At 66.5% G+C, this 102,545-nt stretch carries 99 protein-coding genes and 1 tRNA gene (1 of these 100 running past the window's edge); 20 read left to right on the forward strand and 80 right to left on the reverse strand.

What is annotated here, in order from left to right:
• The 3 genes from ACSION_RS15070 to ACSION_RS15080 all read right to left on the reverse strand — a co-directional run.
• Nucleotides 1-110: the 5' portion of a sensor histidine kinase gene (locus ACSION_RS15070; RefSeq protein ID WP_435306567.1), read on the reverse strand. It extends 1,108 nt beyond the left edge of the window; 110 of the gene's 1,218 nt are visible here — the first part of the coding sequence; its start codon is at nucleotides 108-110; its stop codon lies off the left edge, out of view.
• Nucleotides 111-112: 2 nt separating this feature from the next.
• Entirely contained in the window at nucleotides 113-1,756 is a 1,644-nt protein-coding gene (locus ACSION_RS15075; RefSeq protein WP_435306568.1) for a serine hydrolase, read from the reverse strand.
• A 126-nt stretch (nucleotides 1,757-1,882) separates the two neighbouring features.
• Nucleotides 1,883-3,139 (reverse strand): formimidoylglutamate deiminase, encoded by a 1,257-nt coding sequence (locus ACSION_RS15080; protein WP_435306569.1) that lies wholly within the window; start codon nucleotides 3,137-3,139, stop codon nucleotides 1,883-1,885.
• Nucleotides 3,140-3,211: 72 nt separating this feature from the next.
• On the opposite strand from ACSION_RS15080, the gene ACSION_RS15085 reads away from it, so the two are divergent.
• On the forward strand, nucleotides 3,212-3,412 hold the full coding sequence (locus ACSION_RS15085) for a hypothetical protein (RefSeq protein WP_435306570.1): 201 nt from the start codon (nucleotides 3,212-3,214) through the stop codon (nucleotides 3,410-3,412).
• 4 nt (nucleotides 3,413-3,416) lie between these two features.
• A complete protein-coding gene (hutI, locus tag ACSION_RS15090) occupies nucleotides 3,417-4,643 on the forward strand; it encodes an imidazolonepropionase (protein WP_435306571.1) in 1,227 nt (408 codons plus the stop codon).
• A 64-nt stretch (nucleotides 4,644-4,707) separates the two neighbouring features.
• Here the strand turns inward: hutI and ACSION_RS15095 are convergent, their stop codons facing one another.
• On the reverse strand, nucleotides 4,708-4,881 hold the full coding sequence (locus ACSION_RS15095; protein ID WP_093487254.1) for a 30S ribosomal protein THX: 174 nt from the start codon (nucleotides 4,879-4,881) through the stop codon (nucleotides 4,708-4,710).
• A gap of 143 nt (nucleotides 4,882-5,024) precedes the next feature.
• Nucleotides 5,025-5,432 (reverse strand): MerC domain-containing protein, encoded by a 408-nt coding sequence (locus ACSION_RS15100; RefSeq protein WP_435306572.1) that lies wholly within the window; start codon nucleotides 5,430-5,432, stop codon nucleotides 5,025-5,027.
• Nucleotides 5,433-5,522: 90 nt separating this feature from the next.
• Between ACSION_RS15100 and ACSION_RS15105 the strand changes: the two genes are divergently transcribed.
• The 3 genes from ACSION_RS15105 (at nucleotide 5,523) to ACSION_RS15115 (ending at nucleotide 9,484) form a co-directional block, all read left to right on the forward strand.
• Complete coding sequence (locus tag ACSION_RS15105) at nucleotides 5,523-7,697, forward strand: TonB-dependent receptor (RefSeq protein ID WP_435306573.1); 2,175 nt, start codon at nucleotides 5,523-5,525, stop codon at nucleotides 7,695-7,697.
• 111 nt (nucleotides 7,698-7,808) lie between these two features.
• Nucleotides 7,809-8,252 carry a MarR family winged helix-turn-helix transcriptional regulator gene (locus ACSION_RS15110; protein WP_435306574.1) on the forward strand — a complete coding sequence of 148 codons (444 nt, stop codon included), beginning with the start codon at nucleotides 7,809-7,811 and terminating at the stop codon, nucleotides 8,250-8,252.
• Nucleotides 8,249-9,484 carry an MFS transporter gene (locus ACSION_RS15115; RefSeq protein ID WP_435306575.1) on the forward strand — a complete coding sequence of 412 codons (1,236 nt, stop codon included), beginning with the start codon at nucleotides 8,249-8,251 and terminating at the stop codon, nucleotides 9,482-9,484. The genes ACSION_RS15110 and ACSION_RS15115 overlap by 4 nt, the downstream gene beginning before the upstream one ends.
• Nucleotides 9,485-9,507: 23 nt before the next feature.
• Here ACSION_RS15115 and ACSION_RS15120 read toward each other — a convergent pair whose 3' ends face one another.
• Both ACSION_RS15120 and gltX read right to left on the reverse strand, forming a co-directional pair.
• A complete protein-coding gene (locus ACSION_RS15120) occupies nucleotides 9,508-9,996 on the reverse strand; it encodes a transcriptional repressor (protein WP_435306576.1) in 489 nt (162 codons plus the stop codon).
• Nucleotides 9,997-10,009: 13 nt separating this feature from the next.
• Nucleotides 10,010-11,416: a glutamate--tRNA ligase gene (gltX, locus tag ACSION_RS15125; RefSeq protein WP_435306577.1), complete on the reverse strand. Its 1,407-nt coding sequence runs from the start codon at nucleotides 11,414-11,416 to the stop codon at nucleotides 10,010-10,012.
• 90 nt (nucleotides 11,417-11,506) lie between these two features.
• Here gltX and lpxH point away from each other — a divergent pair, with 90 nt between their 5' ends.
• Nucleotides 11,507-12,244: a UDP-2,3-diacylglucosamine diphosphatase gene (gene lpxH, locus ACSION_RS15130; RefSeq protein WP_435306578.1), complete on the forward strand. Its 738-nt coding sequence runs from the start codon at nucleotides 11,507-11,509 to the stop codon at nucleotides 12,242-12,244.
• Between the two features lie 110 nt (nucleotides 12,245-12,354).
• On the opposite strand, the gene ACSION_RS15135 is transcribed toward lpxH, so the two are convergent.
• From ACSION_RS15135 to ACSION_RS15165, 7 genes are all read right to left on the reverse strand, one after another.
• Complete coding sequence (locus ACSION_RS15135; RefSeq protein WP_435306579.1) at nucleotides 12,355-13,152, reverse strand: ferritin-like domain-containing protein; 798 nt, start codon at nucleotides 13,150-13,152, stop codon at nucleotides 12,355-12,357.
• Nucleotides 13,153-13,167: 15 nt separating this feature from the next.
• On the reverse strand, nucleotides 13,168-14,637 hold the full coding sequence (gene purF, locus ACSION_RS15140; RefSeq protein ID WP_093487272.1) for an amidophosphoribosyltransferase: 1,470 nt from the start codon (nucleotides 14,635-14,637) through the stop codon (nucleotides 13,168-13,170).
• Between the two features lie 6 nt (nucleotides 14,638-14,643).
• Nucleotides 14,644-15,252 carry a CvpA family protein gene (locus ACSION_RS15145; RefSeq protein WP_435306580.1) on the reverse strand — a complete coding sequence of 203 codons (609 nt, stop codon included), beginning with the start codon at nucleotides 15,250-15,252 and terminating at the stop codon, nucleotides 14,644-14,646.
• 37 nt (nucleotides 15,253-15,289) lie between these two features.
• Complete coding sequence (locus ACSION_RS15150; protein WP_435306581.1) at nucleotides 15,290-16,291, reverse strand: SPOR domain-containing protein; 1,002 nt, start codon at nucleotides 16,289-16,291, stop codon at nucleotides 15,290-15,292.
• Between the two features lie 67 nt (nucleotides 16,292-16,358).
• On the reverse strand, nucleotides 16,359-17,630 hold the full coding sequence (gene folC, locus ACSION_RS15155) for a bifunctional tetrahydrofolate synthase/dihydrofolate synthase (RefSeq protein ID WP_435306582.1): 1,272 nt from the start codon (nucleotides 17,628-17,630) through the stop codon (nucleotides 16,359-16,361).
• Nucleotides 17,631-17,643: 13 nt separating this feature from the next.
• Complete coding sequence (locus ACSION_RS15160) at nucleotides 17,644-18,288, reverse strand: histidine phosphatase family protein (RefSeq protein ID WP_435306583.1); 645 nt, start codon at nucleotides 18,286-18,288, stop codon at nucleotides 17,644-17,646.
• Between the two features lie 109 nt (nucleotides 18,289-18,397).
• Nucleotides 18,398-20,566 (reverse strand): S46 family peptidase, encoded by a 2,169-nt coding sequence (locus ACSION_RS15165; protein WP_435306584.1) that lies wholly within the window; start codon nucleotides 20,564-20,566, stop codon nucleotides 18,398-18,400.
• Between the two features lie 183 nt (nucleotides 20,567-20,749).
• Between ACSION_RS15165 and tdh the strand changes: the two genes are divergently transcribed.
• Complete coding sequence (gene tdh / locus ACSION_RS15170; RefSeq protein WP_175502042.1) at nucleotides 20,750-21,784, forward strand: L-threonine 3-dehydrogenase; 1,035 nt, start codon at nucleotides 20,750-20,752, stop codon at nucleotides 21,782-21,784.
• 70 nt (nucleotides 21,785-21,854) lie between these two features.
• Here the strand turns inward: tdh and ACSION_RS15175 are convergent, their stop codons facing one another.
• The 6 genes from ACSION_RS15175 to ACSION_RS15200 form a co-directional block, all read right to left on the reverse strand.
• Complete coding sequence (locus ACSION_RS15175) at nucleotides 21,855-22,598, reverse strand: TorF family putative porin (RefSeq protein ID WP_435306585.1); 744 nt, start codon at nucleotides 22,596-22,598, stop codon at nucleotides 21,855-21,857.
• A gap of 193 nt (nucleotides 22,599-22,791) precedes the next feature.
• A complete protein-coding gene (locus ACSION_RS15180; RefSeq protein ID WP_435306586.1) occupies nucleotides 22,792-23,850 on the reverse strand; it encodes a sulfate/molybdate ABC transporter ATP-binding protein in 1,059 nt (352 codons plus the stop codon).
• A 9-nt stretch (nucleotides 23,851-23,859) separates the two neighbouring features.
• Complete coding sequence (cysW, locus tag ACSION_RS15185; protein WP_435306587.1) at nucleotides 23,860-24,822, reverse strand: sulfate ABC transporter permease subunit CysW; 963 nt, start codon at nucleotides 24,820-24,822, stop codon at nucleotides 23,860-23,862.
• A gap of 1 nt (nucleotide 24,823) precedes the next feature.
• Nucleotides 24,824-25,687 carry a sulfate ABC transporter permease subunit CysT gene (cysT, locus tag ACSION_RS15190; protein WP_435306588.1) on the reverse strand — a complete coding sequence of 288 codons (864 nt, stop codon included), beginning with the start codon at nucleotides 25,685-25,687 and terminating at the stop codon, nucleotides 24,824-24,826.
• Between the two features lie 2 nt (nucleotides 25,688-25,689).
• Nucleotides 25,690-26,709 carry a sulfate ABC transporter substrate-binding protein gene (locus tag ACSION_RS15195; protein ID WP_435306589.1) on the reverse strand — a complete coding sequence of 340 codons (1,020 nt, stop codon included), beginning with the start codon at nucleotides 26,707-26,709 and terminating at the stop codon, nucleotides 25,690-25,692.
• Nucleotides 26,710-26,726: 17 nt separating this feature from the next.
• Entirely contained in the window at nucleotides 26,727-28,184 is a 1,458-nt protein-coding gene (locus ACSION_RS15200) for an OprO/OprP family phosphate-selective porin (protein WP_435306590.1), read from the reverse strand.
• Nucleotides 28,185-28,357: 173 nt separating this feature from the next.
• Here ACSION_RS15200 and kbl point away from each other — a divergent pair, with 173 nt between their 5' ends.
• On the forward strand, nucleotides 28,358-29,557 hold the full coding sequence (kbl, locus tag ACSION_RS15205; RefSeq protein ID WP_435306591.1) for a glycine C-acetyltransferase: 1,200 nt from the start codon (nucleotides 28,358-28,360) through the stop codon (nucleotides 29,555-29,557).
• A 23-nt stretch (nucleotides 29,558-29,580) separates the two neighbouring features.
• Here the strand turns inward: kbl and ACSION_RS15210 are convergent, their stop codons facing one another.
• The 4 genes from ACSION_RS15210 to ACSION_RS15225 all read right to left on the reverse strand — a co-directional run bounded on the left by ACSION_RS15210 (nucleotide 29,581) and on the right by ACSION_RS15225 (nucleotide 32,585).
• The gene (locus tag ACSION_RS15210; RefSeq protein ID WP_435306731.1) at nucleotides 29,581-29,874 is read right to left on the reverse strand and encodes a hypothetical protein; all 294 of its coding nucleotides are present in this window, start codon (nucleotides 29,872-29,874) and stop codon (nucleotides 29,581-29,583) included.
• A gap of 75 nt (nucleotides 29,875-29,949) precedes the next feature.
• The gene (locus ACSION_RS15215) at nucleotides 29,950-30,753 is read right to left on the reverse strand and encodes a pseudouridine synthase (protein WP_435306592.1); all 804 of its coding nucleotides are present in this window, start codon (nucleotides 30,751-30,753) and stop codon (nucleotides 29,950-29,952) included.
• Nucleotides 30,754-30,784: 31 nt separating this feature from the next.
• Nucleotides 30,785-31,294, reverse strand: coding sequence for a hypothetical protein (locus tag ACSION_RS15220; protein ID WP_435306593.1), 510 nt, complete (start codon nucleotides 31,292-31,294; stop codon nucleotides 30,785-30,787).
• 190 nt (nucleotides 31,295-31,484) lie between these two features.
• A complete protein-coding gene (locus tag ACSION_RS15225) occupies nucleotides 31,485-32,585 on the reverse strand; it encodes an OmpA family protein (RefSeq protein ID WP_435306594.1) in 1,101 nt (366 codons plus the stop codon).
• Nucleotides 32,586-32,898: 313 nt separating this feature from the next.
• On the opposite strand from ACSION_RS15225, the gene ACSION_RS15230 reads away from it, so the two are divergent.
• Nucleotides 32,899-33,699, forward strand: a complete 801-nt coding sequence (locus tag ACSION_RS15230) for a DODA-type extradiol aromatic ring-opening family dioxygenase (protein WP_435306595.1) — start codon at nucleotides 32,899-32,901, stop codon at nucleotides 33,697-33,699.
• A 6-nt stretch (nucleotides 33,700-33,705) separates the two neighbouring features.
• Here ACSION_RS15230 and ACSION_RS15235 read toward each other — a convergent pair whose 3' ends face one another.
• Nucleotides 33,706-34,620 carry a LysR family transcriptional regulator gene (locus ACSION_RS15235; protein ID WP_435306596.1) on the reverse strand — a complete coding sequence of 305 codons (915 nt, stop codon included), beginning with the start codon at nucleotides 34,618-34,620 and terminating at the stop codon, nucleotides 33,706-33,708.
• 97 nt (nucleotides 34,621-34,717) lie between these two features.
• On the opposite strand from ACSION_RS15235, the gene ACSION_RS15240 reads away from it, so the two are divergent.
• Nucleotides 34,718-35,920, forward strand: a complete 1,203-nt coding sequence (locus ACSION_RS15240) for an MFS transporter (RefSeq protein WP_435306597.1) — start codon at nucleotides 34,718-34,720, stop codon at nucleotides 35,918-35,920.
• 81 nt (nucleotides 35,921-36,001) lie between these two features.
• Complete coding sequence (locus ACSION_RS15245) at nucleotides 36,002-37,018, forward strand: zinc-binding alcohol dehydrogenase family protein (protein ID WP_435306598.1); 1,017 nt, start codon at nucleotides 36,002-36,004, stop codon at nucleotides 37,016-37,018.
• Nucleotides 37,019-37,038: 20 nt separating this feature from the next.
• Here ACSION_RS15245 and ACSION_RS15250 read toward each other — a convergent pair whose 3' ends face one another.
• The 3 genes from ACSION_RS15250 to ACSION_RS15260 are packed head-to-tail and all read right to left on the reverse strand — an operon-like array spanning nucleotide 37,039 to nucleotide 41,862.
• Entirely contained in the window at nucleotides 37,039-39,846 is a 2,808-nt protein-coding gene (locus tag ACSION_RS15250) for an ATP-binding protein (RefSeq protein ID WP_435306599.1), read from the reverse strand.
• Nucleotides 39,839-40,546: a hypothetical protein gene (locus ACSION_RS15255; RefSeq protein ID WP_435306600.1), complete on the reverse strand. Its 708-nt coding sequence runs from the start codon at nucleotides 40,544-40,546 to the stop codon at nucleotides 39,839-39,841. Before ACSION_RS15255 ends, ACSION_RS15250 begins: the two co-directional genes overlap by 8 nt.
• A complete protein-coding gene (locus tag ACSION_RS15260) occupies nucleotides 40,543-41,862 on the reverse strand; it encodes a hypothetical protein (protein ID WP_435306601.1) in 1,320 nt (439 codons plus the stop codon). Before ACSION_RS15260 ends, ACSION_RS15255 begins: the two co-directional genes overlap by 4 nt.
• 169 nt (nucleotides 41,863-42,031) lie before the next feature.
• On the opposite strand from ACSION_RS15260, the gene ACSION_RS15265 reads away from it, so the two are divergent.
• The 3 genes from ACSION_RS15265 (at nucleotide 42,032) to ACSION_RS15275 (ending at nucleotide 45,591) form a co-directional block, all read left to right on the forward strand.
• Nucleotides 42,032-44,074: an FAD-dependent oxidoreductase gene (locus ACSION_RS15265; RefSeq protein WP_435306602.1), complete on the forward strand. Its 2,043-nt coding sequence runs from the start codon at nucleotides 42,032-42,034 to the stop codon at nucleotides 44,072-44,074.
• Nucleotides 44,075-44,419: 345 nt separating this feature from the next.
• Entirely contained in the window at nucleotides 44,420-44,875 is a 456-nt protein-coding gene (locus ACSION_RS15270) for a cell wall hydrolase (protein WP_056878852.1), read from the forward strand.
• A 104-nt stretch (nucleotides 44,876-44,979) separates the two neighbouring features.
• Nucleotides 44,980-45,591 carry a glutathione S-transferase family protein gene (locus ACSION_RS15275; RefSeq protein WP_435306603.1) on the forward strand — a complete coding sequence of 204 codons (612 nt, stop codon included), beginning with the start codon at nucleotides 44,980-44,982 and terminating at the stop codon, nucleotides 45,589-45,591.
• A 16-nt stretch (nucleotides 45,592-45,607) separates the two neighbouring features.
• Here the strand turns inward: ACSION_RS15275 and ACSION_RS15280 are convergent, their stop codons facing one another.
• From ACSION_RS15280 to prpB, 3 genes are all read right to left on the reverse strand, one after another.
• A complete protein-coding gene (locus ACSION_RS15280) occupies nucleotides 45,608-46,105 on the reverse strand; it encodes a hypothetical protein (RefSeq protein WP_435306604.1) in 498 nt (165 codons plus the stop codon).
• 167 nt (nucleotides 46,106-46,272) lie between these two features.
• Nucleotides 46,273-47,427, reverse strand: coding sequence for a bifunctional 2-methylcitrate synthase/citrate synthase (prpC, locus tag ACSION_RS15285; RefSeq protein WP_435306605.1), 1,155 nt, complete (start codon nucleotides 47,425-47,427; stop codon nucleotides 46,273-46,275).
• 15 nt (nucleotides 47,428-47,442) lie between these two features.
• Entirely contained in the window at nucleotides 47,443-48,327 is an 885-nt protein-coding gene (gene prpB, locus ACSION_RS15290) for a methylisocitrate lyase (protein ID WP_435306606.1), read from the reverse strand.
• A 146-nt stretch (nucleotides 48,328-48,473) separates the two neighbouring features.
• On the opposite strand from prpB, the gene ACSION_RS15295 reads away from it, so the two are divergent.
• Together ACSION_RS15295 and ACSION_RS15300 are read left to right on the forward strand one after the other, a co-directional pair.
• Nucleotides 48,474-49,691, forward strand: a complete 1,218-nt coding sequence (locus tag ACSION_RS15295; protein WP_435306607.1) for a citrate synthase family protein — start codon at nucleotides 48,474-48,476, stop codon at nucleotides 49,689-49,691.
• A gap of 73 nt (nucleotides 49,692-49,764) precedes the next feature.
• Nucleotides 49,765-51,165 (forward strand): M14 family zinc carboxypeptidase, encoded by a 1,401-nt coding sequence (locus tag ACSION_RS15300; protein ID WP_435306608.1) that lies wholly within the window; start codon nucleotides 49,765-49,767, stop codon nucleotides 51,163-51,165.
• 1 nt (nucleotide 51,166) lies between these two features.
• Here ACSION_RS15300 and prpE read toward each other — a convergent pair whose 3' ends face one another.
• From prpE to ACSION_RS15330, 6 genes are all read right to left on the reverse strand, one after another.
• Nucleotides 51,167-53,068: a propionate--CoA ligase gene (gene prpE, locus ACSION_RS15305; RefSeq protein ID WP_435306609.1), complete on the reverse strand. Its 1,902-nt coding sequence runs from the start codon at nucleotides 53,066-53,068 to the stop codon at nucleotides 51,167-51,169.
• A 152-nt stretch (nucleotides 53,069-53,220) separates the two neighbouring features.
• Nucleotides 53,221-55,680 (reverse strand): prolyl oligopeptidase family serine peptidase, encoded by a 2,460-nt coding sequence (locus ACSION_RS15310; protein WP_435306610.1) that lies wholly within the window; start codon nucleotides 55,678-55,680, stop codon nucleotides 53,221-53,223.
• A gap of 109 nt (nucleotides 55,681-55,789) precedes the next feature.
• Complete coding sequence (locus ACSION_RS15315) at nucleotides 55,790-56,773, reverse strand: malate dehydrogenase (protein WP_435306611.1); 984 nt, start codon at nucleotides 56,771-56,773, stop codon at nucleotides 55,790-55,792.
• Nucleotides 56,774-56,852: 79 nt separating this feature from the next.
• Nucleotides 56,853-58,055: a pyridoxal phosphate-dependent aminotransferase gene (locus ACSION_RS15320; protein WP_435306612.1), complete on the reverse strand. Its 1,203-nt coding sequence runs from the start codon at nucleotides 58,053-58,055 to the stop codon at nucleotides 56,853-56,855.
• A gap of 129 nt (nucleotides 58,056-58,184) precedes the next feature.
• Entirely contained in the window at nucleotides 58,185-58,961 is a 777-nt protein-coding gene (locus ACSION_RS15325; RefSeq protein ID WP_435306613.1) for a hypothetical protein, read from the reverse strand.
• A 54-nt stretch (nucleotides 58,962-59,015) separates the two neighbouring features.
• Complete coding sequence (locus ACSION_RS15330) at nucleotides 59,016-59,513, reverse strand: peptidylprolyl isomerase (RefSeq protein WP_093487344.1); 498 nt, start codon at nucleotides 59,511-59,513, stop codon at nucleotides 59,016-59,018.
• A gap of 278 nt (nucleotides 59,514-59,791) precedes the next feature.
• Between ACSION_RS15330 and typA the strand changes: the two genes are divergently transcribed.
• From typA to ACSION_RS15350, 4 genes are all read left to right on the forward strand, one after another.
• Nucleotides 59,792-61,621, forward strand: a complete 1,830-nt coding sequence (typA, locus tag ACSION_RS15335) for a translational GTPase TypA (protein WP_093487346.1) — start codon at nucleotides 59,792-59,794, stop codon at nucleotides 61,619-61,621.
• A 15-nt stretch (nucleotides 61,622-61,636) separates the two neighbouring features.
• Complete coding sequence (locus tag ACSION_RS15340) at nucleotides 61,637-62,107, forward strand: DUF2127 domain-containing protein (RefSeq protein ID WP_435306614.1); 471 nt, start codon at nucleotides 61,637-61,639, stop codon at nucleotides 62,105-62,107.
• A gap of 66 nt (nucleotides 62,108-62,173) precedes the next feature.
• A complete protein-coding gene (locus ACSION_RS15345; RefSeq protein ID WP_435306728.1) occupies nucleotides 62,174-63,757 on the forward strand; it encodes an amidase in 1,584 nt (527 codons plus the stop codon).
• Between the two features lie 209 nt (nucleotides 63,758-63,966).
• Nucleotides 63,967-67,374: a bifunctional diguanylate cyclase/phosphodiesterase gene (locus ACSION_RS15350; protein ID WP_435306615.1), complete on the forward strand. Its 3,408-nt coding sequence runs from the start codon at nucleotides 63,967-63,969 to the stop codon at nucleotides 67,372-67,374.
• Between the two features lie 9 nt (nucleotides 67,375-67,383).
• Here ACSION_RS15350 and ACSION_RS15355 read toward each other — a convergent pair whose 3' ends face one another.
• The 43 genes from ACSION_RS15355 to tuf (ACSION_RS15565) form a co-directional block, all read right to left on the reverse strand.
• Entirely contained in the window at nucleotides 67,384-68,778 is a 1,395-nt protein-coding gene (locus tag ACSION_RS15355; protein ID WP_435306616.1) for a class II 3-deoxy-7-phosphoheptulonate synthase, read from the reverse strand.
• Nucleotides 68,779-68,830: 52 nt separating this feature from the next.
• A complete protein-coding gene (locus ACSION_RS15360; protein WP_435306617.1) occupies nucleotides 68,831-69,346 on the reverse strand; it encodes a disulfide bond formation protein B in 516 nt (171 codons plus the stop codon).
• A gap of 150 nt (nucleotides 69,347-69,496) precedes the next feature.
• The gene (gene rplQ / locus ACSION_RS15365; protein ID WP_093296373.1) at nucleotides 69,497-69,871 is read right to left on the reverse strand and encodes a 50S ribosomal protein L17; all 375 of its coding nucleotides are present in this window, start codon (nucleotides 69,869-69,871) and stop codon (nucleotides 69,497-69,499) included.
• A gap of 184 nt (nucleotides 69,872-70,055) precedes the next feature.
• Nucleotides 70,056-71,054 (reverse strand): DNA-directed RNA polymerase subunit alpha, encoded by a 999-nt coding sequence (locus ACSION_RS15370; protein ID WP_056878832.1) that lies wholly within the window; start codon nucleotides 71,052-71,054, stop codon nucleotides 70,056-70,058.
• A gap of 50 nt (nucleotides 71,055-71,104) precedes the next feature.
• Nucleotides 71,105-71,734 (reverse strand): 30S ribosomal protein S4, encoded by a 630-nt coding sequence (gene rpsD / locus ACSION_RS15375; protein ID WP_056878831.1) that lies wholly within the window; start codon nucleotides 71,732-71,734, stop codon nucleotides 71,105-71,107.
• A gap of 14 nt (nucleotides 71,735-71,748) precedes the next feature.
• Entirely contained in the window at nucleotides 71,749-72,141 is a 393-nt protein-coding gene (gene rpsK / locus ACSION_RS15380; protein WP_055941307.1) for a 30S ribosomal protein S11, read from the reverse strand.
• 12 nt (nucleotides 72,142-72,153) lie between these two features.
• The gene (gene rpsM, locus ACSION_RS15385; protein WP_056878872.1) at nucleotides 72,154-72,510 is read right to left on the reverse strand and encodes a 30S ribosomal protein S13; all 357 of its coding nucleotides are present in this window, start codon (nucleotides 72,508-72,510) and stop codon (nucleotides 72,154-72,156) included.
• A gap of 345 nt (nucleotides 72,511-72,855) precedes the next feature.
• Nucleotides 72,856-74,217, reverse strand: a complete 1,362-nt coding sequence (secY, locus tag ACSION_RS15390; protein ID WP_093487356.1) for a preprotein translocase subunit SecY — start codon at nucleotides 74,215-74,217, stop codon at nucleotides 72,856-72,858.
• A 7-nt stretch (nucleotides 74,218-74,224) separates the two neighbouring features.
• On the reverse strand, nucleotides 74,225-74,668 hold the full coding sequence (rplO, locus tag ACSION_RS15395; protein WP_175502078.1) for a 50S ribosomal protein L15: 444 nt from the start codon (nucleotides 74,666-74,668) through the stop codon (nucleotides 74,225-74,227).
• Nucleotides 74,668-74,859: a 50S ribosomal protein L30 gene (rpmD, locus tag ACSION_RS15400; protein ID WP_055941302.1), complete on the reverse strand. Its 192-nt coding sequence runs from the start codon at nucleotides 74,857-74,859 to the stop codon at nucleotides 74,668-74,670. Before rpmD ends, rplO begins: the two co-directional genes overlap by 1 nt.
• Nucleotides 74,852-75,394 (reverse strand): 30S ribosomal protein S5, encoded by a 543-nt coding sequence (gene rpsE / locus ACSION_RS15405; RefSeq protein WP_055941300.1) that lies wholly within the window; start codon nucleotides 75,392-75,394, stop codon nucleotides 74,852-74,854. Before rpsE ends, rpmD begins: the two co-directional genes overlap by 8 nt.
• A gap of 156 nt (nucleotides 75,395-75,550) precedes the next feature.
• Nucleotides 75,551-75,907 (reverse strand): 50S ribosomal protein L18, encoded by a 357-nt coding sequence (gene rplR / locus ACSION_RS15410; protein ID WP_093487360.1) that lies wholly within the window; start codon nucleotides 75,905-75,907, stop codon nucleotides 75,551-75,553.
• A 29-nt stretch (nucleotides 75,908-75,936) separates the two neighbouring features.
• A complete protein-coding gene (gene rplF, locus ACSION_RS15415; protein ID WP_093487361.1) occupies nucleotides 75,937-76,464 on the reverse strand; it encodes a 50S ribosomal protein L6 in 528 nt (175 codons plus the stop codon).
• A 16-nt stretch (nucleotides 76,465-76,480) separates the two neighbouring features.
• Nucleotides 76,481-76,879, reverse strand: a complete 399-nt coding sequence (gene rpsH / locus ACSION_RS15420) for a 30S ribosomal protein S8 (RefSeq protein ID WP_056878826.1) — start codon at nucleotides 76,877-76,879, stop codon at nucleotides 76,481-76,483.
• Between the two features lie 205 nt (nucleotides 76,880-77,084).
• Nucleotides 77,085-77,390 carry a 30S ribosomal protein S14 gene (rpsN, locus tag ACSION_RS15425; RefSeq protein ID WP_093487363.1) on the reverse strand — a complete coding sequence of 102 codons (306 nt, stop codon included), beginning with the start codon at nucleotides 77,388-77,390 and terminating at the stop codon, nucleotides 77,085-77,087.
• Between the two features lie 20 nt (nucleotides 77,391-77,410).
• Nucleotides 77,411-77,953, reverse strand: a complete 543-nt coding sequence (gene rplE / locus ACSION_RS15430) for a 50S ribosomal protein L5 (RefSeq protein WP_055941290.1) — start codon at nucleotides 77,951-77,953, stop codon at nucleotides 77,411-77,413.
• A gap of 11 nt (nucleotides 77,954-77,964) precedes the next feature.
• Nucleotides 77,965-78,282 (reverse strand): 50S ribosomal protein L24, encoded by a 318-nt coding sequence (gene rplX / locus ACSION_RS15435; protein WP_056878824.1) that lies wholly within the window; start codon nucleotides 78,280-78,282, stop codon nucleotides 77,965-77,967.
• Nucleotides 78,283-78,297: 15 nt separating this feature from the next.
• On the reverse strand, nucleotides 78,298-78,666 hold the full coding sequence (gene rplN, locus ACSION_RS15440) for a 50S ribosomal protein L14 (RefSeq protein ID WP_013535986.1): 369 nt from the start codon (nucleotides 78,664-78,666) through the stop codon (nucleotides 78,298-78,300).
• Between the two features lie 15 nt (nucleotides 78,667-78,681).
• On the reverse strand, nucleotides 78,682-78,948 hold the full coding sequence (gene rpsQ / locus ACSION_RS15445) for a 30S ribosomal protein S17 (RefSeq protein WP_056878823.1): 267 nt from the start codon (nucleotides 78,946-78,948) through the stop codon (nucleotides 78,682-78,684).
• Nucleotides 78,949-78,960: 12 nt separating this feature from the next.
• Nucleotides 78,961-79,146, reverse strand: coding sequence for a 50S ribosomal protein L29 (rpmC, locus tag ACSION_RS15450; protein WP_055941284.1), 186 nt, complete (start codon nucleotides 79,144-79,146; stop codon nucleotides 78,961-78,963).
• Entirely contained in the window at nucleotides 79,146-79,559 is a 414-nt protein-coding gene (gene rplP / locus ACSION_RS15455; RefSeq protein ID WP_056878822.1) for a 50S ribosomal protein L16, read from the reverse strand. The genes rpmC and rplP overlap by 1 nt, the downstream gene beginning before the upstream one ends.
• A 6-nt stretch (nucleotides 79,560-79,565) precedes the next feature.
• The gene (gene rpsC / locus ACSION_RS15460; protein WP_056878821.1) at nucleotides 79,566-80,285 is read right to left on the reverse strand and encodes a 30S ribosomal protein S3; all 720 of its coding nucleotides are present in this window, start codon (nucleotides 80,283-80,285) and stop codon (nucleotides 79,566-79,568) included.
• Nucleotides 80,286-80,287: 2 nt separating this feature from the next.
• Nucleotides 80,288-80,623, reverse strand: a complete 336-nt coding sequence (rplV, locus tag ACSION_RS15465; protein ID WP_056878871.1) for a 50S ribosomal protein L22 — start codon at nucleotides 80,621-80,623, stop codon at nucleotides 80,288-80,290.
• A 12-nt stretch (nucleotides 80,624-80,635) separates the two neighbouring features.
• Nucleotides 80,636-80,911, reverse strand: coding sequence for a 30S ribosomal protein S19 (gene rpsS, locus ACSION_RS15470; protein ID WP_055941277.1), 276 nt, complete (start codon nucleotides 80,909-80,911; stop codon nucleotides 80,636-80,638).
• Nucleotides 80,912-80,917: 6 nt separating this feature from the next.
• Nucleotides 80,918-81,745, reverse strand: a complete 828-nt coding sequence (gene rplB / locus ACSION_RS15475) for a 50S ribosomal protein L2 (protein WP_435306618.1) — start codon at nucleotides 81,743-81,745, stop codon at nucleotides 80,918-80,920.
• Nucleotides 81,746-81,756: 11 nt separating this feature from the next.
• Entirely contained in the window at nucleotides 81,757-82,056 is a 300-nt protein-coding gene (gene rplW / locus ACSION_RS15480) for a 50S ribosomal protein L23 (RefSeq protein WP_055941273.1), read from the reverse strand.
• Entirely contained in the window at nucleotides 82,053-82,658 is a 606-nt protein-coding gene (gene rplD / locus ACSION_RS15485) for a 50S ribosomal protein L4 (RefSeq protein ID WP_435306619.1), read from the reverse strand. Before rplD ends, rplW begins: the two co-directional genes overlap by 4 nt.
• A gap of 11 nt (nucleotides 82,659-82,669) precedes the next feature.
• Nucleotides 82,670-83,323, reverse strand: coding sequence for a 50S ribosomal protein L3 (rplC, locus tag ACSION_RS15490; RefSeq protein ID WP_093487367.1), 654 nt, complete (start codon nucleotides 83,321-83,323; stop codon nucleotides 82,670-82,672).
• An 11-nt stretch (nucleotides 83,324-83,334) separates the two neighbouring features.
• Nucleotides 83,335-83,646 (reverse strand): 30S ribosomal protein S10, encoded by a 312-nt coding sequence (rpsJ, locus tag ACSION_RS15495; protein ID WP_027070119.1) that lies wholly within the window; start codon nucleotides 83,644-83,646, stop codon nucleotides 83,335-83,337.
• 502 nt (nucleotides 83,647-84,148) lie between these two features.
• A complete protein-coding gene (tuf, locus tag ACSION_RS15500; RefSeq protein ID WP_435306620.1) occupies nucleotides 84,149-85,339 on the reverse strand; it encodes an elongation factor Tu in 1,191 nt (396 codons plus the stop codon).
• 70 nt (nucleotides 85,340-85,409) lie between these two features.
• Nucleotides 85,410-87,500, reverse strand: a complete 2,091-nt coding sequence (gene fusA / locus ACSION_RS15505) for an elongation factor G (RefSeq protein ID WP_435306621.1) — start codon at nucleotides 87,498-87,500, stop codon at nucleotides 85,410-85,412.
• 176 nt (nucleotides 87,501-87,676) lie between these two features.
• The gene (gene rpsG / locus ACSION_RS15510; RefSeq protein ID WP_093487373.1) at nucleotides 87,677-88,144 is read right to left on the reverse strand and encodes a 30S ribosomal protein S7; all 468 of its coding nucleotides are present in this window, start codon (nucleotides 88,142-88,144) and stop codon (nucleotides 87,677-87,679) included.
• A 13-nt stretch (nucleotides 88,145-88,157) separates the two neighbouring features.
• Nucleotides 88,158-88,532 carry a 30S ribosomal protein S12 gene (gene rpsL, locus ACSION_RS15515; protein ID WP_055945224.1) on the reverse strand — a complete coding sequence of 125 codons (375 nt, stop codon included), beginning with the start codon at nucleotides 88,530-88,532 and terminating at the stop codon, nucleotides 88,158-88,160.
• A gap of 234 nt (nucleotides 88,533-88,766) precedes the next feature.
• A complete protein-coding gene (rpoC, locus tag ACSION_RS15520; protein ID WP_435306622.1) occupies nucleotides 88,767-92,999 on the reverse strand; it encodes a DNA-directed RNA polymerase subunit beta' in 4,233 nt (1,410 codons plus the stop codon).
• A gap of 91 nt (nucleotides 93,000-93,090) precedes the next feature.
• On the reverse strand, nucleotides 93,091-97,242 hold the full coding sequence (gene rpoB, locus ACSION_RS15525) for a DNA-directed RNA polymerase subunit beta (protein WP_435306623.1): 4,152 nt from the start codon (nucleotides 97,240-97,242) through the stop codon (nucleotides 93,091-93,093).
• Nucleotides 97,243-97,479: 237 nt separating this feature from the next.
• Entirely contained in the window at nucleotides 97,480-97,851 is a 372-nt protein-coding gene (gene rplL, locus ACSION_RS15530) for a 50S ribosomal protein L7/L12 (protein WP_056879077.1), read from the reverse strand.
• 60 nt (nucleotides 97,852-97,911) lie between these two features.
• A complete protein-coding gene (rplJ, locus tag ACSION_RS15535) occupies nucleotides 97,912-98,448 on the reverse strand; it encodes a 50S ribosomal protein L10 (RefSeq protein ID WP_093487379.1) in 537 nt (178 codons plus the stop codon).
• A 374-nt stretch (nucleotides 98,449-98,822) separates the two neighbouring features.
• Nucleotides 98,823-99,521 carry a 50S ribosomal protein L1 gene (rplA, locus tag ACSION_RS15540; protein ID WP_093296322.1) on the reverse strand — a complete coding sequence of 233 codons (699 nt, stop codon included), beginning with the start codon at nucleotides 99,519-99,521 and terminating at the stop codon, nucleotides 98,823-98,825.
• A 3-nt stretch (nucleotides 99,522-99,524) separates the two neighbouring features.
• Nucleotides 99,525-99,953 carry a 50S ribosomal protein L11 gene (gene rplK, locus ACSION_RS15545; RefSeq protein WP_055945202.1) on the reverse strand — a complete coding sequence of 143 codons (429 nt, stop codon included), beginning with the start codon at nucleotides 99,951-99,953 and terminating at the stop codon, nucleotides 99,525-99,527.
• A gap of 197 nt (nucleotides 99,954-100,150) precedes the next feature.
• Nucleotides 100,151-100,708, reverse strand: coding sequence for a transcription termination/antitermination protein NusG (gene nusG, locus ACSION_RS15550; protein WP_056879080.1), 558 nt, complete (start codon nucleotides 100,706-100,708; stop codon nucleotides 100,151-100,153).
• 13 nt (nucleotides 100,709-100,721) lie between these two features.
• The gene (gene secE, locus ACSION_RS15555) at nucleotides 100,722-101,114 is read right to left on the reverse strand and encodes a preprotein translocase subunit SecE (protein ID WP_093487381.1); all 393 of its coding nucleotides are present in this window, start codon (nucleotides 101,112-101,114) and stop codon (nucleotides 100,722-100,724) included.
• 63 nt (nucleotides 101,115-101,177) lie between these two features.
• Nucleotides 101,178-101,253, reverse strand: a tRNA-Trp gene (locus ACSION_RS15560).
• A gap of 101 nt (nucleotides 101,254-101,354) precedes the next feature.
• Complete coding sequence (tuf, locus tag ACSION_RS15565) at nucleotides 101,355-102,545, reverse strand: elongation factor Tu (protein ID WP_435306620.1); 1,191 nt, start codon at nucleotides 102,543-102,545, stop codon at nucleotides 101,355-101,357.

The following is a 102,545-nucleotide window of genomic DNA, read 5'->3' on the forward strand; positions in this document are numbered from 1 at the left end:
AGCCAACGCACGCCGAACACCGGGTACTGGCGATAGCGGCTCCATACCGCATCGCCGCCCACCAGCACTTCGGCGGGCAGCTTCTGTCGCAGCGTATAGGTCCGCTCCATGCTTACTTCCTTTCGCCGCGCAGTTGCTGGCCGGCCTGCTTCAGCGTCAGCGCGACCACCTTGCCGGCCGCATCGCGTTCGAAGCGGATTTCCGCGCCGACGGCATCCATGACGAACACATCGCGCTCCACGGCCTGCACCGGCAGCGCCGGCTGGCCCGTACCCTGGATGGTCAGCGTCTCGCCCTGCGCCTTCACCGTGAGCGCGAACGCGGGCACCAGCGGGTATTCGCCTTCGTATTCGCGCAATGCGGCCGCATCGATCTTCAACACGGGCTTCGCCGCGGCGGCATCGATCCGCTTGGCCGGCAGCACGCCACCCATCTGCATCCACGTGAACGACTGGCCGGCCGCCGTGCGCTGCGGCCGCAGCACCGCGTCGAACTCGCGCGGATAGAAATCGCCCGCACTGTCGTAGCCCATCGCATACGTGCCCTGGCCGGCCACCTGGATGTCCAGCGCATCGCCCTTGCGGCGCAGGGCCATCTTCATGCCGCCGGCGAGTTCGTATTCACCGGCGAGCGCATCGAGCAACGCGCCGTCCGGCGCGGCTTCGCGGCGCGGCGTGCCGAGCGGGAAGCTGGCATCGACGAGGTGCAGACCGAGCGAACCCAGGCTGCCGATCGAGTTCCACGTCGTGTCGGACAGGATCACCACGCCGCGCTGCTTGTCCTTGTCGAACGACACGAACGACGAGAAGCCACCGGTGCCGCCTTCGTGCACGTGCACGGTACGTCCGCCAACGGGCATCAGCATCCAGTTCATCGCCATCGGCGGCGCGTCCGACACCTTCTGCTGCGAACGCTGCAGGGCCGCCGAGATCGAGGTGGATTCGGTCCCCAACTGGCCTTGCACGTAGCGCACCATGTCATCCAGCGTGGCGCGCACGCCACCGACACCGGCGAGGTTGGTCTGGAAATGCCAGGCCGACGTGGCCCGCGCATTCGGCGTATGGCCCACGGCTGCGCGCACACCGGCGGGCGCCGCATTGACATAGGCATGCGGCATGCCCAGCGGCGCGAACAGGCGCTGCTTCAACAACGTCTCCATATCCGTGCCCGCACGACGCGCGACGGCGTACGAGAGCACCATCGAGGCGAAGTTGGAGTATTCGAACTTGGTGCCGGGCGCTGCGGTGAGGGTGACGTCGCCCAACGACGCGAGCAGTGCGGCTTCGTCCAGCTTCGCGTACGGGTCCGCCATGTCCGGTGCACCCATGCGGGAGGGCAGCGCCGGCAGTCCGGAGGTGTGGGTCACGACATGGCGCAGCAGGATCGGCTTGCCCTGGAACTGCGGCAGCTTCGTGCCTTCAGGCAACCAGGCGGAGAGCGGATCGTCCAGCGAACCTTTCCCCTGCCCGATGAGGTCGGCGAGCAAGGCGGCCGTCATCGTCTTGCTGACCGAGCCGATTTCGAAGGCGGCATCGGGCCCGATGCGCGACGCATCCTTCGCATCCGCGCACTGGTAGGTGCGGGCGACGGTGCCGGCTTCGACGACCGCGACCGCCATGCAGGCCCCAGTGCGATCGCCCTGCAGGCGCTGCTGGACCTTGTCGGCCAGCGCCTGGTCAGTCATGGCATGGGCGGGCGTGACGGCGGCGAAGCCGGCGGCGGCAACGGCGAGAGCGATCGAATGAGCGTAAGCCATGGCGGTTCTCCTGACGGGATGGTCGCCATGCTGGTGGACGCCGTCGCCACGCGTGCGGGTCTGCGATGGGCGACCCGGTGGCCGCGACGAACGCCGCAATCCCGCGGATGGCCGACGCGCCAAGCCCTAGTCGCCCAGCAACTGGCGCACAGTGGCACCGTAGCGACGCGCGATGGCATCGCCGTCCACGTGGCGGCCTTCGGTGACCACCTCGCGGCCACCGACCCGGACCGCGCGGACCAATGGCCGGTTGCCCGCGAACAGCCAGCGGTCCACTACGTCGTCGGTCGTCGCGCCCGCCAGCGCGGGGGCATCCGCATCCAGCCAGACGGCGTCCTGCGGATCCGGCGCAAGGCCCGTGGCATCCGCCTCGCTGTCCAGTACTCCCGCCAGCAGGGTACGGCCGACACTCGGCGAACCCGGCAGCACCGCGATGTTGCGATGGCGCGTGATGAGTCGCTGGCCGTACTCCAGCCAGCGCAGCTCTTCCACCGGCGATACCGAGACGTGCGAATCCGAACCGATGCCCCAGCGGCCGCCGGCCTGCAGGAACTCGCGCAGCGGGAACAGGCCATCGCCGAGGTTCGCTTCCGTCGTGGGACAGATCGCGACGGTGGCGCCGCTATCGGCGATGCCACGTGTTTCTTCTGGCGTCAGGTGCGTGGCGTGCACCAGTGTCCAGCGCCGATCGACCGGGAATTCGCGCAGCAACCATTCCACCGGCCGCGCGTCGCGCAGCGCGAGGCAGTCCTGTACTTCGCCCACCTGCTCGGCGATGTGGATGTGCACCGGTGCATCGGCAGGCAGTACCGACAGCACCTCGCGCATGGCGGCTTCCGGCACCGCACGCAGGCTGTGGAACGCACAGCCGATGCGCAGCCGCGCATCCTGCAGCGGACGCAGGGTTTCCAGCAGGCGGAGGAAAGCGTCCACGTCATGCCCGAACCTTCGCTGGCGCGCCGACAGTTCACGCCCGTCGAAGCCACCCGTCATGTACAGCACCGGCAACAGGGTCATGCCGATGCCGGTGTCGCGCGCGGCGGCGATCAAAGCGTTCGACATCGCCGCGGGGTCGTCATAGGGCGCGCCGTCGGGCTGGTGGTGCACGTAATGGAACTCGCACACGCGGGTGTAGCCGGCTTCCAGCATCTCGGCATACAGCTGCGTCGCCACCGCGTAGGTGCTCTCGGGCGTCATCCGCGCGGCGAAGCGGTACATGATTTCCCGCCAGGTCCAGAAGCTGTCTTCCGGATTCGTCTGGTGCTCGGCCATCCCCGCCATCGCCCGCTGGAAGGCGTGCGAATGCAGGTTGGCGATGCCGGGAACGCGCCATCCTGCGTCGGTCAGGACGGGCAGGCCTGCGGGAGAATAGGGATTCGACATGGCGGTGCTTACGGCCGGCGACAGGGGTGCGTTAGGCTACCGCGTCGCCCACGCCAAGACACGCCCGCCGCCATGCTTGCCATCGTCCTCTCGCTGGTTGCCGTCGCCCTCGCGCTGATGGTGGTCTTCATCGCCGTGCAGGCGCAGAAGAAGAAAGGTGGCGCCGGCAACGGCGCCGGCGAGAGCGCCACCGAGCCCGGGCTTTCCACGCACAGCGATACGGCGTGCACATCCGATGGCGGCGGCTGCGATGGTGGCGGTGGAGGCGACTGACGACATGGAGACGCGCTTGGATGGCTTGCTGGTCAACGCCCGCCTGGTCACGCTGGCCGGCGATGCTGGCTATGGCGTGGTGGAGAACGGTGCGCTGGGCTGGCGCGATGGCACGCTCGTGTTCGCGGGTCGCCTCGCGGATCTGCCCGCTCCACCGGCGTCGCTAACCGATCAGGTCGTGGACGCGCAGGGCGACTGGGTGACGCCTGGCCTGGTGGATTGCCACACACATGTGGTGTTCGCCGGCGACCGGGCCGGTGAGTTCGAACAGCGCCTGCAGGGCGCCAGCTACGAAGACATCGCGCGCGCCGGCGGCGGCATCGTGTCCACGGTGCGGGCCACGCGGGCCGCCAGCGAGGACGACTTGCTCGCCGCCTCGCTGCTGCGCGCGCGCGCCTTGCGCGACGACGGCGTGACGACGCTGGAGATCAAGTCCGGTTACGGCCTCGACTTCGACAACGAACGCAAGATGCTGCGCGTGGCGCGCCGCATCGGCGAGATCCTCGGTATCACCGTGCGCACCACCTTCCTTGGCGCGCATGCGCTGCCGCCCGAGTTCGCTGGGCGCGAGGACCACTACATCGATGCCGTGTGCACGTGGCTGCCGACACTGCACGCCGAGGGCCTGGTGGACGCGGTGGACGCCTTCTGCGAGCGCATCGGCTTCACGGCGGTGCAGACGCAGCGCGTGTTCGAAGCGGCGCGCGCGTTGGGCATCCCGGTAAAGCTGCATGCCGACCAGCTCAGCGATGGCGGCGGCGCGGCGTTGGTCGCGGCGTTCGATGGACTGTCGGCCGACCACGTGGAATACACGTCCGAGGCCGGCGTTGCGGCGATGGCGCGCGCGGGCAGCGTAGCGGTCCTGCTGCCGGGCGCGTTCCACGTGCTGCGCGAAACCAAACTTCCGCCGCTGGAGGCGTTCCGCGCCCACGGCGTGCCGATGGCGGTGGCGACAGACTGCAACCCGGGCACCTCGCCCTTGCAGTCGCTGCGCCTGGCCATGTCGCTGGCTTGCACGCATTTCCGCCTGACCCCGGAAGAAGCGCTGCGCGGTGCCACCGTGCATGCGGCGCAGGCGCTGGGCCTCAAGGATCGCGGCCGCCTGGTGGTGGGACAGCGCGCGGACTTCGTGCGCTGGCGCATCGGCCAGCCGGCGCAACTGGCGTATTGGCTGGGCGGCGACCTGGTCTCGGCCGTGCATGTGGGCGGCCGGGTCGTGAGTACCCCCTGAAAAACAAAAACCCCGGCGAGAGCCGGGGTCTTGCGTTCGCGACCGGCGTACCGGCGCGGCGGGCTTACTTGGCGACAGCCTTCTTGGTCACGGCCTTCTTCGCCGGCGCCTTCACCACCGCCTTCTTCGCGGTTGCGGTCGCCGCGATGCCCGCCTTGGCCACCGTACGCTTGCGCGCGTTGCCGTAGCTGGACGAATAGCGCTTGCCCTTGGCCGTCTTGCGATCACCCTTGCCCATCGTAATTCTCCTGATTCATTGAAAAGTCCGCCCGGGGGTAAGGGCGGTAGCAGGGGCGCCGACCGTTCCGGGGCACCCGCGCAGGGCCGCAAAGCCTACCACAGCGGGGCCTCCGGCTCCTTGCCCGACTTCGCCACCCGGCGTCAGTGGGCGCAGCTGGCGTCGTGGATGTGCCAGTGGTTCAGGCGCAGGTTGAGCAGGTGGGCCAGGCCGACCAGCATGCCGCCCACCGTCATCACGATCGCGTGGGGGACGACGGATTCGTGCAGCGGCGCGTACAGCACGCCCGCCCACAGCGCCGCCAGTCCGAACAACAGCATGCCCAGCGCGCGGAAGGCGCGGTGGCGTCGGTAGCCCCAGACCAGGCTGAAGAGCCCCAGCACCGTCACGAAGGTCACGAAGGCGCGTTCGAAGCCATCACCCAGCCACACCGACAACCCCAGCGAAGGGATGGCCGCCAGCAGCAGCGGGGTGATCGCGCAATGCAGTGCGCAGACCAGTGATCCCGCGGCGGCGAACCGGTCGATGAAGGAGCGGAGGGAGGACTTCATGGCCACAAGTATGACTTCCGGGGGGGTTATATTGTCACTATTGGTATATTATAACATCATTCGTAACCCCACCTGAGTGATCCCCATCCCATGCCATCCCCACGCCGCATCGACCGCCCCGCCCCTCGCCTGCTGGTGACCGCCCTCGCCCTCGCGCTGGCCTCCCCCGTCGCTTTCGCCAACGACGCCGGCGCCCCCCAGGCCAAGGACCTGGACGCGGTGGTCGTCACGGCGTCGCCGTTGAAGGGCAATGCGGAGTCCGTCGCCACCCCGGTCGACGTGCTCTACGGCGAGGAGTTGGACAAGACCAAGGCCGGCACCCTCGGCGAGACCGTCGCCAAGTTGCCCGGCGTGCAGACCACCTACTTCGGCACCGGCGTCGGCCGCCCGATCATCCGTGGCCAGGAAGGCCCGCGCGTGCAGGTACTGTCGGGCGGCATCGGCTCGATGGACGCCTCCACCGTCAGCGCCGACCATGCGGTGAGCATCGAGCCTTTCCTGGCCGATCAGGTCGAAGTGCTGAAGGGTCCAGCCACGCTGCTGTTCGGCAGCGGCGCGATCGGCGGCGCGGTGAACGTCGTCGATGGACGGCTGGCCGAGTCGATTCCCGACGAACCCTTGAGCGGCCGTGCGGAAGTGCGCGGCAATACAGTGAACGACGAGCGTACCGGCATGTTCCGCCTCGATGGCGTCAGCGGGAAGTGGGTGCTGCACGTGGATGGCCTGGTACGCGACACCGACGACTACGACATCCCCGGCGTGGCGATCCTGCACGACCACGACGAAGGCGAAGAGCACGAGGAAGCACCCCAGCCGGACGGCACGCTGCCGAACAGTTCGGTGAAGACACGCGCGGGCGCCGTCGGTGCGACCTACCTGGGAGACCGCGGCTACTTCGGCCTGGCCGCCAGCACGTATCGCACCAACTACGGCATTCCCGCCGGCGCGCACGTGCATGGCGAGGACGACCATGACCACGACCATGACGGCGAGGCCGACCATGAGGACGAAGCGCACGAGGAAGGCCCGGTACGCATCGACATGACCCAGAACCGGCTCGACCTGAAGGCCGGTATCTACGAGCCCGTCTCCTTCCTGCAGAGCGTCAACCTGCGCGCCGCGTGGAACGACTACGAGCACGTCGAGCTGGAGGGCGACGAAATCGGTACGCGCTTCACCAACGAAGGCTACGACGCGCGCCTGGAAGCGGTGCAGAAGACTTGGAATGGTTGGCGCGGGGCGTTCGGCCTGCAGTTCGGCAGCACCGATTTCAACGCCGTCGGTGCCGAGGCCTTCGTTCCTGCCACCACCACCGACAGCCTGGGCGTGTTCGTGGTGCAGGAAAAGGATTTCGGCCCGTGGAAGCTCGAACTGGGCGGTCGCTACGACCAGGTCAAGCTGCAGCCCGACGATCGCGCATCCCGTGACTTCGATGCGGTCAACCTGTCTGCCGCAGCCATCTGGCGCATGAGCGACGGCTTCGACCTGCGCTTCGGCCTCGATCGCTCGGAACGCGCGCCGACCAACGAGGAGCTGTTCGCCGGCGGCACGCACGTGGCCACGCAATCCATCGAAATCGGCGATGCCACGCTAGAAACCGAAAAGGGCGTGCGGGCCGAGGTCGGTGCGCACTGGCATACCGATCGCATGGAACTGAAGCTGGCCGTCTACCAGACGAAGTTCAAGGACTTCATCTACCTCACCGATACCGGCGTGGAAGAAGAAGGCTATCCGGTGCGCCTGTGGGCGCAGGACGATGCCACCTTCACCGGTGCCGAAGCCGAAGCGAAGATCCAGTTGGCCGACACGTCCGCCGGCGCGTGGGACCTGCGCCTGTACGGCGACTACGTGCGCGCGAAGCTGGACGGCAGCGGCACGCGCACCGTGGCGTTCGAAGTGCCGCATGGCGACCATGCGCATGCTTACGAAGTCGACATTGCGCAGGGTGGCTACCTGCCCCGCATTTCACCGATGCGTTTCGGTGCCGACCTCGGCTGGTCGCTCGGCGGCTGGCGTGCGTCGCTGGGCGCGGTGCGCTACAGCAAGCAGGACGACGTGGCGCAGAACGAGTCGCCCAGCGATGGCTATACGCTCGTCGACGCTCACCTGGCCTATCGCTGGGATCGCACGGCATCCAGCTGGGAGGTCTTCCTGGATGGCAGCAATCTGACCGATGAGGAAGCCCGCCCGCACACCTCGCTGCTGCGCGACTACGCGCCGCTGCCGGGCCGCGGCGTGGCGTTCGGCCTGCGCGCGTACTTCTGATCGGCGCCTGACGGTCCTCCCCCGGGCGGCTGGCCTCCACGGCAGCCGCCCTTCTTGACATCAATTATGTGCATATACACATAATTGACTTCCTCTCGTGCGAGTCCGTGCATGCCCACCCCTACGCCCAGCGTCTGCACTTGCTTCCGGTTGAGGCGGGCCAGCCGGCGCGTGACCCAGGTGTACGACCACGAACTGGCGGCCGTCGGCCTGAGCCTCAACCAGTATTCGATCCTCCGCCGCACGGAGCGCGAGCCTCGCGCGCTCGGCGGACTCGCGGACGAACTCGGCATGGATCGCACCACGCTGACCCGCAACCTCTCGCCGCTGGTGGACGCCGGTTTGCTGGAAACCGTCCGCGGCGAAGACGCGCGCCAACGGCTGGTCGCACTGACAACCGAAGGACGGGCGCGGCTCACCCGCGCGAAACCCCGTTGGCAGCGCGCGCAAGCGGTCATCGACGACTTGATGGGCGACACCGCCGTCAAACGCCTGCACGACGACCTCGACCGTCTCGACAGCCTGCTGCGCCAGCATCTCGGAGAGGCCGCATGAACACCGCCACGCCATCGACTGCACCTCGCATGCATTGGGGTCTGCTGCTCGCCGCATCCGCCACCCTGATGATCACGATGGGGGCGCGGCAGACGACCGGACTGTTCGTCGCACCGATCCACCAGGAAACGGGCATCGGCATCGCCGCGATCAGTTTCGCCCTCGCCATCGGCCAGTTCACCTGGGGCGCGGTACAACCCGTGTTCGGTGCGGTAGCGGACAAACGAGGCTCGACCGGCGTGCTGGTGCTCGGCGCCGTCCTTCTCTCGTTGGGCCTCGCGCTCACGCCTCACCTGACCTCGCCGTGGGGATTGATGTTCACGTTGGGTGTACTGACAGCTGCCGGCGCCGGCGCCGGCAGCTTCTCGATCCTGATCGGTGCGACCGCGCAACAACTGGCGCCCGAGAAGCGCTCCTTCGCCGCCGGCTTCATCAACGCGGGCGGATCGCTGGGCCAGTTCGTGTTCGCGCCGCTGGTACAGGCCGTCATCGCGTTCGCCGGCTGGGCCAGTGCGATGTACACGCTCGCGGTCGCCTCGCTGCTCGCGATCCCGCTGGCCTTCCCGCTGCGCAAGAAGACCGTGGCGACGACGGGCGCGACCACGGCCACCGCGATCGGCGACATCAGCCTGAAGCAGCAGATCGCGATCGCCCTGCGCGACCGTAGCTACTGGATGCTGCACCTCGGCTTCTTTACCTGCGGCGTGCACATCGCCTTCCTGGTGACGCACCTGCCGGGCGAAGTCGCGCTGTGCGGCCTGCCCGCCAGCGTGTCGGCCGTGGCGTTGATGCTGATCGGCCTGTTCAACGTGGCGGGCAGCCTGATCGCCGGCGCACTGGGCCAGCGCGTGCGAATGAAGTGGATCCTCGCGGTGATGTACGCCAGCCGCGCGGTGATGATCGCGCTCTACCTGGTCTCGCCGCCCACGCCGTTGACGTTCTACATCTTCGCCGCCGCGCTCGGCTTCACCTGGCTGGCCACGGTGCCGCCGACCGCCGGACTGGTCGGCAAGCTGTTCGGCCCGCGCTACCTGGGCACGCTGTTCGGACTGACCCTGCTGTCGCACCAGATCGGCGGTTTCTTTGGCGCATGGCTCGGTGGCCTGGCGCTGGAGCGCTTCGGCGACTACACCTGGATGTGGTACGCGGACATGGTGCTGGCGCTGATCGCAGCGGCGGCGAACCTGCCGATCCGGGAATCGTCACCGAAGGCCGTGCCGGCCGCTGCGTAAGGGTTACTGCGCCGACGGTCGCTTCAGGCCGCAGCGCAGCGCGCGCACAGCCCATGCACTTCGAGCGTCTGCGCCTGCGGCTGGAAGCCGAGCGCCTTCGCGCGCGCGTCCAGGGCGGCGACCACTTCGCGATCCTCGAGCTCCACGGCGCTGTGGCAGCGGTCGCAGATGAGGAATGGCACCGAGTGCTGTGCGCTGTTCGGGTGATGGCAGGCGACGAACGCATTCATCGATTCGAGCTTGTGCACGAAACCGTTCGCCATCAGGAAATCCAGCGCGCGATACACCGTCGGCGGCGCATCCGCCCCCACGCCCTTCGTCGCCCGGACCCACTCCAGCAGCTCGTACGCCTTCACCGGCTTGCCGGCTTCGGCGATCAGCTCCAGCACGCGGGCACGGATCGGCGTCAGCCGCAGGCCGCGCTCCTGGCACGCGCGCTCCACCGCCGCCACGAACGCGCGGGCGTCGTGGACGTGGTGCTTCGGGTCGGTGCAAGCGTGGGCGTGCGGCATGGGCAGTCCTGGATCAGGCGGTCACACCGGTCTTGATGAGTGCGGCATCGATGCGTTTCAAGGCTTCGTCGCGGCCGGCCAGGTAAACCGTGTGGGAAATATCGGGGCTGACCTGGGTACCGGTGATGGCCACGCGCAGCGGCTGGGCGACTTTGCCCATGCCGATGCCGAGTGCGGCCGCGGCATCGTGCAGCGCCACGCCCACCGCTTCGGCGGTCCAATCGCCCAACGCAGCCAGGGACTCGCGCGCCTTGGCCAACGGCGCGTGCGCGGCCGCCACCAGGTGCTTGGCCACGGCGGCATCGTCGTACGCCTCCAGCGGCTGGTACCAGACCAGCGCCTTCTCGGCCATTTCCTTCAGCGTCTGCACGCGGTCGCGCAGGGCGACGACGACGTCGGCCGGTGCCGGGCCCGTGGAAGGATCCACGCCCAGCTTCTCCAACTGGTAGACGAAGTGCGGTGCGATGTCCGCCGGCGCGTCCGTCTTCAGGTAGTGCTGGTTCACCCAGCCGAGCTTGGCCATGTCGAGGCGCGCGGCCTTGGAGTTCACGTCCTTCACGTCGAACAGCTCGATCAGCTCCTGCCGCGAGAACAGTTCCTGGTCGCCATGCGACCAGCCCAGTCGCGCCAGGTAGTTGATCAGCGCGTGCGGCAGGTAGCCGGCGTCCTTGTACTGCATCACGTCGGCCGCGCCGGTGCGCTTGGACAGCTTGGCGCCCTGCTCGTCCAGGATCATCGGCATGTGCGCGAACTTCGGCACCGGCGCGCCCAGCGCTTCGTAGATGTTGATCTGGCGCGGGGTGTTGTTGATGTGGTCGTCGCCGCGGATCACTTCGGTGATGCCCATGTCCCAGTCGTCCACGACCACGGCGAAGTTGTACGTGGGGTAGCCGTCGGGACGGAAGATCACCATGTCGTCGAGCTCGCTGTTGGCGATCTCGATGCGGCCCTTGATCAGGTCGTCGAAGGCGACCACGCCGTCGAGCGGATTCTTGAAGCGGATGACGCGGTTCGGGTCGTCGCGGTGCGGCAGGCCCTGCTCGCGCGCGGCGCCGTTGTAGCGCGGCTTCTCCTGCTTCGCCATCGCGGCCTCGCGCATGGCGTCGAGTTCTTCGCGCGTCTCGTAGGCGTAGTACGCCTTGCCGGCGGACACCAGCTGCTCGGCGACTTCGCGGTAACGGTCGATGCGCTGGGTCTGGTAGATCGGACCTTCGTCGTAGCCCAGGCCCAGCCAGTCCATCGCATCCAGGATCGCGTCGATCGCGGCCTGCGTGCTGCGCTCGCGGTCGGTGTCCTCGATGCGCAGGATGAAATCGCCGCCGCGATGACGCGCTTCCAGCCAGCAGTACAGCGCCGTGCGGGCGCCACCGATGTGGAGGTAGCCGGTGGGACTGGGGGCGAAGCGGGTACGGCAGGCCATGGGCAACTCGATGGACGGAATACGGCGATTTTAACCTGCGCGCACCGCGTTTCCCCCTGCTCGTTCAGGGGGAGGGCTTAGAATCCCCGCATGACCACGCTCTTCATCTCCGATCTGCACCTGGACGCCGAACGCCCCGCCGTGACCGAGCTGTTCGGGGCCTTCATGCAGGGGGAGGCCCGTCGCGCCGATGCGCTGTACATCCTGGGCGACCTGTTCGAGGCCTGGGTAGGCGATGACGACCCCTCGGAGACCGGCGCCTACGTGGCCGCCCGGATCCGCGAGGTGGCCGACGCCGGGGTACCGGTATTCTTCATCCGTGGCAACCGCGATTTCCTCGTCGGCGACGCGTTCGCGCGCCGGGCCGGCATGCGCATCCTGCCCGACCCCGCCGTCGTCATGCTGTACGGCAAGCCGGCGATCCTGATGCACGGCGATCTGCTCTGCACCGGCGATGTCGCCTACCAGGCGTTCCGCGCACAGACACGCAATCCAGCCTGGCAGGCGCAGTTCCTGGCGCAGCCGCTGGCCGCACGGCTGGCCTTCGCGGCGCAGGCACGCGCCGCCAGCGCCGCGCACCAGGGCGGCATGAAGCAGAACGACAAGGCGCAGTTCGAAACCCTGACCGACGTGACGCCGGCGACGGTGGACGCCACGCTGGCCCAGTTCGGCATCGACACGCTGATCCACGGCCATACGCACCGCCCGGCGATCCACGATCTCGCGATCGGTGATATCGCCTGCCGCCGCATCGTGCTGGGCGACTGGTACGAACAGGGATCCGTACTGCGCGTCGAGCCTGACGGGATGGCGCTGGATTCGCTCTAAGCGCTGCGTGCCATGAGATGCAGTCCGTGGGAGCGACATAAGTCGCGATGAACTACCGCGGTGCCGTCATCGCGAGTTACGTCGCTCCCACAGCTGTTCCACCCTCAACGTCACGGCGCTTCCAGCGCCGCCAGCTCATCCTCGTCGAACCCGGCCAGCAGCCGCGCTTCGATATTGAACGGACCGTGCAGGTAACCGCCCGCGTATTCCCTGAGCAGTTCGCGGAAGCGCGCGCGTGGTTCGACGCAGCGCTGTTCGCAGTACCAGCGGAACCAGCGTGACCCCGCGGCGACATGCGCGACTTCCTCGCGCAGGATGACGTCGAGGATCGCGACGGTCTGCTCATCGCCGAGGTCGCGCAGCTTCACGATCATGCCGGGCGTCACGTCCAGGCCACGCGCTTCCAACACGCGCGGCACCAGTGCCATCCGCGCGAGCCCGTCGTGGGCGGTCTTCTCGGTCATCTCCCACAGGCCGTTGTGGGCATCGAAGTCGCCGTAGGCATACCCGAGTTCGCGCAGCCGATCCTGCAGCAGCACGAAATGGCGCGATTCGTCGTGCGCCACTTGCACCCAATCGGCATAGAACGCCTGGGGAAGACCACGGAAGCGGTACACCGCATCCCAGGCCAGATCGATCGCGTTGAGTTCGATGTGCGCGATGGCATGGATGAAGGCCGCGCGCCCCTGCACGCTGCCGAGGCCGCGCCGTGGCAGGTCGCGCGGATGCACCAGGCGCGGCTTCGACGGGCGACCGGGCATCCGGATCGGATCGGGCTCGGGTGCATCCCCGGGCAGGTCGAGTTCACCGCGCCGGAACGCATCGGCGTAGCGCTGCGTCAGGCCCACCTTCTCGTCGACATCGGCCGCGGCCAGGCAGGCGCGCGCGGCCTCGAAGAGCGTGGCCATGCTGCGGGCGCCGGCTCAGCCGACGCGGCGCTTGCGCTTGGCTTCGTCTGAACGCATCTGCTCGATGCGCTCGAAGTAACCGGTCTCGATGCCGGTGACGTAGTTGCCGTCGAAGCAGGAGGAGTCGAAACGCGGCAGGTTCGGATTGCCTTCGCGCACGGCGGCCTCGAGATCGTCCAGGTCCTGGTAGATCAGCCAGTCGCAGCCGAGCAGCTTCTCGATTTCCTCGACGCTGCGGCCGTGCGCGACGAGTTCATCCGCGGCCGGCATGTCGATGCCGTAGATGTTCGGGTGGCGCACCGGCGGCGCGGCGCTGGCCAGGTAGACCTTGCGCGCGCCGGCATCGCGCGCCATCTGCACGATCTGCTTGGACGTGGTGCCGCGCACGATGGAGTCGTCGACCAGCAGCACGACGCGGTTGCGGAATTCCAGGTTGATCGGGTTGAGCTTGCGGCGCACCGACTTCACCCGCTCGCCCTGCCCCGGCATGATGAACGTGCGGCCCACGTAGCGGTTCTTGATGAACCCCTCGCGGTACTTCACGCCCAGCACGTTGGAGATCTCCAGCGCGGCGTCGCGCGAGGTATCCGGGATCGGGATGATGGTGTCGATGTCGTGGTCCGGGCGCAGGCGCAGGATCTTCTCGCCCAGCTTCACGCCCATGCGCATGCGGGCCTTGTGCACCGACACGTTGTCGATCATCGAATCCGGGCGCGCGAAGTACACGTACTCGAAGATGCAGGGCGCGTGCTCCTGCGGTTCGGCGACGATCTCGCTGAACATCTCGCCGCGCGCGGTGATGACGATGGCCTCGCCCGGCTGCACGTCGCGCACGCGGACGAACCCGAGGATGTCCAGCGCCGCCGATTCGGAGGCGATGATGTATTCGGTGCCTTCGTTGTGCTCACGCTTGCCGAGCACCAGCGGACGGATGCCGTGCGGGTCGCGGAAGGCCACCAGGCCCAGGCCCAGCACCACGCTGACCACCGCATAGCCGCCCTTCACGCGGCGGTGCACGCCGGCCACGGCGCGGATCGCGGCTTCCGGGGTGAGCGTGCGCTGCAGGTCAAGCTCGTGCGCAAACACGTTCAGCAGCACTTCGCTGTCCGAATCGGTGTTGATGTTGCGACGGTCCTGCGCGAACACGTCCTGGCGCAGGCTGTCGGTGTTGATCAGGTTGCCGTTATGCGCCAGCGCGATGCCGTACGGCGAGTTCACGTAGAACGGCTGCGCTTCGTCCATGCCCTCGGAGCCGGCGGTGGGATAGCGGCAGTGGGCGATGCCCACGCGCCCTTCCAGCACGCTCATCGCCTTGGCGTTGAACACGTCCCGCACCAGTCCGTTGTCCTTGTGCACGCGCAACCGCGTGCCGTCGGCCGTGGCGATGCCGGCCGCATCCTGGCCGCGATGCTGGAGGACGGTCAGCCCGTCATAAAGCTGGCCGGCAACGTTCTGGTTGCCGACGATTCCGACGATGCCGCACATGGTGACCTACTCCGGTTTCGACTCGGGCGAAGCTGGCGGGGGGACGCGCTCCTGCGATGCGCCGGAGTCGTCCAGCGGCAGGGGCAAGGGTTGCAGGCGCGCATTATCGCCCGCCGGAACGCCGTTGCCAAAGTCCAGTTCCTGCACGGTCCATTCCGGCAACCAGCGTGAAAGCCATTGCGCGCCCGGCAGCAGGACCGGCACGACGGATGAACGCTTCCATTCAGGTTCGCGCGGCATATCGGTGAAAGCCACCAGCAGCAACACGATGCAGGCGACCAGGGCGCCGCGCAGGAAGCCCAACACCAGGCCCAGCGCACGGTCGACGCCAGAGAGACCGACGGACTTGACCATTTTCCGGACCAACCATCCGGTCACGCCCACCACGACCATGACGCCGACGAAAGCGAGGGCATAGCCACCGAGCAGATCCGCCGATCCTGGCGGGCCATCATCGGACAGCCAGGCCGCGACTTCGGCGCCGTAGTGGAACGCCGCCCAGCCCGCCAGCAGCCATGCCAGGACCGAGGCGAGCGCGCCGATGAAGCCGCGCATCAGCCCGAACAGCGTCGAGACGCCGATGATGGCCAGCAGGGTGAGGTCGAGCGCGCTCACGCGGCGCGCCCGTCGGCCACGGCAACGAGGATCGGCATCAGGGGTGCGGACGCACCATGCCGTCGATGCCGACCTTCGAGGCGACCTGCGCCTTCAAGCGGTCCGCTTCGGCGCGATCGGCCACGGGCCCCACGCGCACGCGGCTGAGCGTGCCCTTGTCGGTACGTACCTGTTCGACGAACGCGCTGAAGCCCGCCGCCCGCGCGCGATCGCGCAGCTTGTTGGCGTCGGCCGGATTGGAGAACGCGCCCAACTGCACGGCGTAGCCGACGCCGGCGGCCGCGGGCTTGGCAGGCTCCACCGGCTTGGGTGCGGGCGCCGCGGGCTTGGCGACCGGCGTGGAAGCCGGCTTCGTCTCGCTGGCGACCGGCTTGGTTTCCGTGGGGGCGGGCTTCGCCACCGGCTTGGCCGGCTCCGGCGGGAGCGCCTGCGTGGTCACCGCCGGCGTCGAGGGTGCGGCGGTCGCGACGGACGGCGCCGGTGCGGGCACGGGCGTGCTGCCCGGCACGGCCGCGTCCAGCGTGACGACCTGCGCGTTGACGTCGCCGCGCACCTTGATCGCATCCAGTCGCGCCGCTTCCGCCTGCGCGCGATCCACATAGGGGCCCACACGCACGCGGAACGCCTGCTTGCCATTGATGGTGGCCGGCTCGACGAAACCGGGCAGCTTGGCCTGCTTCACGCGAGTCAGAACGGCGTCGGCATCGGCCTGGGTGGCGTAGGCGCCGAAACTGACCGCGAAATCGCCGCCCGCGGTCGCCGGCGGCTGGAGCGCGCCCTCGGCGGGCGCCGGTTCGGCGGCAGGTGCAGCCACTTGCCCGTCCAGCCCGACCGCGCCATTGGCCGGTGCGTTGCCGGGCGTGACCAGGGGCAGCTCGCGTGTTTCGTACTCGCCATCCGGTGCGGCGGGCACCTCGAGCGGGACGTCGGACACGCCGCTGTCGGGCGCCGGTCCCTTGACCAGCATGGGAAGGAAGATGACGGCCAGTGCGACCAGCACGACGGCGCCGATCAGGCGCTGTTTCAGGGCGGTATCCATCCAGGTCCAGGGCAGCAGCGGCGGGAATGCCGCCGCGATTATACGGCGCCGTTCCGGCCGCTCCCCGTCATCGACCTGAATGCAGCGCCTGCATCGCCTCGGCGACGGTGTGGAACGAGCCGAACACCAGCACGCGGTCTCCGGGGCGCGCTGCAGCCGATGCAGCCTGCAATGCGTCGACGACCCGCGGATGGCGATTCGCCTCTGCCGCTGCGGTTTCGACGAGCCGTGTCGCCAGTTGGTCGGCCGACTGCGCGCGCGGCCCTGCATCGAGTCCGGCCAGGTACCACTGCAGCGGCAGGCCCGCGAACGACGCCACGACCGACGCCACGTCCTTGTCGGCGAGTGCGGCGAAAACCGCATGCGTCCGGCCGGGAATCGGATGCGTCTGCAGCCAAGCCGCAAGTTCGCGCGCAGCCTGTGGGTTGTGGCCGACGTCCAGCACCACGTCTACGCCATCGTGCGATACGTGTTGCAGCCGCCCAGGCAGCGCAGCGTTGGCGACGCCCTTTGCGAACGCCTCGTCGGGCAGCGTATCGCCCGGCAATGCGCGCAACGCGGCGATCGCGCTGGCGGCGTTCGCCCGCTGGGCCGGGGCCGAGAGCGCAGGCACCGGCAGCATCAGTTCGGCGCCGACTTCCCGCCAGCGCCACCGTTGGCTGTCGATGGGTTCGTGGAAGAAATCGCTACCCAGCCGCAATGCGTTCGCGCCGATGGCATAGGCATGGCGAAGCACGCTGGAGGGCGAATCCACTTCGCCCAGCACCAGCGGCGTCCACGCGCGCGCGATGCCGGCCTTCTCTGCACCGATGGCCTCGCGATCGTTGCCGAGCCAGTCGGTGTGGTCGATGTCCACCGTGGTGATGACGGCGACGTCAGGATCGACGATGTTCACGGCGTCCAGCCGACCACCCAATCCGACTTCGAGCACCGCCAGGTCCAGGCTCGCGCGCTCGAACAACCACAGCGCCGCCAGCGTGCCGAATTCGAAATATGTCAGCGAAGTGTCGCCGCGCGCGGCTTCGACCGCCTCGAACGCCTCGACCAGCGACGCATCATCGGCGTCGACGCCGTTGATGCGCACGCGTTCGTTGTAGCGCAGCAGGTGCGGCGAGGTGTACGCGCCCACCTTCCAGCCGGCGGCGCGTGCGATGGCCTCGATGAAGGCCACCGTCGAGCCTTTTCCGTTGGTGCCGCCGACGGTGATGACGCGCGTGGCCGGCTTTCCCAGCGCCAGCCGCGCCGCAACGTCGCGCACGCGCTCCAGACCCATGTCGATGGACGTGGGATGCTGTTGCTCGATGTAGGCGAGCCACTGCGGGAGATCGATAGGCGCCATGCTGGCCGGGGTGTTACAGCGCGCGATGCTTCGCTTCGCCGAAGAACGGCGTGTGGTGCGCGCAATCGTTGAGGCGCACGACTTCCAACTGCTCGACCGACGGACCTTCCAGCAGGTTGAGCGTGGTCGGTGCCTGGCGGAAGGTCCACAGCTTGGCGATCGGCAGGCCGAGGATGCGGCACAGCAGGACACGATTGACGGCGTCGTGCGCGACGATCAGCAGGGTGTCGTCATCGCCCAGTCCTTCCGCGGCGCGCGCCAGGCCGCGCCAGGAACGATCCAGCACCTGGCGCAGCGATTCTCCGCCCGGCATCAGCACGGTATCGGGCTCCTCGCGCCAAGCCAGCAGACGCGCCGGGTCTTTCTCCTGGATCTCGCTGGCCAACAGGCCTTCCCATTCGCCATGGGCGATTTCCTGCAGGTCGGCATCGGTCTGCAGCATGTCGGCACGCGCTTCACCCAGGGCAAGGCGCGCGGTCAGCTGCGCGCGCGCCAGCGGCGACGCCACGGCGCGGTCGATGCGGATGTCCTTCAGGCGCAGGCCCAGCGCGTTCGCCTGCCCTTCGCCGACCGGCGAGAGCGGGATGTCGATCTGGCCCTGGTAGCGGCCTTCGGCGTTCCACGGCGTTTCGCCGTGGCGGGCAAGCAGGATGCGCATGCGTCGGTGTGTCCATTCGGGGGAAACGGCATCGTTTCCTTGGGCCGGAAACGAAGACGGGAGCGGATGATACCCGCTCCCGTCCCGTGTCTGGCGACCGTTGCAGGTGTTACTTGCCGACGTTCATTTCCTTCAGCAACTGCGGTGCCGGATAGACCTCCTGCATGATCCAGCGCAGGTAGCGGCCATCGACGGCGATCATGCGGGTCATCTTCGGGTCGAACACCCAGTTGGAGCTCACCGACTCCCAGTTGCCGTCGAACGCCAGGCCCACCAGCTTGCCGTGCGCGTCCAGCACCGGCGAACCCGAATTGCCACCGGTGATGTCCAGATCGGACAGGTAGTTCACCGGCACCGAACCGATGCGCTTGTCCTCGAGTCCACCGTAGCGCTTGGCGGCCACGGCATCGAGCAGCGCCTTCGGCGAGTCGAACGGATCCTGCCCGGTCTCCTTCGCGACCACGCCTTCCAGCGTGGTGAACGGGGTGTACGCCACGCCATCCTTCGGCGTGTAACCCATCACGTTGCCGAAAGTAATGCGCAGCGACAGGTTGGCGTCCGGATAGACGAACTCGCCCTGGCTCTTCTTGTAGTCCGCCAGCGCCTGCAGGTAGACCGGACGCGCGACCAGGTTTTCGCCGGTGCGCGTCTTGCGCTCCTGCTCGAGCTTGAGCAGCGTCGGCATCACCGCCACCGCGTACTGGATCGCCGGATCCTTGCTGGCCTCGAACGCCTTGCGGTCGGCGGCGAACCACGTCAGCCGCTCCTCGGTGGTGCCCAGCTTGGTGCCGGCCAGCCGGTCGAGCGCACGCTTGACGGCCGCGGCGTCGTTGCCGCCCAGCCAGGTGTCCACCGCGGCGACGCGCTGGTCGGCCGGCAGCTTCAGGTATTCGCCCAGCCAGTATTCCTGCAACTGGCGGTCCATGGCTGGCACGTAACGGCGCTCGAGCTGCTTCAGACCGCCTTCGATGGCGGGCAGGTCGCGTTCCTGATAACCGGATTCGCGCTCGGCATTCGGCTTCTCGCGTTCGATCGACAGGCGGTACAGCTGCGTGGCCGAACCGACCATCGCGGTGTTGTTGAACATCGCCAGGGTGAGGTCGCGCTCGCGCGTGGCCTTGTTCCGCTCCAGCAGGGCCAGCAGCTTCGCGTGCGCGTCCAGCGCAGGCTGGCCTTTCGCGCCCTGGCCCTTCAGCCATGCGAGCACCGCAGCTTCCTCGTGCTGCTTCTGGCCCGCGGCATCGATGCGCTTGAAGCCTTCCAGTTGGCCGTCGTAGTTCTTGCTGGTGTTGTTCCAGCCGGCCATCGTGTTGGCGTACTTCACCTGGATGTCGGCATTCTTCTTGCCGGCCTCCTGCACCATTGCGATCTGGTTCTTGTAATGGCGCGCGATGGTCGGGTACGTCCATTGCGCGGTGTTGTCGAATTCGGCCGCCAGCGCGTAGCGATTGGTCGAGCCGGGATAGCCGGCCACCATCACGAAGTCGCCCGCGCCCAGCGGCTGGTCGGCGAACTTCAGCCAATGCTTCGGCCGGTACGGCACGTTGTCCTTGGAGAACGCGGCCGGCTTGCCATCCTTGCCCACGTAGGCGCGGTAGAACGCGAAGTCGCCGGTGTGGCGCGGCCACATCCAGTTGTCGATGTCGCCACCGTACTTGCCCACGCTGCCCGGGGGCGCGTACGCCAGTCGCACGTCCTTGATTTCCAGGTTCTTGAACAGGCGATACGTGTTGCCGCCGGAGAAACTGTAGAGGCGGCAGCGGAAGCCGGCGTCGGCCTCGCAGTCGACGATCAGCTTCTTCTCGAAGGTCTCCAGCGCCCTGGTGCGCGCCAGTGCGTCATTGCCGGCGGCGGCGATGGCCGCCTTCGCGTCCTTGGTCACGTCGGTGATTTCGTCCAGCACGAACACGCGCGCATTCGGACCCGCGCTGACTTCATCGCCGGTCGTGGGCGCGTTGAAGCCGTTCTTGATCAGGTTGTTCTCGGCGGTGGAATTCAGCTGGATGGCGCCGTACGCACAATGGTGGTTGGTCACCACCAGGCCGTTCGGCGACACGAAGCTGGCGGTGCAGCCGCCCAGCGCGACCACGGCACCCATCGGGTCGCCGGTCAGGTTCGAGATCTGCTGCGGCGACAGCTTCAGGCCGGCCTTCTTCAGCGGCCCGGCGATCTCGGGCAGTTGCTGCGGCACCCACATCCCCTCGCCCGCCTGGGCGGCGTGGGCGGCAAGCAGGGACAGCGGGACCGCGATGGCGGCGGCGAGCAGATTCGGACGCATGGAAACCCCGGGACTGGCAGGAAAGTTCCGATTGTAATGAACCTGTCACCGCGGCCGACCCATGACTTTCGCCCTACGACTCCCCGTGTCCTGCCCTTCCGCCCCTGTCAAGGCGCCCTGCAACAGGGCGGCCCATGGCCGGGGCGTATAATCCGCGCCCTCATTTCCCTGGATCCACGTCCGATGACGCAGACGATGAAGGCGCTGGTGAAGCGCGAGGCCGGCAAGGGCATCTGGATGGAAGAACTGCCCGTCCCCCAGCCCGGCCCCAACGAGGTGCTGATCAAGCTGGAGAAGACCGCCATCTGCGGCACCGACCTGCACATCTACCTGTGGGACGAGTGGAGCCAACGCACCATCAAGCCCGGCCTGACCATCGGCCACGAGTTCGTGGGCCGCATCGCGCAACTGGGTTCCGCGGTGACGGGCTACGAGGTCGGCCAGCGCGTGTCGGCAGAGGGCCACATCGTCTGCGGGCATTGCCGCAACTGCCGCGGCGGTCGCCAGCACCTGTGCCCCAACACCGTCGGCATTGGCGTGAATCGCAATGGCGCCTTCGCCGAGTACATGGTGATGCCTGCCAGCAACCTGTGGCCGATCCCGGACCAGATCCCCAGCGAGCTGGCCGCGTTCTTCGACCCGTACGGCAACGCGGCGCACTGCGCGCTTGAATTCGACGTGGTCGGCGAGGACGTGCTGATCACCGGCGCCGGCCCCATCGGCATCATCGCGGCGGGCATCTGCAAGCACATCGGCGCGCGCAACGTGGTGGTCACCGACGTCAACGATTTCCGCCTGAAGCTGGCCGCCGACATGGGCGCCACCCGCGTGGTCAACGTGGCAAACCAGTCGCTCAAGGACGTGATGGCCGACCTGCACATGGAGGGCTTCGACGTGGGGCTGGAGATGAGCGGCAACCCGCGCGCCTTCAACGACATGCTCGACTGCATGTACCACGGCGGCAAGATCGCCCTGCTCGGCATCCTGCCCAAGGGCGCCGGCGTGGACTGGGACCGCATCATCTTCAAGGGCCTCACCGTGCAGGGCATCTACGGCCGCAAGATGTACGAGACCTGGTACAAGATGACGCAACTCGTGCTGAGCGGCTTCCCGCTGGGCAAAGTGCTGACCCACCAGTTGCCGATCGACGATTTCCAGAAGGGCTTCGACCTGATGGAACAGGGCAAGGCCGGCAAGGTCGTACTGAGCTGGAACTGAGGCAACGCCTGTTCCGGAGCAAAGAAAAAGGGCGCCGTAAGGCGCCCTTTTCTTACGCGCCCCGAAACACTCAGGGAACGGCGATGCCGATCGTGAACACCAGGCCCGGCTTGTAGATGTCCGACGCGCTGCGCAGCTCGGACGCATCCGAACCGAACGTGTCGTAGTAACCCAACGTCGCCGTCGCCTTGCCGAACGACTTCGACACGGTGATGGAGCCGTCGTAGTAGTCGGCGCGGCCTTCAGTTCCGTAATCGATGGACGTGTAACCGGTGCTCGCACCCACCGAGAACCCGCTGTCGCCGATGTCGTAGCTGGCGGAAACGCCGGCATAGATTTCCTCGGCGCCGGTATTGCTGTAGTCATCCGCGTAAGCCAGGATGCCGCCGACCGTAACGGGGCCGCTCCAGGTCACCTTCGCGAGATATTCGTTGTAATCGATGTCGCCGTAGTCGCTGGAAGCGCGTTCGTAGGTATAACGGTTCACGCCGAGGTCGATGTTCCAGGAATCGTTGAGATCCTTGTTCCAGCCGACGAAATAATCCACTTCGATGTCAGGACCACCCCGGCCAAAATCGACGTTCGACGCCCAGGCACCCGCATACAGACCAAACGGGGCGGAGTACGTCGCGCCCACCTGGAAGGCGGGCTTGTTGTCCGTCTGGGACACGCCACGGAACACGTAGTCCGACGTCGCGGTGAAGGTTGCGCTGAACGGGGATTCTTCTTCCTCTGCGTCCTGGGCGAAGGCGGACATCGGCAACGCCAACAGCAGGGCGGTGGCGAGGGCGGTGCAGAGCTTGACGGGCTTCATCCGGATTCTCCTGTGGCGATGTGGATCGTGCGTTGGGCAAGCGGGCCGTGGAACGTCGTACAACCGTCATCACGACTTCACTATTTTTTAACTGCGCCCTGATAGTGCGCCGCAACAATCACTCACGTCAAGTGCCCGCCAGACGAGCGGAGAATTGGTTTCTTTTCTAATTAATTCAGTAGCTTACGCTGCATCACACTGGTGCCATTGCACCATCGCGGGGAAACCATCCGTACCGTTTTGGTGCCAAGCGGATCGCCTGTCCCGTGTGGGTGGCCGGGCCGTCAAAGCCCGACGGCAGCTCGATCTCCACCTGGTCGCCAGCGTCCAAGCGCGCGCGGATCCGCAATCGCGGCCCGTTGCGCTGGACCCCGACGATGATCGCCGGCCAGCCCACGCCGTCATCGACCAGGCGGAGGTCTTCCGGCCGCACGAACACCTCTGCCTCGCCCTGCCCGCGCACGCCCTGCGCCGTCAGCGGCAACCCCGCTGCGTGAAGCTCCCCGGACTCCCAGCGCGCGGGCAATCGGTTCACGGCACCGACGAATGAATAGACGAAGGGCGATGCAGGCGCATCGTAGGCGTCCGCCGGACTCCCCAGTTGCTCGATCCGGCCACGGTTGAGGATGGCGACACGGTCGGCCAGTTCCAGCGCTTCTTCCTGATCGTGGGTCACGAAGACGGTGGTGAGCCCGGTGCGATCGTGCAATTCACGCAGCCAACGGCGCAGATCGCGACGTACTTGCGCATCGAGCGCGCCGAAAGGTTCGTCCAGGAGCAGCACGCGCGGCTCGATGGCGAGCGCACGGGCCAGCGCGACGCGCTGGCGCTGTCCGCCCGACAACTGCGCCGGATAGCGGCCACCGAGTCCATCGAGCTGCACCAGCGACAACAGTTCCGCGACGCGCGCACGTACTGCGGCTTCCGCGACGCGGGCCTTGCCGCGACGCACGCGCAGGCCGAAGCCGATGTTCTCTTCCACCGTCAGGTGGCGGAACAGTGCGTAATGCTGGAAGACGAAGCCCGCACGCCGCGCCTGCACGCTGAGCGTGGCGGCATCCTCACCATCGAACAGCACGCGACCACTGTCGGCCTGCTCGAGCCCCGCGATCACGCGCAGCAGCGTGGTCTTTCCGGAGCCGGAAGGGCCCAGCAAGGCCAACAGCTCGCCCTGTCGAATGTCGAGGGACACGTCGTCCAGCGCCGTGAAGGCGCCGAATGTCTTCTGCAGGCGTTCGATCTTGATGCTCATGTCGTCGTCTCAATGCCGGTGGTTGGCGGCCAGCGCTTCGCCGTGACGCCATTCGAGCCACGTCTTCAGCGCCAGCGTCAGCAGCGCGGTGAGCGCGAGCAATGACGCCGCCGCGAACGCCGCGCTGTAGGCGTACTCGTTGTAGAGGATCTCCACGTGCAGCGGCAGCGTATTGGTGCGGCCGCGGATATGGCCCGACACCACGGACACCGCGCCGAATTCGCCGAGCGCACGCGCGCTGCACAGCAGTACGCCGTACAGCAGTGCCCAGCGGATGTTCGGCAAGGTGACCCGCCAGAACGTCTGCCAACCGGTGGCACCCAGGCTGAGCGCGGCGAGCTCTTCGTCGGTGCCCTGCTGCTCCATCAGCGGCATCAGCTCGCGCGCGATGAAAGGAAAAGTCACGAAGATCGTCGCCAGTACGATGCCGGGCAACGCGAAGATGATCTTCGGCAACTGCACGTGCAACTCGCCCAGCAGCGGCAGCGACAGGCGCCAGCCTTCGTCGACCAGCGCATATGCCCAGCCTTGCGCGCCGAAGATCAACACGTAGATCAGGCCGGCCACCACGGGCGATACCGCGAACGGCAGATCGATCAGCGTCACCAGCCATCGCTTGCCGCGGAACTCATGTTTGCTGACGGCCCATGCCGCCGCCACACCGAACACCAGGTTGAGCGGCACCACGATCGAAGTCACCAGCAGCGTCAGCTTCACGGCCGCCAAGGCGTCGGCTTCACTGACGGCGGCAAGGAATGCCGCCGCGCCGCCGCGCAGCGCTTCCACAAAGACCAGAATCAGCGGCAGCACGAGGAAGGACAACAGGAACCCCAGCGCGCCCAGCACGAGCAGCACCTGCACCCAGATGGGTTCGCTGGTCGCGCTGCGTGGGCGCGGCGAAGCGGTGGCACGAGGCTCCACGGATGCGGACTCCGGCGGCAAGGCGATGACGGCCGAGATGGTGTCGCCCATGTTAGCCCCCCGCCCGCTTGCCGGTACGCTGCAGGCGCGCCTGCAACGTATTGATCACCAGCAGAAGCGCGAAGGACAGCAGCAGCATCGCCGCCGCGATGGCGGTGGCGCCTTCGTAGTCGAACTCCTCCAGCTTGATCGTGATCAGCAGCGGTGCGATCTCGGACACGCCCGGCAGGTTGCCGGCGATGAAGATGACCGAACCGTACTCGCCCACGCCACGCGCGAACGCCAGCGCGAATCCCGCCAGCACCGCCGGCCACAACGTCGGCAGCACCACGCGCCGCACGGTCTGCCAGCGACTGGCGCCGAGCGTCGCGGCAGCCTCCTCGAGCTCGAGCTCCACCTCCGCCAACACGGGTTGCACCACGCGCACGACGAAAGGCAACCCGATGAAGACCAGCGCCACCGTGATGCCCAGCGGCGTGTACGCCACCTTGATGCCCACAGCCTCCAGCCATTGGCCGATCCAGCCCGTCGGGCCGTACAGCGCCGTCAGTGCGATGCCCGCGACCGCCGTCGGCAGCGCGAAGGGCAGATCGATCATGGCATCGAACACGCGCTTGCCCGGGAATCGGTAGCGCACGAACACCCACGCGACCAACGTTCCCATCACCGCATTGAACGCAGCCGCCGCAAGCGCCGTGCCGAAGCTGATGCGCAATGCGGCCAACACGCGGGGCTCGGTCCAGACCGCCCACAGTCCCGCCAGTCCCAGGCCGCTCGCCTTGGCGAACACGCCTACCAGCGGAATCAACACGATCAGCCCCAGCCACAACAGCGTGTAGCCGAGGCTGAGGCCGAAGCCGGGAATGACGCGTCGCGTGCGCGTCCTTCCCGGCAAGGCGGGCGACACTACCGCCATGCCTATTTCGCCTGGATCTGGTCGAACACGCCGCCGTCGGCGAAATGCGTGGCCTGTGCCTTCGCCCAGGAACCGAACACACCGTCGATGGTGACCAGCTCAAGCTTCGGGAAGCGTGCCACGTCCTCCGGCGCCGCGTACTGCGGATAGCGTGGGCGGTAGTAGTGCTTGGCCGCGAGCCGCTGGCCGGTCGGCGAGTACAGGTACTTCAGGTAGGCCTGCGCGACCTCGCGCGTGCCGTGCTTGTCCACGTTGCGGTCCACCAGCGCCACCGGCGGCTCGGCCAGGATCGAGAGCGACGGCACGACGATGTCGAACTTGTCGGGCCCCAGTTCTTCGATCGACAGGAAGGCCTCGTTCTCCCAGGCCAGCAGCACGTCGCCGATCCCGCGCTGCACGAACGTGGTGGTGGCACCACGCGCACCGGTGTCGAGCACGGGCACGTTGCGGAACAGTGCACGCACGAAGTTGCGTGTCTTGGCCTCGTCGCCCTTGAAGATCTTCAGGCCGTACGCCCACGCGGCGAGGTAGTTCCAGCGCGCGCCACCAGACGTCTTCGGGTTGGGCGTGATCACCGATACGCCGGGCTTCAACAGGTCATGCCAGTCGCGGATCTTCTTCGGATTGCCCTTGCGTACCAGGAACACGATGGTCGAGGTATAGGGCGCACTGTTCTCGGGCAAGCGCGACTGCCAGTTCGCGGGGAACAGCTTGGCGCGCTGCGATATGGAATCCACGTCGTATGCCAATGCCAGCGTGACCACGTCGGCCTCCAGGCCATCGATCACCGAACGCGCCTGCTTGCCCGAACCGCCGTGCGAGGTCTCGATGCTGACCTTCTGCTGCTTCGTCTTCTGCCACTCGGCGGCGAAAGCGGTGTTGAACTCGCGGTAGAACTCCCGTGTGGGATCGTACGAAACGTTGAGCAGTTCGACGTCCTTGGCACTGGCGGCGACCGCGAGCGTGAGGCCGAACGCCAGCAGCGCGCTGCGGGCGTGGCGACGGAGGAAGGAATGCGTCATGGCGTCATCTCCGGGCATCAGAATGCGACCTGCAGTCGCGAGAACACGGCCTTCTCGTCCTCACGGTCGGCGCCAGCGGCGGCTCCGCCTTCGAACTGCGTGTCGAGGTAGTTGAGGACCAACTTCAGGTTGCTGGTGAGATACCAGTTGACGCCCAGCGTCCAGGACTTCGCACGACGCGCCGATACGGCGGGATCGGCGAACACCGGGAACGCGCGATCGTCGATTTCCAGAACGCCGTAGCGGCCCACCAGTTCCCAGGCACCCCACCCACCCTTGCCGGGACTGAAGGGATGCGACGGCTTCACCACGCCGCGATAGCTCGCGTCCTCGCCGGTGAGCACATAGCTGGCCGTGGCTTGCCAGGCCGTGTTCTCCAGTTCGGCGGCCGTCGCGCCGACCTGCAATTCCTGCTTGGAAGCGATGTACTCGGCCAGCAGGCCGAAGCGGTTGCGATAGAAATAGCCCTGCGGCGACCAGCGCGTGCGGCGTCCGTCCGCGGCGACGGCACTGCGATAGTTGAAGAACTGCACCTGCCCGGGCGTGCGGTACCGCGGCAGGATGTTGTTGCCGGTGCCCACCGTGTCGCCGACGCTGCCACCGATGCCGAAGCCCAGCCCCGACCAGAAGCCGGCGCCATCCTTGAAGGGCTCGAAGAACAGGCGCCCCGCGTACTCGAATTCATCATCGGGGTTGGTCGTCACCGCATCGCGGCCATCGACGGTGCCGTTGAACACGCCGATCGCGTAGCTGACCTTGCTGCCCGCCAGTTCGCCCTGCAGCTGCACGCCGATGTCGCGGTTCGGCGCGAGTTCGCTGGGCAGCGCGCGCTCGATGTCGGACAACGCCGACGACGACTGCAAGCGCTCCAGGCCGACCGGCGAAGTGAACTTGCCCAAGCGCACGCTGGCCGCCGGCGAGAATTTCAGGTCGGCATAGGCATCGACGATGCTCGCGCTGTCGCCAGCGAACTCCGGCGTGAAGCGGAAGCCGATCCACTTGCCGAGCGTGCCTTCGATGGTCGGCCGCGCGGTGCGCAACAGGAAGGTGTCGTAGGTGCCCGACGGCACGCCGCTGCTGAAAAACCGGCCATCGCCCTGCAGCAGGCCGCGGATCTTGATCTCGTAGTCGCCGTTGGCCGACTTCAGCGAGGCGCCCTTGTCGTTGACCGCGACGACCGGGGCCTCCTTCGCCTTGGCGGCTGCTTCTTCCTGCTGCAACTCCAGCCGGCGCTCCAGCACCCGCAGGCGCTGGTCCAGATCACCCAACGTGGAAGGCGCACCTTCGCCCTGCTCGCCCGCAATCGCAGGCGGTGCTTCGCCCACGCGGCGCTCCAGGGCTTCCAGGCGTTGCAGCAGTTGTTCCACGCTGGGCTGGCTCTGTGCGGACACGGGCAGGGCAAGGCAACAAGCCAGCGCGCCCAGGAGGGTGGTGCCCTTGCCTGCGTGCTTGCCTGAGCCCGAGTCTGTCCGCATGACCGCTTTTCCCCGCGTGAAGGCCGTGATTGGCCGGAAACGCGATGCTGCGTGTGCACATGCCGACAGGGAAATGACGAAAGGAGGTCCGCTTATGCCGTAACCGCATGACGTGGCCGGGGCGATCAGGAGGCGCGGGTAGAATGTCGGCCTGCCCATTCCGCCCCTGCCCCATGTCCAATCCGCTCACCGCCCACTACGCCGCCACCCTGGACGACATCCGCGCCCAGGGCCTGTTCAAGTCCGAACGCATCATCACCGGACCGCAGTCCGCCGAGATCACCCTGGAAAACGGGCGTTCCGTGCTGAATTTCTGCGCCAACAACTACCTGGGCCTGGCCGACCACCCCGACATCATCCAGGCGGCGAAGGATGCGCTGGACACGCATGGGTTCGGCATGGCGTCGGTGCGGTTCATCTGCGGCACGCAGGACCTGCACAAGCAGTTGGAAAAGACGATCGCCGATTTCTTCGGCACCGAGGACACGATCTTGTACGCCGCCTGCTTCGATGCCAACGGCGGGCTGTTCGAGCCGCTGCTGGGCGAGGACGACGCGATCATCTCCGACGCACTGAACCACGCTTCGATCATCGACGGCGTGCGTCTGTGCAAGGCCAAGCGCTTCCGCTACGCCAACTGCGACATGGCGGACCTCGAGGCGCAGTTGCAGGCCGCCGACGCGGCCGGCTGCAAGACCAAGCTGATCACCACCGACGGCGTGTTTTCGATGGACGGCTTCATCGCGCCACTGGACGAGATCACGACGCTCGCAAAGAAATACGGCGCGCTGGTCCATATCGACGAATGCCACGCCACCGGCTTCCTCGGCACGACGGGTCGCGGCTCGGCTGAAGTGAAAGGGGTCATGGACCGTATCGACATCTTCACCGGCACCCTGGGCAAGGCGATGGGTGGTGCGCTGGGCGGCTTCACCACGGCGCGCAAGGAGGTGATCGAATTGTTGCGCCAGCGCTCGCGGCCCTACCTGTTCTCCAACTCACTGCCGCCGCATGTCGTGGCGGCCGGCATCAAGGCGTTCGAGATGCTGTCCTCGGCCGGAGAGCTGCGTGAGCAGTTGCGCGAGAACACCGCCTACTTCCGCGAGCGCATGACGGCCGCCGGCTTCGACATCAAGCCGGGCGTGCACCCGATAAGCCCGGTGATGCTGTACGACGCACCGCTGGCGCAGCGCTTCGCGCAACGGCTGCTTGAGGAAGGGATCTATGCAATCGGCTTCTTCTTCCCGGTCGTACCCAAGGGCCAGGCGCGCATCCGCACGCAGATGAGCGCGGCGCACACGCGCGAGCACCTGGATCGCGCCATCGACGCGTTCATCCGCATCGGCCGCGAACTGGGCGTGGTGCCGGCATAACCGGCACCACGTCCGCACCACGCTCAGCGAGCGCGCTTGGTCGAGGTGGTCGAGCTCTTCGGCTTGGCCGGCGCGCCCTTGGCCACGCGGATGCCGCGCGCCTTCATCCAGGCGTCGAACTCTTCGGCCGTCATGCTGCGGCCGTTCTGCTGCATGTCGAAACGGTGGCCGTGCGGCCCCGGTGCGACGGTTACCACATCTTCCTTGGACGCACCCTTGCTGGCGCTGCGCGGCGCGTGACTGGCACACCCCGCCAGCACGCCGATGGCAAGCAGCAGGGCGCAGCGCGCCGGCAGGCGCGCGGTCAGGTTCAACATGTCTTTTCCCCATTGGTCTGGCGAGAGCGAGTGTAGGCAGGCGCCACGCGCGGAACCCGGACGGAGGTCGCGCAATCAGCGTCCGCCCGTCGGCGCGAGCGCATCACGCTCATCGGCATCGAGGGAACGCCATGTGCCTTTCGCTAGCGGCCCCAGCGCCAACGGGCCGATAGCCACCCGCACCAGTCTCAGCACGCCGATGTCGAACGCTTCGAGGAGCCGGCGTATCTGCCGGTTACGGCCTTCGTCGAGCACGATCTCCAGCCACGCGTTGCGTTCACCGGAGCGCAGGAGATGCGCATGGCGCGCCGACAGGCGTTCGCCGTCGATATCCAGGCCCGTTTCCAACGCATCGAGCAGGGTCCGGTCAGGAACGCGGTCGACCTGCACGTGGTAGGTCTTCTCCGGGCCATGCGCAGGATCGGTGATGCGCGCCGCCCACTCCGGATCGTTGGTAAACAGCAGCAACCCTTCGCTCGCCTTGTCCAGTCGGCCCACGGGCGCGAGCCACGGCAAGTCCGCACCCTCGAAGCAGCGATACACCGTGTCGCGGCCCTGTTCGTCGCGAGTGGTGGTGACCAGGCCGCGCGGCTTGTTGAGCATCAGGTAGTGACGTGGCGTCGAAGCCGGTGCCTGGCCGTCTACACGCACCACGTGACGGCCGGCGACGATGGGGAATTCGGGATCACGAACGATGCGTCCATCCACGGAAACGCGCCCTTCCAGGATCCAGCGCGCCGCTTCGCTGCGCGAACACAGGCCCTGCTTGGATAACACGCGCGCCAATCCATGGCGGACACCCTCAGCGCGCCCCGCACGCGCATGAACGTGCGCGTGCGTATCACGAGGGGGTCGTGGCACGGAATCACGTGGAGACATGAAGAAACGGCCGGGAGACCGGCCGTGGGGATCAGTTTTTCTTGGCCGGTTCGGCCGGCGCAGGCGCCGGTGCGGCTGCCGGCGTACCCGGCGCCTTGACCACGCGCACACCGCGCGACTTCATCCAGGCATCGAATTCATCGGCCGTCATGCGCTTGCCGTTCTGGCTCATGTCGAAGCGCCACGGCGTGTTGTCGTGCGCGGTCTTCGGCTGGTAGGCCGCAGGGCTGTTGGCGACGGCCGCGGCTGGCGCGCCGGTCGGCGCAGGCAGCGCCTTGGCGACGTTGCGGCAACCTTCGATACGAAGGCGCAGCAGGACGCGGTCGACCGACTGGGCTTCATCGAACGCATGCGAGGCCAATACACCCGAGGGAGCGCCGAGCTGCGTGGCGGTGGCCGCGAACTCCGGGGCAACGGGTGCGATGACCGTGGCAGGCGTCTTCAGCGGAGCCGGTGCGAGGCCATTCGCGCAATCCGGGGCGGCGTACGCGGCGGGAGCGACGGCGATGCACAGCAGGCTGGCGAGAACATGACGGCGCATCGGGCGACTCCTGAGTCTTTTCTACGTGCCGCGAGTGTAGGCAGCGCATCGGGGCATGGCAAGAAAATGCGCGGCAGCACGCGCGACGATGCGAAAAGACGGCGCTGGATCACGCAAGCCGCGCGAACGACGCCGAAAAAAAGAAGCCCGGCACTAGGCCGGGCTTCGGTACTGCGGGAAGAGCGTCCGATTAGTTCTGGACGTTCAGTTCCGTACGACGGTTGCGCTCGCTCTTGCAGCCCGGCAGGGTCTGCGCGGTCGGCTCCAGCGGACGGCTCTCGCCGTAACCCACCGGGCCCACCAGACGCGAGGCGTCCACGCCGTTGCTGGTCAGGTAGTCGTACACGGTCTGCGAACGACGCTGCGACAGCGACTGGTTGTAAGCGTCCTTGCCGCACAGGTCGGTGTGGCCGGCCACTTCGACGCGCAGGTCGGGGTAGCGCTTCAGGATCTCGGCGGCTTCGCTCAGGATCGCGATCGCGTCCGGACGCAGCGTCGACTTGTCGAAGTCGAAGTTCACGCCCTTCAGGTCGATCGAGACCTGCACCGGGCAGCCGTCCGGACCGATGGTCTGGCCAGCCTGCGAACCGGGGCACTTGTCGTCGCAGTTGTTGACGCCGTCGCCGTCGTCATCCAGGTCCGCACAGGTGGTGGTCGGAGCCGGAGCCGGAGCCGGGGCGGCTTCCGCCTTCGGGCCCAGCGGGATCACGACGCCGACCGAAGCCAGCACGTCGCCGAACCAGCTCTCTTCCTGCTGGTGGATGCCGCCTTCGGCGGTGTAGCTCTGATCGTCGAAGTCAGCGCGGTAGGCCACTTCGGCACGCACGGCAACGCGCTTGTCGAAGGTGCTCTGCAGACCGATACCCAGCTTGGCAGCCAGGTTGTTGTCGCGGCGCTGGGCCGGCGAGTTCGGGCTGTTGATCACGTACTCTTCTTCCGAACGCTGCATGCCCAGGCCCGTCACGATGTACGGGTTCCAGCCGCGGCCTTCCTTGACGAAGTGGCGACGCAGGTCAAGCGACAGACCGTACTGGCTCCAGTTCAGGTCTTCGTTGAAGTTGAAGTTCGGGTTCTGGTAGTTCAGCTCGCCGTCGAGCGACCAGTTCGGGCTGATGAACTTGCCCAGGCCCAGGGTCAGGAACTGGGTGTCTTCGGTACGACGATCGTTGTCCTGCATGTTCTGGCCAACCGAACCAGTCAGGTACCAACGGTCATCGAATTCCTGCGCCATCGCGGTGTTTGCGAGGCTCAGGCCGCCCAGCAGCGCGGCGCAGAGAATCTTCTTGTTCATTTGCAGCTCCTTGGAAAAGTTCAGTTGTAGAGAAACCGAAAGACTTTGTTCGTTGGTTCCGGCGATTCTTTTTGTTATTCGAGGCGACAGACTCCCGTCGCCTTGCTGAACAGATTATGCGTGGGTACGTGAAGACTGTGTTAACGGTACCATAACAAGTTGGGCAAGGTTAACACTCTTCCCGAGAACTGGCACCTGGACGGGCCCTCCGCATCCGCCCGTCGGCTCTGCGCGCGCTCAAGCGCTGCCGGAGCAACACACTGATGCAGGAGGGCGACTTGGTCATCGCCGCCCCAGGCACGATGCTGTCGCGATGGACACATCAGCTGCCTCCGGTCTCCCCAGTCTTTTCCTGTCGCATGGTTCGCCGATGCTGGCCGTCGAGGACTCTCCGACCGGCCGCTTCCTGGACCAGCTCGGCGGACGACTGCCGCGCCCCCTGGCGATCGTCGTGGCGTCAGCCCACTTCATCCACGCGCGCCCCACGGTCACCGCCGCGCCCGCGCCGGACACGATCCACGATTTCGGCGGCTTCCCCGAGGCGCTGTATCGGATCCGATACCCGGCAGCAGGTGCGCCTGCGCTTGCGGATGAGGTCGCCGCACACTTGCGGGATGCTGGCTTCCAGGCACAGGTGGATGGCCACCATGGGCTGGACCATGGCGTCTGGGTACCGTTGCGGCGGATGTATCCCGATGCCGACATTCCGGTCGTCGCGCTGTCGGTGAATCCGGCGCAGACGGCCGAATGGCACTACCGGATGGGCTTGGCCCTCGCGCCTCTGCGTAGCCAGGGCGTCCTGGTGGTCGGCTCCGGCGGGTTCTCGCACAACCTGCGTGCGCTCGACTGGCAGCATGGGCATGCCGCGCCTTACGACTGGGTCGCCCACTTCACCGATGCGTTGCGCGAGCGGCTGCTGGCCGGAGACGTCGCGGGTGCGCTCGACTGGACCGCACTGCCCGAGGCCCATCGCAACCATCCGACGACCGAACACCTCTTCCCGCTGTATGTAGCGCTAGGCGCCGGCGGCGTTGGCGCCAAGGGGCGGTTGCTCCATCGCGACGTGGAAATGGGTGGCCTGGCGCTGGACGCGTTCGCCTTCGACACCGCCTGACTCGCCCTACAGACCGCGCTCCCATGGCGGGTGGTCGCCGAACTGCGCGATCAGGAAGTCAGTGAAGGCCCTTACCCGCGGCGGTACCAGGCGACGCTGTGGCATCACCGCACTGATGGCCGTCGTAGCCAGCGGGTAATCCGGCAACACCACTTCCAGCCGGCCGGCGCGCAGGTCGTCAGCGACGTGCCACAGCGAATGGATCACGACGCCCTCGCCCGCCAGCGAGGCATCGCGCAGGACCTCGCCGAAATTGCTTTCGAAGCGGCCCTGCACCCGCACGGCGACTTCGCCGCCCGCCGGCGTACCCAGTCGCCATACATCCTGGCGGCCACCGCTGCCGAACAGCAGCAGGCAGTCATGTCGGGGCAGGTCCTCGGGCGTGCGCGGTCGCCCGCGTCGGCGCAGATAGTCGGGCGAGGCGCACAGCACGCGTCGGTTCGGGGCGATGCGCCGGGCGACCAGGCGCGAATCGTCGAGCGCGCCGATGCGGATCGCGAGGTCGAAGCCCTCGCTGACCAGATCGACCACGTTGTCGCTGAGATGGATGCTGAGCCGCAGCTTCGGGTGCCGCGCGAGGAACGCCGGCAGCAGCGGCGAGACGTACTGGCGCCCGAACGAGGCGGAGGTCGTGACCCGCAGCGTGCCGGCGACTTCGCGCGCGGCTTCGCGCAGCCCCGTGCCCAGTGTCTCGAGTTCCTCCACCAGCACCCGCCCCTGCTCGGCCAGCGCGGCGCCCTCCGGCGTCGGGTGCAGGCGGCGGGTGGTCCGGTGCAGTAGCCGCACCTCCAACTCCTTCTCCAGCCGCTTCAGTCGCTGGCTGGCCACCGCCACGGACAGGTCCAGGCTGTGGGCGGCGGCGGTGATCGACCCGAGATCGAGCACGCGGAGGAACAGGGTCAGGTCGCCGACACGATCCATTATCAATATTCCATTGATAGTGATTCGGCATATTCACCGTTTCCCATCAGGAAGGGAAGGCGCAAGCTGCGCGCCTTGTTCCTTCCGGGCTCCCACCATGCCTTCCGCTCCCACGTCCTCCCGGCTTCCGCTGGGCCTGTATGCGCTCACCGCCGGCGCCTTCGGCATCGGCACCACCGAATTCGTCATCATGGGCCTGCTGATGCAGGTCGCCGCCGATCTGCAGGTCTCCATTGCTGCCGCAGGCCTGTTGATCTCCGGCTACGCACTGGGTGTGTTCGTCGGTGCGCCCCTGCTGACGGCCGCCACCAACCGCATGCCGCGCAAGGCAGTGCTGGTCGCGCTGATGATCGTCTTCACGCTCGGCAACCTGGCCTGCGCACTCGCGCCGAACTACGAACTGCTGATGGCCGCGCGCGTGATCACCTCGCTGGCGCACGGAACCTTCTTCGGTGTCGGCGCGGTGGTCGCCACCGGCCTGGTCAGTGAAGACCGCAAGGCCTCGGCGATTTCCATCATGTTCACCGGCCTGACCGTCGCCACGCTGCTCGGCGTGCCGGCCGGCGCCTGGCTAGGCCTGGAGTACGGCTGGCGCGCGACGTTCTGGGCCGTGACCGCCATCGGCGTGTTCGCCACCGTCATCATCGCCACGCTGGTGCCGGCCGATCGCAGCGCGCCCGCGCCGCTGTCGTTCCGCGACGAACTGCGCGTCGTCGGCCGCCCGCAGGTGCTGCTGGGCCTGTTGATGACGGTGCTGGGCTTTGGCGGCATGTTCACCGTCTACACCTACATCCAGCCGCTGCTGACGCAGGTGACCGGCTTCGCCGATGCGGCGGTCTCGCCGATCCTGCTCGTGTTCGGCGTCGGCATGATCATCGGCAATCTGCTGGGCGGGCGCTTCGCCGATCGTCGCCTCGCCACCGCCCTGCTCGGCACGCTCGCGGCGCTCGCATTGGTGATGGGTGTGATGAGCTTCGCCCTGCACAGTCGCTGGGCGATGATCGTCTTCACCGGCCTGCTGGGTGCCGCAGCGTTCGCCACGGTGTCGCCGCTGCAGCTGTGGGTGCTGCAGAAGGCCAGCGATGCGCAGAGCCTGGCGTCCAGCCTGAACATCGGCGCCTTCAACCTCGGCAACGCGCTCGGCGCATGGCTGGGCGGCGTGGTGATCTCGCAGGGGCTTGGTCTTTCCGCATTGCCGTGGGTCGCCGCACTGGTCCCGGCCTCCGCATTCGCCGTCGCGTTGTGGGCGCTCGCGCTGGAGCGCCGCCAGCGCTTCGCGCTCGCCGCCGATTGCGCCTGATCCTCCCTTCGTCGCATCGCCTCTTTGTTCCGCGCGCCGCATCATCGCGGCACGTGTCCCGACTCCCCACGAGGAACCGCCATGAAAGCCATCGCACTCATCCGTTACCTACCCATCGATGATCCGCAATCGCTGCTGGACGTCGAACTCGATACGCCCACCGCCACCGGCCACGACATCCTCGTGCGCGTGCAGGCCGTGTCGGTGAATCCGGTCGACACCAAGGTGCGCTCGCCCAAGCCGCAGATCGAGGCGCAACCCAAGGTGCTGGGCTACGACGCCGCGGGCGTGGTCGAAGCGGTTGGCGAAGCCGTGACCCGCTTCAAGCCCGGCGACGCGGTCTACTACGCCGGCGATATCACACGGCCTGGCAGCAACGCGCAATTCCAACTCGTCGACGAACGCATCGTCGGCCGCAAACCCGCATCGCTCGACTTCGCCCAGGCGGCCGCACTGCCGCTGACCACGATCACCGCATGGGAACTGCTGTTCGACCGCATGCCGTACGCCATCGACGGTGGCGGCGAAGGCAAGTCGCTGCTCGTCATCGCCGGTGCCGGCGGCGTGGGGTCGATCGCGATCCAGTTGGCGAAGCGCGCCGGCTTCACCGTCATCGCGACGGCATCGCGCCAAGACACGATCGACTGGTGCAAGGCAGTGGGCGCCGACCACGTCATCAATCACCGCGAAGCGCTGGGCCCGCAGCTGAAGGCGTTGGGCTTCGACACGATCGACGCGGCGCTGAACCTGGCCGATACCAACCGCTACTGGACCGAGCTGGGCGAACTGCTCGCACCGCTCGGCCATGTCGGACTGATCGTCGAACCCAAGGGCGAACTGCGCATCGGCGACCCCTACAAGGCCAAGAGCATCGGCATCCATTGGGAGATGATGTTCGCGCGTCCGCGCTTCCGCACCGCGGACATGGGCGAACAGGGCGCGCTGCTGGACCGCGTCGCCGACCTGATCGATGCCGGCCAGTTGCGTGGCACGCTGACCGATACGCTGTCGCCGATCAATGCGTCGAACCTGCGCGAAGCGCATCGCCGGTTGGAGTCCGGCACGACCATCGGCAAGCTGGTGCTCGCGGGCTGGTAGTCGTCGATCACGCGGCGGCCTCAGGCCGCCGCTGCATCTCCGCTGCGGTCGCGTTTCAACACCGCCACCGGCTCCGCCCACGCACTGGCGGCGCGACGCTTGCTGGTCGCCAGCACCAAGTCGGACGGCTCGAACACGTTCACGTTGTGGGTGATCGGCGTGGTCAGGATGTACTGCGCGTCGGTCGAGCGCAGGAAACGGCCGACCTTCTCGATGTTGGCCACGTCCAGGTGCGCGAACGGTTCGTCGATGAAGACGAAGCCGCCCGGCTGCTCCTCGTCGCGCAGCAGCGCGACCAGCAACAGCAGCGACTTCATCACCTGCTGGCCGCCCGAGGCTTCGCCATCGTCCAGGCCGATCCAACCCTTGCGATCGAAATCGAAGCGCACCGTCAGGCCCGCCTGCGCCAGCGCCGTGTCTTCGTTCACCAGTTCGGGCAGTTCCGCATCCACGCCGATGCCGGCCAGTTCGCCGAGCGAGGCCAAGTTGCGCTTGTAGCGACGCACGGTGGCACGCAGCACGTTGATGTAGGCGCCGCGTGCTTCTTCGGTCAGGCGGCGCGCACGATGCAAGTGGGTTTCGCGCTTGCCGATGGCGGCTTCCAGTCCTGCGTGGTCGGCCGCGAACTTGTCGCGCAGCGCGACGCACCCCTCGTCCTCGACATAACCGCCGCGCGCGATGCGCTCGTCGATGCGTTCGAGTTCACGCCGCACCGCACTGGCGCTTTCGTACTCCTCGCGCGCCGCACGTAGCGCCGCTGCGCCGCGCCACGCCACGGGCATCTGCGCACGGCGCTTGCGGAAGTCGACGATCCGCTGCGCGAGCGCCAGGCGTTCCTGGCCGATCTGCTGGCCACGCTCGTGCAATTCTCCCGAAAGCGCCTTGATCTCGCCGGCGCGGCTGGCCGCGGCGATGCCTTCGGCCTTGTCCTGCACCTCCAGCGCGTCGAGCTGCTGGCGGGCGTCGGCCAACATCGCGGCCGCCTGGGCCGCGGCATCCGCCAGTGCCGGGAGGCGTTCCGAGGCGTCGGCGAACTCCGCCGCACGCGTCACCAGTTCCTGGCCGGCGTCCAGGCCCAGCAAGCGCGACTGCGCGGCGTCCAGTTGCTTGCGCAGGGTCGCCAGGGCGTCTTCACGCTGCTGCGCCCGGTCCTGGAGCATCGCCTGCTCGGAGCGCAGCGACACCAGGTTCGCCTGGCGGGCACCCGCGCCGAAATGGTGCGCACCGCCGCCGACGTGGCGACCGCCACGCTGCTCGCGCAGGTAACCCTGCGCCGTGATCCAGTCCTGGCCCTTCGGCAGGCGATGGCCCGCTTCCACGTCGGCGACGCGCTGGATGCGGTCGAGGTGGCGCGGCAGCCAGGCGGGCGGATCCTCGGAGAAGCGCACGACTTCCAGCAGCGAGCCTTTCGTCGCCTTCTCCACCGGCGCGCGGTCGGCGACGACGAAGTGGCGGTACTGCATGCGTTCGCCGAGACGCCAGGCTTCGCGAGCGTCCTTGGGGTGCTCCAGCAGCACCAGGTGGCGATACGGCGCGAGTACCGCTTCCACCGCCACCGCCCAGTCGCGATCCACCACGTCGACCATCTCGGTCAGCACGCGATGCGCGATGCCTTCGCGATCGAGTGCGACGCGGAAATCGCGTTCGAAGGCTTCCACCACCCGGCCGCCACCGCTCAACGCCGCCATCTGCGCGGCGATCTCGCCACCCCGCTGCCGGTCGCGTTCGGCCTCCAGCTTCAGTTCGGCCTGGCGGCGACGTCCGTCTTCCAGCGCGCGTGTCAGCGCATCCACGTCGTCGCTGCCGCGTTCGGCCTGCAGTTTCGCGAGTTCGTCATGTCGGCGCACCAGCGATTCGGCATCGCGCGCGTGGTCGCGTGCCTGGGTGAAGGCGTGCTCGGCCTGTTTCAGGCGCGCCTTGGTCTCGGCGAGTTCTCCCCCTGCACGATCGCGCTGCAACTGGGCAGCCACTTCCTGCGCCAGCAGGTTCGCGTGCGCGCGCTGGCGTTCGCGCAGCGCGCGACGCAGGCCGGTCAGGCGCGGACGCGCGCCCTCGATGGTGGCGCGCTGGTCCGCGAGTTCCACCTTCGGTGCGATCTCGGTCTGCAGCCGGTTGCGCTGCGAGCGCAGCGACAGGCCATCCTCAAACGAGCGCACGTCGGCGCGCGACGACTCCAGCCTGACATGCAACTCGGCCAGACCCTGCTGGAGCTGCGTGATCTCCTTCTCGACATCGAACTGCTCGTTGCGGGCGCGCTGGTAGTCGTCCAGCACCGCCTTGTCTTCGAACACGTCGAACACCAGTTGCAGCAGTTCGCGCGGCGACAGCTGGCACAGCTTGTCGGTGGCGCCCTGCTCCAGCGTCAGCACGCGGCAGATCGCGCGGCTCAGACCGGCGCCCGCCAGGCGCACGCGATAGTCGCGCACGCCCAGCCAGTCGCCGCCCTGGTCCAGCGTTTCAACCGGCACATCGCCGGCGACGATCTGGTAGTCGCGCGACCAGTCTCCACCGCGCTTGCGGATCCGGCATGCGATGGTCACCTGCTCGTCCATGTGCGGGAAGAACGCGCGCTTGCCTCGCCGGTCGACGGGATTGCTCACCACCGCGCGCAGCCAGGCGTATGGCTTGCCGTTGTGGCGCAGGTAGGTCTTGTAGTCGCGGGCCATGTCGCGGTCATCGATGGCCAGCAGCGTGCGCAGCGCATCGAGCAACGTGGTCTTGCCCGAGCCGTTGGGCCCCACGACGGTGATGATCGAGGCATCCAGCGGCAACGTGTAGCGCTGCCAGTAGTCCCAGTGGACGACTTCGAGGCTGCGGAACTCAAACATCGGCCTGCTCCTCGTTCGCTTCGTCCATGCTGTCGTCCACCGGCACCTCGGGCGCGTTCGCCTGCGAGGCGCGTGCTTCTTCGATCACGTGCGCAAGCGCGCCATCCATCACGCGGCTGGCGATCCGCTCATAGTCGAACGCCAGGTCGAGCAATGGTCCCTCCTGGATCCGCTCGCGACGCCGCACGATGAAACCGTGCCGCTGCAAGGTGCCCAGGCTCATCTGCACGCGCCCCTTGCCGCCCAGACGGTCGGCGAAGTCCGCCAGCAGCGTGCGTTCGTTGAGCGGTTCGATCATGTCGCTACCGACCGGCACCGGCTTCAGTTCGGCGAACATCTGTTCCTGTTCGTGCTGCCGCTCGCCTTCCTGGCGCGCGATCTGGCGCTGGCGTTTGGGCAGCACCAGCAGGGCCCACAGCACCACCAGCAGCGCGATGGCATCGCGCCCCAGCGAGAGGTTGCTGGCCGCCCACGCGTCACCGTGGCCGAACACCTCGCTCTCTTGCTGGCGCGCGATGCCGACCGCGACATATGCGGCGTAAGGATGTTCCAGCAGGCGCAGGCCGGCGGCGGCGAGGCGGCGGTCCAGGTCGTCACGCAGGTCGGCGTCGACGAGCACCTGGCGCACGGCGCGGTCCTCGCGCGGCAGCCAGCGCTCGGCCAGCAACCGGGCGATCAGGGAAGCGATGGGGTCATTCATGCGGTACGGGCTTTCTTCTTGCGGGAAGGCGCAGGTTCGGTCTGCGCTTGGGGTGCCTGCGGCAGCAGGCGGCCGCGGCTCATGTAGGCCACGCCGGCGCGCTGCACGGATTCGAATTCGGCATCGACATGCCACTGCATCGGCAGCTGCGCGAGCGATGCGGCCACGCCGTTGCGATTCTCCGCACCGGCGTCTCCGATCAGGCCCAGCAGCGACAACCGGTATGCGCTGACAGCGAAACTGTCCTGCGGCACCCAGTCCGACAGCGGCGCTTCGGTGTCGAGCGCGGTGAGTTGGTCGAACCACTGCTCGGCATGGCCGTAGTCGTGCTGCACGACCGGCGCCTGCGTGTCCACGGGCGCGGCCTGCGCCGGCGGCAACGAGGCATCCTCCTGTGCGGCGCGCTCGCGCTCGACCAGTTCGTATTCGGCCACGTCCAGCGCGATGGGTCCCAGTGCGAACGCCGGTTGCGGCATCCGCGCGAGCACATCGTCCGCCAGGTCCGCGAGTGCGGCGACATCGAGCGCGCGGAGGTAGCGGTTCACGTCGGACGACGACAGGCCGCTGGCGCCGAGGTGCACGCGGTGGCGGTCGAGCTGGTTGAGCGCACGCTGGAACACCGATGCCTGCCGCAGCAACGCGCTCTGCGCGCGACCGATCTGCTGGGCCACCCGATGCGTCGCGGTGTCGAGCTCGCCGTCGGCGGCGATGTCGCGGATCAGCGCGGTGCCCTTCTCCACCCACTGCCAGACCGACTGCAAGGTATCGGCGGCGCGCTGGATGCGGTGCTCGGAACCGCTCAGCACCGCCTGGTCGAAGTCTTCGCGCAATTCGTTGAGCCGCGACAACAAGTGCTGCAGATCGTCGGCACCCACACGGCCCATCGCCTGGCCCGCGGCCAGCTGCGCGGTGACGTAGGCCAGCTCGTCGCCTTCGCGGTTGAACTGCAGCAGCAGGCCGATCGAGGCCAACGCCTGCCGACCCACCGGGCTGATGCGGTAGCGCTGGCTGGGGGCGTCCCACAGCAGCAAGCCGTTCTCGCGCAGGCGGCCGAGCACGGTGTCGAACTTGACCGTGTCCAAATAGGCGAATTGGTCGCGCAGTTCCTGCGGCGACCAGTCCGGCGCCTGCCCGCGCTCGCCGATGGTACGCAGGACCAGCAGGCGCACCATGACGCTCTCCTCGCCGCCGTGGAACAGCGTCGAGAAGGCCCGCAGCAGGTCGCGGGCGTTGAGCAGGGGGTGGAGGTCCGGCAGGTCCGCGGCGGCGATGCCGGCGCGCAGGTAGTCGTGCAGGGGCGGTGAGGCGGTATCCATGAAGGGCCGGGAACCTGGGTGGCCCATGGTCCCCGAGCCGCCGGCGCCGGACAACTCTTGCAAGCCGGCCGGGTCTGTGCCCTGCTTCGCGCCGCGGATGCCGCTTGCGTCGGACGCCCCGGCGCGGCATCGTTCGCCCTTTCCATACGCACGCGTATCCATCGCCCGCATGACGTCGACCGCCTCCGCCAACGACTCCACGCTCTACCCCCACCTGTTCACCCCGCTGGACCTGGGTTTCACCACGGTCCGCAACCGGGTGCTGATGGGCTCGATGCACACCGGCCTGGAGGACCGGGCGAAGGATTTCCCGCGCCTGGCGGCGTATTTCGCCGAGCGCGCGGCGGGCGGCGTGGGCCTGATCGTCACCGGTGGCTTTTCCCCCAACCTGGTGGGCTGGCTGAAGCCGTTCGGCGGCAAGCTGTCGTGGCCGTGGGAGGCGCGGCCGCACAAGTTCGTGACCAAGGCGGTCCACGAGCATGGGGCGAAGATCTGCGCCCAGTTGCTCCACGCCGGCCGCTACGGCTACCACCCGCTGACCGTGGCGCCGTCGAAGCTCAAGGCACCGATCAATCCGTTCACCCCGCGCGCGCTGTCGGCCCGCGGAATCGAACGCCAGATCAGCGCGTATGCCAATGCGGCGAAGCTGGCCCGCGACGCCGGTTACGACGGCGTCGAGATCATGGGTTCGGAAGGCTATTTCATCAACGAATTCACCGCGCCGCGCACCAACAAGCGCGACGACGCCTGGGGCGGAACCCCGGAGAAGCGCATGCGCTTCGCGGTGGAGATCGTGCGGCGCGTGCGGGAGGCGGTGGGGCCGGACTTCATCATCATCTACCGGCTGTCGCTGCTGGACCTGGTCGAAGACGGCAACCAGTGGGACGAGATCGTCCAGCAGGCCAAGGCTGTCGAAGCCGCGGGCGCGACGATCATCAATTCCGGCATCGGCTGGCACGAAGCGCGCGTGCCGACCATCGTCACCTCGGTCCCGCGCGCGGCGTTCGTGGACGTGACCGCCAAGCTCAAGCCGCATGTGCGCGTGCCGCTGGTGGCGACCAACCGCATCAACATGCCCGAGGTCGCCGAAGGCATCCTCGCCGCCGGCAAGGCCGACATGGTGTCGCTGGCGCGCCCGCTGCTGGCCGACCCGCAATGGACGGCCAAGGCGCGCGCCGGCACGCCACAGGCGATCAACACCTGCATCGCCTGCAACCAGGCCTGCCTGGACCACGTCTTCGAGAACAAGCTCGCCAGCTGCCTGGTCAACCCGCGCGCCTGCCACGAGACCGACCTCACCTATAAGAAGACGTTCGCGCCGAAGACCATCGCGGTGGTCGGTGCCGGCCCTGCCGGCCTGGCGTGCGCGACGGTCGCCGCCGAGCGCGGCCACCGGGTGACCCTGTTCGACGCGGCCGACGAGATCGGCGGACAGTTCAACTACGCCAAGCGGATCCCGGGCAAGGAGGAGTTCCACGAAACACTGCGCTACTTCCACCACCGGCTGGAAGAGACCCGTGTGGAAGTGAAACTGTCGACGGTGGCGACGGCGGCCGACCTGGCCGGCTTCGACGAAGTCGTGCTGGCGACCGGCATCACGCCCCGCCGGGTCGCCTTCCCGGGCGCCGACAACGCCAAGGTTGTCAGCTACGTGGACGTGCTGTCGGGCCGGGTGAACGTGGGCGCACGCGCCGCGCTGATCGGGGCGGGCGGCATCGGCTTCGACGTCGCCGAGTACCTGACCCACGAAGGCCATTCCCCTTCGCTGGACCCGGCCCGCTGGATGGCCGAATGGGGCGTGGACCCGACCTTCGAGGCCCGCGGCAGCCTGGCACGCCCGCAGCCGGAGCCACCGGCGCGCGAGGTCTGGCTGCTGCAGCGCAGCCCGGGCAAGCCGGGCGCCCGCCTGGGCAAGACCAGCGGCTGGGTCCACCGGGCCACCTTGAAGGCCAAGCAGGTGAAGATGCTGGGCGGCGTGGAATACGTGGGCGTGGACGACACCGGCCTGCGCATCAAGGTGGACGCCACCGAACAGCTGCTTCCCGTCGACCACGTCGTGGTCTGCGCCGGCCAGGAGCCGCGGCGCGAGCTGCAGGCCGCCCTGCTGGCCGCCGGTCGGACGGCGCACCTGATCGGTGGCGCCGATGTCGCCGCCGAGCTGGATGCCAAGCGCGCCATCGATCAGGGCAGCCGGCTGGCGGCACGCCTGTAATCGCGCCGAGAGGCACCGGGAGCAGGGTCGGAAACCTGGTTTCCGCCCCCTCGGCCTGCGACGCACCTCACAATTTCCAGCCAGACCCGGGGGGGCCGAGTCAAGCCGGCCCGTTCAGGCCGAGTTGGGCCGCCCCCCCCTACCTTGCGCGCACTTTCCGGCCCGCCGCCCAGTTCAGGCGGGCTGAGCCCGGCGCTCGGACCCCTTCTTGGTCCGGCCTTGCCGGTCCCCCGGGCAGCCCGTGTGACGGCTGCCTCCCCATAACGCCCTGCCGCGTCCCATCGATGTCATTCCCTGCGTAACGGGAGAGGCAGGGGCGCGGGAAAGACGGAGCAAGGAGTTCCCATGAAACTGGCCTGGATCCTATGGCTGTCGCAGATGTTGCCGCAGCCGGCCGCCGATTCGCTTTGCCTCAGCACCACCGTTTACCTGGAAGCCCGCGACCAGACCCTCCGCGGCCAGCAGGCCGTCGCCGAAGTGGCCCTGCGCCGCCGCGACAGCGGCCTGTGGGGCGACTCCGTCTGCTCCGTGGTGACCGCCCGCAAGCAGTTCGCCCCGACCATCGTCGGCCCCAACACCCGCCTCAAGAACGCGGATGCCTGGGCCAAGTCGGTCAGCGTCGCCCTGAACGCCGAACGCAACTGGGCCCTGCCGCCCGGCCAGCGCAAGGAAATCGTGCCCGGTGCCAGCCACTTCATGGCGCACCAGATCGCCAGCCCGAGCTGGCGCAATGCCTATCACGTGGCGACGATCGGCGACCACACGTTCCTGCGCGTGCAGAAGCTCAAGCCGCGCTCGTAAGACGGCAAGCCGCCGTGGCGCGACGATCCGTTGCACCGCGCATCACGCTGGAAACATTCAAGGCCCGCGATAATCGCGGGCCTTTCTTTTTCCCAGGGGACACCATGAAGCTCTACACCAAGCCCGGCGCGTGCTCGACCGCCGACCACATCGCACTGCAGTGGACGGGCCAGCCGTTCGACGTGCAGGTGATGACGGCCGCCGAGATGAAGGAGCCGGCCTACCTGGCGATCAATCCCACCGGCGCGGTGCCGGCGATCGTCGATGGCGACTTCGTGCTGACCCAGAACGCCGCGATCATGGGCTACATCGCCGACACGTATCCGCAGGCGCACCTGGCCGGCGACGGTTCGCCACAGCAGCGCGCGATGGCGGCGAAGTGGCTGTCCTTCGTGAATTCCGACGTGCACCCGGCGTTCCATCCGCTGTTCGGACCGGCCCGCTTCATCGGCGACGACACGCAGTTCGATGCGGTGAAGGACGCGGCGCGCAAGCGCCTGCGCGGCTTGTTCGAGCAGGCGGACAGGCAGTTGCAAGGCCGCGACTGGCTGGCCGGCTTCCGCAGCTTCGCTGATCCCTACTTCTACATCACGCTGCGCTGGGCCGACCGCACGGGCGTGGACCTGTCGGGCCTGCAGAATCTCGCCGCGTTCAAGCAGCGCATGGAGGCCGATGCCGGCGTGCAGGCCGCGTTGAAGGCCGAAGGCCTTTCCTGATCCTGCGCGGCGCGCGTCAGCCCAACGACGCGCGCACGTCCTCAAGCCACCGCGTGGCGAAGGTGTGGTCGCGCGCCTTCGTCATCGCGGTGGCGACATCGGGCAGCAGCGCTTCCAGATCGTCGGCATTCGCGCAGCGCTCGACCTTGAGTTGCAGGAAGTAGCCTTTCAGGCCGATGTGCGAACGAATGTCGTCGGTAATGCGCGCATACAGCAGGTTGTAGCGTTCGGCGGAGGTCATGATGACCGGGGGCGCACCGTCGTTCGATTTGGTGGCGGCCACTGCAGCCAGCATCGAGGCGGCGCCGGAGCGGCGTTCGATCAGTCCGTCCGTCGCCAGTTGGCCGAGCGCATCGTCGGGCGCATGCAGGCCGCTCATCATCGCCTGCAGTTCGTCGTCGCTGCGCTGGCCATCGACCAGCAGCAGGATCGAACGCAGCCCCGCCGGCAGCTTGCGCGTGCGTTGCTGGATTTCGTTGCGTCCGGCCTCGGTCTTGCACCATCTGGTCTGCATGGCATCCCCCCAACGACGCGCGGCGGGCCCCTCCCGCGGCTACGACGTTCCCCTGTCCGCCAGTAGTACCCCGACGCGCCCATGTGCGGCTGCCACGCGGGTCACACAAACGACACGGGGCCGCCCGACCTTCGTCGAAACGGCCCCGCGGGACGGCGGCGCTGGCGTCAGCGCTGGTCGATCGGCACGAAGGCGAGGTCTTCCGGGCCGGTGTAGTTCGCGCTCGGGCGGATGATCTTGCCGTCGATGCGCTGCTCGATCACGTGCGCGCTCCAGCCGCTGGTACGTGCGATCACGAACAGCGGGGTGAACATCGCCGTCGGCACGCCCATCATGTGGTAGCTGACCGCGCTGAACCAGTCGAGGTTCGGGAACATCTTCTTGATGTCCCACATCACCGATTCCAGGCGCTCGGCGATGTCGTACATCTTCATGCTCGACTGCTCGGCGGAAAGATCCTTCGCCACGTTCTTGATGACGTCGTTGCGCGGGTCGCCGGTGGTGTACACCGGATGGCCGAAGCCGATCACGACTTCCTTGCGCTCCACGCGCGCCTTGATGTCGGCTTCCGCTTCGTCGGGCGATTCGTAGCGCTTCTGCACTTCGAAGGCCACTTCATTCGCGCCGCCGTGCTTCGGGCCACGCAGCGCACCGATGCCGCCGGCGATGGCCGAATGCATGTCGCTGCCGGTGCCGGCGATGACGCGGCAGGTGAAGGTGGACGCGTTGAACTCGTGCTCGGCGTACAGGATCAGCGAGGTATGCATCGCCCGCACCCAGGACTCGCGCGGCTTCTCGCCATGCAGCAGGTGCAGGAAGTGGCCGCCAATGGAATCGTCATCGGTCTCCACGTCGATCGCGCGGCCGTTGTGGCTCCAGTGGTACCAGTACAGCAGCATCGAACCCAGCGAGGCCATCAGCTTGTCGGCGATGTCGCGCGCGCCGGGATGGTTATGGTCGTCCTTCTCCGGCGATACGCAACCGAGGATCGACACGCCGGTGCGCATCACGTCCATCGGGTGCGCGGACGGCGGCAGCTCTTCCAGCGCGGCCTTCACCGCGGCCGGGATGCCGCGCAGCGACTTCAGTTTGGCCTTGTAGGCGGCCAGCTCGGCGCGGTTGGGCAGCTTGCCGTGCACCAGCAGGTAGGCGACTTCCTCGAATTCGCTGGTCGTCGCGATATCGAGGATGTCGTAACCGCGGTAATGCAGGTCGTTACCGCTGCGGCCGACGGTGCACAGCGCGGTGTTGCCTGCCGCGGTGCCGGACAGGGCGACGGATTTCTTCGGCTTGAAGCCGGGTGCGGGTGTGGTTTCGCTCATGGTGGACTCCCTACGTCACTTCTTTGCTGAAAACAGGGTATCGAGCTTCTGCTCGAAGGCGTGGTAACCGATGCGGTCGTACAGCTCCTCGCGCGTCTGCATGCTGTCGATCACGCTCTTCTGGTGGCCGTCGCGGCGGATCGCTTCGTACACGTTCTCCGCGGCCTTGTTCATCGCGCGGAACGCCGACAGCGGATACAGCTGGATCGCCACGCCGACCGAGGCCAGTTCGTCGCGGGTGAACAGCGGCGTCTTGCCGAACTCGGTGATGTTGGCCAATACCGGCACCTTCACCGCATCGACGAAACGCTGATAGGTGGGCAGGTCGTAGGCGGCTTCGGCGAAGATGCCATCCGCGCCGGCCTCGACGCAGGCGATGGCGCGCTCGATGGCGGCGTCCACGCCTTCGACCTGGATGGCGTCGGTGCGCGCGATCAGGAAGAAGTCCGGATCGGTCTTCGCATCGGCGGCCGCCTTCACGCGATCGACCATCTCGCCGGCCGACACGATTTCCTTGCCCGGGCGATGGCCGCAACGCTTGGCGCCCACCTGGTCCTCGATGTGGCATGCGGCAGCGCCGGCCTTGATCAGCGACTTCACCGTGCGCTCGATGTTGAACGCGCTGGGGCCGAAGCCGGTATCGATGTCGACCATCAGCGGCAGGTCGCAGACATCGGTGATGCGGCGCACGTCGATCAGCACGTCTTCCAGCGTGTTGATGCCCAGGTCGGGCAGGCCCAGCGACCCTGCGGCGACGCCGCCGCCGGACAGGTAGATCGCCTTGTAGCCGGCGCGCTTGGCGAGCAGGGCGTGGTTGGCGTTGATCGCGCCGATCACCTGCAGGGGCGATTCGGCGGCGAGCGCGGCGCGGAACTGCGCGCCTGCGGACGGGGTGCTCATGCGACGTGACTCCTCATCGGTCAGCGAGCGGCCTCGGCCTGGGGCCGTTGCCGGAGGTGCGTGAAGGGTACGCCCCTCTTCGGGACGCAAATCTGGCACCATCCTCAGGGTTGATCAATCTTGATCGAACGAATCAATATTTCTCGATGGCCTCCGCGACCGACCTCCTGTCCGCCCGCGACACCTGCCGCCTGCTGGGCATCAGCCAGGCCACGCTGTACGCCTACGTCAGCCGCGGTCTGCTGGAATCCCGCCCGGGCAAGGACCACCGCAGCCGCCTCTACCTGCGCCAGGACGTGGAGCGCCTGGCCCAGCGCAAGCAGGTGGGGCGCGGCGCGGCGCGCGGTGCCGCGCAGAGCCTGGACCGGGGCCTGCCGGTGCTGGAGACGCAGATCTCCCTGATCCGCCCGGATGGCCCTTACTACCGCGGTCGTTCGGCGATCGGCATGGTCCACGACGGCGCCACGCTGGAAGACGTCGCGCGGCAACTCTGGGACTGCGGCGAGGAGGACCCGTTCGCCGCGCCTTCGTCGACCCCGTGGCCGGCGGTCGTCGCGCCGCTCGCCTCCGATGCCTCGCTACCGCCGCTGGAGCGCGCGATGGCGGCGATCCCGCTGCTGGCGCTGGACGTGCGCCACTCCTTCAATTCGGCGCCCCGCGTGCGCCACGAGATCGCCGCCGGACTGCTGCGCCACAACGCGGCGCTGCTGGTCGCACAGCCGCCTTCCGGCGCGCCGGTGCATCGCGTGCTCGCGCAGGCCTGGCATCCGGGCGACGACGGGTTCGCCGACCTCGTGCGTGCCGCGCTGGTCGTGTGCGCAGACCACGAACTGAATGTCTCGGCCTTCGCGGCGCGCGTGGTCGCCTCCACCGGCGCACACCTGCACGCCACCGTCTGCAGCGGCCTCGCCGCGCTGTCCGGGCCGCGCCATGGCGGCGCGACGGCGCGTGCGTACGCACTCATTGCCGATGCCCGTGAAGCCGGCCACGCGCGCCGCTTCATCAGCGAGCGCTGGCAGCGTGGCGATGATCTTCCAGGCTTCGGCCATGCGCTGTACCCGCAGGGTGATCCGCGCGGCAACGAGCTGCTGGCGCGCGCACGCGAGCGCCACGCAGGCGAGCGCGAAATGGCCGCACTGGAAACGCTGATCGCCGCCACCGAAGACATCAGCGGCCTGCGCCCGAACATCGACTTCATGCTTGCGGCGATCTGCCACCTCAACCGCCTGCCGGCGACGCCCGCGCTGGTGATGTTCGCCGCGGGCCGCCTCGCCGGCTGGTTGGCGCACGCGCTGGAACAACAGGCGCAGGGCCGCCTGATCCGTCCGCGCGCCAGCTACACCGGCATCACGCCACCGGCGTGACGCCCGCGCGCGGGTTTGACATCGCGGACGCATGCAGGGACCCTTCGAACGTCCGTCCACCGTATCGCTTGCAATGCGCCCTGCCCTCGTCCTGTGCCTGCTGCTGACGATGATGACCCCGACCACCATCGCCCGGAACGCTTCCAACCCGCACACATCGACTGCGGTCTCCACGCCAGTGCCGCCTCCGCCCGTGTGGTTGGCGGCGCTCGATGCGCGCTACGACGGCGACCTGCGCGCGGCCGGGCTGGATAACCGCGTATTCACGGCAGAGCACTGGTGGACGGTCGCCGCACCGCTGCTGGAACGCTCGCGCGGTTTCCACGTGGAGGACATCGGCCGCAGCGTGGAGAATCGTCCGCTGCGCCACGTGCGCTGGGGCGAAGGCGAGACGCAGGTGCTGCTGTGGTCGCAGATGCATGGCGACGAGAGCACGGCTTCGATGGTGCTGGCGGACCTGTTCCGCTTCCTCGGCGAACATCCGGACGATCCGCAGGTGAAGGCGTTGCGAGCGAGCACCACGCTGCACGTCCTGCCCATCCTCAATCCCGACGGTGCCGCGCGTTTCCAGCGTCGCAACGTGCAGGGCATCGACATCAACCGCGATGCGCGCATGCTGGCGACGCCGGAAGCGCGCACGCTGAAGGCGTTGTACGACCGGGTGAAGCCGATGTACGGCTTCAACCTGCATGACCAGCGCGTCGGCTATCGCGCCGGCGATTCCGATCGCGGCACCGCCATCGCGCTGCTGTCGCCGCCGTACAACCACGCGGCCGACGTCAACGATGTGCGCACGCGCGCCATCGAAGTGGCCGGCGTGATCCGCACGGCGTTGGAGCCCTACCTGGCCGGCCACATCGCACGCTGGGACGAAAGCTTCGACCCGCGCGCATTCGGCGACCTCACCACGCAGTGGGGCGCCAGCACGGTACTGATCGAAGCCGGGGGCATCGAAGGCGACGTGCAGAAACAGCGTCTGCGCAAGCTCTACTTCCTTGGCCTGGTGGCCGCGCTGGACAGCATCGCGACCGGCAGCCACGCGGGCGTGCCGCATGGGCTCTACCGCGAACTGCCGGAGAACGGCGATGTGTGGCCCGATCTGTTGTTGCGTGGCGGCACGCTGTCGGTGCCGGGGCGTCCGCCGACAAAGGCCGACCTGCTGGTCAACTTCCGCAATCCGCTGGCGGAAACCGACGGCGCGATCGCCGGCGTGGGCGACCTGGGCAACATGAAGGCGCGGCGTCGCATCGACGCACAAGGACTGTTCATCGTGCCGCTGCCGGGGCATGCGGGCGAACGCACGCTGATCGAAGCGAACGATGACGGCGACAACGACGAACCGCCCTCGCCCCTGCCGCTGACACCCGGCGCCAGCGCGCATTTCGTGCTCAGTCGCGATCCGCAGGGCCGCGACGTGGTATGGACGCTGGATGGCAGCGTGGACCCGGCGACGCCGTCCCCGCCGAAGCCCTGAATCAGCTACCGACGTCCGGGCCGCGCTGCAGCGCGCGCTTCACTTCCTCCAGCGCGTTCGGGTCGTCGAGCGTGGACAGGTCGCCCGGATCCGCGCCCTGCGCCAGCGCCTGCAGCGAGCGCCGCAGCAGTTTTCCCGAGCGCGTCTTCGGCAACGCATTGACGATGTAGACGCGCGCCGGCCGCGCGACCGCGCCCAGGCTCTGCTCCACCGTGCGTCGCATGCCATCGGCGGCCTGCACGCGTTCGTGCGGTTCGTCGGTGGCCTGGCGCAGCGTCGCGAACACCACCGGCACCTGGCCCTTCAGTTCGTCGGCCACGCCGATCACGGCGGCCTCCGCCACAGCCGGGAAGCCGGAAACGGATTCCTCGATCTCGCGCGTGCCCAATCGATGGCCGGCCACGTTGATGACGTCGTCGGTGCGGCCGAGGATGAAGGTATAGCCGTCCGCGTCGCGGATCGCCCAATCCAGCGAGCTGTACAGCAATTCCTTGAAGTGGCTGAAGTAGCTGGAGAGGAAGCGCGCGTCGTCGTTCCAGATCGTCGTCATGCACCCGGGCGGCAACGGCGGCGCCATGACCAGCACGCCCTTCTGGCCGGGTCCGACCTCCTCGCCGGTACTTTCGTCGATCACCTTCATCTTGTAACCGAGGTTCGGGAACCCGGGCGAGCCGAACCGCACGGGCTTCATGTCCAGGCCCGGCAGCAGCGTCAGCGCCGGCCATCCGGTCTCGGTCTGCCAGTAGTTGTCGATCACCGGCTTGCCGATCGCATCGGTGATCCAGTGCGCCGTCGGCTCGTCGAGCGGCTCGCCCGCGAGGAACAGGTATTTCAGCTCGGACAGGTCGTGGCGCTTGATGAAATCGATGTCGTGCTTCTTCAGCACGCGCACCGCCGTCGGCGAGGAAAACATCGTGCGCACGCCGTACTGCTCGCACAACGCCCACCAGATGCCGGCGTCGGGCGTGATCGGCAGGCCTTCGTAGAGCACCGAGGTCGCGCCCACGATCAGCGGGCCGTACACGTTGTAGGAATGCCCCACCGCCCAACCGACATCGGACGTGGAAAACATCACCTGCCCCGGCCCCACATCGAAGACCGTGCGCATGGACAGCGCGAGGGCGACCGCATACCCGCCGACATCGCGCTGCACGCCCTTCGGCTTGCCGGTGGTGCCGGAGGTGTAGAGCAAGTAGCTGGGCTCGTTCGACTCCAGCCATTCGACCGGCACTTCGGCATCGCCGACGGCGGCGCGCAACGTGGCGTAGTCCTCATCGCGGCCGGCGACCTTCGGCTCGGCCGCATCCAGGCCGCGCGACACGATCAGCACCTTGGCCGGGGGCGTGTTCGCTTTCGCGCATGCCTCGTCGACCAACGCTTTGTACGGAATGACCTTGCCACCACGACTGCCCGCGTCGGCGGCGATCAACAGCTTCGGTTGGGCGTCGTCGATGCGCAAGGCCAGGTTGTGCGCGGCGAAGCCGCCGAACACCACCGAATGCACGGCACCGATGCGCGCGCAGGCCAGCATCGCGAACACGGCTTCGGCCATGTTCGGCATGTAGATGACCACGCGATCGCCACGGCCGACATCGAGCCGCTTGAGTACGGCCGCGAAGGCGTTCACTTCGCGGTGCAGCTCGCGATAGCTGATTTCGCGGGTGACATCGGTTTCGGTGGACACCGCCACCAGCGCCAGTTGGTCGCCGCGCTCGGCGACATGGCGATCCACTGCGTTGTAGCAGAGGTTGGTCTGGCCGCCGACGAACCAGCGACGGAACGGCGGCTGCGAGTACTCCAGCACCTGCCGCGGCGGCACGTGCCAATGGATGGCCTTCGCCTCGTCACCCCAGAAGGCCTCGGGCTGCTCGATCGAGCGCCGATAGACGTCTTCGTATGCCATGGGAACCTCCCAGATCCGACACCGGGACCAGCATAGACCCGCCCTGCCGTGGCCACCTTCCTACCTTGGTCGCATGGGACATTCCGTCGCACCCGCGAAAAAAAACGCCGGGCATGAGCCCGGCGTTTCCTTGAAGCCACCACGATGGGACCTTACTTCCGCGTCGCGGGCTCAGGCTTCACGTAGCGGTCGAACCAGGCCAGCATCTCGGCGATGAAATGCTCGTTCGATTCCTGCGCCGTGTACCAATGAGGCTCGAACGGCAGCATCACCAGTCGTGTCGTGCCGCCCGTGCCGCGGATGGCCTGGAACAACCGCGGCGACTGCAGCGACTCGGTGCCCGGGTTGGCGTCGTCGCTGCCATGCACGATCAACAGCGGCTCGTTGACCTTGTCGGCGTGGAAGAACGTCGAGGCCTGGTCGTACACCTTCGGTGCCGCCCAGAACGAGCGGCGTTCGTTCTGGAAGCCGAACGGAGTCAGCGTCTTGTTGTAGCCGCCGCTGGAAGCCACGCCGGCGCGGAACATGTCCGAGTGCGCCAGCAGGTTGGCCGCCATCAGTGCACCGTGGCTGTGCCCGGTGACGCCGATGCGATCGCGATCGACCACGCCGAGTTCGACGGCCTTGTCGACCGCAGCCTCCGCGTTCGCCACCAGTTGCTCCAGATAGGTGTCGTAAGCCGTCTTCGGATCGCCCACGATCGGGAACGATGCGTTGTCGATGATCGCGTAGCCAGCCAGCAACAGCAGGCGGTAGTTCGACAGGCGCGTGAAGGTCTGCTCCGAACCGCTCACCTGCCCGGCCTTCGAAGGATCGGCGTAGTCCATCGGATAGGCGTACAGGATCGCAGGAACGCGTTCGCCTTCCTTGTAGCCCGGCGGCGTGTACAGAGTGAAGGAAAGCTCCACGCCATCCTTGCGCTTGTAAGTCACCAGGCGCTTCTTGATGTCGCGCACCTGCGGCGTGGGATCCGGGAAGCGGGTCAGTGGCGCGATCTCCGAGCGCACCGTCGCTTCGGCCGGGTTGGCGGCCTCGATGGCGTCGCCGAGCATGCGGCGCTGCAGGTTGGGCGGATCCTTGGGCGACTGGTGCCAGGTAAGCAGGCGACGGGTGTCGTCCCCCTCGAACCCGACGAAGACTTCATACGCCGTCGCGTCGCTGCGGAACAGGCGGCGCGTGCTGCCGTCCTTGAGCAGGTAGCGATCGAGGAACGGCCGGTTGCCCAGCGGCGTGGCGCCCATGCCGCTCAGGAACAGCGCGCCCTCTTCCTCGCGCAGTACCCATGCGCCGTTGGGGAGTCGGTCGTACTCCGGGTTGCCGGGGTCGGCGTACAGCTCATCGCTGGACATGTCCCACAGCACGCGCGCCGGCGTGCCGCGCTTGTCCACGTCGACGAGCGTGGTGGTCTGCCAGTTGCGGTTCGCATCGTACTCATGCGTCAGCGCGCGGCCGCCTTCGCGGAACCACGCGACGCCAGCGTAGCGCTGCTTCAGGCGGGCGATTTCCTTCGGCTTGCCGGTGAACGGTGCGGCCTGCATCAACAGGCGATCGCGGGCCGGCACTTCGTTCTTCCAGTCGCCGCCGTCGAGTGCTTCGGCCCATACGAGGGTCGCCGGCTGGTTGGCGCGCCACGCGTGGCTGCGTGGACCGGTGGGAACGCCACGCACGGGGACGCGGTCGGCAACCGGCAGCTTCGCTACCGGCGTCACCCGCCCATTGCTCAAATCCAGAACGCCCAAGTCCTTGGCGAAGCGCTGCCAGGTGGTGACGTAGGAGTACGGACGCGCCAGCACTTCCACCAGCACATGGCGCCCATCCGGCGCTGCATCGACGGCGCCGTACACAGCCTTGGCGCCCACCGGCGTCACTGTGCCGCTGTCGGCGTCGACCACCGCCAACTGCGACGTGGCGTAGTAGTCGAACAGGGTCTCGTCCTCGGGACCGGACAAGGTGTCGCGCGCTTCGTACGTGCTGCTCTCGCCCTTGCCGGCGATCGCTTCCTTGATCTCCGGCCCCGGAGGGACCGCGGAGCGCACCGGCGCGGCGCCGATGTCGGTGGGCACCCGCTTCACGAGCAGTGAGGGCTTGTCGCCCAGCCATTGCACCGCACCACCCAGGATCGTGTTGAGCTTCACGCCCTCCACGCGGCGTACCTGTCCGTCGGCGGCACGGCCCACCCACAATTCCACGCCATCAGCGGTGGTGTTGTCGAACGAGAAGCGCGTGCCGTCCGGAGACCACGATGGCGTGCCGGGACAGGCGCCTGCGGGCAACGCGACCGTGGTTTCCTTGCCGCTGGCCAGTTCCAGCACGCTGAAGCTCTCCAGGCAGGTCCGGATGCCGTAGCCATTGGATCGATCGTGGCGGCTGTGGTTCCGCGGCTCCACGCGGACGCCGGCGAGCTTGAGATAGGGTTCGGCGACACGGGCGATCGGCGGATACTGCGACTGCCTGATCAGGATCGCGCGCGTACCCGTGGGGTCCAGCGACGGCGATGGATTGAGCGGGGCACGAAACACCTGCAGGAGCGGCTCGGGAGGCTGCAGGTATCGCGCCTCCTGCGCCGCCGCCAACGACGGCATCGCCAGGGCCAATCCCACCGCCAGCAACATCCTTCCTTTCCGCATCACCCACCCCCTTTGAGGAAAACCAGAAAGTAACACGACAAAAAAAGGGGCGGCTCGCGCCACCCCTTCTCCATCGCGTGCGAACTGCCCGCTATCAGAGCAGGTGCGCCACGCCGCTGCGCTCTTCTTCCAGCTCGGCCAGGGTCTTGTCGATGGCCTTCTGGCTGAAATCGTCGACCGGCAGGTCCTTGATCATCGTGTACTCGCCGTTCTCGGTGGTCACGGCGAAGCCGAACATCACGCCTTCCGGGATGCCGTAGCTGCCGTCGGACGGAATGCCCATCGTCACCCACTTGCCGTTGCTGCCCAGCACCCAATCGCGCACGTGGTCGATGGCGGCGTTGGCGGCCGAAGCGGCCGACGACAGACCGCGCGCTTCGATGATCGCGGCGCCGCGCTTGCCCACCTGCGGGATGAAGGTGTTCGCGTTCCAGTCGGCGTCGTTGATCTTGTCCTTCAGCGACTGGCCGTTGACCGTGGCGAAGCGGTAGTCGGGGTACATGGTCGGGCTGTGGTTGCCCCACACCACCAGCTTCTCGATGTCGCCCACGGCCACACCCGCCTTGTTGGCCAGCTGCGACAGCGCGCGGTTATGGTCCAGGCGCAGCATGGCGGTGAAGTTCTTCGACGGCAGGTCCGGCGCGGACTTCATCGCGATGTAGGCATTGGTGTTCGCGGGGTTGCCGACCACCAGCACCTTGACGTTGCGGCTGGCGACCTTGTTCAGCGCGGCGCCCTGGGCGGTGAAGATCTTGGCATTCTCCAGCAGCAGGTCCTTGCGCTCCATGCCCGGGCCGCGCGGACGCGCGCCGACCAGCAGGGCCACGTCGACGTCCTTGAACGCGACTTCCGGATCGTCGGTGCCGACGATGCCGGCCAGCAGCGGGAACGCGCAGTCTTCGAGCTCCATGATCACGCCCTTCAGCGCGGCCTGGGCCTTCTCCAGCGGCAGCTCCAGCAGCTGCAGGATGACCGGCTGGTCCTTGCCCAGCATTTCGCCGGAAGCGATGCGGAACAGCAGCGCGTAGCCGATCTGGCCAGCAGCGCCGGTGACGGCAACACGGACGGGGGTTTTCATGGTGCGGTTCCTCGGGGTTTCGTAGGGTGGGCATCGGCCCACCGCGTGGGGAAAGAGTGGGCCTGCGCCCACGCAACGGTTACTTCAGTTCGGCAAAGAATTCCTGGAAACGCTGCAGGCCCGGCGCGAGTTGCGGCGTCGGACAGGTGTAGCTGATGCGCAGCGCACGCGGCTCGCCGAACGCCGACCCCGGCACGCAGGCCACGCCCTTCGCTTCGAGCAGCGCATTGCAGAAGTCGACGTCGTTCTCGATCTTCACGCCGTCATGCGACTTGCCGAAGGCGCAGCTGATGTCGGGGAACACGTAGAACGCACCCTGCGGACGCGGACACACCACGCCCGGGATGGCTTCCATCGCGGCCAGCACCTGGTCGCGCTTGGCCTGGAATTCGGCGTTCTTCGCCACGGGCACGTCCTGCGGGCCGGTCAGCGCGGCGATGGCCGCGGCGGTGACGACTTCCGGCACGTTGGTGATGTGGTTGGAATTCATCGTGGTCAGCGCCTTGGCGACCACCTCGGGACCGGCCATGAAGCCCACGCGCCATCCCGGCATGCCATAGGTCTTGGACAACGAATCGACGAAGATCGTGCGATCGCGGAGTTCCGGCCGCGCCTGCACGAAGTTCGTGTAGGCCAGTCCGTCGAACAGCATGCGGTTGTAGATGTCGTCGGTGACGATCCAGGTCTCCGGATGCTTCACCAGCACGTCGGCCAGCGCGGCGACTTCCTCGCGCGTGTAGACCATGCCCGTCGGATTGGACGGGTTGTTGAACAGGAACACCTTGGGCGTGTGGATCGTCAGCGCTTCGTCGAGCTGCGCGGGCGTCAGCTTGTAGTCCTGGCTGGCCGGGCACGGCAGCGGCACCGCCTTGGCGTTGACGATGTCGGCGATGTCGGCGTAGGTCGTCCAGTACGGCGACGGATAGACGATGGTGTCGCCCTCGTCCAGCAGCGACTCGGCCAGGTTGTAGAGGATGTGCTTGGCGCCGATGCCGGTGGACACGTTGGCGCGCGTGTAGCCCGTCAGGCCCAGCGCTTCGATGTGCCGTAGGAACGCATCGAGCAGCGCGTCGGTGCCGCGGTTGCTGCCGTACTGGCCGGAGTCCTTCGCCAGCGCGTCGCGCGCGGCCTGGTAGACGTGGTCACCGGGCAGGAAATTGGGAACACCGATCGAAAAGCTGATGATGTCGCGGCCTTCGGCCTTCAACTTCTTGGCCTTTTCGGCCACCGCCATGATCGCACTTGGCTTGGCGCGATCGATGCGCCGGGCAAGCAGGGGCATTGCACAACCTCGCGTGGAAACGGTTAGGGAGCGTCGCCGCCGTCTTTTTTGCGGCGCAAAATGGTATCACGACACCCCGCCGCGACCGACTAGCCCATGGTCTACCTCGGTCCGCGCGGCAGGGCCCGGTTACTGGTAATCCACCACGTCGCCGAGGTCGTAGTTCTCGTCGAAATACGCTTGCCACTGCGCATATGCCGCACGCAGGCAGGCGGGGGTATCGCAGGCGTCCAACTGGCGGGTAGCGGCCTGGACCGTGCGGTCGCCGTCGGGATAACGATCCGCCAGTTCCTTGAACTGCTTTCGCATCCCGGCATCCAGCGCGCCGAACTCCTCATGCCCGCAGACCAGGGTGGCGCGGACGCTGCCCGCCGGGGCATCGGTTTCGCATGCCGCCGCGGGATCCGGCGCTCGCGCCGCGGCCACGGCAGCAGCAAGCTCGCTGCGATCGCGCTCGGTCAGCCGGCGCACGAAGCCCAGGTCGTCGGTCTGGCCGGCGCCCCAGGTAAAGCGCAGGGTGAAGCCGTTTCCGCTCTCGTCCTGCAGCTTGCGCAGGGTCACCGTCTCGCTGGGCCCGGTGTCGGAGGTCAGGTGCAGGGCCAGCGTGCCATTGTCGAGGTCGACGTCCTCTACCTTGCCATCCAGCCAGGCGCCGTCACGCACGACCTGCAGGCCGGCGTCGGGCTGCCAGGCAATGGCGTAGAGGGTCTCGGCGTCGTCGCCTTCGCTGTGATTCGTGCTCCACAGGCCTGCCAGGCTCTGCTGGAAGTGCTCCGCCGACGCCTCCACGGCGGTCGCTGCGACGGGATTCGGCGGGGTGTCCGTGCCCTTGTTGCACGCGCCCAGCGCCAGGGCGGCGGCCAGCAGCAGGGCGGCGCGCAACGCGCGCCGGCAATGGTCCTTCATGATGGTGCTCCACAAAAAGAAAGGGCCGGTACGCTGACCGGCCCTTTCATTCGATTACGCAGACAGGAAGCGGTTCCACTCGGCCACGCGCTCGGCCTTGGCGGCCAGTACGGCCTCCGCGTCGCCTTCGATGGTGACCTTGGTGATCAGGTCGCCCTGCTTCACCGCGTCGACCACGTCCAGGCCTTCGGTGACCTTGCCGAACACGGTGTGCTTGCCGTCCAGCCACGGAGTGGGCACGTGGGTGATGAAGAACTGGCTGCCATTGGTGCTGGGGCCGGCATTGGCCATGGAGAGCACGCCGCGCTCATGGCGCACGCCGTTGGTGGTTTCGTCCTCGAAGCGGTAGCCCGGGCCACCGCGGCCGGAGCCTTCCGGGCAGCCGCCCTGGATCATGAAGTCCGGGATCACGCGGTGGAAGTTCAGGCCGTCGTAGAAGCCGCGCTTGGCCAGGTTCACGAAATTGGCCACCGTCAGCGGGGCCTTGTCGGGGTACAGCTCGATCGTGATCGGGCCGCGCGAGGTGTCGAAAGTGGCGGTCAGCTGGCTCATCGGGTGGTTCTCCAGGGGTAGAAAGGGGGCGGGCCGCAGGGATCGCCAAGGAAGGCAGACGCCCGTTCAGGCGCCGTCTGAATCCCAGATCACGACGATCCGGGGCGATTTCAAGGGCGCTCCGTCCCGGTTGGCGGCATCCATTCTGGCGTTATTCGGAAAATCAGGTGCTTAGCACCCGATAGCCCGCTATAATACGCCGCCTTCTTTCCTCCCCGTCCTCGCGCCCTGCCCCTTCGAAGGGGGTACCCGGGTGCGTTTTTCCGATCCCAGAATCCATGTCCATCGAAAACCTCCGCAATATCGCGATCGTCGCGCACGTCGACCATGGCAAGACCACCCTCGTCGACCAGCTGCTGAAGCAGTCCGGCACCCTCTCCGAGCGCACCGTGCTGGCCGAGCGCGTGATGGACAGCAACGATCAGGAAAAGGAACGTGGCATCACGATCCTGGCGAAGAACACCGCCATCACCTGGAACGGCAACCGCATCAACATCGTCGACACCCCCGGCCACGCCGACTTCGGCGGTGAAGTCGAGCGCGTGCTGTCGATGGTCGACACCGTCCTGATCCTGGTGGACGCGATGGACGGCCCGATGCCGCAGACGCGCTTCGTCACCCAGAAGGCCTTCGCGATGGGCTTCAAGCCGATCGTGGTGATCAACAAGGTCGACCGCCCCGGCTCGCGTCCGGAGTGGGTCGTGGAGCAGGTGTGGGACCTGTTCGACCGCCTGGGCGCCACGCCCGAGCAGATGGATTTCCCGATCGTCTACGCGTCGGCCCTGAACGGTTATGCCGGTCTGGAAGACAGCGTGCGCGGCGGCGACATGACCCCGCTGTACGAAGCGATCATGAAGCACGCGCCGAAGCCGGAAGTCGATCCGGAAGGCGCCTTCCAGATGCGCATCAGCCAGCTGGACTACAACAACTTCGTCGGCGTGATCGGCATCGGCCGCATCCAGCGCGGCACGTTGAAGAAGAACATGCCGGTCGCCGTGATCGACCGTGAAGGCAAGAAGCGCCAGGGCAAGGTGCTGCAGGTGCTGGGCTTCCTGGGCTTGGAGCGCATCGAGCAGGACAGCGCCGAAGCCGGCGACATCGTCGCCATCTCCGGCATCCAGGACCTCACGATCTCCGACACCGTCTGCGCGCTGGACACCCCGGAAGCGCTGCCGGCGTTGACGGTCGACGAGCCGACGATCTCGATGACCTTCCAGGTCAACAACTCGCCGTTCGCCGGCAACAAGGATCTTTCGGGCGGCAAGTTCCTGACCAGCCGCCAGCTGAAGGAGCGCCTGGAGCGCGAGACCGTGCACAACGTCGCGCTGAAGGTCGAACAGCTGGAAGACGCCGACAAGTTCCTGGTCTCCGGCCGCGGCGAACTGCACCTGTCGGTGCTGATCGAGAACATGCGCCGCGAAGGCTATGAGCTGGCCGTGTCGCGCCCGGAAGTCATCATCAAGGAAATCGACGGCCAGCAGATGGAGCCGATCGAGCAGCTCGTCGTCGACGTGGAGGAAAACCACCAGGGCGGCGTGATGGAGAAGCTCGGCGTCCGCAAGGGCCAGCTGAAGAACATGGAGCCGGACGGCAAGGGCCGCGTGCGCCTGGACTACCAGATCCCGGCGCGTGGCCTGATCGGCTTCCAGAACGAATTCAAGACGCTGACCCAGGGCTCGGGCCTGCTGTTCCACGTATTCGACCACTACGGTCCGAAGGAACAGGGCGCCATCGCCAAGCGCCTGAACGGCGTGATGATCGCCAATGCGCCGGGCGCCACGCCGGCCTACTCGCTCGGCCCGCTGCAGGAACGCGGCAAGCTGTTCGCCGCCGAGGGCGACAACGTGTACGAAGGCCAGCTGATCGGCATCCACTCCAAGGACAACGACCTGACCGTCAACGCGATCAAGACCAAGCCGCTGACCAACATGCGCGCCTCGGGCAAGGACGATGCGATCCAGCTGACCCCGGCGATCAAGTTCTCGCTGGAGCAGGCGCTGGACTTCATCGACGACGACGAACTGGTGGAAATCACGCCGAAGGAAATCCGCCTGCGCAAGAAGTTCCTGACCGAGAGCGACCGCAAGCGCGCCTCCCGCGCGGCCTGACCGCCGCGCCGCGCCTTGGACGACACCGCCTACAACCCGGACCCCAAGGCGCATCCCGGCCTGCACGCCATCGCCCTGTTCGAGGGCGCCAAGGGCGTGCTGGCCCTCGCCTTCGCCGGCGGACTGCTGGCGTTCGGCCCGGATCGCCTGCGCGAGAGCGTGCAGGCGATCGTCACCCGCTTCATCCCCGACGCCGGTCCCGGCGTGATGAGCCAGTGGCTGGACCGCATCAACCCCGAGTCGGTCCACGTGGCCGTGCTGATCATCGCCGTGTACGCCGGCATGCGCCTGCTGGAAGCCTGGGGCCTGTGGCGGGCCCGCGCGTGGGCCTCGTGGCTGGGCTGTATCGGCTCGGCGGCCTACCTCCCGCTGGATGTCTATGCGCTCTACCACCACCCCGGCTGGCATACGTGGGCGCTGCTCATCGTCAACCTGGTGATCGTGTGGGTGCTCTGGCGCGACATCCGCCGGCGCAAGCGGATTTGACGCGCAGGGCGACGGCTGCGTAGCCTGCGGCAACTTCGCGAAGGTATCCGCATGCGTCGATCCTTGCTGCCGTTCGGCCTCACGCTCGCCCTGGCGGCCTGCCAGCCGGCGCCGCCGCAGGCGGCCGCTCCGCAGGCTCCTACCGACTTCATCTACGCCGAACTCGACATCGCCGACCTGCAGTCGCGCATGCAATCGGGCGAGTTGGACAGCCGCCGGCTGACGCAGGCTTACCTGGACCGTATCGCGGCCGTCGACAAGGCCGGCCCACAGCTCAACGCCGTCATCGAACTGAACCCCGATGCGCTCAAAGAGGCCGCGCTGCGCGACGTGGAGCGACGCGCCAATGCCGTGCGTGGGCCGTTGCACGGGATCCCGGTGCTGCTGAAGGACAACATCGACGCCGTCCCGATGGCGACCTCCGCCGGCTCGCTGGCGCTGAAGGACTTCCGCCCGGGCCAGGATGCGTTCCTGGTGCGCCGCCTACGTGAAGCCGGCGCGGTGATCCTGGGCAAGGCCAACCTGAGCGAGTGGGCGAACTTCCGTTCGATGCATTCGACCTCCGGCTGGAGCGGGCGCGGCGGCCAGACCCGCAACCCGTACGCGCTGGACCGCAATCCCTGCGGCTCGAGCTCGGGCAGCGCCGTCGCCGTCTCGGCCAATCTGGCGGCGATCAGCGTCGGCACCGAAACCGATGGCAGCATCCTGTGCCCGGCGGCGGTCAACGGCGTGGTCGGGCTGAAGCCCACGGTAGGGCTGGTGAGCCGGCAAGGCATCCTGCCGATCTCCCACAGCCAGGACACCGCCGGACCGATCACCCGCAGCGTGTCGGATGCGGCCCTGCTGCTCGGCGTGCTGGCGGGCCGGGACCCGGGCGACGCCGCGACGATCAACGCCGCCTGGAACACCACGCTGGACTACAGCGCCCGCTTGAAGCCCGGCGCGCTCCAGGGCGCGCGCATCGGCGTGCTGCGCAGCAAGGCGGACATCCATCCCGACGCCGCCGCCGCGCTGGAGGAGGCGCTCCAGGTGCTGCGTGAAGCCGGCGCCGTCATCGTCGATGCGGAAATCCCGACCGACGGGCAATGGAACACGGACGAACTCAACCTGATGCTCTACGAGTTCAAGCACGGGCTGGAGCGCTACCTGGCCGAGCGCAAGGCGCCGCTGACGACGCTGACGCAGCTGATCGGCTACAACGAGCAGTACCGGCTGTCGGAGATGCCGTACTTCGGCCAGGACCTGTTCGAGCGAGCCAACGACAAGGGTGGCCTGGGCGAAGCGGAGTACATCAGCGCACGCAGCCGTGCGCGGCGGCTGGCAGGCCCGGAAGGCATCGATGCGGCGCTCAAGGCGCAGCAACTCGATGCCCTGATCGCGCCCACCACTGGCCCGGCGTGGCTGACCGACCACAAGGCCGGCGACCACTTCCCGGGCGCCGGTTACGGCGCTGCGGCTGTCGCGGGCTACCCCAGCCTGACCGTTCCGATGGGCCACAGCGACGGCCTGCCGCTGGGCCTGACGTTCATGGGGCCCGCCTGGAGCGAGGCCCGCCTGATCGCGCTGGGCTACGACTATGAACAGCGCACGCGGGCGCGCAAGCCGCCCGAATACTGGCCCACCCTGCCCGCACGCGCCGAAGGGCGCTGACAGGCTTCCCAAAGTGAGTCGTCCGGCGCAAGGGAATGCTTGCAGGCGCCACGGGTTCGTGGCGTCATAGCCGTAACCAGCAGGCGGGGAAGACACGCGTGGAGTCTGGCGCGGACCGGGGGGCGGAGCGGCGGGCGTTCGGTGGATCCGGATCCACGGCGCGCCGTAGAGAGCGCAACCTCAACTCCCTGGCCTGGGGTGTGCTGGTCGTGGCCTGCCTCCTCTCCCTGTGGACCGGCCTGATCACCTGGCGCCAGGCGCGCGACCATGCGCGTGCGCAGTTCAACGCACGTGCGGATGCCGTGGCCACCGCGGTCGCCACCCACATGAATGCCTACGAAGACACCGTGCGCGCCGCCGCCGCGGTGCTGGAGGGTCGGCAGGATATCGACCAGGACAGCTTCTACGCCTTCGTCGAGAAGCTGCAGGTGCCCACGCGCCAGTCGGGCGTGCACGGGCTGGGATTCGCGCGCTACGTGCGTGCCGCCGAACGGGAGGCCTACGTCGCCGCGCGGCGCGTGCGCTACGGCGATGCGTTCGCGATCCATCCCGCCGGTGATCGCAGCGAATACGTGGTGATCGACCTGCTGTACCCCGATGCGCCCGGCATGCGCCCACTGCTGGGCAAGGACGTGATGGCCGAAACCGTGCGGCGTGGCGCGATCGAGTCGGCGCGCGATACGGGCGAACTCGCGGCCGCACCGCTGGTCGCGCTGGGCGACGCTTCCCGCGGCAGCACCGGCCTACCCGGTTTCCTCTTGTATTCCCCCGTGTACGCCGACTCCGTGGCGGCACGGGAGAGCGTGGAGGCGCGGCGTTCGCTACTGCGCGGTTTTGCGACGGCCGGTTTCGGGTGGCAGCAGGTGATGGACGACGCCATCGGGCGCACGGACGGCGGTGAGTTCGACCTGCAACTGCTCGCCCGCGACCATGGCGGCGAACCGATCTACCAGACCCGTGCGCTGCGCGACCGCCATGGTGAGGCCTGGAAGCCCGCCTTCACCTCGCAGCGCGATCTGCGCTTGCTGGGAAGCCAATGGCAACTGGTGTTGCAATCCCCGCCGATGCGCGAAGCCCTGCCGGGACAGCTGCCCATCCTGTTGCTTTCGCTGTGCGGCATCAGCCTTGGCGTACTGCTGTTCCTGTTGCTGCGCAGCCTGGCACGCACGGAACGGCGCAGCCGCGCCTTGCTGGATGCGGTCGCCGACCATCTGCCGGCGCTGATCGCCTATATCGACGCAGAGGGTCGTTACGGCTTCGCGAACCGGGCCAGCCGCACATGGTCGGGTGCTCGCGAAGGCTGGAGCGAACGGCACGTTGACGATGTGCACGCGGACGATCCCGGATTCCTGACCTCGCTCAAGCGCGCGATGCACGACTGCACGGCTGAGCACTGGATCGCCTGGGATGCCGAGATCGGGAAGCCCGCGCGCCCGGTGCATCTCTATCTGGTACCCGATGTGGAACGCAACCAGCGCATCGCGGGCTGGTACCTGATGGGGAACGATGTCAGCGAGCAGCGCCGGGCGCACCGTGAGCTCGCGATGGCGCGCGATCACCTGAAGCGCGTGACCGACCGCCTCCCGGCGCTGATCGCACAATTCGATACCCAGCAGCGGCTGGTCTTCACCAACCGCGCTTGCGCAGAACAGATCAAGTGGCGCGCCCCCTTGCGCATCGGCGCACACATGCGCGATCTGTTCGGCGAAGAGGCCTACACGCGGCGCCTGCCGCATATCGAAGCCGCGCTCGCCGGACGCGATGGCGATTTCGAAAGCAGCTTCAGCATGGTCGACGGTGTGCGTCGACTGCACAGCTTCTATACGCCCGACGCCGACGAGGACGGCGCGGTGTCCGGATTCTTCGTGATGGCGATCGACATCACCGAAAAGGCGCGCCTGGAACACGCGCTGCACAACGCGAACGAACTGGCCGAAGTGACGCTGACCTCGATCAGCGAAGCGGTGATCACCGTGGACGTGGAGAGCCGCGTCACTTACATGAACCCCGCTGCCGAAGCGCTGAGCGGCTGGGGCCTAGAACAGGCGCTCGGCCAGCCGCTGGACCACGTCGCGCCGCTGGTCCGCGTGGAGGCCCCCGACGACGCGGATGCCGCCCATCCGCTCGCACAGACCGGCGACCTGCAATTGGCGCGCCGCGATGGCTCCCGGATCCTGGTCGAACGCTCGCTGTCGTCCATCCATGATCGCGACGAGCGTCTTGTCGGCAGCGTCATGGTCTTGCGCGATATCACCGAACCGCGCGCGCTGAGCTCGCGCATGACCTACCTGGCGCATCACGATGCCTTGACTGGCCTACCCAACCGCCTGCAGCTCAACGAACGACTGGGCCAGGCGATCACGCATGCCACCAACCACGGCAACGGCATTGCGGTGCTGTTCCTGGACCTGGACCTGTTCAAGCACGTCAACGATGCGCTCGGCCACCACACAGGCGACGAGCTACTGCAGCAGGTCGCGCGCCGTATCCACCGCAACATCGGCAACCTCGGCACGATCTATCGCACGGGTGGCGACGAATTCGTCGTGCTGCTGCCGAACGTGGTGACGCGCGAGAACGTGCTGCAGGTAGCCGACCGGCTGTTGTCGCTCAGCGGCACGCCCTACACGGTCGCCTCGCACGAACTGCATCAGGCCTTCAGCATCGGTATCAGCCTGTTCCCGGAAGACGGTTACGACGCCGCCACGCTGATGATGCGGGCCGATGCCGCGATGTACCTCGCCAAGCGCAACGGCCGCAATGCCACGCGTTTCTACACCCGCGAACTCGCCTCCAGTGTCGATGCACGCATCGAGCTGGAGAACAGCCTGCGCCGCAGCCTGCGCAACGGCGACCTCTTCCTGCACTACCAGCCGCAGATCGACTGTCTTACCGGCCGCATCGTTGGCGTCGAAGGCCTCGCCCGCTGGCAGCGGGGCGATCGTCTGGTCATGCCGGGCGAGTTCCTGCCGATCGCGGAAGAGACGAACCTCATCGTTGACATCGACCAGTGGGCGATCCGTGCCGCCTGCCGGCAGAACCGGATCTGGCAACAGGCCGGGCTTCCGCCCATCCGGGTATCGGTGAATATCGCCGCGGCGAATTTCGATACCGACGACCTGGTCGACACGGTCGTCGGCGCGCTGGAGGACAGCGGGCTTGCGGCGGAGTTCCTCGAACTAGAAGTCACCGAGACCACGCTGATGCGCGACGTGCAACGTACCGACCGTACGCTGCGCGCGCTGAAGGCGTTGGGCGTGCGCATCGCGATCGACGATTTCGGCACGGGCTTTTCCAGCCTGAGCTACCTGGGCAACTACGGCTTCAACGTGCTGAAGATCGACCAATCCTTCGTTCGCGACGTCTCGGAACCGAACCAGGGGGCGATCACGCGCGCGATCATCGGCCTCGCGGACCAGTTGCAGTGCCGCACCATCGCAGAAGGCGTCGAGACCGCCGCGCAAGCCGCCTGGCTGGCCGCCAACGGCTGCGACGAACTGCAGGGAAACTACTTCAGCACCCCAGTGCCGGCAGCCGAGTTCGCGCGCATGTACGCGCGTGCCAAGACATGGAGCATCCCGCCGGCGCCGCACGCCGTGCCCAAGCACGGCGCGTGAACGCACGACTCAACGCGTCGCAGGCGCGGCCACCTGGTTCTGCTTGCGCACGATGCACATCGCGATTTCCAGCGACTGCTCATAGTTGAGGCGCGGATCGACCGTCGAGCGGTACGCGCGCTCCAGGTCCGCATCGGTCAGTTCGCGCGCACCGCCGGTGCACTCGGTGACGTCTTCACCCGTCAATTCCAGATGGACGCCACCCAGCCGTGTGCCGGCTGCCGCATGCAGATCGAAGGATTGCTCGACCTCGCTGCGCACGTTGTCGAAGCGCCGCGTCTTGAACCCGTTGCTCGTGCTTTCCGTGTTGCCGTGCATCGGATCGCAGACCCAGAGCACGCGACGGCCATCGCGGCGTACCGCATCCAGCAGCGGCGGCAATTTGTCGGCGATCTGCGCGGCGCCCATGCGGTGGATGAAGGTCAGGCGCCCCGCTTCGTCTTCCGGGTTCAACACATCGATGAGGCGCAGCAGCTGGTCGGGCGTGACCGACGGCCCCACCTTGATGGCGATGGGGTTGCGCACGCCACGCAGGTACTCCACGTGCGCGCCATCCACCGCCGCCGTGCGCATGCCAATCCACGGGTAATGCGTGCTGAGGTTGAACCAGCCCCACTGCCGCGGGACTTCGCGCGTCAACGCCTCTTCGTAAGGCAGCAGCAGCGCTTCGTGCGAGGTGTAGAAATCGATCCGGTTGAGGTTGTGCACCTCGGAGCCCGACAGGGTCTCCATGAACCTCACTGCGTCGCCGATCGAGGCCACCATGTGCTGGTACTCGTTCGCCAACGGCGAATAGCCTACCCAGTTGAGGTTCCAGTACTCGGGATGATGCAGGTCGGCGAAACCGCCGTCGATCAGCGCACGGACGAAGTTCATCGTCATCGCCGAGCGCGCATGCGCCTTGATCATGCGTCGCGGATCGGGCACGCGCGCTTCGGCCGTGAACTCGGGTGCATTGACCACATCACCACGGTAGCTGGGCAGCGCCACGCCGTCGCGCGTCTCCAGGTCGGCCGACCGCGGCTTCGCATACTGACCGGCGAACCGACCCACCCGCACCACGGGCAGGCGCAGACCGTGCACCAGCACCAGGCTCATCTGCAGCAGCACCTTGAGCCGGTTGGAGATGAGGCCGGATTCGCAATCGGAAAAGTTCTCCGCACAATCGCCGCCCTGCAGCAGGAAGCGCTTGCCTTCCTGCGCTTCGGCCAACTGCTTTTTCAGCGCAAAGATCTCCCACGACGTCACCAACGGCGGTAACTGGCGCAGCTCGCCCAGCGCGGATTCCAACGCCCCGGCATCCGGGTAGGTCGGCATCTGCATCGCCGGACGCGCGCGCCAGCTGTCGAGCGCCCAGTTCGGCGGCAGGCTGACAGCGCGCAGTGGTCGGTCGATGGGGTTCATGGCGGGACTCCTTGCGGCCCACCATCCTGACAGATTGGTGCGCCGCGTCAAATCAGCGGAAGGTCGAGGTCTTGCGGGCGCGGAAGCCGATCCACAGGGCCCAGATGGCGAGCAAAACGAACCACACCAAGCTCCACATCGGCATGGTCAGGCCGAGGAAACTCCAGTCGACGGTGCTGCAGTCGCCCTTCGCGGACAGCACCTTCTGTACGACGCCCAGCCAGGTGTTCGTCTCGATCATGTAGTCCCAGCCTGGGCCACAGCTCGGCATCAGCGGCGGGAATACCTGCACCCAGACATGTCGGCCCGCAATGCCGATACCTGTCGCCGCAGCGAGGAAGGCGAGCACGCCATACATCCTCCTGCCACCGGAACGACGCGGCCCGTGCAGGACGCCAAGCAGGAACATCACACCCGTCGCCGCGAAGGCCAGACGCTGGAAGATGCAGAACGGACACGGCTCCAGGTGCTGCACGAATTGCACATACAGCGCATACCCGAGCAAGCCCGCGCAGATCGCAAAGCCGAGGAAGCACTGCGCGCGGAAACTCCAGCGGAGAGGATTCATCGTCACCGGTCGGATGGGGGTTGCCGCATTATCCACATGCTGACGCTCCCGCGTCACCTGCGACCGTTTGCCACGGCAGGCGAGTATGGGGCCCTGAAACGCAAAAACCCCGGCAAGGCCGGGGTCTTCGCGTGATGCAGGAGGCGGACCTTATTCGGTCGCCGCTTCCGGACGGTCCACCAGCTCGACGTACGCCATCGGGGCGTTGTCGCCGGCGCGGAAACCGCACTTCAGGATGCGCAGGTAGCCACCCGGACGCGACTGGTAGCGCGGGCCGAGGGTGGTGAACAGCGTGCCGACGGCTTCCTTGTCGCGCAGGCGCGAGAAGGCGAGACGACGATTGGCGACGCCATCGATCTTGCCGAGGGTGATCAGCGGTTCTGCGACGCGACGCAGTTCCTTGGCCTTCGGCAGGGTGGTCTTGATCAGGCCGTGCTTGATGAGCGAGGCGGCCATGTTGCGGAACATCGCTTCGCGATGGGCGCTGGTGCGGCTGAACTTGCGGCCGGCTTTCTGGTGGCGCATGGGTTGGATTCCTAAAGAAGAGTGGGACGTTGGACTTCGCTGTCGCCATCCAGGCGGTGGAACAGTGGACTGCGGGTGGTCCGGACCGGCCATCCTTGACCGGAGCGTCGCGGGCCTTCAGGTCCGTCGACGAGGGTGTTGCAGCGAAGCTCCCGCGCGGACGCGGGAGCTTCGTGTTGCTTCATCAGCCGAGCATGCCGTGCTGGGCGACACCGGCCGGCGGCCAGTTCTCCAGCTTCATGCCCAGGGACAGGCCGCGCTGCGCCAGGACTTCCTTGATCTCGGTCAGCGACTTCTTGCCGAGGTTCGGGGTCTTGAGCAGTTCGACTTCCGTCTTCTGGATCAGGTCGCCGATGTAGTAGATGCTCTCGGCCTTCAGGCAGTTGGCCGAACGCACGGTCAGCTCCAGGTCGTCGATCGGGCGCAGCAGCACCGGATCCACGCCGCTGGCAGCCTGCTTCGGCGCGCCGCGGTCGCGGTGCGTGAAGTCACCGAACACCGACAGCTGGTCGCTGAGGATGTCGGCGGCGGTGCGCACGGCTTCCTCGGCATCGATCGTGCCGTTGGTTTCGATGTCCAGGACCAGCTTGTCCAGGTCGGTGCGCTGCTCGACGCGCGCGGCTTCCACCGCGTACGCGACGCGACGGACCGGCGAGAACGAGGCGTCCAGCACCAGGCGACCGATCGCACGGGTTTCTTCATCCGGACGACGACGGGCAGCGGCCGGCTGGTAGCCGAAACCACGCTCGATCTTCAGGCGCATGTTCAGCGCCGTGTCCTTGGTCAGGTTGCAGATGACCAGTTCCGGATTCAGGATCTCGACGTTGTGGTCGGTCTTGATGTCACCAGCGGTCACCACGCCCGGGCCCTGCTTGGCCAGGCTCAGGGTGGACGAATCGCCGGAGTGGATGCGGATAGCCACATCCTTCAGGTTCAACAGCACTTCCAGCACGTCTTCCTGCATGCCTTCGATGGTGCTGTATTCGTGCAGCACGCCATCGATCTCGACTTCGGTGATCGCGAAGCCGGGGATCGACGACAGCAGCACGCGGCGCAACGCATTGCCGAGCGTATGGCCGTAACCACGCTCCAGCGGTTCGATGACCACCTTCGCACGGTTGCCGGTCAGGCGCTCGATCTGCGGGCCGCGGGGGCGCAGCACTTGCTGAGTAATACCCGTCATGTTGCTTTGTCTCCTGCGGTCCCCCGGTCGCCCGGGGGTGCGTGAATGAATTACTTCGAGTACAACTCGACGATCAGCGCTTCGTTGATGTCGGCGGGCAGGTCCGAACGCGCCGGAACCGCCTTGAACACGCCGCTGAACTTCTTCGCATCGACTTCGACCCACGACGGGTTCAGGTCGAGCTGTTCGGCGACCGTCAGCGACTCCTGCACGCGGAGCTGCTTCTGTGCCTTCTCCGACAGCGCGATCGCGTCACCGGCCTTGATCTGGTACGAAGGCAGGTTGACCGGCTTGCCGTTGACCAGCACGCCACGGTGCGAGACCAGCTGGCGGGCGGCCGGACGGGTCACGGCGAAGCCCATGCGGTAGATGACGTTGTCGAGGCGGGTTTCCAGCAACTGCAGCAGGTTCTCGCCGGTGTTGCCCTTCTTGGTCGAGGCCTTCTTGTAGTAGTTGCGGAACTGGCGCTCCAGCAGACCGTAGATACGCTTGACCTTCTGCTTCTCGCGCAGCTGGGTGGCGTAGTCGGACAGCTTGCCCTTGCGGGCGGTGGCGCCGTGCTGGCCGGGCTTCTGCTCCAGCTTGCACTTCGAGTCCAGCGCACGGGCCGGGCTCTTGAGCGACAGGTCGGCGCCTTCGCGGCGCGCGAGCTTACAGGTAGGACCGATATAACGAGCCATTTCTTATCGCCCCCTTAGACGCGACGCTTTTTCGGCGGACGGCACCCGTTGTGCGGGATCGGCGTCACGTCGATGATGTTGGTGATCTTGTAGCCCACGTTGTTCAACGAACGCACGGCCGACTCACGACCCGGACCCGGGCCCTTGATGCGGACTTCCAGCGACTTCACGCCGTAGTCCAGGGCTGCACGGCCTGCCTTTTCGGCAGCGACCTGCGCCGCGAACGGCGTGGACTTGCGGGAACCGCGGAAACCGGCACCACCCGAGGTCGCCCAGGAAAGCGCATTGCCCTGGCGGTCGGTGATGGTGACGATGGTGTTGTTGAAAGAAGCGTGGACGTGGGCGACGCCATCGGTGATGACGCGCTTGATCTTCTTCTTGACTTTGGCAGCAGCTGGCTTGGCCATGATGGTCGCCCCTTACTTCTTGATGGCTTTGCGCGGACCCTTGCGGGTACGGGCGTTGGTACGGGTGCGCTGGCCACGCAGCGGCAGGCCGCGACGGTGGCGCAGGCCGCGGTAGCAGCCCAGGTCCATCAGGCGCTTGATGGCGATGCCGACTTCACGGCGCAGGTCGCCTTCGACCACGTACTTGCCGACTTCGGCGCGCAGGCGCTCGACTTCCGGCTCCGACAGGTCGCGGATCTTGGTGGTCGAGACGACGCCAGCGGCTTCGCAGACCTTCTTGGAACGGGTACGGCCAATGCCGTAGATGCTTTGCAAACCGACCCAGACATGCTTCTGGGCAGGCAGGTTGACACCTGCAATACGCGCCATGACGCGGTTCTCCAACTGTGAGTATTGGCCCGTGTACGGTCATCCCTGGCGGGATTCGCGCAGACAGGCGGAGTGAACTGGAAAGTGTAGCAAGATCCGGGGTTCCTTGGAAGTCCGTGCCGGCAACGCCGGCCGCAGACCCGGCATGGGGAGTGTGCCCATGCTCCGGCGCCGGAACCGGCCTGGTGCGGGACGGGGGTTGCCCCTCGCCCTGCCCCGCCCGCGCTACTCTGGCGCAGGGACTGGCTGGTTCTCACCCCCGCGCCGGATCGCCGCGGAGGCCGCCCATCTAAGTCAGCCGGCCGCAAAGGGCCGGACTGGTGCGGGAAGACCCGCGATTATACGTCAGCCACGGGGGGCAAGACCGCCCCGCGAACCACCCTTCAGATTGGCCTTCTTCAGCAGGCTCTCGTACTGGTGGGACATCAGGTGCGCCTGGATCTGCGCAATGAAGTCCATCACCACCACCACCACGATCAGCAGCGAGGTGCCGCCGAAGTAGAACGAGGTACCCAACTGCGTGCGCATCACTTCCGGCAGCAGGCAGACCGCGACCAGGTACAGCGAACCGATCGCCGTCAGTCGGGTCAGCACGCCGTCGACGTAGTCGGCGGTGGCCTTGCCCGGACGGATGCCCGGGATGAGCGCGCCGGACTTCTTCAGGTTCTCGGCAGTTTCCTGGGAGTTGAATACCAGGGCCGTGTAGAAGAACGCGAAGCCGATGATCATCGCAGCGAACACGATCATGTGAAGCGGCTCGCCCGGGGCCAGCGCGTTGGAAATACGCTGCAACCACGTGGCGGCACCCGTGCCCTGGCCGGACCACATCGCCAGCGTGGCCGGGAAGGCCAGGATGCTGGAGGCGAAGATCGGCGGGATCACGCCGGCCATGTTGAGCTTCAGCGGCAGGAACGACGTCTGGTTCATGTACGCGTTGCGGCCACCCTGGCGGCGCGCGTAGTTCACCGTGATGCGCCGCTGTCCGCGTTCGACGAACACGACCAGGAACGTAAAGCCCAGCACCACCAACGCGATCACCAGCAGCGAGATGAAGCTCAGCGTGCCGTCGCGGAACGCGCCGACGGTCTGGATGACCGCGCCGGGCAGGCCCGCCACGATACCGGCGAAGATGATCAGCGAAACGCCGTTGCCGATGCCGCGCTCGGTCACCTGCTCGCCCAGCCACATCAGGAAGATGGTGCCTGCGGTCAGCGCGACGACAGCGGTCAGCACGAAGCCCATGCCAGGCGCGTACACCACCGGCATGCCGCCCGGGGCGACCTGGTTCTGCAGCGCGGTGGCGATGCTGCCGCCCTGCACGACCGCCAACAGCACGGCGCCGATGCGCGAGTACTGGGTGATCTTGCGGCGACCGGACTCGCCTTCCTTCTGCAGTGCCTTCAGGCTCGGGAAGATGTGCACGCCCAGCTGCATCACGATCGACGCCGAGATGTAGGGCATGACGTTGAGCGCGAAGATGCTGAAACGGTGCAGGGCGCCGCCCGAGAACATGTTGAACATGTCCACGATGCCGCCGCCCTGCGCCTGCATCATCGCAAGCATGGCATCGGGATTGACGCCCGGCACCGGCACGAAACAGCCGATCCGGTAGACGATCAGCGCGCCCAGCACGAACAGCAGGCGCTGGCGGAGTTCGGTGAACTTGCCTGCGCCTGCCAGCGCACTGGCGGCATTACCCTGCGCCATGCGTCCGTTACTCCTGCACGCTGCCGCCGGCAGCCTCGATGGCGGCCTTGGCACCGGCCGTGGCGGCCACGCCCTTCAGCACGAACTTCTTGGTGAGTTCGCCCTTCTTGACGATCTTGGCGCGCTTGGCGGTGCTGGGCACCAGCTTGGCGGCACGCAGCGCAGCGAAGTCGATCTCGCCGGCTTCCAGCTTGTCCAGCTGGTACGACAGCACTTCGGCGCAATCCAGCTTCAGCTTGGAGCGGAAGCCGACCTTCGGCAGACGCTTGATCAGCGGCATCTGGCCGCCTTCGAACTTCGCCTTGATCTTGCCCTTACCGGCGCGCGCGAACGAACCCTTGTGGCCGCGACCGGCGGTCTTGCCCAGGCCGGAACCGATACCGCGGCCGACGCGGGTGCGCTCGGTGCGGGCGCCCTCGGCGGGCTTCAGTGTGTTGAGACGCATGTTGATTACTCCTCGACCTTGACGAGGTAGTGGACCTTGGCGATCAGACCGCGCACCTGCGGGCTGTCCTTCAGTTCACGCACATCGTTGAGCTTGTTCAGGCCCAGCGCCTTCACCGACAGGCGGTGACGCGACTGGGAACCACGCAGGCCGCGCACCAGGCGCACCTTGACGGTCTTGTTGGACTCGTTAGCCATTGAGGAGTTCCTCCACCTTCTTGCCGCGCTTGGCCGCGATGCGGGTCGGCGACTGCATGTCGCTCAGGCCCTTCAGCGTGGCGCGAACCAGGTTGATCGGGTTACGCGAACCGACGGCCTTGGCCAGCACGTTCTTCACGCCCACCGCTTCCAGCACAGCGCGCATGGCGCCGCCGGCGATGACGCCCGTACCTTCCGAGGCGGGCTGCATGAACACGCGCGCCGCGCCGTGGCCGGCCTTGACCGGGTGCCACAAGGTGCCGTTGTTCAGATCGACGTTCAGCATGCCCTTGCGGGCATATTCCATCGACTTCTGGATGGCGACCGGCACTTCGCGCGCCTTGCCATAACCGAAACCGATCTTGCCGTTGCCGTCGCCCACCACCGTCAGTGCGGTGAAGGTGAACTGGCGACCGCCCTTGACGGTCTTGCTGACGCGGTTGACCGCGACCAGCTTCTCGATCATGCCGTCGTCGACTTTCTCTTCGCGGTTGCGGTCGCGATCGCGACCCCGCGGCTGACGTTCTTCTGCCATTGCTTGAATTCCTTGGTTGATGAGGTATGTACGGCTTGGCCGCTTATGGTTGTGGTGTGGAGCGGTGGAGCCACGGCCGTCACAGAAGGGCGGCCGCGCCCGGCGCTACCTGCGCCGGCAGGACAAGGCATGGGGTCGCCCCCATGCCTTTCAAGCTTAGAACTGCAGGCCGCCTTCGCGGGCTGCGTCGGCCAGCGCCTTGATGCGACCGTGGTAGCGGTAGCCCGAGCGGTCGAACGCGACCTTCTCGATGCCCGCGGCCTTGGCGCGCTCGGCGATGATCGAACCGACGCGGGCGGCCGCGTCGCTGTTCTTGCCGTTCTTCAGGCCGTCCTTCACGTCGGCCTGCAGCGTATTCGCCGACGCGATGACCTTGGCGCCATCGGCGGTGAACAGCTGGGCGTAGATGTGCTGGCCGGTGCGCAGCACCGACAGGCGCGGCACGCCGAGCTCTCGGATGTGCGCGCGGGTCGACTTGGCGCGACGCAGGCGGGCGGTGTTCTTGATGCTCATGATCTGGTTCCTCGAAGCCGAAAGCCCGGTTAGGCCTTCTTCGCTTCCTTGCGGATGATGGTTTCGTCGGAGTACTTCACGCCCTTGCCCTTGTAGGGTTCCGGCGGACGGAAACCGCGGATCTTGGCGGCGACTTCACCAACGCGCTGCTTGTCGGCACCCTGGACCAGGATTTCGGTCTGGGTCGGGGTGACGATGGTGATGCCTTCCGGGGTCTTGAACAGCACCGGATGCGAGAAACCCAGCGACAGGTTCAGGTCCTTGCCCTGCATCGCGGCGCGGTAACCCACGCCGACCAGCTCGAGCTTGCGCTCGAAGCCTTCCGACACGCCCTTGACCATGTTGGCCAGGATCGCGCGGATGGTGCCGGTGAGGGCGTCGTCGGCCGGGGTCACCGGCGACAGGTTCGCCACGCCATTGTCGATGTTGAGATCGACGCCGGCCGGCTTGGCGATGGACAAGGTGCCCTTCGGGCCCTTGACGTTGAGGGTTTCGCCCTGGACGGTCAGTTCGACGCCCTTCGGGAGATTGATCGGCTTCTTGGCTACGCGGGACATGTGTGGGCTCCTTCGCTTAGGCCACGAAGCACAGGACTTCGCCACCGACGCCGGCCGCACGGGCCTGCGCATCGGTCATGATGCCCTTCGAGGTGGAGATGATGGCGACGCCCAGGCCACCGAGGACCTTGGGCAGTTCAGCCTTGCCACGGTACTGGCGCAGGCCCGAACGGGACACGCGGCTCAGCTTCTCGATGACCGGCTTGCCTTCGAAATACTTCAGGACGATCTCGAGCTCGGCCTTGTTGTTCTCGGTCTTCGTCACGCGGACGTCGCCGATATAGCCTTCCGCCTTCAGGACGTTGGCGATCGAGGTCTTGATCTTGGAGGACGGCATCTTCACCGTCTGCTTGCCAACAGCGGCGGCATTGCGAATGCGCACCAGCATGTCGGCGATGGGATCAGTCATGCTCATTAGAGTCTGCCTTATGAGTAGCACCGATATCCGCTTTCGCGAAAATCTAGGTTGTGCCTGGACACCCCCAGGTAGGGTGGCGGATCGACCGCCCTCCCCGGCCAAAGCCGTGGGAGCCGAACATTGTACAGCAACAAGTCCGGCATGTGCCGGACTTGTCTTCCACCTCCGTGCGACCCCTTGAAGGTGTCGCCAGGAGTCGCTGTTACCAGCTGGCCTTGCGCAGGCCCGGCACGTCGCCGTTCATCGTCGCCTTGCGCAGCATGTTGCGGCCGAGGCCGAACTTGCGGTACACGCCACGCGAACGACCGGACAGCTCGCAGCGGTTGCGCTGGCGGCTCGGCGACGAGTCGCGCGGCAGCTTCTGCAGCTTGGTCACCGCGTCGATCTTGTCTTCGTACGACGCGTCCTGGCTGGAGATGATCTTCTTCAGCGCTTCACGCTTGGCGGCGTACTGCTTGGCCAGCTTTTCCCGCTTGATGTCGCGGTTGACCATCGAGGTCTTTGCCATGATGTCTTTTTCCTAGCGAATCAGTTGCGGAACGGGAACTTGAACGCTTCGAGCAGCGCCTTTGCTTCGGCGTCGTTCTTGGCGGTGGTCGTGATGGCGATATCCATGCCGCGGATCGCGTCGACGGCGTCGAAATCGATTTCCGGGAAGATGATCTGTTCCTTCACGCCCATGTTGTAGTTGCCGCGACCGTCGAACGAACGGCCGGACACGCCACGGAAGTCGCGGACGCGCGGCAGCGAGATGCTGATCAGGCGGTCCAGGAATTCGTACATCTTGGCGCGACGCAGGGTGACCTTGCAGCCGATCGGCCAACCATCGCGGATCTTGAACGAAGCCACCGACACGCGGGACTTGGTCGTGATCGGCTTCTGGCCGGTGATCTTGGCCAGGTCGGCCACGGCGTTTTCCAGGATCTTCTTGTTGGTCGCCGCTTCACCCACACCCATGTTGATGGTGATCTTGGTGATCTTCGGCACTTCCATCGGATTGGTGTAGCCGAACTTCTTCATCAGAGCCGGCGCCACTTCTTCCTTGTAGATTTTTTCGAGACGGGTGGTCATGTCCTCATTCCTCAGGCGTCGAGCGCCTCACCGCTGGAGCGGAACACACGCAGTTTGCGTCCATCCTCCAGCACCTTGAAACCGATACGCTCGCCCTTGCCCGTCGCCGGGTTGAACAGCGCGACATTGGAGATGTGGATCGAGCGTTCGCTCTCCACCACGCCACCCGCGACACCGGCTTGCGGGTTCGGCTTGGTGTGGCGCTTGACGACATTGACGTTGGAGACGACCACGCGGTCGCCATCAACGCGCACCACGTCGCCCTTCTTGCCCTTGTCCTTGCCGGTGATAACGACGACCTGGTCGCCCTTCTTGATACGGTTAGCCATTTCTATGTCCTCCGCTCAGAGCACTTCAGGCGCGAGCGAAACGATCTTCATGAACTTCTCGGAACGCAGCTCGCGGGTCACGGGCCCGAAGATGCGGGTACCGATCGGCTCCTGCTTGTTGTTGAGCAGCACGGCGGCGTTGCCATCGAAGCGGATCAGCGAACCGTCCGGGCGGCGAACGCCCTTGCGGGTACGCACGACCACGGCGTCGTAGACTTCGCCCTTCTTGACCTTGCCGCGCGGAATGGCGTCCTTGACGGTCACCTTGATGATGTCGCCGATGCCGGCGTAACGGCGCTTCGAGCCGCCCAGCACCTTGATGCACATCAGTTCCTTGGCGCCGGAGTTGTCGGCCGCGTCAAGGTAGCTCTGCATCTGGATCATGATTCAGATCTCCTTTTATTCAGCCGCGCGGGTGATGATTTCCACCACGCGCCAGTTCTTGGTCTTGGACATCGGGGCGATCTCGGTCACGCGCACCACGTCGCCTTCCTTGCAGCTGTTGTCCGCGTCGTGCGCGTGCAGCTTCGTGGAACGCTTGATGTACTTGCCGTACAGGGCGTGCTTGACCTGACGCTCCACCAGGACGGTGACCGTCTTGTCCATCTTGTTGCTGACGACGCGGCCTTCGATGGTGCGTTGCGCTTTGTCTTTGTTATCGCTCATCTTGGTCGCTCCTTACTTCTGGCTGCCCAGCAGGGTCTTGACGCGAGCGATCTCGCGGCGGACCCGGCGGGTTTCATGCGTCTTCGGCAGCTGGCCGGTCACCTTCTGCATGCGCAGGGAGAATTGCTCCTTGCGCAGCTCGGTCAGGTGGGCCTTCAGCTCGTCAGCCGATTTCTCGCGGAGTTGCTTGAGTTCCATTAGCGCACCGTCCGGGTCACGAAAGTGGTGGTGACCGACAGCTTGGCAGCGGCCAGGCGGAACGCCTCGCGCGCGATGTCCTCACTGACGCCTTCGATTTCATAGATCATGCGGCCCGGCTGGATCTGGGCGACCCAGTATTCGACGTTGCCCTTACCCGAACCCATTCGGACTTCGATGGGCTTCTTGGTGATCGGCTTGTCGGGGAACACACGGATCCACATCTTGCCGCCGCGCTTGACGTAGCGGCTGATCGAGCGGCGAGCCGCTTCGATCTGGCGCGCGGTCAGCTGACCGTGCGCCGTGGCCTTCAGGCCGTACTCGCCGAAACTGACGAGGTTACCGTTCCAGCTCAGGCCTTCGTTCCGGCCCTTGTGCATCTTGCGGTATTTGGTTCGCTTGGGTTGCAACATGATTGATTACCTCGCGTCGCGGTCACGAGCCGGGCGCGACGGACGTTCGCTGCGCTCGGGGCGCGCGTCGTCCTGCTTCTCCTGACCCACCTGGCTGAAATCGAAGATTTCGCCCTTGTAGACCCACACCTTGATGCCGATGATGCCGTAGGTGGTCTTCGCCTCGGCAAAACCGTAATCGATGTCGGCACGCAGCGTGTGCAGCGGCACGCGGCCTTCGCGGTACCACTCCGAACGGGCGATTTCCGCACCGTTGAGGCGGCCAGCCACGTTGACCTTGATGCCCAGGGCACCGAGGCGCATCGCATTGCCCACGGCGCGCTTCATCGCGCGACGGAACATGATGCGGCGCTCCAGCTGCTGCGCGATCGACTCGGCCACCAGCTGGGCGTCCAGCTCGGGCTTGCGCACTTCGGTGACGTTGATGTGCGCCGGGACGCCCATCAGGTCGCTCACTTCCTTGCGCAGCTTCTCGATGTCCTCACCGCGCTTGCCGATCACCACGCCCGGACGGGCGGTGTGGATGGTCACGCGGGCCGTCTTGGCCGGACGCTCGATCAGGATCTTGGAGATACCGGCCTGGGCCAGCTTCTTGCGAAGCATCTCGCGCACCTTGAGGTCCGCGGCCAGGTAGTCGGCGTAGTCGCGCTTGTTGGCGAACCACTTGGAATTCCAGTCCTTGGCGATGCCCAGGCGGATGCCGGTCGGATGAACTTTGTGACCCATACTTATTTGCCCTCGCCCACGACCACGGTGATGTGGCTGGTGCGCTTAAGAATGCGGGTACCACGACCCTTGGCACGGGCCATGAAACGCTTCAGCACCGGACCTTCGTCGACCATGATGGTCTTGACCTTCAGCTCGTCGACGTCGGCGCCCTGGTTGTTCTCGGCGTTGGCGATGGCGGACTCCACGACCTTCTTGATCAGGTGGGCAGCCTTCTTGTCCGAGAACTTCAGCAGGTTGACGGCGCGTTCGGCCGGCAAGCCACGCACCTGGTCAGCGACCAGGCGGGCCTTCTGGGGGGAGATGCGCGCGGTGCGCAGGATGGCTTTCGCTTCCATGGTCATCTCTCCTTACTTCTTGCCGCCGGCTTTCTTGTCGCCACCGTGACCCTTGAAGGTACGGGTGACGGCAAACTCGCCGAGCTTGTGGCCGACCATGTTCTCGTTAACCAGCACGGGAACGTGGTTCTTGCCATTGTGGATGGCGATCGTGAAGCCCACCATTTCCGGCAGGATCATCGAACGGCGCGACCAGGTCTTGATCGGCTTCTTGCTGCCGCCCGCGGCCTCCACCTTCTTGACGAGGTGGTGATCGACGAACGGGCCCTTCTTGAGTGAACGTGCCATGGTCGATTAGCCCCTACGATCGCGGACGATGAATTGCTGCGTGCGCTTGTTCTTGCGCGTCTTGTAACCCTTGGTCGGCACACCCCAGGGGGTGACCGGATGCGGGTTGCCCTGGCCGGCCTTCGCCTCACCACCACCGTGCGGGTGGTCGACGGGGTTCATGGCCGCACCGCGGACGGTCGGCTTGACGCCGCGCCAGCGCTTGGCGCCAGCCTTGCCGAGCTTCTCCAGGCTGTGCTCGTCGTTGCCGACTTCGCCCACCGTGGCGCGGCACTCGACCTGCACCTTGCGCATTTCGCCGGAGCGAAGACGCAGCGTGGCGAAACCCTGCTCGCGAGCGACCAGCTGCACGGCGGCGCCAGCGGCGCGGGCGATCTGCGCGCCCTTGCCGGGCTTCAGTTCGATGCCGTGGACCGTCGTACCGACCGGGATGTTGCGCAGCGGCAGCGTGTTGCCGGCCTTGATCGGCGCATCGCTACCCGCGATGACCTGGTCACCGGCCTTCAGGCCCTTGGGGGCGATGATGTAACGACGCTCGCCATCGACGTAGCACAGCAGCGCGATGTGCGCGGTGCGGTTGGGATCGTATTCGATCCGCTCCACGCGCGCCGGAATGCCTTCCTTGTCGCGCTTGAAGTCGATGAGACGGTAGTGCTGCTTGTGGCCACCGCCGATATGACGGGTGGTGATGCGACCGTGGTGGTTGCGACCACCGGACTTGCTCTGCTTTTCCAGCAGCGCAGCATGCGGGGCACCCTTGTGCAGGTCAGGCGTCACCACGCGGACCGCCGAACGGCGACCGGGGGAGGTGGGTTTGAATTTCATCAATGGCATGTGGGTCTACCTCAGGCCTTGGCCGACACGTCGATGGCCTGACCATCGGCCAGACGCACGTACGCCTTGCGCCAGTCGCCGCGGCGGCCGGCGCGGTTACGGAAGGACTTGTTCTTGCCCTTCACGTTGACCACGTTGACCGTCTCGACCTTGACGTCGAACAGCTGCTCGACCGCGGCCTTCACATCGGCCTTGGTGGCATCGTTCGAGACTTCGAAGACGTATTGGTTGGAGAGTTCCTGCAGGCGCACGGTCTTCTCGGAGACGCGCGGAGCACGCAGCACGGCAAAAATCTTTTCGTTGCTGATCATGCCAGCCACTCCTCGATCTTCTTGACGGCGTCGGCCGTGATCAGCACCGAGTCGGCACCGACCAGCGCCGCCGGATCCAGGCCCTGCACGTCGCGCACTTCCACATAGGGAAGGTTGCGGGCGGACAGGTACAGGTGCTCGGAAGCATCCTCGGTGACGATCAGCGGACGCTTACCCAGGTCCAGGCCCTTCAGCTTCTCGATCAGGGCGCTGGTCTTGGTGGCGTCCACGTCGAACGCTTCCACGACCTTCAGGCGGTTCTGGCGGTTCAGTTCGGACAGGATCGAGCTGATGGCCGCGCGGTACATCTTGCGGTTGACCTTCTGCGCGAAGCTGCGCGGCTTCGCCGCGAACGTCACGCCGCCGCCGACGAAGATCGGCGCGGTCAGGGCGCCGTGACGAGCACCGCCACCCTTCTGCTTCTTGGACTTCTTGGTGGTGCCGTTGACTTCGGCGCGCGTCTTCTGCGCCTTGGTGCCGGCACGACCGGCGTTGCGGTAGGCAACGACGACCTGGTGGACCAGATCCTCGCTGAATTCACGGCCGAACACGTCGTCGGAGACCGACAGCTTGTTGGCGCTACCTGTAATGGCTAGTTCCATGGTCGTTCTCCTCAACCCTTGCTCGCCGGACGCACGATCACGTCGCCACCCGGCGCACCCGGCACGGCGCCGCGAACGGCGATGAGGCCGCGCTCGGCGTCCACGCGGACGACTTCCAGGTTCTGCGTGCTCTGCTGCACGGCACCCATGTGGCCCGACATCTTCTTGCCCGGGAACACGCGACCCGGCGTCTGGCGCTGACCGAGCGAACCCGGCGAGCGATGCGACAGCGAGTTACCGTGGGTGGCGTCACCCATGGTGAAGTTCCAGCGCTTGATGGTGCCCTGGAAGCCCTTACCCTTGGTCACGCCCTGGACGTCGACCTTCTGGCCGACTTCGAAGATGTCAGCCTTGATCTCGCCGCCAATGGCGAAATCGCCCAGCTTGTCGGCTTCGACGCGCAGCTCCCACAGGCCGCGACCGGCTTCGACCTTGGCCTTGGCCAGGTGACCGGCGACGGGCTTGGTGATCAGCGAGGCGCGACGCGAACCCACGGCAACCTGCACGGCGCTGTAGCCGTCGGCTTCCGGGGTCTTGATCTGGGTGATGCGGTTTGGGGTGGCTTCGATCAGCGTCACCGGAATGGACTTGCCGTCCTCGGTGAACACTCGGGTCATGCCAGCCTTGCGGCCGACGAGACCCAACGAATATTTCTTCGCGGTCATGGTCGTGGGCCTCAGGTCAGCTTGATCTGAACGTCGACGCCGGCAGCCAGTTCGAGCTTCATCAGCGCGTCCACGGTCTTGTCGTTGGGGTCGACGATGTCGAGCACGCGCTTGTGCGTGCGGGTCTCGTACTGGTCGCGCGCGTCCTTGTCGACGTGCGGGGAAACCAGGATGGTGTAGCGCTCGATCTTGGTCGGCAGCGGGATCGGGCCGCGCACTTGCGCGCCGGTCCGCTTAGCCGTCTCGACGATCTCGCTGGCCGAGCGGTCGATCAAACGATGATCGTACGCCTTGAGCCGGATTCGGATCTTTTGGTCCGCCATGACGGAAATTTCCTTCGTTAAAGAGCGACGGGCGCGGCCTCTGGGATGCCTTGCCCCGGTTAGTCCAAGCTGATCCAGTCCCCACCACCCGCGAGTACTCCACGGATGGAAAGCGCCTGAATCGGCTGGGGATTCTTCCTGAAAAACAAGGCAGGCCGGTAAACCGGCCCGCCCAGACATGAAAGTATAGGACGCGTGACATATCCCGTCAACCACCGGGACGCCCTGCCCGGCCGAAGGCCTGCAGGATGGCACGCGACACTCCGTGTCTGGCGAACACGAGGCGCTTCCTGCACCTCTTTTCGCGGTAGGCCGGCCTCCTCCCAGGGGGCGCCGGCGGGTATTGCGATCCTGAATAGCGGGTCGCTATTCGGGGGCCGGCATTGTAGCCGTACGGCGCGCGCGCCGCAAGCGGTTGATGCCGGCGACCTGCGCTTCAGCGCAGGCCTATCCACGTCGTTGCGTGCCGCGCGCAAAGGCGCGACACGCTAGGCGCAGGGGCTTACTTGATGATCTTGGCCACCACGCCGGCGCCGACCGTACGGCCGCCTTCGCGGATCGCGAAACGCAGGCCTTCGTCCATCGCCACCGGGTTGATCAGGGTGACCACCATCTTGATGTTGTCGCCCGGCATCACCATCTCCACGCCTTCCGGCAGGGTCACGGCGCCCGTGATGTCGGTCGTGCGGAAGTAGAACTGCGGACGGTAGCCCTTGAAGAACGGGGTGTGACGGCCGCCTTCGTCCTTGCTCAGCACGTAGACTTCGGACTCGAACTCGGTATGCGGGGTGATCGAACCCGGCTTGGCCAGCACCTGGCCACGCTCCACGTCGTCACGCTTGGTGCCGCGCAGCAGCAGACCGGCGTTGTCGCCCGCCTGGCCCTGGTCCAGCAGCTTGCGGAACATTTCCACGCCCGTGACCGTGGTCTTCTGGGTCGGACGGATACCGACGATTTCGATTTCCTCGCCCACCTTGATCACGCCGCGCTCGATACGGCCGGTCACCACGGTGCCGCGGCCCGAGATCGAGAACACGTCTTCCACCGGCATCAGGAACGGCTTGTCGACGTCACGCTCCGGGGTCGGGATCCAGGTGTCCAGCGCATCGACCAGCCTCAGGATCGCCGGCACGCCGATCTCGCTCTGGTCGCCTTCCAGCGCCAGGCGGGCCGAGCCCGAGATGATCGGGGTGTCGTCGCCCGGGAACTCGTACTTGCTCAGCAGTTCGCGGACTTCCATCTCCACCAGCTCCAGCAGCTCGGCGTCGTCCACCATGTCGGCCTTGTTCAGGAACACGACGATGTACGGCACGCCGACCTGGCGCGACAGCAGGATGTGCTCGCGCGTCTGCGGCATCGGGCCGTCAGCGGCCGAGCACACCAGGATCGCGCCGTCCATCTGGGCAGCACCGGTGATCATGTTCTTCACGTAGTCGGCGTGGCCCGGGCAATCCACGTGCGCGTAGTGGCGCGAAGCAGATTCATACTCCACGTGCGCCGTCGAGATCGTGATGCCGCGCGCCTTCTCTTCCGGCGCCGCGTCGATCGCGTCGTATGCCTTGAACTCGCCACCGAAACGCTCCGCGCCGATCTTCGTCAGCGCCGCCGTCAGCGTCGTCTTGCCGTGGTCAACGTGACCAATCGTGCCCACGTTCACGTGCGGCTTGGTGCGTTCGAATTTACCCTTTGCCATTGTCTTCTACCTTTTTATCTGTGATTCGTGACGGGAACGCCGGGAGGCACTACAGGCCTCCCGACCCCACTCAGTTCTTCTTGATGACTGCGTCTGCGATGTTCGCCGGCGCTTCAGCGTAGTGGTCGAACTCCATCGAGAACGTGGCGCGACCCTGCGACATCGAACGCAGCGTGGTGGCGTAGCCGAACATTTCGCCCAGCGGCACCATCGCGGCGATCACCTTGCCGGACGGACTGTCGTCCTGACCCTGCAGGATGCCGCGACGACGGCTCACGTCGCCCATCACGTCGCCCAGGTAGTCTTCCGGGGTGACGATCTCGACCTTCATCATCGGCTCCAGCAGGACCGGCTGGGCCTTGCTGAAAGCTTCCTTGAACGCCATCGAGCCAGCGACCTTGAACGCCATTTCGTTGGAGTCGACGTCATGGAACGAACCGTCGACCGCCTTGATGGCGATGTCGACCACCGGGAAGCCGGCCAGCGGGCCGCTCTTCATGGCGTCTTCGATGCCCTTGCCCGCAGCAGCGACGTATTCCTTCGGGACCACGCCACCGACGATGGCGCTCTCGTACGAGAAGCCCACGCCGCGCTCGACCGGCGACATTTCGATGACGATGTGGCCGTACTGGCCGCGACCGCCCGACTGACGCACGAACTTGCCGTCCTGCTTGACCGACTTGCGGATCGTCTCGCGGTACGCCACCTGCGGCTTGCCGACGTTGGCTTCCACGTTGAACTCGCGCTTCATGCGGTCCACCAGGATTTCCAGGTGCAGCTCGCCCATGCCCGAGATGATCGTCTGGCCGGATTCTTCGTCCGTCTTGACGCGGAACGAGGGATCTTCCTGCGCCAGGCGGCCGAGGGCCAGGCCCATCTTCTCCTGGTCGGACTTGGTTTTCGGCTCCACCGCCATCGAGATGACGGGCTCCGGGAACACCATGCGCTCCAGGGTGATGATGTGGTCGAGCGAGCACAGCGTATCGCCAGTGGTGACGTCCTTCAGACCCACCGCCGCGGCGATGTCGCCCGCGCGCACTTCCTTGATCTCGTCGCGCTGGTTGGAGTGCATCTGCAGGATGCGACCCACGCGCTCCTTCTTCGACTTGACCGGGTTGTACACCGCGTCGCCGGAGTTCAGCACGCCCGAATAGACGCGGAAGAACGTCAGCGAACCCACGAACGGATCCGTCATGATCTTGAACGCAAGCGCCGAGAACGGCTCGCTGTCGCCCGCCTTGCGGCTGTCTTCCTTCTCGTTCTCGTCGATGCCCTGCACCGGCGGACGATCGGTCGGCGACGGCAGCAGCTGGATCACGCCGTCCAGCATGGCCTGCACGCCCTTGTTCTTGAACGCGGAGCCACAGTAGACCGGAATCACTTCCACCTTCAGCGTGCGCTCGCGCAGGCCGGCGATGATCTCGGCTTCGGACAGGTCGCCCTCGTTGAGGTACTTGTCCATCAGCTCTTCGCTGGCTTCGGCAGCCGCTTCGACCATGAAGGCACGATCCGTCGCCGCCTTGTCGGCCAGCTCGGCGGGAATGTCGCGGTACTCGAACTTGGTGCCCTGAGAAGCGACATCCCAATGGATGTACTTCATCTTCAGCAGGTCGATGACGCCTTCAAAGCCGTCTTCGGCGCCGACCGGCACCTGCATCGGCACGGGGTACGCACCCAGACGGGTCTTCAACTGGTCCACGACCTTGAAGAAGTCGGCACCGGTACGGTCCATCTTGTTGACGAACGCAAGACGCGGCACGGCGTACTTGTTGGCCTGGCGCCACACGGTCTCGGACTGCGGCTGCACGCCGCCCACGGCGCACAGCACGAACACCGCGCCGTCGAGCACGCGCAGCGAACGCTCGACTTCGATGGTGAAGTCGACGTGGCCGGGGGTATCGATGATGTTGAAGCGGTGCTGCGGCAGCGACTTGTCCATGCCGGTCCAGAACGCCGTGGTGGCGGCGGACGTGATGGTGATGCCGCGCTCCTGCTCCTGCTCCATCCAGTCCATGGTCGCGGCACCGTCGTGCACTTCACCGATCTTGTGGCTGACGCCGGTGTAGAACAGGATGCGCTCGGACGTGGTGGTCTTGCCGGCGTCGATGTGCGCCATGATGCCGAAATTGCGGTAACGCTCGATGGGAGTGGTGCGAGCCACGACAGTCTCTCTTTTCTGATGGAGGGCCGGCGGGATGCCAGGGCCTTCCGTGGAGGGCGGATCTTCAGATGGCCGAATGCCGCCTTTCGGCGGCCTTCGGGGTCGGAACGCGGAAGCGCGTCCCAGGGGCACCTAGATGGTGCCGAAGGCCCTTGCTCGCAAGGGCCCGCAGGCCGTTACCAGCGGTAGTGCGCGAACGCCTTGTTCGCTTCCGCCATGCGGTGGGTTTCTTCACGCTTCTTGATGGCGCCGCCGCGGTTCTCGGAGGCATCCATCAGCTCAGCGGCCAGCTTGCGCGGCATGGAGTTCTCGCCGCGCTTGCGGGCGGACTCGATCAGCCAGCGCATCGCCAGCGCCATGCGGCGCGACGAACGCACTTCGACCGGCACCTGGTAGGTGGCGCCGCCGACACGGCGGGACTTCACCTCGACAGCCGGGGAGACGTTGTCCAGCGCCTTCTCGACCAGCTCGAGGGCATTGGGGTTCTTCTCGCCGATGACGTCCATGGCACCGTAGACGATCTTCTCGGCGACGGACTTCTTGCCACTCAGCATCACCATGTTGATGAAGCGGGCAATCGTCTGGCTACCGTGCTTGGGGTCCGGCAGGATTTCACGTTGGGGGGCAGAGCCTTTGCGCGACATGTTCGTTTATTCCTTAAGCCTTGGGACGCTTGGCGCCGTACTTGGAACGGCCCTGGCGACGCTTGGCGACGCCCGAGGCGTCCAGCGAGCCACGCACGGTGTGGTAACGCACGCCCGGCAGGTCCTTCACGCGGCCACCGCGCACGAGCACCACGGAGTGCTCCTGCAGGTTGTGACCCTCACCGCCGATGTAGCTGATGATCTCTTCCTGGTTGGTCAGGCGCACCTTGGCGACCTTGCGCAGAGCCGAGTTCGGCTTCTTCGGGGTCGTCGTGTAGACGCGGGTGCACACGCCGCGACGCTGCGGGCAGTTGTCCAGCGCGGGCGACTGGCTCTTGTACGTGGGGGCCTGCCGCGGCTTGCGGACCAGCTGATTGACGGTTGCCATAGTGGATTCTTCGTGTGAAGGCCGGAGCCTTGTTTGATATGAAAACGAAGGCAGGCCGTATGACGGCCCACCTAGACGGAAAAGTATAGCCGGCAACCCGCCCGACCGTCAACGCGACGGAGGTGGATGCCTGCCAACTGACTGCGATCCCGCCCTTCCTGGGCCGAAAACGAGGCGCATCCTGCGCCTCTTTTCGTGGTCTGGGGCGGCCCGGAGGCCGCCGGATGGTGCGTTTTAGCTGGCGCTGGACTCCTCGCCCGCCTCGTCGGCGGCGATCACCGGGGCCGCCGGAGCGGCCTCGCTGCTGCCGCCCGACAGGGCGTCCACCTCGGCCTCGGTCAGACCGGAGGCGTTGCGGCGGCGCTGGTTGTGGTACGCCAGGCCGGTACCGGCCGGGATCAGACGACCGACGATGACGTTCTCCTTCAGGCCGCGCAGGCTGTCGCGGGTGCCGCGGACGGCAGCCTCGGTCAGCACGCGGGTGGTTTCCTGGAAGGATGCCGCGGAGATGAACGACTCGGTGGCCAGCGATGCCTTGGTGATGCCCAGCAGCACCGGGTCGTACTTCGCCAGGATCTCATTGCGGGCCGCCAGCTTGGCGTTCTCTTCAATGAAGCGCTGCTTCTCGATCTGCTCGCCCGCCAGGAACTTGCTGTTGCCGGCGTCGGTGATTTCCACCTTGCGCAGCATCTGGCGAGTGATGACCTCGATGTGCTTGTCGTTGATCTTCACGCCCTGCAGGCGGTAGACGTCCTGGATTTCCTTGACCAGGTAGGCCGCCAGCGGCTCGACACCCAGCAGACGCAGGATGTCCTGCGGGCTCGGCTCGCCGTCCACGATGGTTTCGCCCTTGGCCACGTGCTCGCCTTCGAACACGATGATCTGGCGGAACTTCGGGATCAGCTCTTCGTGCTCGGAACCGTCGGTGTCCTTGATGATCAGGCGCTGCTTGCCCTTGGTGTCCTTGCCGAAGCTGATGACGCCGGAGCGCTCGGCCAGGATGGCCGGGTCCTTCGGCTTGCGGGCTTCGAACAGGTCGGCAACGCGCGGCAGACCACCGGTGATGTCGCGGGTCTTGGAGGCTTCCTGCGGCACCTTGGTGACCACGTCGCCCACGCCGACGGGTGCGCCGTCCTGCAGGTTGACGATCGAGCGCGGCGGCAGCAGGTACTGCGCCGGCAGGTCGGTACCGGGGATGCTCAGGTCCTTGCCGTCCTTGTCCACGATGCGGACGATCGGACGCAGGTCCTTGCCCTGCGAGCCGCGACGCTTCGGATCGGTGATCTCGCGCGAAGCGAGGCCGGTCAGGTCGTCGGTCTTCTCGATGACGGTGACGCCGTCGACGAAGTCGACGAAGCGCACGAAACCGGCGACTTCCGACACGATCGGGTGGTTATGCGGATCCCAGTTCGCCACGGCCTGGCCGGCGGTGATCTGGTCGCCGTCCTTGACGGTGATCGTCGCGCCGTAGGGCAGCTTGTAGCGCTCACGCTCGCGGCCATGGCCATCGAGCACCGACAGTTCGCCCGAACGCGAAACCGCGACCAGGCTGCCGTTGGCGTGTTCGACGAACTTGAGGTTGTTGAACTTGATCGAACCGGTCGTCTTGACGGTGATGTTGTCGACCGCCGCCGCACGCGATGCCGCACCACCGATGTGGAACGTACGCATGGTCAGCTGCGTGCCGGGCTCACCGATCGACTGCGCGGCGATGACGCCGACCGCTTCGCCGATGTTGACGATGTGGCCACGGGCCAGGTCGCGACCGTAGCAGTGCGCGCAGACGCCGAATTCGGATTCGCAGGTGATGGTGGAGCGCACCTTCAGGGACTGCACGCCGGCGTCTTCCAGCTTCTGCACCCAGGCTTCGTCCAGCAGCGTGTTGCGGGTGACGATCGGATCTTCGTCGTTGCCCGGCAGGAACACGTCCTCGGCCACGATGCGGCCCAGCACGCGGTCACGCAGCGGCTCGACCACGTCGCCGCCTTCCACGATCGGAGTCATGGTCAGGCCTTCGACGGTGCCGCAGTCGACCTCCGTGATCACCACGTCCTGCGCCACGTCGACGAGGCGACGGGTAAGGTAACCGGAGTTCGCGGTCTTCAACGCGGTATCGGCCAGACCCTTACGGGCACCGTGCGTGGAGTTGAAGTACTCCTGCACGTTCAGGCCTTCGCGGAAGTTCGCCTTGATGGGCGTCTCGATGATCGAACCATCGGGACGGGCCATCAGGCCGCGCATGCCGGCCAGCTGGCGGATCTGCGCCTGGCTACCACGGGCGCCGGAGTCGGCCATGATGTACAGCGAGTTCATCGACTTCTCGTTGATGGTCTCGCCCTTGGCGTTCTTCACCTTGTCGGTACCGATGGTGTCCATCATCGCCTTGGCGATGCGCTCATTGGTGCGCGACCAGATGTCGACCACCTTGTTGTAGCGCTCGCCGGCGGTGACCAGACCGCTCTGGTACTGCTCCTGGATCTCCAGCACTTCCTGCTCGGCTTCGCCCAGGATGCCCTTCTTCTCGGCCGGGATCAGCATGTCGTCGATGCCGATCGAGACGCCGGCGCGCGTGGCGTACGCGAAGCCGGTGTACATCAGCTTGTCGGCGAACACGACCGTGTCCTTCAGGCCCAGCATGCGGTAGCTGGAGTTGATCAGGCGGCTGATGGCCTTCTTGTTCAACTCGGTGTTGGCCAGCGCGAACGGCAGGCCTTCCGGCAGGATTTCGGCCAACAGCGCACGGCCGATCGTGGTGTCCACGATGCTGGTCTGCTTGCTGCGGTTGCCGTCCTCGTCGATCACGGTGCCGCTGATGCGGACCTTGACCTTCGCGTGCAGCTCGACGGCCCGGTTGTCGTAGGCGCGCTTGACTTCGGCGATGTTGGCGAACGCCATGCCCTCGCCCTTCTTGTTCTCCAAGGCGCGGGTCATGTAGTACAGACCCAGCACGACGTCCTGCGACGGCACGATGATCGGCTCGCCGTTGGCCGGCGACAGGATGTTGTTGGAGGACATCATCAGCGCGCGCGCTTCCAGCTGGGCTTCCAGCGAGAGCGGCACGTGGACGGCCATCTGGTCACCGTCGAAGTCGGCGTTGAACGCGGTGCAGACCAGCGGGTGCAGCTGGATGGCCTTACCTTCGATCAGCACCGGCTCGAACGCCTGGATGCCCAGGCGGTGCAGCGTCGGCGCGCGGTTCAACAGGACCGGGTGCTCGCGAATGACTTCTTCCAGGATGTCCCAGACTTCCGCTTCTTCGCGCTCGACCAGCTTCTTGGCGGCCTTGATGGTGGTGGCCAGGCCGCGACGCTGCAGCTTGGCGAACACGAACGGCTTGAACAGCTCCAGCGCCATCTTCTTCGGCAGGCCGCACTCGTGCAGGCGCAGGGTCGGGCCGACCACGATGACCGAACGGCCGGAGTAGTCGACGCGCTTGCCGAGCAGGTTCTGGCGGAAGCGGCCCTGCTTGCCCTTGATCATGTCGGCCAGCGACTTGAGCGGGCGCTTGTTGGTGCCGGTGATGGCGCGGCCGCGACGGCCGTTGTCCATCAGGGCGTCAACCGATTCCTGCAGCATGCGCTTTTCGTTGCGCACGATGATGTCCGGAGCGTTGAGCTCCAGCAGGCGGCGCAGGCGGTTGTTGCGGTTGATGACGCGGCGGTACAGGTCGTTCAGGTCGGAGGTCGCGAAGCGGCCACCATCCAGCGGCACCAGCGGACGCAGGTCCGGCGGCAGCACCGGCAGCACGGTCATGACCATCCATTCCGGACGGTTGCCCGACTCCAGGAACGCTTCCATCAGCTTGATGCGCTTGGTGAGGCGCTTCAGCTTGGTTTCGGAACCGGTGCTGGCGATTTCCTCGCGCAGGTTCACCATCTCGGCCTGCAGGTCGATCGTGCGCAGCAGGTCGTAGACGGCCTCGGCGCCCATGGCGGCGTCGAAATCATCGCCGTGCTCCTGGCGCGCCTGCATGAACTGTTCTTCGGTCAGCAGCTGGCGGCGCTCGAGCGAGGTCAGGCCCGGCTCGGTGACGACGTAGGCTTCGAAGTATAGCACGCGCTCGATGTCACGCAGGGTCATGTCCAGCATCAGGCCGATGCGCGACGGCAGCGACTTCAGGAACCAGATGTGCGCGACCGGGCTGGCCAGGTCGATGTGGCCCATGCGCTCGCGGCGCACCTTGGCCAGCGTCACTTCCGTGCCGCACTTCTCGCAGACGACGCCGCGGTGCTTCATGCGCTTGTACTTGCCGCACAGGCACTCGTAGTCCTTGATCGGGCCGAAGATGGCCGAGCAGAACAGGCCGTCGCGTTCGGGCTTGAACGTACGGTAGTTGATGGTTTCCGGCTTCTTCACTTCGCCGAAGGACCACGAACGGATCAGGTCCGGCGAGGCCAGCGCGATCTTGATCGCGTCGAAGTCCAGCGTCTGGCGCTGCTGGTTGAAGAGGTTGAGCAGGTCTTTCATTTTGTTTCTCCGTCAGGAGGAATCTTTGTCGGGGGCGGGTTGACCGTGTTCGGAAGGCGCGGAGGCGGCAGGCCGCTCCGCGCCGTTGCGATCAGTCTTCCAGTTCCATGTTGATGGCGAGCGAGCGGATTTCCTTCACGAGCACGTTGAAGGATTCCGGCATGCCCGCGACCATCTCGTGGGCACCATCGACGATGTTCTTGTACATCTGGTTGCGGCCCTGCACGTCGTCCGACTTGACCGTCAGCATTTCCTGCAGGGTGTGCGCCGCGCCGTAGGCTTCCAGCGCCCAGACTTCCATTTCACCGAAGCGCTGGCCACCGAACTGCGCCTTGCCGCCCAGCGGCTGCTGGGTGACGAGCGAGTACGGACCGGTGGAACGCGCGTGCATCTTGTCGTCCACCAGGTGGTTCAGCTTCAGCATGTGCATGTAGCCGACCGTGGTGTGGCGGTCGAACGCTTCGCCGGTGCGGCCGTCGAACAACTGGGTCTGGCCGCTGATCGGCAGGTCCGCGAGTTCGAGCATGTGCTTGATCTCGGTTTCCGCCGCGCCGTCGAACACCGGGGTGGCCATCGGCACGCCGTCGGTGAGGTTCTTGGCCAGCGCGATCAGTTCGGCGTCGCTGAACTGGTCCAGGTCCACGCGGTCCTCGCCCAGCTTCTGGTCGTGGTTGTAGATCTGGGTCAGGAACTTGCGCAGGTCGGCCACCTTGGCCTGGGCTTCCAGCATGCCCTGGATCTTCTTGCCCAGCCCCTTCGCAGCCCAGCCGAGGTGCACTTCCAGCACCTGGCCGATGTTCATACGCGACGGCACGCCCAGCGGGTTCAGCACGATGTCCACGGTCTCGCCGGTGGCCATGTACGGCATGTCCTCGACAGGCACGATGGTCGACACGACACCCTTGTTGCCGTGGCGGCCGGCCATCTTGTCGCCCGGCTGGATGCGGCGCTTCACGGCCAGGTAGACCTTGACCATCTTCAGCACGCCCGGGGCGAGGTCGTCGCCGGCGGTGATCTTGCCGCGCTTGTCGGCGAAGCGACGCTCGAACTCCTTCTCGTGCGCCTGGATCTGCATCTGGGCGCGCTCGATGGCGTCGGACGCGTCATCGTCCTTCATGCGCAGGGTGAACCACTCCGACTTCTTCAAGCCGTCGAGGTAGGCGTCGGAGATCGCGTCGCCCTTCTTCAGCGTACCCGGGCCGCCGTTGGCGACCTTGCCGACTAGCTGCGAGCGCAGGCGAGCGTAGATGGCGCCTTCCAGGATGCGGAACTGGTCGTCGAAGTCCTTCTTGACGCGCTTGATCTCGTTTTCCTCGATCTGGCGCGCACGCTTGTCCTTCTCGATGCCGTCGCGGGTGAAGACCTGCACGTCGATGACGGTGCCGTCCATGCCCGGGGGCACGCGCAGCGAGCTGTCCTTCACGTCAGAGGCCTTCTCGCCGAAGATCGCGCGCAGCAGCTTCTCTTCCGGGGTCAGCTGGCTTTCGCCCTTCGGCGTCACCTTGCCGACCATGATGTCGCCGGCGCGCACTTCGGCGCCGATGTACACCACGCCGCTCTCGTCGAGGCGGTTCAGCGCCTGCTCGGAGACGTTCGGGATGTCGGCGGAGATTTCCTCCGGCCCCAGCTTGGTGTCGCGCGCGACGCAGGTCAGCTCTTCGATGTGGATCGTGGTGTAGCGATCCTCTTCCACCACGCGCTCGGAGAGCAGGATGGAGTCTTCGAAGTTGTAGCCGTTCCACGGCATGAACGCGATCAGCATGTTCTGGCCCAGCGCCAGCTCGCCGATGTCGGTCGAGGGACCGTCGGCCAGCACGTCGCCGCGCGCGACCACGTCGCCCACGTTCACCAGCGGACGCTGGTTGATGCAGGTGTTCTGGTTGGAGCGCGTGTACTTGATCAGCGAATAGATGTCGACGCCGGCATCGGTTTCACCGGAGATTTCGACTTCGTTGACCTTGACCACGATGCGGCCGGCGTCGATCTGCTCGACCACGCCGCCACGGCGGGCGTTCACGGTCACGCCCGAGTCGCGCGCCACGGCGCGCTCGATGCCGGTACCGACCAGCGGCTTCTGCGCACGCAGCGTCGGCACGGCCTGGCGCTGCATGTTGGCGCCCATCAGTGCGCGGTTGGCGTCGTCGTGCTCCAGGAACGGCACCAGCGCCGCAGCGACCGACACGGTCTGCATCGGCGAGACGTCCATGTAGTCGACTTCGCTCGGCGGCTTCAGCAGCGATTCGCCCTGGTAGCGGCACGGCACGAACTGCTCGGTCAGGCGGCTCTTGGCGTCATGCAGCGCGTTGGCCTGCGCGATGACGTACTCGTTCTCTTCGATCGCCGACAGGTATTCGATCTCGTCGGTGATGGTGCCGTCCACGACCTTGCGGTACGGCGTCTCGAGGAAGCCATAGCTGTTGGTGCGTGCGTACACGGCCAGCGAGTTGATCAGGCCGATGTTCGGACCTTCCGGCGTCTCGATGGTGCAGACGCGGCCGTAATGGGTCGGGTGCACGTCGCGCACTTCGAAGCCGGCGCGCTCGCGGGTCAGGCCGCCCGGGCCGAGGGCCGACACGCGACGCTTGTGCGTGACTTCCGACAGCGGGTTGTTCTGGTCCATGAACTGCGACAGCTGCGAGGAGCCGAAGAACTCCTTGATCGCGGCGGCCACCGGCTTGGCGTTGATCAGTTCCTGCGGGGTCAGGCCCTCGGACTCGGCCATCGACAGGCGCTCCTTCACGGCGCGCTCGACGCGGACCAGGCCCACGCGGAAGACGTTCTCGGCCATTTCGCCGACCGAACGCACGCGACGGTTGCCCAGGTGGTCGATGTCGTCCACGGTGCCGCGGCCGTTGCGGATCTCGGTCAGGACCTTGATGACGTCCAGGATGTCCGAGGTCTCGCCCAGGCTGGCGACCAGGCGCTTGGCTTCTTCATCGTTGCGCGCGCCGAAGTACTTCTTGTCGTACAGCACGGCTTCGCCGGTGGTTTCCTTGCGGCCCACGCGACGGTTGAACTTCATGCGGCCGACGTTGGACAGGTCGTAGCGCTCGAAGGTGAAGAACAGGTTGTGGAACAGGTTCTGCGCGGCATCCTTGGTCGGCGGCTCGCCGGGACGCATCATGCGGTAGATCTCGACCAGCGCTTCGAGCTGCGTCTTGGTCGGGTCGATGCGCAGGGTGTTGGACAGGTACGGACCGCGATCCAGGTCGTTGACCCACAGCGTGCCCACGGCGTCCACGCCGGCCTTGCGGAACTTGGCCAGCTGGTCGTCGGTGATCTCGTCGTTGGCGGCAGCCAGCAACTCGCCGGTGTTGGCGTCGATCACGTCGTGCGACAGGATGCGGCCGACCAGGTATTCGTCCGGCACGGCCAGGGCGGCGATACCCGACTGTTCCAGCTGCTTCACGTGGCGTGCGGTGATGCGCTTGCCGGCTTCCACGATGACCTTGTCACCGTCGGCCAGGTCGAAGTTCAACGTCTCGCCGCGCAGGCGCTCGGCGACGAGCTCGAGCTGCACGCCTTCCGGCAGGATGTGGAAGGTGTTGACGTCGAAGAACTCGTTGAGCATTTCTTCGTTGTTGTAGCCCAGCGCGCGCAGCAGGATCGAAACCGGCAGCTTGCGGCGACGGTCGATACGCGTGAACAGCGCGTCCTTCGGGTCGAACTCGAAGTCCAGCCAGGAGCCGCGGTAAGGGATGATGCGGGCGCTGTACAGCAGCTTGCCCGAGCTGTGCGTCTTGCCACGGTCGTGGTCGAAGAACACGCCCGGCGAACGGTGCAGCTGCGACACGATCACGCGCTCGGTGCCGTTGACGATGAAGGTGCCGTTGTCGGTCATGAGCGGAATCTCGCCCAGATAGACCTCCTGCTCCTTCACGTACTTGATCGCCTTGGTGGACGACTCACGGTCGTAGATCACCAGGCGCACGGTCACGCGCAGCGGGGCGCCGTAGGACAGGCCGCGGTTGCGGCACTCGCGCTCGTCGAACACCGGCTCGCCGAGCTTGTAGCCGACGTATTCCAGCGCGGCATTGCCGCTGTAGCTGGCGATCGGGAAGACCGACTTCAGCGCAGCGTGCAGGCCCTTGTCGTCGCGCTTGGCGGGATCGGCGTGTTCCTGCAGGAATTCGCGGTAGGAATCGACCTGGATGGCCAGCAGGAACGGGACCTCGAGGATCGACCGCTGCTTGCCGAAATCCTTGCGGATGCGCTTCTTTTCGGTGAACGAATATGTCGTCATGTGACTGTGCCTTTGGCAGCGTGGGGCGCGCGTCCGCGACCTCACGGGGGGACATTCTTTCGAACGGGTGAATTTTCAGTTGGAAGTCGCTGGTATTGCCGGCACCAGCACGCCTTCTGCCGCTACTTCCAACTACAAACTCGCATTTACATCACTGCGTCTTGAAACGACCGAAGGCCAGGGGCTTTCGCCCCCGGCCTCGGGTTGTCGCCTGAGCAATCCGGCGACGGATACGACTTACTTGACTTCGACGCTCGCACCAGCGGCTTCGAGTTCCTTCTTGAACTTGTCGGCGTCTTCCTTCGACACGGCTTCCTTCAGGACGCCGCCGGCCTCGGTGAGGTCCTTGGCTTCCTTCAGGCCCAGGCCGGTGATGGCGCGAACGGCCTTGATCACGTCGACCTTCTTGGCGCCGGCGTCCTTCAGGACGACGGTGAATTCGGTCTGCTCTTCGACCGGGGCGGCGGCGGCGGCCGGACCGGCAGCGGCGACGACCGGGGCGGCGGCGGAGACGCCGAACTTCTCTTCGATGGCCTTGACCAGCTCCATCACTTCCATCAGGGTCTTGCCGGCAATGGCGTCGACGATCTGTTCGTTGGAAAGGGACATTGTGTTTACCTTTGGAAATTATCTGGGATTAGGGTTCGTAGAACCGTAGAAGACGTCGAATCAGGCTTCGGCCGGGGCTTCGGCAGCGGCTTCCGCCGGTGCTTCGCCACCACCCTGCTTGTCGGCCACGGCCTTGACGGCGCGGGCGAACATCGAGGCCGGTTCGGCCAGGACGCGGGCCAGCATGGCCAGGGCCTGATCGCGGGTCGGCAGCGACGCCAGGACTTCCACATGGCTGGCCGGATACAGCTGACCACCCACGGAGACGACCTTCGGCTGCAGCTTGTCGTTACCCTTGGCGAATTCCTTGATCAGGCGACCGGCAGCGCCGGGCTCCTCGGTCGAAAACGCATACAGCAGCGGACCGACGAGCTTGTCCTGGACAACCTCGAACTCGGTACCGGCCACGGCACGCACGGCCAGCGTGTTCTTGACAACTTTCAAGTACACGCCGGTCTCGCGGGCCTTCTTGCGCATCGCGGTCATCTGACTGACCGTGGTGCCTGCGTATTCGGCGGCGACCAGGGAGTGCGCCTTGGCGGCGACGTCTGCCAGTTCGGCGACTACTTCTTGCTTCTGGGACAGATTGAGAGCCATACACTCCTCACTTATTGACTCCGCTCGCGGCTCCTGCCGTTCGCGGTCCTGGACGGCACCCCTCCGTGGGTACCGGGGACGCAGAGGTCCCGGCGGTGGCCTGTCTGACTGGCGACCTGACGGTCGTGCTCCAGAAAACTTCCAGAAGGCGGCACCATCTACGCAGGCACATCCCCCGAGGGGAATGGATTAAGCGATCCCGCTAGCCACGACGGCGATTCCCTGCCAGCACGAGCTTCCCTGCCCGTCGTCGTTGCGCGCTGACCGCACCTGCGGTCTTTGACGGCTGTCGCTCGCACCGGTCTCCCGGCCTGGGCGACTGCCCTCAAAATTCGTTGCGCCCTGCCCCGCGTCGCGAGGCAGGGGTGATGCGATTACTTCAGGGACAGCGAGGACTGGTCCACGGTCACGCCGGGGCCCATGGTCGAGCTGACCGAGATCTTCTGCAGGTACTGGCCCTTGGAGGTGGCCGGCTTGGCCTTCACCAGGTCGATCAGCAGCGCCTGCAGGTTCGACTTCAGCGCTTCGTCGTCGAAGCTCGCCTTGCCGATCGTGCAATGGATGATGCCGGCCTTGTCGGTGCGGTAGCGCACCTGGCCCGACTTGGCGTTCTTCACCGCCTCGGCCGGGTTCGGCGACACGGTGCCGACCTTCGGGTTCGGCATCAGGCCGCGCGGGCCCAGGACCGTACCCAGCTTACCGACCACGCGCATCGCGTCCGGCGTGGCGATGACCACGTCGTAGTTGATGTCGCCGGCGAGCATCTTCTCGGCCAGGTCGTCCATGCCGACGGCCTCGGCGCCAGCGGCGGCGGCTTCGTCAGCCTTCGCGCCGGCCGGGGCGAACACCGCCACGCGGACCGACTTGCCGGTACCGGCGGGCAGCACGGTGGAACCGCGCACCTGCTGGTCGGACTTCTTGGCGTCCACGCCCAGGCGCACGGCGACGTCCACGGACTCGACGAACTTGGACTTGACCGCGGTCTTGATGATCTTCAGGGCCTCGTCAATGGCGTATGCCTTGCCGGGGGTCACGGCGGCCAGTATGGCCTTCTGTCGCTTGTTCTGTGCCATCTCTTAACCCTCTACCGTCAGGCCCATGGAGCGGGCGGAACCCGCGATCGTGCGCACCGCTGCGTCCAGGTCGGCCGCGGTCAGGTCGGGTTCCTTCGCCTTGGCGATGTCCTCGAGCTGCTTGCGGGTGACCTTGCCCACCTTCTCGGTGTTGGGGCGCTTGGAGCCGGACGTGATGCCGACGGCCTTCTTCAGCAGGATCGACGCCGGGGGCGTCTTCGTGATGAAGGTGAAGGTACGGTCGGAATAGGCCGTGATGACCACCGGAATCGGCAGGCCCGGCTCCAGCTTCTGCGTGGCGGCATTGAACGCCTTGCAGAATTCCATGATGTTCAGGCCGCGCTGACCCAGCGCAGGACCGACCGGCGGCGAGGGGTTGGCCTGACCGGCCTTCACCTGCAGCTTGATGTAACCGACAACTTTCTTTGCCATGTGAGTACTCTCCGGGTGCTAGCGCCTGTGAAGGCTCCCCATCGGACCGGGAAAATCACGCGTCCCGGCATCGCGTATCTCGAACGCGCCAATGGCCGCCCAAAGGCGGCCATGGCTCCTGCCCGGCCAGTCGTTCAGGGAGCCGCGCAGTATAACAGGGTTTTGGCGAGCCCGCTTGAGCGGGCCCGGCCGCCGGATCAGGCCTTCTCGACCTGCCCGAATTCCAGCTCCACCGGGGTGGAGCGGCCGAAGATCAGCACTGCGACGCGCAGGCGGCTCTTCTCGTAATTGACTTCCTCGACCACGCCGTTGAAGTCGTTGAACGGGCCATCGGTGACGCGCACCATCTCGCCCGGCTCGAACAGGACCTTCGGCTTCGGCTTCTCGACGCCTTCCTGGACGCGGTCGAGGATGGCCGCAGCTTCCTCGTCGCGAATCGGCAGGGGGCGGTCGGCGGTGCCACCAATGAAACCCAATACCTTGGAGGTGTCCTTTACAAGGTGCCAGCTCTCGCTGTCCATGCGCGGGATGCCGCCTTCGTCGTGGGTCTCGATCTGCACCAGCACGTAGCCGGGGAAGAACTTGCGCTCGGAACGACGCTTCTGGCCGGAGCGCATTTCCACGACTTCTTCGGTCGGGACCAGTACGTCGCCGAACTTCTCCTGCATGCTGTCGCGGACGATGCGGTCACGCAGGGCCTGGGCCACCGACTTCTCGAAGCCCGAATAAGCATGGACGACATACCAACGCTTCACTGAGGCGCTCTCCTTAACGGCCAAAATTCAAGAACAGCTCGATCGCCTTCTGGATGGCGAAATCAAAGCCGGCCAGGATCAGGCTGAGCAGGATGACCACCACGATGACCACCCACGTCGTGCGGGTCGCCTCTTCGCGGGTCGGCCACACGACCTTGCGCAGCTCAAAGCGGGATTCAGCCAGGAACTCGCGCGTATCGCGGCCCTTGGCGGTACCCAGGAACACCAGGGCACCTAACACGAGGCCCGCGACCACGGCGAGCGAACGCAGCGGCGTGGCCCATTGGCCATTGAAGAACCACCAGGCCACCAGGCCCGCCACGACCAGCGCAAGCGCCAGCACGTACTTGGCGATATCGCCCGCGGAGGTGGCGGTCGCTTTGGATTGTTCGACCTTGCTGTTCAAGTCAGTGTCGCTCTTTTGCTCTGGAGGGAGTGGCGGGAATCCCGCACTCCGCGGGGAAGGAAGTGGCACGCCAGGAGGGACTCGAACCCCCAACCTGCGGTTTTGGAGACCGCTGCTCTGCCAATTGAGCTACTGGCGTATCGATACAGCTACAACCTTCCCTTAGACGGCGAAGGCGGACCGAGGTTCCGGCCCGCCCTTCGCGCTATCCGGCGAACCCGTCGCCGGGACCGCAGGGGCTTACTTGATGATCTTGGCCACCACGCCGGCGCCGACCGTACGGCCGCCTTCGCGGATCGCGAAACGCAGGCCTTCGTCCATCGCCACCGGGTTGATCAGGGTGACCACCATCTTGATGTTGTCGCCCGGCATCACCATCTCCACGCCTTCCGGCAGGGTCACGGCGCCCGTGATGTCGGTCGTGCGGAAGTAGAACTGCGGACGGTAGCCCTTGAAGAACGGGGTGTGACGGCCGCCTTCGTCCTTGCTCAGCACGTAGACTTCGGACTCGAACTCGGTATGCGGGGTGATCGAACCCGGCTTGGCCAGCACCTGGCCACGCTCCACGTCGTCACGCTTGGTGCCGCGCAGCAGCAGACCGGCGTTGTCGCCCGCCTGGCCCTGGTCCAGCAGCTTGCGGAACATTTCCACGCCCGTGACCGTGGTCTTCTGGGTCGGACGGATACCGACGATTTCGATTTCCTCGCCCACCTTGATCACGCCGCGCTCGATACGGCCGGTCACCACGGTGCCGCGGCCCGAGATCGAGAACACGTCTTCCACCGGCATCAGGAACGGCTTGTCGACGTCACGCTCCGGGGTCGGGATCCAGGTGTCCAGCGCATCGACCAGCCTCAGGATCGCCGGCACGCCGATCTCGCTCTGGTCGCCTTCCAGCGCCAGGCGGGCCGAGCCCGAGATGATCGGGGTGTCGTCGCCCGGGAACTCGTACTTGCTCAGCAGTTCGCGGACTTCCATCTCCACCAGCTCCAGCAGCTCGGCGTCGTCCACCATGTCGGCCTTGTTCAGGAACACGACGATGTACGGCACGCCGACCTGGCGCGACAGCAGGATGTGCTCGCGCGTCTGCGGCATCGGGCCGTCAGCGGCCGAGCACACCAGGATCGCGCCGTCCATCTGGGCAGCACCGGTGATCATGTTCTTCACGTAGTCGGCGTGGCCCGGGCAATCCACGTGCGCGTAGTGGCGCGAAGCAGATTCATACTCCACGTGCGCCGTCGAGATCGTGATGCCGCGCGCCTTCTCTTCCGGCGCCGCGTCGATCGCGTCGTATGCCTTGAACTCGCCACCGAAACGCTCCGCGCCGATCTTCGTCAGCGCCGCCGTCAGCGTCGTCTTGCCGTGGTCAACGTGACCAATCGTGCCCACGTTCACGTGCGGCTTGGTGCGTTCGAATTTACCCTTTGCCAT

Source organism: Pseudoxanthomonas sp. LjRoot125 (assembly GCF_964252705.1).
Lineage (GTDB): Bacteria > Pseudomonadota > Gammaproteobacteria > Xanthomonadales > Xanthomonadaceae > Pseudoxanthomonas_A.

What these genes read in the sequence shown, in the direction of transcription:
- ACSION_RS15075 (WP_435306568.1), bottom strand. Translation starts at nt 1,756, where the DNA reads ATGGCTTACGCTCATTCGATCGCTCTCGCCGTTGCCGCCGCCGGCTTC.
- ACSION_RS15080 (WP_435306569.1), bottom strand. Translation starts at nt 3,139, where the DNA reads ATGTCGAATCCCTATTCTCCCGCAGGCCTGCCCGTCCTGACCGACGCA.
- ACSION_RS15085 (WP_435306570.1), top strand. Translation starts at nt 3,212, where the DNA reads ATGCTTGCCATCGTCCTCTCGCTGGTTGCCGTCGCCCTCGCGCTGATG.
- hutI (WP_435306571.1), top strand. Translation starts at nt 3,417, where the DNA reads ATGGAGACGCGCTTGGATGGCTTGCTGGTCAACGCCCGCCTGGTCACG.
- ACSION_RS15095 (WP_093487254.1), bottom strand. Translation starts at nt 4,881, where the DNA reads ATGGGCAAGGGTGATCGCAAGACGGCCAAGGGCAAGCGCTATTCGTCC.
- ACSION_RS15100 (WP_435306572.1), bottom strand. Translation starts at nt 5,432, where the DNA reads ATGAAGTCCTCCCTCCGCTCCTTCATCGACCGGTTCGCCGCCGCGGGA.
- ACSION_RS15105 (WP_435306573.1), top strand. Translation starts at nt 5,523, where the DNA reads ATGCCATCCCCACGCCGCATCGACCGCCCCGCCCCTCGCCTGCTGGTG.
- ACSION_RS15110 (WP_435306574.1), top strand. Translation starts at nt 7,809, where the DNA reads ATGCCCACCCCTACGCCCAGCGTCTGCACTTGCTTCCGGTTGAGGCGG.
- ACSION_RS15115 (WP_435306575.1), top strand. Translation starts at nt 8,249, where the DNA reads ATGAACACCGCCACGCCATCGACTGCACCTCGCATGCATTGGGGTCTG.
- ACSION_RS15120 (WP_435306576.1), bottom strand. Translation starts at nt 9,996, where the DNA reads ATGCCGCACGCCCACGCTTGCACCGACCCGAAGCACCACGTCCACGAC.
- gltX (WP_435306577.1), bottom strand. Translation starts at nt 11,416, where the DNA reads ATGGCCTGCCGTACCCGCTTCGCCCCCAGTCCCACCGGCTACCTCCAC.
- lpxH (WP_435306578.1), top strand. Translation starts at nt 11,507, where the DNA reads ATGACCACGCTCTTCATCTCCGATCTGCACCTGGACGCCGAACGCCCC.
- ACSION_RS15135 (WP_435306579.1), bottom strand. Translation starts at nt 13,152, where the DNA reads ATGGCCACGCTCTTCGAGGCCGCGCGCGCCTGCCTGGCCGCGGCCGAT.
- purF (WP_093487272.1), bottom strand. Translation starts at nt 14,637, where the DNA reads ATGTGCGGCATCGTCGGAATCGTCGGCAACCAGAACGTTGCCGGCCAG.
- ACSION_RS15150 (WP_435306581.1), bottom strand. Translation starts at nt 16,291, where the DNA reads ATGGATACCGCCCTGAAACAGCGCCTGATCGGCGCCGTCGTGCTGGTC.
- folC (WP_435306582.1), bottom strand. Translation starts at nt 17,630, where the DNA reads ATGGCGCCTATCGATCTCCCGCAGTGGCTCGCCTACATCGAGCAACAG.
- ACSION_RS15160 (WP_435306583.1), bottom strand. Translation starts at nt 18,288, where the DNA reads ATGCGCATCCTGCTTGCCCGCCACGGCGAAACGCCGTGGAACGCCGAA.
- ACSION_RS15165 (WP_435306584.1), bottom strand. Translation starts at nt 20,566, where the DNA reads ATGCGTCCGAATCTGCTCGCCGCCGCCATCGCGGTCCCGCTGTCCCTG.
- tdh (WP_175502042.1), top strand. Translation starts at nt 20,750, where the DNA reads ATGACGCAGACGATGAAGGCGCTGGTGAAGCGCGAGGCCGGCAAGGGC.
- ACSION_RS15175 (WP_435306585.1), bottom strand. Translation starts at nt 22,598, where the DNA reads ATGAAGCCCGTCAAGCTCTGCACCGCCCTCGCCACCGCCCTGCTGTTG.
- ACSION_RS15180 (WP_435306586.1), bottom strand. Translation starts at nt 23,850, where the DNA reads ATGAGCATCAAGATCGAACGCCTGCAGAAGACATTCGGCGCCTTCACG.
- cysW (WP_435306587.1), bottom strand. Translation starts at nt 24,822, where the DNA reads ATGGGCGACACCATCTCGGCCGTCATCGCCTTGCCGCCGGAGTCCGCA.
- cysT (WP_435306588.1), bottom strand. Translation starts at nt 25,687, where the DNA reads ATGGCGGTAGTGTCGCCCGCCTTGCCGGGAAGGACGCGCACGCGACGC.
- ACSION_RS15195 (WP_435306589.1), bottom strand. Translation starts at nt 26,709, where the DNA reads ATGACGCATTCCTTCCTCCGTCGCCACGCCCGCAGCGCGCTGCTGGCG.
- ACSION_RS15200 (WP_435306590.1), bottom strand. Translation starts at nt 28,184, where the DNA reads ATGCGGACAGACTCGGGCTCAGGCAAGCACGCAGGCAAGGGCACCACC.
- kbl (WP_435306591.1), top strand. Translation starts at nt 28,358, where the DNA reads ATGTCCAATCCGCTCACCGCCCACTACGCCGCCACCCTGGACGACATC.
- ACSION_RS15210 (WP_435306731.1), bottom strand. Translation starts at nt 29,874, where the DNA reads ATGTTGAACCTGACCGCGCGCCTGCCGGCGCGCTGCGCCCTGCTGCTT.
- ACSION_RS15215 (WP_435306592.1), bottom strand. Translation starts at nt 30,753, where the DNA reads ATGTCTCCACGTGATTCCGTGCCACGACCCCCTCGTGATACGCACGCG.
- ACSION_RS15220 (WP_435306593.1), bottom strand. Translation starts at nt 31,294, where the DNA reads ATGCGCCGTCATGTTCTCGCCAGCCTGCTGTGCATCGCCGTCGCTCCC.
- ACSION_RS15225 (WP_435306594.1), bottom strand. Translation starts at nt 32,585, where the DNA reads ATGAACAAGAAGATTCTCTGCGCCGCGCTGCTGGGCGGCCTGAGCCTC.
- ACSION_RS15230 (WP_435306595.1), top strand. Translation starts at nt 32,899, where the DNA reads ATGGACACATCAGCTGCCTCCGGTCTCCCCAGTCTTTTCCTGTCGCAT.
- ACSION_RS15235 (WP_435306596.1), bottom strand. Translation starts at nt 34,620, where the DNA reads ATGGATCGTGTCGGCGACCTGACCCTGTTCCTCCGCGTGCTCGATCTC.
- ACSION_RS15240 (WP_435306597.1), top strand. Translation starts at nt 34,718, where the DNA reads ATGCCTTCCGCTCCCACGTCCTCCCGGCTTCCGCTGGGCCTGTATGCG.
- ACSION_RS15245 (WP_435306598.1), top strand. Translation starts at nt 36,002, where the DNA reads ATGAAAGCCATCGCACTCATCCGTTACCTACCCATCGATGATCCGCAA.
- ACSION_RS15250 (WP_435306599.1), bottom strand. Translation starts at nt 39,846, where the DNA reads ATGTTTGAGTTCCGCAGCCTCGAAGTCGTCCACTGGGACTACTGGCAG.
- ACSION_RS15255 (WP_435306600.1), bottom strand. Translation starts at nt 40,546, where the DNA reads ATGAATGACCCCATCGCTTCCCTGATCGCCCGGTTGCTGGCCGAGCGC.
- ACSION_RS15260 (WP_435306601.1), bottom strand. Translation starts at nt 41,862, where the DNA reads ATGGATACCGCCTCACCGCCCCTGCACGACTACCTGCGCGCCGGCATC.
- ACSION_RS15265 (WP_435306602.1), top strand. Translation starts at nt 42,032, where the DNA reads ATGACGTCGACCGCCTCCGCCAACGACTCCACGCTCTACCCCCACCTG.
- ACSION_RS15270 (WP_056878852.1), top strand. Translation starts at nt 44,420, where the DNA reads ATGAAACTGGCCTGGATCCTATGGCTGTCGCAGATGTTGCCGCAGCCG.
- ACSION_RS15275 (WP_435306603.1), top strand. Translation starts at nt 44,980, where the DNA reads ATGAAGCTCTACACCAAGCCCGGCGCGTGCTCGACCGCCGACCACATC.
- ACSION_RS15280 (WP_435306604.1), bottom strand. Translation starts at nt 46,105, where the DNA reads ATGCAGACCAGATGGTGCAAGACCGAGGCCGGACGCAACGAAATCCAG.
- prpC (WP_435306605.1), bottom strand. Translation starts at nt 47,427, where the DNA reads ATGAGCGAAACCACACCCGCACCCGGCTTCAAGCCGAAGAAATCCGTC.
- prpB (WP_435306606.1), bottom strand. Translation starts at nt 48,327, where the DNA reads ATGAGCACCCCGTCCGCAGGCGCGCAGTTCCGCGCCGCGCTCGCCGCC.
- ACSION_RS15295 (WP_435306607.1), top strand. Translation starts at nt 48,474, where the DNA reads ATGGCCTCCGCGACCGACCTCCTGTCCGCCCGCGACACCTGCCGCCTG.
- ACSION_RS15300 (WP_435306608.1), top strand. Translation starts at nt 49,765, where the DNA reads ATGCGCCCTGCCCTCGTCCTGTGCCTGCTGCTGACGATGATGACCCCG.
- prpE (WP_435306609.1), bottom strand. Translation starts at nt 53,068, where the DNA reads ATGGCATACGAAGACGTCTATCGGCGCTCGATCGAGCAGCCCGAGGCC.
- ACSION_RS15310 (WP_435306610.1), bottom strand. Translation starts at nt 55,680, where the DNA reads ATGTTGCTGGCGGTGGGATTGGCCCTGGCGATGCCGTCGTTGGCGGCG.
- ACSION_RS15315 (WP_435306611.1), bottom strand. Translation starts at nt 56,773, where the DNA reads ATGAAAACCCCCGTCCGTGTTGCCGTCACCGGCGCTGCTGGCCAGATC.
- ACSION_RS15320 (WP_435306612.1), bottom strand. Translation starts at nt 58,055, where the DNA reads ATGCCCCTGCTTGCCCGGCGCATCGATCGCGCCAAGCCAAGTGCGATC.
- ACSION_RS15325 (WP_435306613.1), bottom strand. Translation starts at nt 58,961, where the DNA reads ATGAAGGACCATTGCCGGCGCGCGTTGCGCGCCGCCCTGCTGCTGGCC.
- ACSION_RS15330 (WP_093487344.1), bottom strand. Translation starts at nt 59,513, where the DNA reads ATGAGCCAGCTGACCGCCACTTTCGACACCTCGCGCGGCCCGATCACG.
- typA (WP_093487346.1), top strand. Translation starts at nt 59,792, where the DNA reads ATGTCCATCGAAAACCTCCGCAATATCGCGATCGTCGCGCACGTCGAC.
- ACSION_RS15355 (WP_435306616.1), bottom strand. Translation starts at nt 68,778, where the DNA reads ATGAACCCCATCGACCGACCACTGCGCGCTGTCAGCCTGCCGCCGAAC.
- ACSION_RS15360 (WP_435306617.1), bottom strand. Translation starts at nt 69,346, where the DNA reads ATGAATCCTCTCCGCTGGAGTTTCCGCGCGCAGTGCTTCCTCGGCTTT.
- rplQ (WP_093296373.1), bottom strand. Translation starts at nt 69,871, where the DNA reads ATGCGCCACCAGAAAGCCGGCCGCAAGTTCAGCCGCACCAGCGCCCAT.
- ACSION_RS15370 (WP_056878832.1), bottom strand. Translation starts at nt 71,054, where the DNA reads ATGACGGGTATTACTCAGCAAGTGCTGCGCCCCCGCGGCCCGCAGATC.
- rpsD (WP_056878831.1), bottom strand. Translation starts at nt 71,734, where the DNA reads ATGGCTCGTTATATCGGTCCTACCTGTAAGCTCGCGCGCCGCGAAGGC.
- rpsK (WP_055941307.1), bottom strand. Translation starts at nt 72,141, where the DNA reads ATGGCCAAGCCAGCTGCTGCCAAAGTCAAGAAGAAGATCAAGCGCGTC.
- rpsM (WP_056878872.1), bottom strand. Translation starts at nt 72,510, where the DNA reads ATGGCGCGTATTGCAGGTGTCAACCTGCCTGCCCAGAAGCATGTCTGG.
- secY (WP_093487356.1), bottom strand. Translation starts at nt 74,217, where the DNA reads ATGGCGCAGGGTAATGCCGCCAGTGCGCTGGCAGGCGCAGGCAAGTTC.
- rpmD (WP_055941302.1), bottom strand. Translation starts at nt 74,859, where the DNA reads ATGGCTAACGAGTCCAACAAGACCGTCAAGGTGCGCCTGGTGCGCGGC.
- rpsE (WP_055941300.1), bottom strand. Translation starts at nt 75,394, where the DNA reads ATGGCAGAAGAACGTCAGCCGCGGGGTCGCGATCGCGACCGCAACCGC.
- rplR (WP_093487360.1), bottom strand. Translation starts at nt 75,907, where the DNA reads ATGAGCATCAAGAACACCGCCCGCCTGCGTCGCGCCAAGTCGACCCGC.
- rplF (WP_093487361.1), bottom strand. Translation starts at nt 76,464, where the DNA reads ATGTCCCGCGTAGCCAAGAAGCCGATCAATCTCCCGAAGGGCGTCGAA.
- rpsH (WP_056878826.1), bottom strand. Translation starts at nt 76,879, where the DNA reads ATGAGCATGACTGATCCCATCGCCGACATGCTGGTGCGCATTCGCAAT.
- rpsN (WP_093487363.1), bottom strand. Translation starts at nt 77,390, where the DNA reads ATGGCAAAGACCTCGATGGTCAACCGCGACATCAAGCGGGAAAAGCTG.
- rplE (WP_055941290.1), bottom strand. Translation starts at nt 77,953, where the DNA reads ATGACCACCCGTCTCGAAAAAATCTACAAGGAAGAAGTGGCGCCGGCT.
- rplX (WP_056878824.1), bottom strand. Translation starts at nt 78,282, where the DNA reads ATGGCTAACCGTATCAAGAAGGGCGACCAGGTCGTCGTTATCACCGGC.
- rplN (WP_013535986.1), bottom strand. Translation starts at nt 78,666, where the DNA reads ATGATCCAGATGCAGAGCTACCTTGACGCGGCCGACAACTCCGGCGCC.
- rpsQ (WP_056878823.1), bottom strand. Translation starts at nt 78,948, where the DNA reads ATGAGCGATAACAAAGACAAAGCGCAACGCACCATCGAAGGCCGCGTC.
- rpmC (WP_055941284.1), bottom strand. Translation starts at nt 79,146, where the DNA reads ATGGAACTCAAGCAACTCCGCGAGAAATCGGCTGACGAGCTGAAGGCC.
- rplP (WP_056878822.1), bottom strand. Translation starts at nt 79,559, where the DNA reads ATGTTGCAACCCAAGCGAACCAAATACCGCAAGATGCACAAGGGCCGG.
- rpsC (WP_056878821.1), bottom strand. Translation starts at nt 80,285, where the DNA reads ATGGGTCACAAAGTTCATCCGACCGGCATCCGCCTGGGCATCGCCAAG.
- rplV (WP_056878871.1), bottom strand. Translation starts at nt 80,623, where the DNA reads ATGGAAGCGAAAGCCATCCTGCGCACCGCGCGCATCTCCCCCCAGAAG.
- rpsS (WP_055941277.1), bottom strand. Translation starts at nt 80,911, where the DNA reads ATGGCACGTTCACTCAAGAAGGGCCCGTTCGTCGATCACCACCTCGTC.
- rplB (WP_435306618.1), bottom strand. Translation starts at nt 81,745, where the DNA reads ATGCCATTGATGAAATTCAAACCCACCTCCCCCGGTCGCCGTTCGGCG.
- rplW (WP_055941273.1), bottom strand. Translation starts at nt 82,056, where the DNA reads ATGATCAGCAACGAAAAGATTTTTGCCGTGCTGCGTGCTCCGCGCGTC.
- rplD (WP_435306619.1), bottom strand. Translation starts at nt 82,658, where the DNA reads ATGGAACTAGCCATTACAGGTAGCGCCAACAAGCTGTCGGTCTCCGAC.
- rplC (WP_093487367.1), bottom strand. Translation starts at nt 83,323, where the DNA reads ATGACCGCGAAGAAATATTCGTTGGGTCTCGTCGGCCGCAAGGCTGGC.
- rpsJ (WP_027070119.1), bottom strand. Translation starts at nt 83,646, where the DNA reads ATGGCGGACCAAAAGATCCGAATCCGGCTCAAGGCGTACGATCATCGT.
- tuf (WP_435306620.1), bottom strand. Translation starts at nt 85,339, where the DNA reads ATGGCAAAGGGTAAATTCGAACGCACCAAGCCGCACGTGAACGTGGGC.
- rpsG (WP_093487373.1), bottom strand. Translation starts at nt 88,144, where the DNA reads ATGTCGCGCAAAGGCTCTGCCCCCCAACGTGAAATCCTGCCGGACCCC.
- rpsL (WP_055945224.1), bottom strand. Translation starts at nt 88,532, where the DNA reads ATGGCAACCGTCAATCAGCTGGTCCGCAAGCCGCGGCAGGCCCCCACG.
- rpoC (WP_435306622.1), bottom strand. Translation starts at nt 92,999, where the DNA reads ATGAAAGACCTGCTCAACCTCTTCAACCAGCAGCGCCAGACGCTGGAC.
- rpoB (WP_435306623.1), bottom strand. Translation starts at nt 97,242, where the DNA reads ATGACGACATATTCGTTCACCGAAAAGAAGCGCATCCGCAAGGATTTC.
- rplL (WP_056879077.1), bottom strand. Translation starts at nt 97,851, where the DNA reads ATGTCCCTTTCCAACGAACAGATCGTCGACGCCATTGCCGGCAAGACC.
- rplJ (WP_093487379.1), bottom strand. Translation starts at nt 98,448, where the DNA reads ATGGCTCTCAATCTGTCCCAGAAGCAAGAAGTAGTCGCCGAACTGGCA.
- rplA (WP_093296322.1), bottom strand. Translation starts at nt 99,521, where the DNA reads ATGGCACAGAACAAGCGACAGAAGGCCATACTGGCCGCCGTGACCCCC.
- rplK (WP_055945202.1), bottom strand. Translation starts at nt 99,953, where the DNA reads ATGGCAAAGAAAGTTGTCGGTTACATCAAGCTGCAGGTGAAGGCCGGT.
- tuf (WP_435306620.1), bottom strand. Translation starts at nt 102,545, where the DNA reads ATGGCAAAGGGTAAATTCGAACGCACCAAGCCGCACGTGAACGTGGGC.